This window comes from Novosphingobium sp. HII-3, from assembly GCF_002916655.1.
GTDB classification, from domain to species: Bacteria; Pseudomonadota; Alphaproteobacteria; order Sphingomonadales; family Sphingomonadaceae; genus Novosphingobium; species Novosphingobium panipatense.
In genome coordinates this window covers 1-115,343 of record NZ_PPSM01000025.1, presented here as the reverse complement: position 1 = coordinate 115,343, position 115,343 = coordinate 1, and the positions used below count along the sequence as shown (strand labels likewise).

The window sequence follows — 115,343 nt, the reverse complement described above, 5'->3', positions numbered from 1 at the left end:
GTCGAAGTCAGCGGCTGAAGCGGTCTGAAGTTCGTTGATTGATGCCGTGGCGCCGGCGCCGAGAGCGGGCGGTGTTGGCGTCAGACCGGCCTTCTGCGCGGCCTTCATGGTCGCGGCCGTGGTCTTCTGGTGATGGTCGATCATCATCTGTGCGAACCTGCGGACGGCCGGGTCACGCGATTTCTCCAGCGCGATCTGGCTGGAATTGATCTCGTAAAGGTCGCTCATCCCTGCAGCCATCACGTACGGCATGGCTGAGACCTTCGCCTCGGAAGGGGGCGGGGGCGGCGGCGTCTGCGCGACCGCCGACGTCGTACCCAGCGCGAGGGCGAGAGCGATACCGGTATATCTGATCATGACATTCTCCCAAAGGATCCTGCACGCGACAACCGGAGAGCATGAGGCAGGTTTCTGAAGATGTATGGAAACTGATACATATCAACGCAGAAGCCGCGCTTCGATGATGAGAAGAGGTGCAGCAGGCCCATAAACAGAAGAAGCCCGGCGTTTGCGGCCGGGCTCTTCCGATGTTTCCGGGCGTTTGCGGATCCGATCAGTGCTTCCGCTCGCGGGTGCTTTCCACCATGCCGGGCGCGATGAAGCCGATGGGGGAAATGTCCATCGCGCGCTTCTTCAGCTCGCCCTTCATGCGCTCGTACTCCTCTTCCATCTCCTGAGTCACGGTTGCGCGGCTGTCTTCGAGAGCCTCCTCGAAGTCCTCGCGGGTGACGGCGTCGACGCTGGCTCCGCGCTTGCGAATGGCGATAAGGCCGGCGCGGCGAACGACGTCCTCCAGGTCGGCGCCCGTGAAGCGCTCCGTCCGGTCGGCTATGCTGGACAGCGACACATCGGGCGCCAGCGGCATCTTGCCGGTGTGAATGCCCAGGATGTGTTCGCGCCCGGCGGTGTTCGGTGTGCCGACGTAGACGAGCTCGTCGAAACGGCCCGGGCGCAGCAGCGCGGGGTCTACCAGCGCCGGGCGGTTGGTTGCGCCGACGAGAACGACCGACTGCAGTTCCTCCATCCCGTCCATCTCGGCAAGGATGGTGTTCACCACGCGGGCGGTCACCTGCGGCTCGCCCATGCCGCCACCCATGCCGCGGGCTGGAACGAGGCTGTCGATCTCGTCGATGAAGACGACGCAGGGCGCGACCTGGCGGGCGCGGGCGAACAGGCGGGCAATCTGCTGCTCGCTTTCGCCGTACCATTTGCTCAGGAGATCGGACGACTTGATCGAGATGAAGTTCGCCTCCGCCTCTTTGGCGACGGCCTTCGCCAGCAGGGTCTTGCCGGTTCCGGGCGGGCCGTAAAGCAGGAATCCCTTCGCAGCCCGGATGCCCAGCTTGTGGAAGGCTTCAGGGTTCTTCAGCGGCAGTTCGATGCCTTCGCGCAGCTTGAGCTGTGCATCGTCCAGGCCGCCGATGTCGGCCCAGCCGATGTTCGGCACCTGCACCATGACTTCGCGCATTGCGGAAGGCTGCACGCGCTTGAGTGCAGCGACGAAGTCCTCGCGGATGACCTGCAGGTTGTCCAGCACTGCGGACGGGATGGTCCGCGCTTCGAGGTCGAGCTGAGGCATGATGCGACGCACCGCTTCGATGGCCGCTTCCCGTGCGAGCGCGGCAAGGTCAGCGCCGACAAAGCCATGGGTTGTGCGCACCAGTTCGTTCAGGTCGACGCGTTCGCCGAGCGGCATGCCGCGGGTGTGAATGCCCAGGATCTCCCGGCGACCGCTTTCGTCCGGGACGCCTATGACGATCTCACGGTCGAACCGACCCGGACGGCGCAGCGCCTCGTCGATGGCGTCGGGGCGGTTGGTGGCGGCGATCACGACCACGTGAGCGCGGCTGTTCAACCCGTCCATGAGCGTGAGGAGCTGGGCTACAAGGCGCTTTTCGGCCTCCCCGTGGACCTGGCTGCGCTTGGGTGCGATGGAGTCGATCTCATCGATGAAGACGATGGCCGGCGCGGACTTGGTCGCTTCCTCGAAGACTTCGCGCAGGTGCTTCTCGCTCTCGCCATAGCCCGATCCCATGATCTCGGGACCGTTGATCGAGAAGAAGTTGGCTTCGCTCTCGTTGGCCACGGCCTGGGCGAGGCGGGTCTTGCCGGTTCCCGGCGGGCCGTGAAGCAGAACGCCCTTTGGCGGCGCGACACCCAGGCGGGTGAAGAGTTCGGGATAGCGAAGCGGCAGTTCGACCATCTCGCGCAGCTGGCGGATGGTGTCGCTCATGCCCCCGACGTCGTCGTAGTTCACATCGCCCCGGGCGTCGTTCGCCTCCTCGAACACCTCGCGCAGTTCCACTTCGGTGTTCTCGTCGATATGGACGATGCCGCGGGGGGTGGTGGAGAGCACGTTGAGGCGGATCTGCGTCAGCGCATAAGCCGGGGCGTTGAACATGCGGCGCAGCTGGGGCGGGATATCGGCGACCTGCTGCTGGCCGGTCGTGGCGACGAGATCGCCCTGGACCATGGGGCGGCCGAAGAAATTGCGCTTGAGCGCCGCCGAGGGCCCCTGAAGGCGCATGTCCTTCTGAGCCGGGGCGAACACCACGCGCTGGGCCGGACGCGATTCCGCCTTACGTACGGTGACGTGATCGCCTGAACCGACTTCGGCGTTGCCGCGCTGCAGACCATCGAGCCGGATCACGCTGAGGCTTTCGTCCTCATCGTAGGCCAGCACGGCGCGCGCGACGGTGACCGCCTTGCCGGTAATCTCCAGCACGTCGCCCTCCATGGCGCCGATCTCGGACAGGGAGGCGCGGGAGAGACGGGCGATTCCCTGGCCACTCTCCTCCTGGCGCGCTGCAGCGACCTGCAGCCTGAGCGTGCGATCTTCGGTTTTGATGTCGGCGTCCGCCATCGGTGATTCCCTTCTTCTCGATCCCCGTCCCTTCGAGCCGTGATCCGGCCATCGTCCTTGCTGGATTAGGCACGGCGTTTCGGGCGGCGAGGTTCAGCTAGGTATCGCCGCTGGCGATTTCAAACCAACCGCTGGAAGAGGATGGGGTTCCCCTGTCGGCACGTGGATGATGCTTTGCCCGACGCGAGAGATTGCACCCGGCCGGCCAGGTTGGCGCGGCGCAAAAAAAAAGGCCCGATCGTTGCCGACCGGGCCGTAGAAGTTTTGGGAGAGGATGCCTGAAAGGCAGGTTCGTTATGACCAAAGCCGCGTGTTTGTGCAAGTGCGAAATGACTTTCGCCTGTTGCAAGTAACGCAATTGAGCTTGCGGATTGTTGCACAAAGGTATCCGCTAAATGTCAGAACGCCTGTTTTGCGCCGATTTCCGGCGGAAGGCAGCTTTCAATTCTTTGTTTCCGTATAGGGAAGATCGCAGCGGCGGCGTAAGTTCGTGGGAACCACGCCTGTTGCACTGCGCCATTTACTCACCCTGCTAAGTATCCTTTCGTGAAAGCACTCACTTGCTCCGAGTCGGCGCCCCCGTGAGTCGCCCGTCGTCCGCTTAGTGTGCGAGCAGAAGGGCTGGCGCCGCGTCCTCGTTCAGGAAAAATTCGGTCACTCCGCCAAACAGGAATTCGCGCACGCGGCTCTTGCCGTAGGCGCCCATCACCAGAAGGTCCGCCCCGCGGACCGCCTGGGCCAGCGTTTCCTGAGTCGACTGCTGGCGCTGGTGCTCCTCTAAGTCCGCGCCGATGCCGTGGCGCCTGAGATAGCGCAGCGCATCTGCGGCCGGGAAGGCACCTTCCTTGCCCACCACGCAGACAAGGCGCACCGAGGAGCAGCTGGCGAGGAGCGGTACGGCGGCACGAAGCGCAGCGGCAGCCTGCTCTCCTCCGTCCCACCCGATACAGGCGCTGCCGACCGGGAGCCTGAGCGGGCTGTCCGAGACCGCCAGCACCGGGGCGCGGGCGCGCAGTGCAAGGTCGCCGGCCAGCCCTCCGGAACGAGAGACGACGATCAGATCGGACAGGCGTGCGGCATAGGCAAACGCTGTGACGGGATCGTCTTCGCAGCGCACGACCTCGAACGGGACGCCAGCGTCCGCCAGATGAGCTTCGGCTGCATCGGCCACGGCGTCGTCATCGGCACGGGCCTTGTCGAGGGCGTCCGAAATAACGTAGCTGCCCCCCATCGGATCCATGGCGATGTAGCGTGAGACCGGCGTGTCGACGAGCACCGTGATATGGCCACCGTGCCGCCGTGCGATCTCCAGGGCGGTTTCGATCCGAGCGTTGCTTCCAGGGGTACGATCGGCGTTGACGAGTATCGAGCGCATGGTCTTTTCTCCCTCTGATCGAGACGCAGCTTAATCCGGATCGCGGATATCGCCATGATCGGGATCAAGACCGCCTGTGATCGCAACGAGCGGTCCGGCGTGGAAGTTGCCGCAACCGGCCTCTCGGACATGCTTCGATAGAATCAGGCCGCCGGGTCGATGGCGAGTTGCCCGGCCCGGGCGAACAGGTCGAGGATCACCGGGTCTTTTTCCCGGGTGCGAATGGCCGCCTCGAAATGCACGCGCTGGAGGGGGCGCGGCAGGACTTCGCGAAGGGTTCCTGCGGCAAGCCGGTCACGGATCATGGTCTCCGGAAGAAGGGCCGCGCCTTGCCCATTCACCACGATCTCTATCATCGCGCGCACGTTGTTGCAGGTGTGAAGCGCCGGGGGGACGATGCCGTGCGTCTCCAATGTTTCATGTGAAACGGCGTGAAGCGGCGAGTGATCCGGCAGCGACCAGACAGGGAGGGGCTGGTCGAAGCCCCCGGCGGCGGCCACTTGTGCCCCTGCGGCCCAGACCAGTTCGACTGACCCGATTGGCGCGGTCTTCATGCCCGGGCTGGCCACCGGTCCGGCAAGGAACACGATATCGCGTGTTCCCGCCAGCAACTGCTGGAGCAGGCGGGCCGTCAGATCCAGATCGATTTCCATGGCGATACCCGGCCGGTCCCGCTCGACCGCCTGTATGAAGGCGGGCAGGCAGCTCGCGGCGGCGATCTCCCCGGAGCCGATGCGCACCGATGCCGTGGCACCCGCGAAGTCGCTTGCCTCGAGGAGCACGTGCTCCAACCCGCGGTAGAGCGGCTCGCTTGCCTGCACGAGCCGACGGCCGCGGGCGGACAGCACCATGCGGCGCCCCTCCCGCTGAAAGAGCGAGACGCCGAGCTGCTCCTCGATTTCCCGGACGCGCGCGGAGATCGCCGGCTGAGTTGTGTTCAGGCGATGCGCTGCCGCCGCGAAGGTGCCGAGCCGGTGAATCCACATCAGGGTTTCGAGGTGGAAGAGGGCAATGCGCTTCATCGTATAAGCAAAGCCTATGGGAACCGATAAAAAACAATCGCTATTCGTGATGAGAGACTCTGTCTAGCGTGCTGCCGAACAATGGAAGAGGATCTGTCTCGATGAACAAGATCTACGCCAGTGCCGAGGCAGCGCTGGAAGGCGTGCTCAAGGATGGGCTTCTCATCGCCAGTGGCGGCTTCGGCCTTTGCGGCATCCCGGAACGCCTGCTCGACGCCATTCGCGCTTCCGGTGTAACGGGCCTGACCTTCGCATCGAACAACGCCGGGATCGACAACGAGGGCATCGGCAAGCTGCTGCGCACGCGGCAGGTGAAAAAGATGATCTCCTCCTACGTCGGCGAGAACAAGGAGTTCGAGCGCCAGTTCCTCGCAGGCGAGCTGGAGGTCGAGTTCTGCCCCCAAGGCACGCTGGCCGAGCGCATGCGCGCGGGCGGCGCAGGCATCCCGGGCTTCTACACCAGGACGGGCGTCGGCACCCAGGTCGCCGAGGGGAAGGACGTCAAGGTGTTTCACGGAGAGGAATACATCCTTGAGGAAGGCATCTTCGCGGACCTCGCCATTGTGAAGGCCTGGAAAGCGGATGAGACCGGCAACGTCGTCTTCCGCAAGACCGCTCGCAACTTCAACGTGCCGGCGGCCACCTGCGGAAAGGTCTGCATCGTCGAGGTCGAAGAGATCGTGCCTACGGGCAGCCTTGATCCCGACTGCATCCACCTGCCGGGTGTCTTCGTCCAGCGCATCGTGCCCGGCGCGCCGTACGACAAGAAGATCGAATTCACGACCACCCGCGAGAGGGAGAGCGCCTGATGCCCTGGAACCGCAATGAGATGGCCGCGCGCGCCGCGCAGGAGCTTCAGGACGGCTTCTACGTGAACCTTGGCATCGGCATCCCCACCCTCGTGGCGAACTACGTGCCGCAGGGCATTACCGTTACCCTCCAGAGCGAGAACGGAATGCTCGGCATCGGTCCGTTCCCCTATCCGGACGAGGTGGACCCGGACCTCATCAACGCGGGCAAGCAGACGATCAGCGAGCTCCCGCACTCGGCCTACTTCGACAGCGCTACCAGCTTCGGCATGATCCGGGGCGGCCACATCGACCTCACCGTGCTGGGCGCCATGGAAGTCGCCGAGAACGGAGACATCGCCAACTGGATGATCCCGGGCAAGATGATCAAGGGAATGGGCGGCGCGATGGACCTCGTGGCCGGGGTCAAGAAGATCATCGTCGTCATGGAGCATACCTCCAAGAACGGCGATCCCAAATTCATTCCGGCCTGCACGCTGCCGCTGACGGGCAAGAACGTGGTCGACATGATCGTCACCGATCTTGCGGTGTTCCAGCGCCCGGACCACGCAAGCCCGTTCCGGCTTGTCGAACTGGCGCCCGGAGTGACTGCCGAGGAAGTCGCCGCGAAGACCACGGCACACTACGTAAGCTGAGGCCACGCTTCCCTCCCCGTGACCCGGCGGGAAGCGAGCCGCCGAAGTGAAGGGCAAGCGGGCACTCGCCAGCACCACCGCTTGCCGCTATCCCGCTTCGCATTTGCATGCAGGGACAAGAGTGCTCCATGACTTACACCCTCATCACCGCGAATCGGAACTACTCCAGCTGGTCGCTGCGTCCCTGGGTGCTGATGAAGGCCCTGGGTATTGCGTTCGAGGATGAGCTCGAACCCTTCACCATGCCGGTGAACTACGAGGCGTTCCGCAGCTTCTCGCCGACCGGGCAGGTGCCGGCCCTTATCGATGCGGAGCGGACCGTCTGGGATTCGCTGGGCATCGTCCTCTACCTGGCGGATCGGCACGAAGGTGTCTGGCCGCAGGACGAGGACGCGCGCGCCTTTGCGCAGAGCGCGGTCTGTGAGATGCATGCAGGCTTCCCGAGGCTGCGCGCGACCTGCACGATGAACGTGGGCGTGCGGGTCAGGACCCGCCCCTTGGACGGTGAATTGGTCCGGGAAGTCTACCGCCTGCGGGAGCTTTTCGAGGAGGGGCTAGACCGCTTTGGAGGGCCGTGGCTTGCGGGCCAGGCGTTCAGCGCGGTTGACGCCTTCTACGCTCCCGTCGCGTTCCGCATCCGCACCTATGGCCTCGATGTTGGCGGCGGGCAGGCCTGGGTGGAGGCGATGCTGGCCCATCCCGCCATGCGGCAGTGGGAGGAGGAAGCCCTCGCCGAGACATGGCGCGAGGAGAGTCATGAAGCGGGACTGTCCGAGGCGGGTGAGGTCATCGCCGACTACCGCGCCGGGGCATGAACCCTCGCCGGGGCGGGGTGTCCTTCCGGCGCCTTGCGTGCTCCTTGCCCGCGCCTCATAACCGCCTGCACTCACTTGGGAGAAACTTGAATGGCCGACCTCGCATCCATCCCGCTGACCCGCATCGACGGAACGCCCGACAGCCTTGGCGAACATGCCGGCAAGGTGCTGCTGGTGGTGAACGTCGCCTCCAAGTGCGGCCTGACTCCGCAGTACGAAGGGCTTGAGGCGCTTTACGGCGAGTACAGGGACAAGGGGCTGGAGATCCTCGGCTTCCCCGCCAACGATTTCGGCGCGCAGGAGCCCGGTACGCATGAGGAAATCGCGCAGTTCTGCTCTGCCAACTACGGTGTCTCGTTCCCGCTTTTCGCCAAGGCCGACGTGACCGGCGCGGGCAAGCAGCCCCTCTACGCGGCCCTCACGGAGGCGCAGCCCACCAAGCAGGGTCCGGCCGAAGAGTTCCGCGAACGGCTGAAGGGCTATGGCATGACGCCCACGCAGGACCCTGAAGTTCTGTGGAACTTCGAGAAGTTCCTCGTCGGTCGTGACGGCAAAGTTGCGGGCCGCTTTGCGCCCGGCGTGGAGCCGAAGGATCCGGCGCTCGTTTCGGCCATAGAGGCCGAACTGGCGAAGTAACCGAAAAAACCAGACCGGCGGCCGGCGAACTTTCGTCGGCCGCTGATACCGCTCAGTCGATGCCTGTTGCGACCGGCCGGGAAGGATCGGCAATCCATTCGCTCCAGGAGCCGGGATAGAGCCGGCCGGCGGGAAGTCCAGCCACGGCCATGGCCAGTGCGTTGTGGCAGGCGGTGACGCCCGATCCGCACTGCAGAATGGCGGGCTGGTCGTCCAGCAGGGCAGCAAACTCTGCCGCAAGTTCTCCACCCGGGCGGAAGTGGCCACTCGCATCCAGATTGTCGCGGAAGAAGCGGTTGCGCGCGCCCGGGATGTGCCCCGGCACCGGGTCGATCGGGTTCGGCTTGCCTGCAAAGCGTCCCGGATCGCGTGCATCGAGTACCCGGGCCTCGCCGGTTTCGATGTTGGCAAGGACCTCGCTCGCCTTCGCGGGGGAGGGGACGAGCGACCGGCCCGGCTGGAAATCGCCCGCAGCGGTGGCGGGCGCAACGCCCGTGTCCAGCGGCAGACCTGCGGCGATCCATGCAGGCTTTCCTCCATCCAGCACGGCGACCGGGGCATGGCCGAGCCAGCGCAGAAGCCACCAGAGCCGTGCGGCCCACGCCCCGCCGTGGCTGTCGTATGCGACGACCTGCTGCCTGTTGTGCAGCCCCTGCGCCCGCAGCCAGGCGCTCAACGCGACAGGTGCCGGCAAGGGGTGGCGGCCATTGCTGCCGTCTGGCGGCGCCGCCAGGTCGTCATCGAGATGCGCATAGCGAGCCGTCGGGATGTGCCACTGCCGGTAGAGTGCCGGCCCAACATCGGGAGCGCCCAGTTCGAACTCGCAATCGAACACCAGAACATCGGCGCCCTGCGCCAGCATGTCCTTGAGATCTTCAACTGAAATCAGCGTTTCGTGGCTCATCGCTTCCCTGTCCGTGGAGAAATTGATGGTCGGGCGCCCCGCACGATAAGCGGCTTGGAGCGGGGCTGTCGATCATGAAGCGTGCGAAGCTGGGGAAGCAACCATCCGGCGGCGCGTCGCCGGGGCGGATTCTGCAGGAACGAAGGCGCAGGCGGCTTCTGTGAAGCGGATTTGTCGGTAAGCCTCGCGCAAACCTTCAGGAGAGATTGCCATGACTTACCGTGTTGCCATCGTCACCGGCGCTGCCGCAGGTATCGGCGCGGCCTGTTCGAAGCGACTGGCGCAGGATGGGATCGCCGTCGGCGTGCTCGACCTCGATGCGGCGCGGTGCGCCGACACGGTGCAGGCGATCAAGGATGCGGGCGGCACCGCCATTGCGCTTGGTGCCGATGTGTCCAACCGTGAACAGGCGGCCGCCGCCGTGGCGAAGTGCCGGGATGCGCTGGGGCCGATCTCGATCCTCGTCAACAACGCCGGCGTCACTGACTTCACGCCGTTCGAGGATCTCACGGACGAGCGGTGGGACATGGTCTATGCCGTCAACGTGCGTGGGCCGATGATCATGAGCCAGCTTGTGCTCAAGGACATGAAGGAAGCGGCTTGGGGCCGTATCGTCAATATTTCCTCGTCCTCGGCGCAGACGGGAGCGATCAACATGATCTGCTACTCGTCCTCCAAGGGTGCCATCGTCACGATGACGCGTTCCATGGCGCAGGAATTCGGACCTTACGGCATCACCGTCAACAACATCCCGCCAGGTTCGGTGATGGGAACGATCATGTCGGAAGCCAACCGGGAACGCTTCCAGATACCGACCGAAGTCCTGCTGCAGACCATCCCGGTGCGCCGCATGGGCGAACCGGGCGATATCGCCAACGCCTGCGCATGGCTGTGCCACGAAGCGTCCGGCTATGTGACGGGGCAGACCATCGGCGTCAACGGCGGCCGCGTGGTCACCTGAGGCAACAGGGCAGCGCCTCAAAAAAGCAAGGGGCCAGCAGCGTCGGCTGCCGGCCCCTGTCCACATGGGGTGGACTAACCCGTGGTTCAGGCTTTCGAAGCCTGGTAGCGCTCGATCGCTTCGAGCACAATCTGCCGTGCATCGGCCGCGCCGCCCCAGGTGCCCACGCGCACCCACTTTTCCTTCTCCAGGTCCTTGTAGTGGGTGAAGAAGTGTTCGATCTGAAGCGCGACGATTTCGGGAAGATCGTCTTTTTCCGCGACGTTGGAATAGTACGGGAAGGTTGAATCGATCGGCACGCAGACGAGCTTTTCGTCGCCGCCGTGCTCGTCTTCCAGGTTCAGGACCGCGATCGGGCGAACGCGCACGACGCTGCCCGGGATGAACGGGGAACGGGCGACGACGAGAGCGTCGAGCGGGTCACCGTCCGGAGAAAGCGTATGCGGCACGAAGCCGTAGTTCGCCGGGTAGCGCATCGGCGTGTGAAGGATACGGTCCACGAAGAGGGCACCGGAATCCTTGTCGAACTCGTACTTGACCGGCTCGCCGCCGACCGGGACCTCGATGATGACATTGAGGTTCTCGGGCGGATTATCGCCAACGGGGATCATGTCGATGCGCATAGGGGTCCTTCTTTTCTGGCGCTGTTCAGGCTCGTGCCAGGATCACGATGGCGCGGCTTAGCGTCGGGCTTATTGCGTCGCAACAGCCATTTCGGTGATCTACGGCTGGATAGCCCGATTACGGATGAAATCGTCCCGGCAGAACCGGGACGATCGCTCCTCGAGCCGCTTACCGCGTGCGGGACGCCAGCAGCTTGTCGAAGCCGTTGGACTTGCCGGCGGTCGTGCTTTCCAACCAGGGATACCGCAGGCCGCCATGATAATCGATCTCGACGGTCTGGAAGCGCTCACCGCGCTGTACCAGAAGGCTGATCGGCGCCTTGGACGTCTTGGCAGCGGTAATTGCCGAGCGCATGACATCCTTGGAATAGGCGCGGCCGCCCACCGCCACGATCTTCACCTTGTTGACGACACCGGCGTTGTACGCCGGGCCATCCCACAAGGTCGACGTCACCTCGCCATCGTTGTTGAGCGTCATCCCGAGCGAGTAGGTGAGGTCCAGCGTCTTGCGGTCATCGGAAATGCCCTTGTCATAGACGTTGGGCTTGTCCTTCCAGACCAGCTTGTACCCGCCCATCTCCAGACCCTTGAGCGGCGCGGGCTGGTTCACGCCATAGAGGCGCGTGCGCAGGAACGTGGCCCAGTCATAGGCATAGACGCCGTCAAGCGTCTTCACGACCTCGTCGAAGTCGTAGGTCAGCTGGCTCCAGTCGCCCGGATAGACCCCGAAGAAGGCCTTGGCGAAATCGTCCAGGCCCTTCGCGCCGCGCGTGCCCTGGCGGATGATCTGGTCTGCCTCAAGCCAAACCAGCGCGCCTTCGACGTAGTAGTCCTCGCTGCGGGTGAGCGAGGTGTACGGCAGGGGGCGGCGACGGTTGAGCTGCGGCGCGTTGACCGTGTCCTCGACGGAGCGCCAGGCGCGGCCCGGCGTGCCTTCGGCGTACTTGCCCGCAGCCGTCGCGAACATGGCGGTCACCATCTCGCGCGATTGCACGCCCGAGCGGGCCGCCAGCACGTAACCCCAGAACTGCGTCTGGCCTTCGTAGACCCACAGCAGGGTATTCTGCATCGGCTGCTGGTAATCGGGCGTCCATGCATCGATGCCGCGACGGAACTTGCCGTTCCAGCTGTGCACGAATTCGTGGGAGATCACATTGCGATCCCAGTCCATCTCGGCCCAGTTGATCCAGGACTTGGGCTCCTGCTGGTTTTCGCTCGAGCGGTGATGCTCAAGCCCGATGCCGCCCATACGGTCTGTGAGGGCCAGCAGGAAGTCGTAGTGATCGAAATGCTTGGCGCCAAAGGTGGCGAGCGCTTCCTTCACCAGATTGCGGTAGGTTTCCAGGTTCTCCGGCTTGATCGCCAGGAACTCGGGCTCGTCGGCGACGACATCCATGTAGACGTTCTGGCCCAGATCCCAGCGCTGTGCGTGCACGCCTGCGAAGATCGGCGAATCGACCAGGTTCTCGTAGTCGATCGTGTTCCAGGTCACGGTGTCGCCGGTCCGGCTGAAGCCGTCGAGTGCGGTGTACACGGTCCAACCCTTGGGGAAGGTGACGGTCGGCTTCACCGGAATGCGACGGGTGTAGTATCCGGCGGGGTAGAGGCTCATCTTTTCCCACTGGAGGTTGAGCATCTCCTGCGTCATCGTGATGCGGCCCTCGCCCGACTGCAGCGGCGAGGTGTGGACGAAGCGCGCGGTGACCTGCGTGGTCCCTTCCGGCAGCACGAGGCGGAAAGCGTTGACCGCGACGGTGTCGCGCACCCAGGGGACTTCCTTGCCGTTGGCGTAGAAGCGGATGTCGGCGAGAAGCGCGTAAGGTCCGGTCTCGGAGTGGTTGCCAGGCAGCCAGCCCGGCTGGAGAAGGACGAGATCGCGCGTGCCCGCGGCGACCGGGATGGTCTGCGTGACGCGGTAAACCCCGCGCGTGATGTCACTGGCGTCGATCGCCAGATCGATCGTGCCGGCATAGGCTTCATCGCGCGCAGCCGGGATCTCCGTCGGCAGCGGCGGCGCCATCGGCAAGGGTCGCGTGGAAGCCTGCGCCTGGACAGAGGTCGACAGGAGCAGGGAGGTGAGGAGGGTCACGCCCGCAAACAAGCTTTTCATTTCGTGGTTCTTTGCGCTTGTTGCCTCCTTTGGCAACCATCGATTCCCGTTGAGGTGCCTTTCCCGGGCGCCTTTCTGCATCCTGAAGGGCAGCCGAACTCTTCCCCAACGCCACCAATCGGGCTAAGCGCGCGCGAATGAGCACTGCACTTTCCACGCCTCAGGCGATCCGCGGCACCCAGGACATCTTCGGCGCCGAGGCCGAGGCTTTCGCCCACGTCGTCGATACCTTTGAGCGGGTGCGCAAGCTCTACCGCTTCCGCCGCGTGGAAATGCCGGTGTTTGAAAAGACCGCCGTGTTCTCCCGCTCGCTGGGCGAGACGACGGATGTGGTGTCGAAGGAGATGTACTCCTTCGAGGATCGCGGGGGCGAGTCTCTGACCCTGCGTCCGGAATTCACCGCCGGCATCGCCCGCGCTTACCTGACGGATGGCTGGAAGCAGTATGCCCCCCTCAAGGTGGCGACGCACGGGCCGCTGTTCCGGTACGAGCGCCCCCAGAAGGGCCGGTACCGCCAGTTCCACCAGATCGACGCCGAAGTGATCGGCGCGGCCGAGCCGCTGGCTGACGTGGAACTGCTGGTCATGGCGGACCATCTGCTCAAGGAGCTCGGAATTTCCGAAGGTGTGACGCTGCAGCTGAACACGCTGGGTGACGGTGCGAGCCGCGAAGCCTGGCGCACTGCTCTCATCGACTACTTCCGCGACCACAAGGCTTCGCTTTCGGAAGATTCGCAGGACCGGCTGGAGCGTAACCCGCTGCGCATACTCGACTCCAAGGATCCCCGGGACAAGCCGTTCACGGCGGACGCCCCGAAGATCGATGATTTTCTAAGCGCCGAGGCACAGGATTTCTTCGGCGCGGTGACACAAGGGCTCGAAGCGGCCTCGGTGGACTTCGTCCGCGCCCCGGCCCTTGTGCGTGGCCTGGACTACTACAGGCATACCGCTTTCGAATTTGTGACAGATCGGCTGGGGGCGCAGGGCACTGTCCTGGGCGGCGGCCGGTATGACGGCCTCATGGTGGCCCTCGGCGGGCCGGAGACGCCTGCGGTCGGCTGGGCGGCCGGGATCGAGCGCCTGGCGATGCTGGTCGCCGATGGGGGCCGGATTGCCGAAACGCCGCTCACCGCCATGCTGGCGGTGGAGGATGACGCCGCGCTGCCGCTTGCGCTGAAGACTTTGGCAGCGCTGCGCCACAAGGGCATCGACGCGGAAATTCTGGCGACCGGCAGCCCGCGCAAGCGCTTCGACAAAGCCGTCAAGTCGGGCGCCCGAGCGATCGTGTCCTTCGTGGTCCGCGATGGCGCGCCCACTGCGAACCTGCGTGCGGGCGAGGCGACCGCCGAGCGTCAGGCGGTGGAGCAGGTGCTGGCGTCGATCCGGCCGTGAGCGTATCCGACGCCCGCCTGGCGCAGATCGCGGCGCGGTTCGCGGAACTGGAAGCGCGACTGGCGTCGGGAACGCTGGAGGGCGACGCCTTCGTCGCGGCCAGCCGGGACTACGCGGAACTGGAGCCCGTCGCGAAGGTGGCCGCCGATGTCACGGCCATGCGGGGGGAACTGGAATCGCTTCAAGCGCTGGAAGATCCCGATCCGGAGATGCGGGCCCTGGCGGCGGAAGAGGCCGCGCGGCTGAAGGCCGAACTGCCCGAGGCCGAACGGCGGCTTGCCATCGCCATGCTGCCCCGGGACACGGCCGACGTCCGTCCGGCGATGCTGGAGATCCGCGCCGGGACCGGCGGTGACGAGGCAGCCCTGTTCGCCGCCGACCTTTACCGCATGTACGAACGCTACGCGGCCGAGCAGGGCTGGCGCGTCGAGATGGTCAGTGCGAACGCCAGCGATGTCGGCGGGTTCAAGGAGGTCGTGGCCAATGTCACGGGTTCGGGCGTGTTCGCCAAGCTGAAGTTCGAAAGCGGCGTCCACCGCGTGCAGCGTGTGCCTGTGACAGAGAGCGGCGGCCGCATCCATACGTCCGCGGCGACGGTGGCTGTCCTTCCCGAGCCCAGCGAGGTCGATGTGCAGATCGAGGACAAGGACCTCAAGATCGACATCTACCGGGCATCGGGCGCGGGCGGGCAGCACGTCAACACCACCGATTCCGCCGTACGTATCACGCACCTGCCAAGCGGCCTCGTCGTCACCTGCCAGGACGAGCGCAGCCAGCACAAGAACAAGGCCAAGGCGATGCAGGTCCTGCGCGCCCGGCTGTACGAGAAGATGCGCGATGAGGCGCAAGGCGCCGAGGCCGAAGCCCGAAAGGCGATGGTCGGCTCTGGCGACCGTTCGGAACGGATTCGAACGTACAACTTCCCGCAAGGCCGGGTGACCGATCACCGCATCAATCTGACGCTGCATCGGCTGCCGGAAATCCTTGAGGGTCCCGGGCTTGCCGAATTGGTGGATGCGCTGATCGCCGAGGACGAGGCGAAGCGGCTCGCGGCGATGGACGCCTGAGGGTGGCGGCGGCATCACGGCATCTCCGCTTCGCATGACGATGGCGGCTGCAACGGTCGCGGAAGCGATCCGGGGCGCGGCGCTGCGGCTGTCGGCGACCAGCGACACGGCAAGGCTCGATGCAGAAGTGCTTATGGCGCATGCGCTTGGGGTGACACGATCGCAGATGCTCCTTGGCCGCATGCGCGATCCCGAGCCGCAAGGCTTTGCGGTGCTTGTGGATCGGCGCGCCCTTCATGAACCCGTCGCCTACATCACGGGTGTTCAGGAGTTCTTCGGCTTGCCGTTTCGCGTCGGCCCGGAAGTCCTGATCCCGCGTGGCGACTCCGAAGTGCTGGTGGAAACGGCGCTGGCCGAGCGCCCCGACGCTCGGCGTGTGCTCGATTGTGGCGTGGGTTCCGGGGCGCTGCTTCTCGCCGTCCTCGCCAACCTCGCGCAGGCGGAAGGGATCGGCATCGATCGCTCCGCGGCGGCGCTGGCGACAGCCCGCGCGAACGCCGCTGCGCTTGCTGTGGGGGGGCGTGCGCGGCTGCTCGCGGCGGATTGGCACCAGCCGGACTGGTCTGCGGCGCTCGGTCGCTTCGACCTGGTGCTGGCCAACCCGCCCTATGTCGAGGACGACGCGGCGCTCGACGCTTCGGTGCGCAGTTACGAGCCCCACGGTGCGCTGTTTTCCGGCGCAGACGGGCTGGACGATTACAGGGTGCTAGTCCCGCAGCTGCCGGGGCTGCTGGCCCCCGGCGGCATCGCTCTCGTGGAGATCGGCCACCGGCAGGCTCAGGCCGTCATCGCCATCGGAGGCGCGCACGGTTTGCAGGCGCACGTCAGGCGAGATCTGGGCGGAAGGGATCGGGTCGTCGTATTTTCGATGACAAACGTGCAACCGGCGTAAGTTTCCTCTTGGAATTCGATGCCGCAACCCCTAATGATTAGGGCGAACCGGCCGAATGGACGATTATTTCCCATACCCGGTTCGCCTCCATCATTTGCAAGCGGTCGTGGCGTGAAAGTCCCGACAGGGCAGATGTGGAAAATCGCGGCGACCGGGGGGTCGGCCGGGATCTTACGACGTGCGGCAGCCCGGCCTCATGGGGATCGGCGTGTGTCAGGGCTTTCGAGCCCGGGGTTTTGAGGAAAGTCATCCCTTGAATAACAACAATCGTGGTAACAACCGCCGGCGCGGCCGCGGCAACAACCGCCAGCAGGGCGGGCAGCAGACCAACCGGATCGACAGCAGGGCACGGGGCAACGCACCGCAGCTTCTCGAGAAATACCGGAAGCTGGCGCATGACGCCCATCTGAACGGCGACCGCGTGACGGAGGAGTATTACCTCCAGTTCGCGGATCACTACTTCCGCGTCATCGCCGACCAGCGGCAGCGCCAGGAAGAGGCGCGCCAGCCGAACGCACCGCGCCGGGACGACCATCGCCAGGCCGACTACGGCGAGGAATATGGCTCCTATGACGATCCCTATGGCGAAGGGCAGGCCGCTCAGAACGAGCAGCGCGCCCCCCGTCAGGACCGCGAACAGCGCGGTCACGATCAGCGAAGCCATGATCAGCGAACCCACGATCAGCGCGGTGCCGAAACCGCTGCCGAGCCCTCGGCACCTGCCGGCAATGGCGAGGAGGCTGCGGCCGGTTCGTCTGCTGAAGCGGAGCGCAACCCCTACGAGCCGGCTGAAAACCCCTTCGTCCGTGACAACCGTGCTTCGCGTGGCCTGAAGCAGCGCAAGCCGCGCGGCCCCCGCCATGAGGCGGCAGAGGACGAGGCGCCGGGACACGACGCGCCTGCTCCCGCGGAGCAGGGCGAACTTTCCGGCTTCGATGCGGATACCTTGCCCCCCGCCATCGCGGCGAAGCCCGCTCGCAAGCGCGCCGAGAAGCCTGCGCCCGCTGCGGATGGCGAAGGCGAAGCCGTGGCCGAAGAGAAGCCCCGTCGTCGGCGCACCCGCAAGAGCGCCGCTGAAGGCGATGCCGCAGCGCCGGAAGCCGTCAACGGCTGACCATCTTTGCCCGGCGCGGCATGAGGGATCTGTACAGTTCCCTTGCGTCGCGCCGGAGCAGGCTTAAAAGCCAATCGCGATGCAGTCCGACCGGTACGCTTCGCCCTTTCTTCAAACCCTATCCCTGGCCGTGCCCCCGCGGCCCGTGCCCCGTGCGCTTGCGGCAGTAGCGGCAGGCGCAATGGCGGCCTGTGGCTTCCAGCCCCTCGCCCTGTGGCCGCTTACCCTAATCGCCTTGGCCTGGCTGCTCGAACTTCTGGTTCGCGCAAGTACAGGCCGGCAGGTCTTTGCCCTCGGCTGGTGCTTCGGGCTTGGGTATTTCACGCTCGGCAACAACTGGATCGCCACGGCCTTCACCTATCAGGCGCAGATGCCTCATTGGCTGGGCATGATAGCGGTGGTGCTGCTCGCGCTCTATCTCGCGGTGTTCCCGGGCTTCGCGGCCCTCGCGGCGCGCCTCCTCGCCCGGCCTGGTGCCGCGCCGGGAGCGTCGGCGATGACGCGCACGGTGCTGGCCCTCGGAGCGGCGTGGATCGTGACGGAATGGACGCGCGGGTGGCTGTTCACCGGTTTCGCCTGGAATCCGCTGGGCGTGGCCCTGCTGGGCGGGTACGAGAGCCAGGGGCTTGCATGGCTTACCCCCTGGATTGGCACATACGGACTGTCCGGCGTGTTGGTGCTCCTCGCCGGACTGCCCGGCGTGATCGCCCGGGCGGTGGCGGGCCGGGGAATGGCCGTCCGGATCGCCGGTGTCCTCGGCGTGGCCGCCCTCGCCGCAGGCCTTTCCCTCGCCATGCAGGCCGCTGCCCCTGGCGAACGTATGGGCGCCATCCGCTATACGCTGGTGCAGCCCGATATCCGGCAGGAGTTCATCGACGATCCGCGCAGCTTCGAAAGCAATTTCCGGCGCCTTGCCGCGCAGTCGCTACCTCGCTCGCCCGGAGACCGACGCGTGGTCCTGTGGCCGGAATCAGGATTGGGCGACTTCTTGCGTGACGGCTATCCGGAGTACCTCTATCGAATTTATACTTATGCGGGTGATCCCGTAATCGCGCGTCGACGTCTTGGACAGGTGGTTGGCCCTTACGGCCTGCTGCTGACGGGCGCTGTGGATCTGGTCATCAAGGACGGCGGCGAACAGGCTGCCCGCAATTCGGTGACGGCGATCGATGGCAGCGGCGCGATCGTGGCAGGGTATTCCAAGGCGCACCTGGTTCCCTACGGCGAATATCTGCCGATGCGCTCGCTTCTGGAGCCGCTCGGTCTCAGTCGGCTGGTGGCCGGGCAACTCGACTTCGAGCCCGGGCCTGGCCCGCGAACGATCGACTTCGGCGCCTATGGTAAGGTGGGCGTGCAGATCTGCTACGAGATCATCTTCAGTGGTGGCGTGATCGATCCGGCGAACCGGCCCGATTACCTGTTCAACCCGTCCAACGATGGCTGGTTCGGTGCCTGGGGACCTCCGCAGCATCTCGCACAGGCCCGACTTCGCGCGGTGGAGGAGGGAATCCCTGTCCTGCGATCCACGACTACCGGTATCAGCGCCGTCATCGACGCGGACGGGATCGTGCGCGCGTTCGTTCCGCGCCATCAGGTGGGGCGCCTCGACGGACTCATACCGCAGGCGCATCGACCCACCCTTTTTGCCCGTTACGGCAACGCCTTGCCGCTTCTGCTGGCCACAGTGCTCGCGGCACTAGCCGTTTGCATGGTTGCACTCGACCGCCGTCAGCGGTAGACCGGGCCCACATAAAGATTTCTTTATATCCCAAGGACCGACATGCGCAGCAACTACGTCTTCACGTCCGAGAGCGTTTCCGAAGGCCACCCCGACAAGGTTTCCGATCAGATTTCGGACGCGATCGTGGACCTGTTCCTGTCCAAGGATCCCGAAGCGCGCGTGGCCTGTGAAACGCTGACGACCACTCAACTGGTGGTTCTCGCCGGTGAGATTCGCTGCAAAGGCGTGTACGAGAACGAGCAGTGGGCGCCCGGCGCGCTCAAGGAGATCGAGGACACCGTTCGCAAGGTCGTGAAGGACATCGGCTACGCGCAGGACGGCTTCCACCACGACAAGCTCGAGTTCATCAACCGCCTGCACGGCCAGTCCGCGCACATCGCGCAGGGCGTGGACAGCGCCGGCAACAAGGACGAGGGTGCGGGCGACCAGGGCATCATGTTCGGCTTCGCCTGCGATGAAACGCCGGATTTGATGCCTGCGACGCTCGATTACAGCCACAAGATCCTGCATCGCCTTGCGCAGGACCGTCACTCGGGCGTGGCACCATTCCTTGAACCGGATGCCAAGAGCCAGGTCACGCTGCGCTTCGAGAACGGCGTGCCGGTTGCCGCGACGGCGGTGGTCGTCTCCACGCAGCACGCGCCCGGCTATGACAAGGGCGAGAAGGAAGCCGAACTCAAGGCTTACGTAAAGAAGGTCGTAGGCGAAGTGCTGCCGGAAGGCTTCATCACCGCCGACACGGTGTTTCACATCAACCCGACCGGCTCGTTCGAGATCGGCGGCCCCGACGGCGACGCCGGCCTGACAGGCCGCAAGATCATCGTCGACACGTACGGCGGTGCTTCCCCGCACGGCGGCGGCGCGTTCTCTGGCAAGGACCCGACGAAGGTGGACCGTTCGGCCGCTTACGTGACGCGCTATCTGGCCAAGAACGTCGTCGCGGCCGGTCTGGCGAAGCGCTGCACGATCCAGGTTTCCTACGCCATCGGCGTCTCGGAGCCGCTGTCGCTCTATGTCGACACGCATGGCACTGGCACCGCCGATGACGCCGCGCTGGAGCATGCGATCGCCAAGGTTGCCGACGAGAAGCTGGGCGGCCTCACCCCCCGCGGCATCCGCGTCGGCCTTGGCCTCAACAAACCGATCTATGGTCCGACCGCTGCGTACGGGCACTTCGGCCGCAAGCCGGAAGGCGATCTCTTCCCCTGGGAACGCACCGATCTGGTGGACGCGCTAAAGGCGGCACTGTCCTGAGCCGACGCTGATCGAATAGCCGGGCGGCCCGCCTCCCGGCTCGACGAAGTGCCGACGCCGCTCGATCGGCGTCGGCGTTCCTTGCGCCCGACTCTTGCAACCCCGTGCTCACCGGGTAGCTATCGGGCATCACCTGCGTGATGTCGTACGCGCGGGGAGCAAGGGACACATTGATGATTGAAACCGACCGTCGGGGCGCCATCGCCCTCGCCGCAGCCCTCCCTCTCGCCTCGGGGCTGCCGTCTCTGCTGTCGGGAAGTGCCCATGCCGCGCCGTCAGGCTCGGCGCAGTGGGATCTGACCGACCTCTATCCGAATCCCGAAGCGTGGGAGGCCGCGCGCAAGGCCACCGTGGCCGCACTGCCCCGTCTGGCGGCCTACAGGGACAGCTTCGGAAGCAGCGCCGCGAGCATGGCGAAAGCGCTGTCCGACATCTCCGATGTCTCCCGCAACTTCGCGCGCGTGGCGGTCTACGCGTCGCTCCGCGCGGACGAGGACGTGCGGATCTCCGCCAACCAGGAGCGGACGGCGCAAGTCCGCGATCTCTACGCCGCGTTCGGGCAGGCCACCGCGTGGATCGCGCCGGAAACGCTGAAGCTCGGCCGGGAAACGGTGGAGAGCTACATCGCCGCCGATCAGACACTCGCGACTCGCTTCGCCTACTCGCTGCGCCAGACGCTGCGCGAGGCCGAGCATACGCTGGATGCCAAGGGCGAGGCGCTGCTTGCCGCCGCATCCTCGCCGCTCTCCGGCCCCGAGACGATCCGCGAGCAGCTTTTTGCCTCCGACATTCCCTGGCCGGAGGTGACACTGTCCGACGGGCGCAAGCAGGTCCTGAACGCGCAGGGTTACACGCTGACGCGCGATGCGCCCAACCGGGAGGACCGCAAGAAGGTGTTCGATGCCTTCTACGGCCAGATGGGCAAGTTCGAAAACTCTTTGGGCGCGGCCATGGCGGCAAAGCTGAAAGGCGACGTGTTCGAGGCGCGAGCGCGCAATTACAAGAGCAGCCTCGACATGGCGCTGTCCCCGCGCGCGGTGCCGGAAAGCGTGTATCGTACGCTGGTGGCGGAAACGAACGCGGGCCTGCCGCAGCTTCACCGCTCGTTCCAGCTTCGCCGCCGGATGCTGAACCTGCCGGACATCCACTACTACGACATTTACCCGCCGCTGGTCAGCCTGGATCGCAAGTTCACCCTGCAGGACATGCGCAACATCACCCTGAAGGCCGTCGAGCCGCTCGGCCCGGACTACGTCAAGCGCCTCAGCACGGCCACGGCGGGCCGGTGGATGGATCCGTTCCCGCGCCCCGGGAAACGGCCCGGCGCTTACATGAGCGGCTCGGCCTACGATGTGCACCCCTACCTTCTGCTGAACCTTGGCGAGAACTACGAGGGTCTTTCGACTTACGCGCACGAATGGGGCCACGCCATGCATTCCCTGCTGGCCTCGTCGTCGCAGCCTTACGACCTCGCCGGCTACCCGATCTTCACCGCCGAAGTCGCTTCGACCTGCAACGAGGTGCTCCTCACCGAGTACATGCTCAAGCAGGCCAGAACGAAGGAAGAGAAGATCTATTACCTCGGCATGCGTCTGGAAAACATGCGCGGCACGTTCTTCCGGCAGGCCATGTTCGCCGAGTTCGAGCTGAAGATGCACGAGATGGCGGAAGCGGGCGAGGGGCTTTCCGGAGAGAGCCTGACGCGCGTCTACCTGGACCTGCTGAAGCGCTATCACGGTCCGGACTTCGTGATCGATGAGCCTTATGCGATCGAGTGGGCTTACATTCCGCACTTCTACAGCACGTTCTACGTCTACCAGTACGCCACGTCGATCTCGGCGGGCACCTGGTTCGGGCACTCCATCCTCAACGGCGGGAAGGCCCAGCGGGAGCGCTATCTCGATGTGCTGCGCGCAGGGGGATCGGCAGACCCGGTGGACATCCTCAGGAAGTCGGGGCTCGATATGACCTCGCCCGATCCCTATCGTCAGCTGGTGGCCGACTTCAAGAAGACCATCGACGAGATCGAGGGCCTGCTGGCCTGATCGGCAGCCTCCCCGGCCGCGTAGGGGGCCGGGGAGGAGCTGCAAGCGCCAGTCGTGGCGTCAGGCGGGCGTGATGCCCATGCAGAGGTACTTCACTTCCATGTAGTCATCGAGGCCGTAATGCGAGCCTTCGCGGCCAAGGCCCGACTGCTTCACGCCGCCGAAGGGCGCCACCTCGGTCGAGATGAGGCCGGTGTTGATGCCGACCATACCCGCCTCCAGCGCCTCTGCGACACGCCACACGCGCGAGAGATCGCGGGCGTAGAAATAGCTGGCGAGGCCGAACTCCGTGTCGTTGGCCATGCGGATGGCATCGGCCTCGTCGGTGAAGCGGATGACGCCGGCCAGCGGCCCGAAGGTCTCCTCGCGCGCGAGCTTCATGTCGGGCTTTACGCCGGCGACGACGGTCGGGTTGAAGAAGCTGCCGCCGCGCTCGTTGCGCTGGCCGCCGGCAAGCACCCTTGCGCCGCCGTCGACCGCGTCCTTCAGGTGCTCCTCCACCTTCTCCACCGCCTTCACATCGATCAGCGGGCCGACTTCGGTGCCGTCATCGAGGCCATAGCCGACCTTCATCGTGTTCACGCGCGCGGCCAGCTTCTCCACGAACTCGTCGTAGACGCCGTCCTGCACGTAGAAGCGGTTAGTGCACACGCAGGTCTGGCCGCCGTTGCGGAACTTCGAGATCATCGCGCCTTCGATCGCCGCGTCCACGTCTGCATCGTCAAAGACGAGGAACGGCGCGTTGCCGCCCAGCTCCATGGAGCACTTCTTGATCGTCTCGGCGCATTCGCGCAGCAGGTCGCGGCCGATCTCGGTGGAGCCGGTGAAGGTGAGCTTGGCCACCTTGGGGCTGGCGGTGAGAGTCGAGCCGATCTGCCCCGCGCTGCCGGTGACGACGTTGACCACGCCCTTGGGGATGCCGGCCATCTCGCACAGCCGGGCGATGGCGAGCGCCGAATAGGGCGTGGCCGAAGCCGGCTTGATGACGATGGTGCAGCCCGCCGCCAACGCCGGACCGAGCTTGCGGGTGATCATCGCATTGGGGAAGTTCCAGGGCGTGATCGCGGCAACCACGCCGACGCCCTGCTTGATGACGACGATGCGGCGGTCGGCGGCGTGGCCCGGGATCACGTCTCCGTAAGCGCGCTTTCCTTCTTCGGCGAACCACTCGATGAAGCTTGCGCCATAGGCGATCTCGCCGCGCCCTTCGGCAAGGGGCTTGCCCTGCTCCCGGCTGAGGAGTTCGCCCAGATCGTCCTGATGCGCCATCATAAGTTCGTAAAGCTTGCGCATCAGTTTCGAGCGCTCACCCGCCGTCTTCGCGCGCCATCCCGGGAGAGCAGCCTCGGCAGCGTCTATCGCCCGAGCGGTTTCGTCAGCGCCCATCTTCGGAACGGTGCCCAGCACCACGCCCGTTCCCGGATCGGTCACTTCGATGGTCGCGCCGGCGTCCGCATCGACCCACTCGCCGTTGATGTAGCACTGCTGCTTCAGGAAGTCGGTGTAGGCCATTTCGTGCAGGTCCTCGTGGTTTGCCGGTAACGACGCCTGTGAATGGGCGGCGAAAGGTTCGGCATGGTCTAGGGACGCTGCCGGGGCGTGACAAGGCACCCGGCAGCGCCCCCACGAAGGGAGAGGGCGGAGTTTCGCGCCTCTCCGCATGTCGGTCACGCTTCAGCGACGGGGCATGCCGGGAGCAGCGATCCTCGCTTTTGGGGGACTTGTGTGTCCCACGAAGGACTTGATCCGGTGCGTCGCCGGGTGCAGCGTTGTCGCTGATGACTATGACGACAACGCGTTCTCCCCTGGCCCCGCCGCCCCGCAGCACGGCCAATCCCGCCCCTATACGCCAGGCAGGTTCCGTGCGCCGCACGAGCAGCATCGACGTGTCCTGGCCCGACGGGGTCGAGGGGCAGCGCCGCTTCATCGGCGCCGCGCGCGACCTGTGGACGCCACTCGCCCGCCTCAGCGAGGAAGCGGGCGCGCTCACGTTGGCGGAAGGGCGGTACGAAGCCCGCCTCACCGAGGACAAGACGATCACCGCCATCGCGGCGAACCCCTTTCACGCGAACCTCGATCAGCTTGTGGGGGCCCGTGCCGGTGGCCACCTTCGCGGCCTGTTGCGCGATGCCATGCCCGACCTCGTGGCGGCGGCGCATCCGCTGTACCTCGTTCTCGATGACCTGTCGGGCACGGCGCTCGTCAGCGCCTTCGCCTGGGTGCAGTGGTACCCGGACTGGGGGACGAAATGGCGCGAACGGCTGGGAGAGGACCAGCACGCACAACTGATGGCGCAGCGGGTCAATGTCTGCTGGGGCCTGCAGGAAGGCAACAGCGGCGTCTCCGGTGACGCAAGCCCTGACGATGTCGCCACAGCCGACGCCGGCGACTTGCGCAACCCGGCCGACCCTCTCGGCTGGCACGCCCTTTCCGACCATGAGGGCCCCGGCTTCCGCCGCGCGCGCCGCATCGATGTCGTTCGGGACGAGGCGGCGGGCGTATTGCGCATCGACTCCGCCTTCCAGGACAGCTCCTCCCTGCCGGGTGGAGGGCGCGTCGCCATACACGAGTACCTGCTGCGCGCCGTTGCCGACATCGAGACGCTGGAACTGCTCTCACTGGAGCCGGAGGCGCGCATCCTGCCCTTTTCGGAGTGCCCCGGCGCGATCGCCAACACCCAGCGCCTCGTCGGCCGCAACCTCGCGGATGTGCGGGAGGAGGTGCTGGCTCAGCTGCGGGGTCCGGATGGCTGCACTCACCTCAACGACGCCCTGCGCGCCTTGGCCGATGTTCCGTCGCTCGCCCGCCAGATCGGCGGTTAGGCATACGCGGCACGGCTCATCCCGCAACGCGGCTTGACCCGCAGGGCAAGGCCGCGGTTCGAGTTGCGCGAGCAGAGCTCATCTGAAAAGCCCGGTCGGCAAGGCAGCAACCGGGAGCCGCTGTGACCAGAACGGTCGTCACGCTGGAAGACAAGTACACGCAAGCCGAAGGGCAGGTCCTGCTCTCGGCGCTGCAGGGCGTCGTGCGGCTACTGCTGGATCAGGCGCGGCAGGACCGTGCGGCGGGGAGGGCACGCACGGCATCGCCCGGGCGAAGGTGCGCGCCATCGCGGAGGGGGAGCTTGATGTTCGGCATGCGGGACTTACGAAAACGCCGCGCGGGCAATGCGCGATCGGGGTGAGGCCTTGGCCGAAGCCGCAGCGACGCAGGGAGATGCGGCATGGACGATCGACAGTACCTGGAAAGATACGGTCCCTGGGCTCTCATCGCGGGGGCTTCGGAAGGAACCGGGGCGTCGTTTGCGCGGGCACTTGCGGAAAAGGGCTTCAAGCTGGTTCTCGTATCACGCCGTGAAGCGCCACTGGACGCACTCGCCGCCGAGTTGAAGGCCGCCTACGGCACGGAATGCGTGACAGCCTCCATCGACCTTTCGCGGGACGATGCGACGGAGCGCATGCTGGGGATCGCACATGGCCGCGAGATCGGGCTGCTGATCCTCAACGCCGGCGCGGACCCGAACGGTGCGATGTTCCTCGATGGTGTGATCGGCAGCTGGAACGCCTTGGCCATGCGCAACGTCATGACGACGATGCACGCCCTTCATGCCTTCGCCGCCCCGATGCAGGCGCGCGGCCGGGGCGGGCTGATCCTGGTCGGCTCGGGCGCCTGCTACGGCGGCTTGCCGGGCATCGGCGTCTATGCGGCCAGCAAGGCCTTTGGCCTCGTTCTGTGCGAATCGCTGTGGGCGGAACTGCAGCCTCACGGTGTCGATGTCCTCAGCTACGTGCTGGGCCGGACGGACACACCGGCGCATCGCGAATTGCTGAACGCGCGGGGCATGGCCATCCCGTCCGACCTTGCGAACGCGGATGCGGTCGCGCGGCTGGGGCTGGAGCGTCTTGCCCACGGCCCCGTCTGCAACTGGGGCGAGGCGGACGACGAGGCGAAAGTCTCCGCAACATCGGCGGCGCAACGGCGCGACCGCATCCGGCAGATCGCGGCGGCGGCTGCCGCTTACGCCAGGGGGTGAACTGATGAGTGCTGCCGTTCCAGCCGACCTGGCCGACAAGTTCGCCATCACCGAACAGCTCTACCGCTACTGCCGCAGCGTGGACCGGCTGGACGTGCCCTTGGGCAAGTCGATCTTCCATGACGATGCGACCGTCGATTATGGGCCAAGCGGCTTTCGCGGGCGTGGCCATGACGCGATCGAGTGGATCTGCGCCGCGCACCGCCAGCTTCAGTCCCACTCGCACCAGGTATCCAACGTCATCATCGCCGTCGATGGCATGGAGGCGGGCAGCGAAGCGTACGTGACCGCGACGCTGCGGGCGGTACGTGAGGGAGTGATCCGGCACATCGAGATCTGGGCGCGCTACTGCGATCGCTGGTCCTGCCGCCACGGCATCTGGCGCATCGATCATCGGGACGCGGTGATCGACCACGACTCCGTACGGGAGGTCACGCCGATGCACAGTCATGACTGGGCGCGGCGGGACGGGAACGATCCTTCCTATAGCGCCATGGGAGCAGGCCGATGAAGGACTTCACGATCACCGTCTCGTTCGACATGCGCTCGCCCGAGTGGGCGACACCGACAGCCGACCTTTACCGGGCGGCGATCGACATGGCCGCTTTCGCGGATGCGATCGGCGCCGATCAGATCGGGCTGATGCAGCACCATGGCTCGGACGACGGCTACCTGCCGCAGCCTTTCGTGCTCGCGGGAGGCATGGCTGCGGTCACGCGCCGCATCCGTTTCCTTCTCGGCGCCGTGATCCTGCCTCTGCACGATCCGGTGGAACTGGCCGAGCAGATGGCGGTGGTCGATAACCTGTCGAACGGCCGCCTCAAGGTCATCTTCGGTGCGGGTTACGTACCCCACGAATTCGCGATGTTCCGCAAATCGCTCAAGGATCGCGCAAAGCTGATGGACGAGGGGCTCGAGATCATTATCCGGGCTCTGAAGGGCGAGCGGTTCGAGCACGACGATGGTGCGGAAACCCGGCCGATCTTCGTTCGACCCCGCCCGGTGCAGGAGCCCGAAGACATCATCCTTGTCGGTGGCGGCGTTCCGGCGTCGGCGCGGCGCGCGGCGAGGTTCGGCGTTGGCTTCGGGCCCATGAAGGGCGATCTCGTCGACATCTACCTCGCCGAATGCCAGCGGCTGGGCAATCGGCCCCGCACATACTATCGTCCACGACCGGGCATGCCGCTGGCCGTGCACTTGTGCGAGGATCCTGATCAAGGCTGGGAGGCGATCGCGCCGCACGCGGTTCACGTCATCACCGAATACGCCAAGTGGGCAGAGGCGGAAGGCGATGCGTCCAGTTCGCCGTTCAAGGGCATGACTGATCCCGCCGTTCTGCGCCAGGCCGGCATGTTCGCCGCGTGGACGCCGCAGATGCTGGTCGAGAAGGTGCGGCAGGCTGAGGGCGGCAACATCGGCTTCCAGCCCCTGCTCGGCGGCCTTTCGCCGCAGGAAGGCTGGAAGAGCCTGAAGCTGTTGCAGAAGACAATGCCGGAGTTGCGGGAGGCCATAGGCGGCTGACGGGCAGCGGCGAGAGGGCTTATCCAGCCGCGATCGGAGGGCTTGGTGCGCTTTCGTAGTGGTGCCGGACCAAGGTGACGAAGGGGCTTGCCTGTCCCTGTCGCACCTGCGCATCGCCGGCGTGCAGCAGGCCCACCTCGCGGATGAGTTCGAAGTCGCGTACGGGGACGAAACGCTCCGGACCGGCCGCGAAGCTTTCCGGCATCATTCCTACGCCCCCTCCGCTGCGCACCACGGCAAGCACTCGTTCGTCGCTTGTGGTCTTGAGCACGAAGCGCGGTCGCACCCCGCGCTCGACGAAGAAACGGTTGATTTCGGGCAGGGCTTCGCAGTGTCGGCGAAGGGCCATGCGATCACGGGCCATCTGTTCGGCCTGCACCTCCGCTTCGCCCGCCAGGGGATGTCCGGGAGGAAGCACCATCATGTAGCGCTCACGGGCCAGGAGCTCGGGGGCGAAGCGGGCGTGGTGCGGGCGCACGACTGTCAGGGCAAGATCAATGCGGCCGCGTTCGAGGCGCTCGGCGATGTCGCGCTCCGAACCGTCGAGTATCTCCAGCGCCTCGCCGGAGCCGAGCGCGCGGTGCTGCGCCAGCCAGCCTTCGATCAGCCGCGTGGGAATCGTGTTCAGGACACCGATGCGCAGGAGTGTCGGGTCGGTCACTTCGCTCAGTTCGACAAGCGCGTGTTCGTACTCCGCCGCGATGCGCCGTGCGCGGACGAGGAACCGGCTGCCGGCGGGAGTGAGCGCCACGCGCTGGCGGTCCCGATCGAACAGGCGTGCGCCCAGTTCCCGCTCCAGCTTGGCAATCCCCGCCGAGAGCGTCGGCTGGGTCACGCTCACGCGGCGGGCGGCCCGGCTGAAGTTGCCGGTCTCGGCAACGGCTAGGAAGTAGCGCAGCAGGTACTGGTCTATCATAGGTGCGATCTATGACGAACTGCGGAAACTTTCAATTTCCGCATGGTCGGCGGCATGTCTAGATAGATGCTGTAAATCGAAACGGTCGGCGCCGCGATGCCGACTGCAAGGAAGGAAGAGGCATGAGCGCGCCGGTCCTGCAGACCAACGTGAATCTCGACAGTCCCGAGGCCAGGGCTCGCGACGGGCATAACCGCGCCCTTGTGGCCGAACTGCGCGAACGCGTGGCCAAGGCAGCGCTTGGCGGCGACGAGCGATCGCGCCAGCGGCACCTTTCGCGCGGCAAGCTGCTTCCGCGCGATCGTGTGGAACGGCTTCTCGATCCCGGTTCGCCGTTCCTCGAGATTGGACAACTGGCGGCCAACGGCATGTATGGCGACGAAGTACCGGGCGCAGGCATCATCGCGGGCATCGGCCGCGTATCCGATCGCCAGTGCATGATCTTCGCCAATGACGCGACAGTGAAGGGGGGAACCTACTTCCCGCTGACGGTCAAGAAGCACATCCGCGCGCAGGAGATCGCGCAGGCGAACCGGCTGCCGTGCATCTACCTCGTCGACAGCGGCGGCGCGAACCTGCCGAACCAGGCGGAAGTCTTTCCCGACCGCGATCACTTCGGGCGCTTCTTCTTCAATCAGGCGCAGATGAGCGCCAGGGGCATTCCCCAGATCGCCAGCGTCATGGGAAGCTGCACCGCCGGCGGCGCCTACGTTCCGGCGATGAGCGACGAAACCGTGATCGTGAAGGAGCAGGGGACGATCTTCCTTGCCGGGCCGCCGCTGGTGCAGGCGGCGACCGGCGAAGTCATCAGCGCCGAGGATCTGGGCGGTGGCGATCTCCATTCGCGCAAGTCCGGCGTGACCGATCACCTGGCGGAGGATGACGAACACGCGCTGACCATCGTGCGCGACATCGTCAGCCATCTCGGTCCGGCGCACCGGCACGATCTTGCCGTCCGGGAGCCAAGGCCACCGAAGTACAACCCGCAGGAACTCTATTCGGTCATCCCCGAGGACGTGCGCGCCCCTTACGACGTGCACGAGGTGATCGCCCGCATCGTCGACGGCAGCGAATTCCACGAGTTCAAGGCGCTCTACGGCACCACGCTCGTCTGCGGCTTTGCGCATATCCACGGGCTGCCGGTGGCCATCCTCGCCAACAACGGCGTGCTCTTTTCCGAAAGTGCCCAGAAGGGGGCGCACTTTATCGAACTGGCCTGCCAGCGCCGCATTCCCCTGCTGTTCCTCCAGAACATCTCCGGCTTCATGGTCGGCGGCAAGTACGAGGCCGAAGGCATCGCCAAGCACGGAGCGAAGCTGGTTACAGCCGTCGCGACCGCCCAGGTTCCCAAGCTGACCGTGTTGATCGGCGGCTCGTTCGGTGCCGGCAACTACGGCATGTGCGGCCGGGCCTACGATCCCCGCTTCCTGTTCACCTGGCCCAATGCCCGCATCTCCGTCATGGGCGGGGAGCAGGCGGCGAGCGTGCTGGCCACCGTTCACCGGGATGCGGCGAAGTGGACGCCGGACGACGCGGAAGCCTTCAAGGCCCCTATCCGCCAGAAGTACGAGGACGAGGGCAACCCGTACTACGCCACGGCTCGGCTCTGGGACGACGGCGTGATCGACCCGGCCCAGACGCGCGATGTGCTTGGGCTCGCTCTTTCCGCCTGCCTCGAAGCGCCCATCGAGGAGGCACCCCGCTTCGGGGTGTTCCGGATGTGACGGACGCCGCGAACATCACGAAGGACACGCTCTTCGTGCTCGACTGCGACTGGGCGGATCCGGACTACGAAGGTCGCCGCTTCTACTGCAAGGATTGCGTCACGGTGGAGGGGCTTCTTGCCCTTTTTCCGGAGCGTTCGACACGTATCGAGGTGGTGCGCGTCGGTTGGCCGCGCCCGCGCGAGGCGGTCGTCGCCGCTCTGGGTGAAGCGAACCAGAATCTTCCCGCGCTGGCGTTCGCCGAAGGCGGCTTCGTGAACGAGATCGAGCCGCTGCTTGCCGCGCTGCATACCCGCCACGGTTTCCCGGAGCGTCACCCATGATCCAGTCCCTGTTGATCGCCAATCGTGGCGAAATCGCCTGCCGCATCATCCGCACCGCTCGTGGCCTCGGTATCCGAACGATCGCCGTCTATTCCGATGCAGACGCGAACGCGCTCCATGTGCAGGAGGCGGACGACGCCGTGCATATCGGGGCTTCGCCCACGCGCGAAAGCTACCTCGTTGCCGAAAGGATCCTCGACGCTGCCCGGCAGACCAGGGCGGAGGCCATCCATCCCGGCTACGGCTTCCTGTCTGAAAACGCCGAGTTCGCGCAGGCGGTCAGCGATGCCGGGATCGTCTGGGTCGGACCGAACCCGTCCTCGATCACCGCGATGGGGCTCAAGGACGCAGCCAAGAAGCTCATGGCCGCAGCCGGCGTCCCGGTAACTCCGGGCTACATGGGTGAGGATCAGGATCCGGATCGTCTTGCGCAGGAGGCGGCGGCGATCGGCTACCCTGTGCTCATCAAGGCCGTGGCCGGCGGCGGCGGCAAGGGCATGCGTCTTGTGGAGAGCGCCGAAAGCTTCGCGGATGCCCTGACTTCGTGCAAGCGGGAGGCAGCGTCCTCGTTCGGCAACGATCACGTGCTGATTGAAAAGTACATCGCTTCGCCGCGCCATATCGAAGTGCAGGTCTTCGGGGACAGGCAGGGCAACGTCGTTCACCTGTTCGAGCGGGACTGCTCGTTGCAGCGGCGTCACCAGAAGGTGATCGAGGAAGCCCCGGCGCCCGGCATGGACGCCGCCACGCGCGAGGCCTTGTGCGCGGCCGCCGTGCGGGCGGCAAAGGCGGTCGATTATGTCGGTGCCGGAACAATCGAATTCATCGCCGACGGTTCGGGTGCGTTGAGCGCGGATCGGATCTGGTTCATGGAGATGAACACCCGGCTTCAGGTGGAACACCCGGTGACTGAGGCGATCACCGGCGTCGACCTTGTCGAATGGCAACTTCGTGTCGCCAGCGGCGAGCCGCTGCCGCTTTCGCAGGACGATCTCACGATAGACGGCTGGGCGATGGAAGCGCGCCTCTACGCCGAAGATCCGGCCAAGGGCTTCCTCCCGAGCATCGGACGGCTGGAGCTCCTGCAGTTCGGCGAAAGCGAAGGCGGACGCATCGACACAGGCGTTTATGAAGGGGCGGAAGTTTCGCCCTTCTACGACCCCATGATCGCCAAGGTCATCGCGTGGGGCGAGGATCGGGACGAAGCCCGCGAGCGGCTCGGGGAGATGCTGGAGGGCACCGCCGTCTGGCCGGTGCGGACCAACGCTTCCTTCCTCGTCAAAGCCCTGCAGCACGCGGACTTCGCGGGCGGCAAGGTGGATACCGGTCTGATCGGGCGCGATGGCGAGGTTCTGGCGGAGCCTCCGGCGCCGTCGGCTGAGGCGCTGCGAGCGGCGGCATCGGCGCTTGTTCCGACCACGATCGCGCCCGGTCTGCGCCTCAACGCCCCGCCGCGCCGCGCCGCCTGGTTCCTGCTCGATGGCGAGAAGATCGAGATCGAACTTGAGGGCGAAGGGAGCGAGGAGCCGTCAAGCGGCGTGCTCGTGACGGAACAGGGGCAGGCATGGCTGCTCACGCCCTGGCGCAGGGATGGTGCGCACGGAGCGGCGGATGGATCGGGCGCGATCCTGGCGCCGATGCCCGGCAAGGTGATCCACGTAGAGGTGTCGCAGGGGCAGTCCGTCACCAGGGGACAGAAGCTGCTGACACTGGAAGCGATGAAGATGGAACACACTCTGACGGCGCCGTTCGACGGTGTCGTCGCCAGACTTGAAGCGGTAGCCGGCCAGCAGGTGCAGGTCGATGTGCTGCTCGCCCAGATCGAGGAGACCGAATAGGATGCCCGGGCGCTTTTTCGACGAATGGCAGGTTGGTGATCGCATAACTCACCAGCCGAGCCGCACCGTGACCGAGACGGACAATCTCCTGTTTTCGGCGATGACGCACAACATGCAGCCGCTGCACCTCGACGCAGAGACGGCAAAGGCCAGCGAATTCGGGCAGATCCTGGTGAACTCCACCTTCACCTTCAGCCTGGCTGTCGGCCTCTCCATCGCGGACACCACGGTCGGTACGCTGGTCGCGAATCTTGGCTTCGACAAGGTAGTGACGCCCAAGCCGACGTTCATCGGCGATACTCTGACCTGCTCGACTGAAGTGGTGGAGACGCGTGAAAGCAAGTCCCGCCCGCAGCAAGGCATCGTGGTGTTCCGGCACGAGCTGACGAACCAGCGCGGCGAAGTCGCGCTGTCGATGCTACGAACCACTCTGTTGCGCAGGAAGCCTGCCTGAAGGAATGGCCGGAGGCGCCTCGCTCCGGCCGTTCACTCTTCCATTTGTTCGCTGAGAGACCGGGAGGCCCCCTTCAAGGCTTCCTTCAGGCGCGGCAGTTCGCAGCGCAGCGCCGCGCCGATGCCGATCATGACCAGCGCATGGCTGGGGCGACCGCCCTTCCATACAGGCGCCGCGATGACGGTGACGCCGGAAAGGTAGTTCCCGGCGTCAACCGCGACCCCACTTTGCCGCGCGTCCTCGATCTGCGCCAGCCAGTCCTCCCATGCAGGAGGCTCGTCCCACCTCAGCTGGTCGAAACGGGACTTCAGGTCGGCCGGCGCGTATCCACCGAAGGCGGCGATGCAGCGCCCGGTGGCCGATACGAGTGCGGGAAACCGGCTCCCCACCTGTGTGGAAAGCTGGAAGTTCTGCCCTGACTGCGACATCGCCGTCACGATGATGTGATCGAGCCCGAACACCTGCACCCCGAGGGTCGTTGTGCCGAATTCGCGGGCGAGACGATCGAGCGCGGGCTGCGCGAGGTCATTGAAGCGGTCTCGCCGCAGCCACGCCCGCGCCAGGGTAAGCACCCCGGCATCCAGCGCATACCGCTTCGTATCCGGGTCAAAAGCCACGAATTCCTCGGCCACGAGCGCGCGCAGCACATAGAGGCAGGTGCTGGGGACAAGCCCCAGTTCGCGCGCAATGGCCTGCACCCCCATGGGCGATCCCCGCTTTCCCAGAAGCCGGAGGATGGCCGCCGCCCGGGCGATGGCCGGGGCCTTACTCGCTGGGGGAAGAGTGTCTTTGTTCATCGTTCAATATATAGAACATCATTCAATATTTACAAGAAGGAGGGCGCCATGTCAGGAAGCGGCTGAACACAAGAACAGCCCCGCGTCTACGAATCGAGCGGGAGGGAACGGGACGGTTGATGGCCAAGGTGATTTCAGGGCTGACCGACTACACGCGTTATGCGGACGCACAGGCGCACGCCTCATCTGCAGCGCTGTGGCAACTCTTCGACGGCGACCGCGAGCACCTTAATATCGCTCACGAATGCGTCACCCGCCATGCCGATGGCAGAGGCCGCGCCGCCGTCCGGATCGCCCATGCCGATGGTGTGGACGAGGTGTTGAGCTTCGACACGATCTCCGCCGGTGCTGCGCAGTTCGCGCACTGGCTTGACCGCGAAGGCATCCAGCCCGGGGAGCGCATCGCCTTCATGCTGGAGCCCTCGCTGCCGTTCTATGTCTGCCTTTTCGGCGCGATGCAGACCGGCGCGATCTCCGTCCCGCTGTTCACGCTCTTCGGGCCCGATGCGCTGCGCCTTCGGGTGGGGGACTGCGAGCCTTCGATCCTGATCACCAATGCCGAAAAGGCCGAACTGGCGCGCTCCGTCGCGGTTGACGGCAAGCCCCGCGTGATCGTCGCCGACGATGCGTTCCTTGCGTCCATCGCCGAACTGCCGACCACGTACACGCCCAGAACCCGTGCCAACGACATGGCGGTGTTCCAGTACACCAGCGGCACCACGCGCGAGCTGCCCGAAGCGGTGAAGCACTCGCATCGCACGCTGGTGACGCTGATGTTCGCGGCACTCTACGGCACCGGCATCCGTCCCGGGGATGAGTTCTTCTGCCCGTCGAGCCCGGCCTGGGGGCATGGCCTCTGGCATGGCACGCTGGCGCCGTTGGCGATGGGCGTGACCACGGGCACCTTCGCGGGACGCTTCGATCCGGTGCGCCTGATGAAGGCGCTGGATGACTTCGGCATCACCAACATGTCGGCGGCTGCAACCCATTACCGCATGATGAAGAACAGCGGAAAGGCTGCGGATTTCACTTTCCGCTTCAACAAGCTGTCCTTCACCGGCGAACCTATCGACCCGGCCACGCTGGAGTGGATCGACCAGTGGTTCAAGGTTCCCGCCTGCTCCATGTACGGGACGACCGAGATCGGCGTGGTGCTGGTCAATTATCCCGGCGCGCAGGACTTTACCGTCAAGCCGGGATCACTCGGAAAGGCCGTTCCGGGGCAGAAGCTCGAAGTGCAGCGCCCTGACGGCTCGGTGTGCGATCCGGGCGAGATCGGCGAACTGATGCTGTGGCGCGGCGGCGGGTGGATGACCACCAAGGACCGCGCGAAGACGGACGAAGACGGGTATTTCTATCACTGCGGCCGTGCGGACGACGTCATCATCTCAGCGGGTTGGACGATGAGCGCCGTCGAGATCGAGAACACGATGCTCCGTCACGACAATGTGATGGAATGCGGAGTGATCGGCGTGCCGGACGAGAAGCGCGGGCAGGTGGTCAAGGCCTTCGTGGTCGCCAATCGCCCCGGCGACGACGCCTTCGTCCGTGAGCTTCAGGACTTCACCCGCGAGCGCCTGGCCCAGCACGAATTCCCGCGCCTCGTCGAATTCGTCGACGAACTCCCCAAGAACCCTGCCGGCAAGGTCCACCGCAAGATGCTGCGGGACCGCGAGGCCGCGAAAGCCGCCGAAGTCGTCAGCTGAACATAACTCGAGATCCAGGAGAGTACGAGAAAATGGCCACCACAGCTGAACCGAAGAACAAGTTCCCCAAGATCACGGAGGAAGGTCTCGACGATCTGCGCCAGCGCATCGGCGTCAAGATCGAGAACACCGTCGAGCCCTGGAACTACGAAGCCAGCCGCGACGCGATCCGCCATTACGCGCATGGCATCGGCGACGACAATCCGCTCTGGTGCGACCCTGAATACGCGGCCAAGACGAAGTACGGCTCGATTGTCGCGCTGCCTTCGTTCCTGTTCACCACGAGCCGCATCATCTCGGGCTACTGCGGCGGTCTTTCGGGCGTTCACGCCATGTGGGCAGGGGCCGACTGGACCTGGCACAAGCCGGTGCTGCGCAACGACACCATCAAGGCCGAGGCCTATCTGAAGGACTTGGTCGAGCACCAGACCAAGTTCGCCGGCCGCTCCTTCCAGCAGATCTATCACGTCGACTTCTACAATCAGCACGGCGACCACGTTGCCGGCGCCGACAGCTGGGTGTTCCGCACCGACCGCGACGAGGCGCGCGAGCGCGGCACCAAGTACACCGAAGCCCGCGGCCGTGTTGAGCCCTTCACGCAGGAGCAGCTCGACGAGTTCTACGACATCTATGACCGCGAAGAGATTCGGGGCGCCACTCCGCGCTACTTCGAGGACGTGAATGTCGGCGACAAGTTGCCGCCGATGATGAAGGGCCCGATGACCGTCACCGGCTTCATCTGCTATGCGCAAGGGTGGGGCGGTCTTTACATCCGCGCCAACAAGCTGGCCTACAAGATGCAGAAGGCGCACCCGGGCCTTGGCATCCGCAACCGCTTCAACGTGCCGGACTGTCCCGAGCGCGTGCACTGGGACGAGGCCTTCGCTCTCGAAGTCGGCGCTCCGGGCGCTTACGACTACGGCCCGGAGCGCTGCTCGTGGCTGACGCACCACATGACCAACTGGATCGGCGACGACGGCTTCCTGCACAAGTCGAATTGCCAGATCCGCCGCCACAACCCGGATGGTGACGCGATCATCATCACCGGTGAGGTGACCCGCAAGTTCGAAGAAAACGGCAAGAAGTACGTGGAAGTCGCGCAGAAGGCGACGACTCACCGCGGCGAACTCTCCGCCTTCGGCACCGCCGTGGCGGAATTGCCGAGCCGCGCGTAAGCGAAAGGGTGATCTCCACCGCCGCCGGGCATAAGCTTGGCGGCGGAAAGCCCGCGGGGCGAAAGGATGCGCCACCGGCAGGAGAGATCTTGGATATGATTACGGAAGGCAAGCCCGCCTTTCCAAGGGCCGCGATGCTACCGGCGCCGTGCTTCTCACGCGGAGGTCGCGCATGACGACGGGCGATGAAGCGCCCTGGAAGGGGCCCCTGTCCGGTGTGCGGGTCATCGACTTCACCCGCGTTCTTGCCGGTCCGGCGGCCAGTCTGGCGCTCGCCGATCTTGGCGCCGAGGTGTTCAAGATCGAGCCGCCCGGAACGGGCGATGAAACGCGCACCTTCCCGCCGATCCGGGACGGAGAAAGCCACTATTACCTGGCCGTGAATCGCGGCAAGAAGTCGATCGTCGTCGATCTGAAGAGCGAAGAAGGCCTGGGCCTCGTGCGCGACCTCGCCGCGCGCTGCGATGTGCTGGTGGAGAATTACAGGCCCGGCGTGATGGACCGGCTGGGGCTGGGCTGGGAGGAGATGCGCGCGATAAACCCGCGGCTGATCTACTGCTCGATCTCCGGCTACGGCCAGACCGGCCCGTTGCGGGATCGGCCGAGCTTCGACATCGTGCTCCAGGCGATGTCGGGGGCGCTGTCGATGAACGGGGAGCGCGACGGGCTGCCCACCAAGCTGGGTATACCGCTTGGCGATCTGGTGGGGGGGATCAATGGCCCGATCGGCATCCTCTCGGCGCTTTATGAGCGGGAGCGGACGGGGCGCGGTCGCCATATCGACATCAGCCTGCTTGACGGCCTTATGGGGATGCTCGGCTACATCGCGCAACTGGCCTTCTTCAACGGCACGGACCCGGAGCGGGTGGGCTCACAGCATCCCAACCTGGTGCCCTACGGCATCTTCCCGGCCCGCGACGGTTCCATCGTCGTCGCGTGCCTGACGCCGAGCTTCTGGGGCCGCGTCTGCCAGTCGATCGGCAGGGGCGAGTTGTGCGAGGACCCGCGGTACGATACGCTCGAGAAGCGGCGTGACGCGCGCGAAGAGGTCAACGCCCTCGTATCGGCGTTCACCTGCCGCCACAGCGTCGACGAGCTTGTCGCCATCTTCACCCGGCACGAAGTGCCGCATGCGCCGATCCTCGGCGTCACCGATGCGCTTTCGCACCCGCAGGCGAAGGCGCGCAACATGGTCGTCGAAGCCCAGCACGCGAGCCTTGGGACAATTCCCATCGTCAACCGATCGATCCGCTTCACGGACACCGAGCAACCCATTCCCGAAGCGCCGCCCGTGCTTGGCCAGCACACCGAAGCGATCCTTTCCGAGGTGCTCGATCTATCGCCCGAGCGGATCGCGTACCTGAAGGCTCAGGGGGTCGTTGCCTGAACAGGAGGGTGCGCTAACACGGGAACCCATGCCAGGCAGAGCTTGCTAGACGGGAAGAGAGAGCGCTATGAACGACCTGCGTTTCGACAACCGCGTTGCGGTGATCACCGGCGGCGGACGCGGGCTTGGACGGGCTCATGCCCTGCTGCTGGCGAGCCGCGGCTGCCGGATCGTCGTCAACGACCCCGGTCTGTCCATGGCGGGCGATGCGACCGGGGAAGGCCCAGCCGAGGTGCTGGCGGCCGAGATACGGGCTCTTGGCGGCGAGGCTGTCGCGAATGTCGACACGGTCGCAACGCAGGAGGGCGGCAAGGCCATCATCGATGCCGCGCTGGAGGCTTTCGGCCGCATCGACATCCTGATCCACTCGGCCGGGAACGTCCGGCGAGGCTCGCTTTCAAGCCTTCCCTACGACGACTTCACCGCCGTCCTCGATGTCCACCTGAAAGGCGCTTACCACGTCGTGCGGGAGGCGTTCCCGCACATGATGGCGCAACGCTATGGCCGCATCGTGCTGACCAGTTCGATCAACGGGCTCTACGGCAAGGCGGACAATGTCACGTATTCCATGTGCAAGGCGGGCTTCATGGGATTGTCGAACACAGCGGCCATCGAGGGGCAGCATGCCAACGTGCGCTCCAACCTCATCGTGCCGGCGGCGGTGACGCGGATGTCGGACGGCATCGACACCAGCAAGTTTCCCCCCATGGAGCCCGAGATGGTGGCTCCCATGGTGGGCTATCTGTGCCATGAGGATTGTGAAGTCACGGGCGAGATGTACATCGCCATGGGAGGGCGCCTCGCCCGCGCCTGGGTGGCCGAGAACAGCGGCGTCTACAGGACGGACTGGAGCCTCGAAGGCGTTGCGGAGCAGATTGGCGCGATTCGCGAGGCCGGGAAGCCGCTGGCCTTCCCGCCGGTGCCGGACGGGCAACTGGACCATCTCTTGCATGGCTTCGCGATGATCCGCGAAAACGCCTGAAGACGGGAGCCGGTCCGCCCGGCCTCCTTGCAGATGCTGGGGGTGCCACGGGTTACAGGCAACGCCGGCGACCCGTGGCAGAGGATCAGGGCCTGCCGACCGAAACGTAGTGGAACCCCGCCTCGCGCATCTCCTGCGGCTTGTAGATGTTCCTGAGGTCGACGAGGACGGGCACCTTGGCCAGCGTCTTCACCCGGTCCATGTCGAGGGCGCGGAAGGCGTCCCATTCGGTTACGATGACGACTGCATCCGCACCGTTGATGGCGGCGTAGGGATCGCCCGCCATTTCCACGTCCGGCATCAGCGGTCGGGCGCTCTCCATGCCCTCGGGATCGAAGGCGGCGACGCTGGCTCCAGCGTCGAGGAGGGTCTGCGCTATCGCGATTGCCGGTGAATCGCGCATGTCGTCGGTGTTCGGTTTGAAGGTCAGCCCGAGCATGGCCACCCGCTTGCCGCGTGCGGCTTCGGCCCCGCCCATGGCCTCCACCACCTTGCGGCCCATGGCGCGCTTGCGGCTTTCGTTGACCATCGAGACGGCTTCCACGATGCGCAGGGGGCTCTCGTAGTCTTCGGCCGTCTTGAGGAGCGCGAGCGTGTCCTTGGGGAAGCAGGAGCCGCCGTAGCCGGGACCGGCGTGCAGGAACTTCTTGCCGATGCGCCCGTCCAGCCCGATGCCGCGCGCCACATCCTGCACGTCGCCCCCGACCTTCTCGCAAAGATCGGAAATCTCGTTGATGAAGGTGATCTTGGTCGCGAGGAAGGCGTTGGCGGCGTACTTGATGATCTCGGCCGAACGGCGCGAGGTGAACAGGATTGGGGACTCGTTGAGGAACAGCGGTCGGTACACCTGGCGCATCACGTCACGACCGAAATCGTCCTCCGCGCCGATCACGATGCGGTCGGGCCGCTTGAAATCGCCGATGGCGGCGCCTTCGCGCAGGAATTCCGGGTTCGACACGACCGACACGCGGTGCGGAGTGCCGCTTTCCGCCAAGATCAGTTCGACCTTGTCGCCGGTGCCCACCGGAACGGTCGATTTCGTGACGACGACGGCGTCGTTCGCCAGGTTCTCGCCGATTTCACGGGCAACGGCATGGACGAACGACAGATCCGCATGACCATCCCCGCGCCGCGAGGGAGTGCCGACGGCGATGAAGATGGCGCTCGCATCGCGGATGCCCTCGGCCAGTTGGGTGGTGAACGACAGGCGACCGGCCTTCGCGTTGCGGTCGACAAGGGCGTCGAGCCCCGGCTCGTAGATTGGCATGATCCCGTCATGCAGGCGATCGATCTTGGACTGGTCCTTGTCGATGCAGACGACATCGTGGCCGAAATCGGCGAAGCAAGCCCCGGACACCAGACCGACGTAGCCGGAACCCACCATTGCAATCTTCATGTGAACCTCTTTGGAGGGAAATTAGGAGCGCCTTAGAGGCTGCGGGAAGGAAGGGAAAGGACGCCGCGAGGTTTCGTCAGGAGCATCTATGTTGGCGTGATGCGCGTCAGAGGCCCGTGTAACTGCGGAACCAGTCCACGAAACGCGGCACGCCTGTCTCGATGGGCGTGGAGGGAGCGTAGCCCGTATCTCGCGTCAGTGCCGCGATGTCCGCGTATGTGGCGTGCACGTCACCCGGCTGCATCGGCAGGAGATTGCGCTGGGCCTTGCGGCCGCAGGCGTCCTCCAGCACCTCGATCAGGCGCAGCAGGTGTTCGGAGCGGTGATTGCCGATGTTGTAGAGCGCGTGCGGCTTGACGCTGCCGCCTGCCTTTTCCTTGCCATCGTCAAGCGGCGGCCGGTCGAGGCAGGCGAGGACGCCGGCCACGATGTCGTCGATATAGGTGAAGTCGCGGCTCATCTCGCCGTGGTTGTACACGTCTATGGGACGATCGGTCAGGATCCGCTCGGCGAACTTCCACATGGCCATGTCCGGCCGGCCCCAGGGGCCGTAGACGGTGAAGAAGCGCAGGCCCGTGAGCGGCAGGCGGAACAGGTGAGCGTAAGTCTCGCTCATAAGTTCATCCGCCTTCTTGGTGGCGGCGTAAAGCGAGACAGGCGTGTCAGCGCGGTCTTCCACCGCGAAGGGCAGCTTCGCATTGCCGCCGTAGACCGAACTGGAACTTGCATAGACCATGTGCTCGACCCCGCGAGCGCGGGCCAACTCGAGCATGTTGACGTGGCCCGCCAGGTTGGAGGCTACGTAGGCGTGTGGGTTCTCAAGCGAATAGCGCACGCCCGCCTGAGCGCCGAGATGGACGATCGTGGGGAAGGAGAAGGGCGCCATGGCCCGGGTAAGCGCAGCCATGTCGGAGAAATCGAGCGGAAGAAAGTGGAAGAGGTCACCGTGCCGACGGGAGAGCTGCTCAAGCCGGGCCTGCTTCAGTGAAACGGGATAGTAATCGTTGAGATTGTCGATCCCGACCACGGGTTGACCGCGCGTCATCAGCGCCTCGGCGACGGCAGCTCCGATGAAGCCTGCCGCTCCCGTGACCAGAACGGTTGAACCCTCGCGCGTCATGCCTGCCTCCATCTGCTACCCCCGCCTCATGCCGGCTCGCAGGCAGGCGCTAGCCCAAAACGGTGGGGGAGGCGATAATCCTTCAGCGGTAAAGGGATGCGCATGCGAATGGGACGCGCAGGTGCGGGTTTCCTCCGGCGGCGGTTCTGCCAGGGACAGGCGGTCAGGCAGGGGCGTGACCGCGCACCTCGGCCAGCCTTCGCTCCCAGTTGAGAGCATGCTCCACAATAGTCGTCAGGTCATCGTACTTCGGCACCCAGGGCAGCGTATCCTTGATGCGGGCGTTATCGGAAATGAGCGAAGCGGGGTCGCCCGCGCGCCGTCCTTCAAGGCGGCGGTCGATCTTCCGGTTGGTCACGCGATCGACCGCATCGAGCACCTCCAGGACTGAGAAGCCACGTCCGTAGCCGCAGTTCATGGTCATGGACCGGCGGGGCTGTGCGATCAGGGCCTCCAGCGCAAGGACGTGTGCATCGGCCAGATCCGAGACGTGGATATAGTCGCGCACGCCCGTCCCGTCGGTGGTGTCGAAGTCGGTGCCAAAGACCTTGACGTGGCCGCGCTTGCCCAGTGCCGCTTCGACCGCAACCTTGATGAGGTGCGTGGCCCCCACGGTCGACTGCCCCGTCCGCCCGTACGGATCTGCACCCGCCACGTTGAAATAGCGCAGCGCGCAGTAGCTGAGGGGATGGGCAGTCGCCACGTCTGCCAGCATGAACTCCGTCATCAGCTTGGACATCCCGTAGGGATTGATCGGCGCACGCGGCGTGTCCTCCGTCACGGGTGACACTTCGGGGACGCCATAGGTCGCCGCCGTCGAGCTGAAGATGAAGTGCGGTACGCCGGCGGTCACGGCAGCTTCGATGAGGGTGCGGCTCTTGGCGGTGTTGTTGTGGTAGTACTTCAGCGGGTTCTCGACGGATTCCGGGACGACCACCGAGCCCGCGAAATGCATAATCGCGCCCTTGCCGTTGCCCATTCCCTGTTCGGCGAAGATGCGCGCCAGCAGCGGCGCGTCCTCGATGTCTCCTTCGTAGAACGGCACCCCTTCGGGCACCGCGAAGCGAAAGCCGGTTACCAGACTGTCGATGACGGCAACCCGCCACCCGGCGTCCTGAAGGGCAAGAACGGCATGGCTGCCGATATAGCCGGCACCGCCGGTGACAAGAACGGTATGGTCGCGTGTCATCGCATTGCCCGATCCGCAAAGAGGCGCGGCCAAGATCGCGCCGAAAGACTTGGACGCGCTGGCGATATGCAAAATACCGGCGCCGGTCAAACCGCTGACGGCGCGCCGTCCTGCATGTAATCCCTTTGCGCAGGCCGCGGCGCGATCAGGGGCTTGTCTTCGTTCGACTGCCCCTGTCCTGGCTGGCGCGACCGGCAATTCGGTGCATGCGATCGCTTCATCGGAGAATCGCGCTCAGGACCCCGTGCCTGCCTCCGGCGTCTTGGCGTTATTGGCGGGTGCGACGTCATGTCCGCGCTCGTCGTTTGCCAGCGCTCCGACGAACTGGTGAAGCCAGTGGAAGACGTCTTCGTCCCGCACCGATGCCAGCAGGCGCTGGTGGCGCCGCTTGCGCTCGTCCAGCGGCATGTCGAGCGCGCGCTTGATGGTCTCCGCGACGTGTTCTACCGAATGCGGATTAACCAGGAGGGCCTCCTTGAGCTGGATTGCCGCCCCGGCGAACTGCGAGAGGATGAGGACGCCCGGGTTCTCCGGATCCTGCGCCGCGATGTATTCCTTCGCGACCAGGTTCATGCCGTCGCGCAGCGGGGTAACGAGGCCGACCTCCGCCGCCCGGTAGAAGCCGGCAAGCTGGGAACGTGGATAGCCCCGGTTAACATAGCGGATGGGCACGAAGTCGAAGTCGGCGTGAGCACCGTTGATGTGCCCGGTCTTGCGCTCCAGATCCTCGCGGATCTGCTGGTAGCTGGCGACGTCCCCACGGCTGGGGGGCGCAATCTGGAGGAGCACGGCCCGACCGGCCATGTCCGGATGATCGGCCAGGAAGCGGCTGAAGCTTTCGAAGCGTTCGCCGAGCCCCTTCGAGTAGTCAAGGCGATCGACACCGATGAGGATCTTGCGGCCACGCACGCTGGCCTTGAGGCGCTGGCAGGCTTCCTGCGCTTCCTCACCGGCGGCGGCCTGCGTGAACTCGGCAAAATCGATGCCGATGGGAAAGGCGCGCGCGATCACCCGCCGGCCTTTGTAGTCGATCGAATTGTCGAGATTTACCGCAAGGCCCATCTCCTTCTGCACGTAATGCAGGAAGCTCTCCAGCCACTCCGTCGTCTGGAAGCCGATGACGTCGTATTCCAGCATGGAGGCGACCAGCCGCTCGTGGAACGGCAGGGACGCCAGCAGACGCGTGGGCGGCCAAGGCGTATGCAGGAACAGCCCGATGCGGTTTTTCACGCCTTTCCCGCGCAGGATCGATCCGAGCGGCAGCAGGTGATAGTCGTGGACCCATACAAGGTCGTCGGCTTCGATCAGCGGGAAGACGGAATGGGCGAAGCGCTCGTTGACCCGCTCGTAACCCTCGCTGAAGTTGCGGTCGTATTCGGTGAGATCGATGCGGTAGTGGAACAGCGGCCACAGCGTGCGGTTGGCGTAGCCGTTGTAGTATTCGTCGATGTCCTGAGGCTCGAGGTCGATCGTGGCGGTCGTTATGTCCTCGTTGCGCTGCATGTCGAGGTGGCCGGTAAATTCGGCCGTTTCCTGCCCCGACCAGCCGAACCAGATGCCGCCATGTTCGCGCAGCGCGGAATTGAGCGCTACGGCCAACCCGCCCTGTGCGCCCGCGGCGCCTGCGGCGCTGGGTACGCTGACCCGGTTGGAAATGACGATCAGGCGGCCCATGGCGTGTATTCCCCTCGCTCCCGAGAACGTTTGATGTGCGCGGCGGGCCCGGCAGGGCGACGCGCAAAAGGCGGAACGACCGCCGCTTTTTCAGCGCCAGTCCCGCCAGGACCGGGACAGCTGCCCGGCGCAGTTGATGATACCCACTAGCGAATAGGTCTGGGGAAAGTTCCCCCACAGTTCCCCAGTTTCGAAATCCATGTCCTCGGAGAGCAGGCCGGAGCGGGTGCGGTGGCCGAGCATGGCCTCGAAGATGCGACGCGCTTCCTCATCCTCCCCGCTGCGATGCAGGGCTTCGATCAGCCAGAAGGTGCAGATGTTGAAGGCGGTCTCGGGAAGCCCGAAATCATCCTCGCTGTCGTAGCGCAGCATGTGTTCGCCCCGGCGAAGAGCCTTCTGAACTGCCTTCAGGGTGGCCTTGAACTTCGGGTCCTCGGGCGCAAGGTAGCGCAGTTCGACCATCTGCAGGAGGCTTGCGTCGAGCTGGGAGCCGCCAAAGCTCGCAGCGTAATGACCGCCGGCCTCGTGCCCCTCGACCTCGTGCCAGGCACCCGCATCGATGTTGCGGCGCACCGCATCGGCTCGCTGGCGCCAGAACGTCGCGCGGTCGTCAAGGCCGAGGTAGTGGGCAGCGTTGGCCAGCCGGTCGCAGGCAGCCCAGCTCATGACGCTCGAATACGTGTGGACGGCCGTGCGCGTGCGCAGTTCCCACAGGCCGGCGTCGGGCATGTTGTGAGTCTTCCACGCCATCTCGCCGACCTGCTCGAGGCTGCGGAAATCGTCCTCGTTGGCGATGCGCAGCAGCCGCTGATCCACGAAGCCCTGGATGGAGGGCAGGACGATCTGGCCGTAGCAGTCGTTCTGTACCTGATAGTAGGCGGCGTTGCCGATGCGCACCGGACCGGTGTTGCGGTATCCCGGGAGGTCCGCAGCCTCCCACTCGATGATTTCCTTCGCCCCGCTGACGGCGTAGAGCGGCTGGATGACCCCGTCGGGCGCATCGGCGACGATGTTGCGCAGGTACCGGAGGTACTTCTCCAAAACGTCGAGAGCGCCGAGATGGTTCAGGGCCTGGACCGTGTAGTAGGCGTCCCGAATCCAGCAGTAGCGGTAATCCCAGTTCCGCTGGCTTCCGGGCGCTTCGGGAATGGACGTGGTGAGTGCCGCGACGATGGCGCCCGTCTCTTCGTGCTGGCACAGCTTGAGGGTGATGGCGGCGCGGATGACCGCGTCCTGCCAATCGAGCGGCGTGGCAAGCCCGCGGACCCACAGCCGCCAGTAGTTCGCTGTGCGCTGGAGCATCGTCTCCAGATCGTGCTCCACGTTGCCGGCGAACGGCTCGTCCGGGCCGAGGAAGAAGTGCAGGGCCTTCTCCAGTCGGAACCAGCGTTCGTCCAGGACGTACCCGACGGGGGCGTCGGTAGTCAGGCGCATGGCGTTGCGTTCGACCAGATAGCGGATGTGGTTCGATCCCTGCGTCATCGGCGCGAGGCGGGCGCCGTAGCCGCTCATCGGGGTAAGGATCGTGCGGATGCGCGGAGAGCCGGATACGGGGCGGACGATGCGGGCGAAGGCGACCGGGCGATACATGCGGCCCGAACGCTCGAACCGCGGCGCGAAGTCAAGGATCTCGACAGCCCCGCCGGTCGCATCTTCCAGGCGCGTCACGAGAATCGGCGTGTTGCGCAGGTAGTGCTGGTGCACCGACACCTGGTTTTCCAGCTCGAACCGCCAGGTGCCGGCATCCTTCCCATCATCCCCGCGCAAAAGCGCGCAGAAGGTGGGGTCGCCATCCACCCGGGGCACGCAGCCCCACACGAACGCTCCGGCCTCATCGATGAGGGCGCTGACCTGACAGTTGCCGATCGGCCAGAGTTCGAGGGATGTCGGTGAGAGCGGTGTCATCTGGGCGGTTCTCCCTTGAAAGCAGCAGCGTGAAGCCCCGTTTCGAGCCAGGCGTGAACGGCAGTCACGCTATCGAGACGAAAGCTGGCGGCGGTGGGGCGCGGCGCGCCCACGAGAATGCCGCGTCCCCCCAGATCGCGGGCGACGTGGAAAGCGTCCTCGTCTGTCACGTCGTCGCCGAGGAAGGTGGGACGCGCCTCGCGAAAATGGGGAAGCTGCATGAACCGGGCGACGGCACTGCCCTTGTCGGAACCTGGCATCGTCACTTCCACCACCTGCTTGCCGTGCTTGACCTCGAGGTCGAACGTGGCGGCAAGCTCCTGTGCGTGCAGCAGCAGCGCGTCCCTTGCCTCTGGATGGTGGCGATAATGCACGGCTGCGCTGAACGGCTTGGGCTCGACCAGCAAGCCGCCGTGCCTTTCGCTAAAAGCCTGAAGCGCCCCCACGACCGCGCCGGGCAGCGGTGAGGCGAGCGGCTCCGTCGGCTGCCCGCCGCCGGGCCGGAATTCACCGCCGTGCGATCCTGCAAGGGCCACCTCCACCGGGCCAAGGAGACTCTCCAGCGCGGCTATCGAGCGACCCGTCACGATCGCGAGCCGATTGTCGAGCGCCCGTGAAAGCTCTTCTACCAGCTCACGCAGGCGTGGGGAGACGCGCACATCGTCCGGGTGCTCGGCAATTTCCACGAGGGTGCCGTCGAAATCCAGGAAGAGCGCGGTCCCGGCAAGCGAAAGCGGCGAAGGCATCTCAAGTGCACGGCCTGCACTGTCACCGGACACTCGATGCGCCGCCGGTGACGGGCCGTCGCTCGAAGAGGTCATCTATATTCCGCCTTGCACCAGGTTTATGCCTCGGGAAAAGAGGCAGCCAAAAGGTCCGGACGCATGCTGCGCCGCGATTGCACCCTCGTCAACCGATAGGGCGGCGGAGTGTTCCACTATGGATTTCGCCTGTTTGAACCGCGGCTTTTCCTGCTGCATTGCAGCGGCTGACGCGAAAAGCCATTTTCCACCTTGCGACGTTCTGAGACGTTGGTGCATCCGTTTCCCGCTCTCGAAGACGGTGACAATTTGGCGTTTTCGGATATCAGACCGGCAAGAACGCTGTTGAAGGATCTGGAATGAAGAAGATTGTAGCATTCGACCTTGATGGCACCCTGGCACTGAGCAAGCAGCCGCTGACCGACGAGATGGCGGAACTGCTGGCGCAACTTCTCACCGTCGCGCAGGTGGCCGTCATTTCCGGCGGCGACTGGCCGCAGTTCGACAAGCAGGTGGCGAGCCGTCTCCCCGCCCATGCCGACCTCTCCCGCCTTTGGATGCTGCCCACCAGCGGCGCGAAGCTCTACCGCCATCAGGATGGCACGTGGAACGCCATCTACGCCGAGCTTTTCACTGACGAACAGAAGAAGGAGATCTTCGATGCGTTCGACGCCTCGCTGACGGCAACCGGCTTCACGCCGGAGGAAACCTGGGGAGAGCGGATCGAGGATCGCGGCAGCCAGATCACCTTCTCCGCTCTGGGGCAGCAGGCGCCGCTGCACGCCAAGGAAGCCTGGGACCCGGATTTTGCGAAGCGCAAGGTGATACAGGCCGATCTGGTGAAGCGCCTGCCGGGCGTCTCCATCAATCTGGGTGGGGCCACATCGGTGGACGTGACCCAGCCGGGCGTCGACAAGGCCTGGGGGCTCAAACGTCTCGCCGAGCACAGCGGTGTAGCCGAAGCCGACATGCTCTTCATCGGCGACGCCATCTTCCCGGGCGGCAACGACTATCCGGCCAAGGCGATGGGGCTCGACACCGTCTGTGTCCGCGATCCCGAGGATACGACTAACGTCATCACGGCGATCATCGCCTGCCAGAAGGGCGGCTGAGGGGCCGGCGGTCCTTTGTGAGGCGGGCATGACGGGGATCTGATGTCCGCTTTCTATCTGACCTTCGTGGCGACCCTGCTTGCGGGCTTCGGTGCACGGGACCAGCTCACGGTCGCCGGGCTATCTCTGCGGCAGGGCCGAAGGCCCGCCGTGCTGGTTGTGGCGATGGTCATCACCGTCGTCACTGCCGCCGCCGCCGCCTACCTTGCCACGATCATGCTGGCGCAGCTTCCGCCGCCCGCGCGGACTCTCTTCGCCGCGCTGGCGTTGGGGATAGCGGGCTTGGAATCGCTGGTGCTCGCGCCGCGGAACAGTCCGCGCGAACCCACCAATTCGCTCGGCGCGCTGATGCTGGTGCTGCTTGCCCGGCAGGCAATGGACGCAGCGCGCTTCCTCGTCTTCGGCATGGGCGTGGGAATGGCCGGACCCTGGGCGGCTGGGGCGGCCGGTGCTCTTGCGGGCTTCGTCCTGATGCTCTTCGCGTGGCGCCGCCCGGAATTGTTGAGTTCGCCCGTCGTGCCGCAGGTCCGGCGATTGGCCGGTGCCCTGCTGCTCGTTGCGACGGTGGCCCTGTTCCTGCAGGAATTTGCGCTCGTCTGATCGCTTTTTGCAATCAAACTCAGCCTTTCCATGTGCGTTGTCAGCGCATACTTCTGTTCACAACGCATCAAATCGCCGTAGCGAGAGGAGCAAACATGACTTCCAAGGACAACTCGAAGGCCGCCCTGATCGACAGCCTGAACGGGCTGCTGGCGGATACCTTTGCGCTCTACGTGAAGACCAAGAACTACCACTGGCACGTTAAGGGGCCGCAGTTCCATGACCTGCATCTCCTGTTCGACGCACAGGCGACTGAAATCTTTGGCCTCACCGACCTTATCGCGGAACGCGTGCGAAAGCTTGGCGGAAGGACGCTGACATCGATCGGTTCGATCGCGGCGAAGACCTCCATCGACGATAGCGACGACACCAACCTCGACGCGAAGGGTATGGTGAAGCAGCTGTTCGATGACAACACCGCCTACGTCGCAACGCTCAAGGCAACGAAGGAACTGGCGGGTGAAGCCGGCGATAACGCAACGGACGGCATCATCGACGACTGGACCGACCAGGCCGAGCAGCGCGCGTGGTTCCTGCGCGAGATCATCGCCTGACAACTTCCGATGGAAGATGGGGGATGCTAGATGTCCCCCATGTCCACCATCAAGATCATCGAAGGCGCTGACGACAGCGCCATTGCCGCATGGCTGACGGAACGCCTTGAACGGGCGCTGTCGCATGCGTCGACCATTGCCGTGACGGTCCCGGGCGGCAGTACGCCTTTTCCCATCTTCGACATCCTGGCTGGCAGCGCTCTTCCCTGGGGGCGCATCGCGGTCTGGCCCGGCGACGACCGCATCGTCGCGGAAGACCATCCCGCCAGCAACGTCGGCAAGATCCGGGCGCGGTTGGAACCCGCGGGGGCGACGGTGGTGCCGCTGGAAGAGGGGGCCCGGCCTCCGCATTTCGCGCTGGCCTGGCTCGGCATGGGTGCCGACGGGCACATTGCATCGCTCTTCCCGAATACGGATCCGCAGCCCGATGATGCCCAGCCCGTTCGCCGGTTGAGGCCCGATCCGCTGCCGCCGGAAGCGCCTTTCGACCGTCTGAGCCTGACGATGCCGGCGCTTCTCGACAGCGACGAAATTGTCTTTGTCATCCGCGGGGCCGACAAGCGGGCCGTGTTGGACGGCGCCATCGCCGGCGCGCATGACCTGCCGATCGCCCGGTTCCTTGCCGCATCGCGCGCGCCCGTGACCTGCTTTTGCTGACATTCCTGCCCGCGCCACTGCACCGGGCGCTCTATCGCATAGCGCACCGGGTGCGCGTCCCGATCTGGCGCCTGTTCAGGATTCAGGTCCACGGGGTGCGAGTGATCGCCCTGGACGAAAAGGACCGGCTCCTGCTGGTTCGCCATTCCTACCGGGCTTCCGGATGGATGCCTCCGGGTGGCGGGATCGAGCCGGACGAGGATCCGGTTGAAGCCGCAGCGCGCGAACTGCGTGAGGAAACCGGCTGCCTCCTTTCGCAGGCCCGGCTCCTTGCGGTGCGGGCAGAGGACTTCCACGGAAGCCGAAACATGGTCCGGGTCGTCTTGGGTCGTGCCGCCGGAGCGCCGCAGGCGGACGGGCGGGAGATCGTTCAGGCCCGGTTCTTCGCGCTGGAGGATCTACCAGAAGCGATGCCGGCCGGTTTGAAGGAGCGCCTGCGCGCCTGGGTCTTGACCGAGGGGCGGACGCAGGACGGCACCGCGTGAAGCACAGCGGCGACTAACGAAAAACCCCGCCCGGTTCGCACCGGACGGGGTTTTTTCTGCTTTTCAGCCAGATGGACCTATCAGGCCGCCAGCTTGCGCAGCACGTATTGCAGGATGCCGCCGTTGTTGAAGTATTCCACTTCGTTGGCGGTATCGATGCGGCACAGTGCGGTGAAGGTGAACGTCGTGCCATCCGGACGGGTCACTTCCACCTCTACGTCCTGACGCGGCTTGAGATCGGCTACACCCTTGATCGTGAAGCTGCAGTCGCCGTTCAGGGCCAGGGTGTGGCGGGTCTCGCCGTCCTTGAACTGAAGCGGCAGCACGCCCATGCCGACCAGGTTCGAGCGGTGAATACGCTCGAAGCTCTCGACGATCACGGCGCGTACGCCGAGCAGGTTGGTGCCCTTGGCAGCCCAGTCACGCGAAGAGCCGGTGCCGTATTCCTTGCCCGCCACGACGACCATCGGCGTGCCGTCGGCCTTGTGCTTCTGGGCAACGTCGTAGACCGCGCCGACTTCCTCACCATAGCGGCTCATGCCGCCCTCGATGCCCGGAACCATCTCGTTGCGGATGCGGATGTTGGCGAAGGTGCCGCGCATCATGACTTCGTGGTGACCACGGCGCGAACCGTAGGAGTTGAAGTCCTGCTTGGCGACCTGATGTTCCATCAGCCACTGGCCTGCCGGGCTGTCCGCCTTGATCGAGCCAGCCGGCGAGATGTGGTCGGTGGTGATCGAGTCGCCCAGGATCAGGAGCGGCTTGGCTTCGATGATGTCGGTCACCGGAGCCGGGGTCATCTCCATGCCTTCGAAGTAGGGCGGGTTTGCAACGTAGGTCGAACCGGCGCGCCACGAGTAGGTTTCCGAACCCACGACGTTGATCGCCTGCCAGTGCTTGTCGCCCTTGTAGACGTCGGCATAGCGGGCCTGGAACATCTGGCGGTCGACCGCGGCGGTCATGGTGTCGGCGACTTCGAGGTTGGTGGGCCAGATGTCCTTCAGGAACACCGGCTGTCCTTCCTTGTCACCCTTGGTGGCGGTGCCGATCGGGGTGTTGATGAAGTCCTCCACCACGGTGCCCTTGAGGGCGTAGGCAACGACCAGCGGCGGCGAGGCCAGGAAGTTCGCGCGCACGTCCGGGGACACGCGGCCTTCGAAGTTGCGGTTGCCCGAGATCACCGCACTGGCGACGATGCCGTTCTCGTTGATCGCCTTGCTGATCGGCTCGGCCAGCGGGCCGGAGTTGCCGATGCAGGTGGTGCAGCCATAGCCGACCAGGTTGAAGCCGATGTTGTCGAGGTGCGACTGGAGGCCAGCCTTCTCGAGGTAATCGGTGACGACCTGCGAACCGGGGGCGAGCGAGGTCTTGACCCAGGGCTTGGGCTTGAGGCCGAGTTCGTCGGCCTTCTTGGCGACGAGGCCGGCGGCGACCAGCACGCTCGGGTTGGAGGTGTTGGTGCAGCTGGTGATGGCCGCGATCATGACGTCGCCGTCACCGATGTCGAAGTCCTTGCCTTCGACCGGCACGCGGGCCGGGGTCTTCTTGTAGGTCGCGGCCATGTCGGCGTTGAACACATCATCGACTTCCGGCAGCGAAACCCAGTCCTGCGGGCGCTTCGGACCGGCAAGCGAGGGCACCACGGTGGAGAGGTCGAGTTCGAGGGTCGAGGAGAAGATCGGGTCGGCAGCGCCCGGCTCCATCCAGAAGCCCTGCTCCTTGGCATAGGCTTCGACGAGGGCGATCTGCTCTTCCTCGCGGCCGGTGAGGCGCAGATAATCGATGGTCTTGTCGTCGATGCCGAAGAAGCCGCAGGTCGCGCCATATTCGGGCGCCATGTTGGCCAGCGTCGCGCGGTCCGCCAGCGAGAGCGAGGCGAGGCCGGGGCCGAAGTATTCGACGAAACGGCCGACAACGCCATGCTTGCGCAGCATCGCGGTGCAGGTGAGCACGAGGTCGGTGGCGGTGACGCCTTCCTTCAGCTCGCCGGTGAACTTGAAACCGACGACTTCGGGGATGAGCATGGAGACCGGCTGACCGAGCATCGCGGCTTCAGCTTCGATGCCGCCCACGCCCCAGCCCAGTACGCCCAGACCGTTGACCATGGTGGTGTGGCTGTCGGTGCCGACGCAGGTGTCGGGGTAGGCAACGAGCTGGCCGTTCTGGTCCTCGCTCGACCACACGGCCTTGGCGATGTTCTCGAGGTTGACCTGGTGACAGATGCCGGTGCCCGGGGGAACGGCGTAGAAGTTGTCGAGCGACTTGGAACCCCACTTGAGGAAGTCGTAGCGCTCCATGTTGCGCTGGTACTCGATCTCGACGTTCTCTTCGAAGGCCTTGGGGTGGCCGAACTCGTCAACCATGACCGAGTGGTCGATGACGAGGTTCACGGGAACCAGCGGATTGATCTTGCTGGTATCGCCACCCAGCTTTGCGATCGCATCGCGCATCGCGGCAAGATCGACCACGCAGGGCACGCCCGTGAAGTCCTGCAGGAGAACGCGCGCCGGGCGGTACTGGATTTCAGCGCCGGTAGCGGGGTTCTTCTGCCAGTCGACGATCGCGCGGATGTGATCGGTCGATACCGTGAAGCCGCCGTCCTCGAAGCGCAGCAGGTTCTCCAGCAGGACCTTCATCGAGAACGGCAGGCGGGAAATGTCGCCCAGCTTCTCGGAAGCCTTCTTGAGGGAGTAGTAGGCGACGTCCTTGCCGCCGACGGTCATGGTGCTGCGGGTGCCGAGCGAGTCCTGTCCGACCTGAGTCATAGTGGGCTTTATCCCCTTGTGTGATGCCTCTCGCGGGCTGCCTCGCGGCGCTCCTTTACCGTGTTGCAGTGCGACAGGCGGATTCGTCACGCCGCCGATGCGCGCTTGGGGGACCAACGTCAAGGGGTAGAGCGGTTACCCCAAGGTGTCCTTTTGTGTCCCGCGCGTGCCGATCAGGCAACCGAGGACGATAAGGCCCGCTCCGGCCAGCACGCCCATCCCGAGCTGTTCGCCGAAGATAAGCCAGCCCATCAGCGCAGCCCACAGAAAGCCTGTATATTCCACAGGGACCAGAACCTGCGCTTCGGCCCGAGCATAGCCCCATGAAAGGAAAAGAAGAGCCGTCGTCGCGAGCACCGCGCCCAGCCCCGCCCAGGCAAGGCTCGTGGCATCGGGCATGGTCCAGTAGAAGGGGGAGAAGGCCAGCAGCAGCAGCGCCACGTTCATGTTCTGGAACAGGGCAATCTCCACCGGCCCCGCCAGCATGGCCTGCTTGCGCTGCATGACAAGGTTGAGCGCGTAGAGCACGGCCGACAGCACGATGGCGATCGTGCCCTCCACCGCATCGGGGCCATATTCGCCTGCTCCGAGTCGATCCGCAGCGATGACGATCATTCCGGCAAGTCCCAGCAGGGCGGCAAGGACGGCGTTGGGCCGGATGGTCTCGCCGAGCAGAAGCGCGGCGAACCAGAGCGCGATGATCGGGGCGAAGAAGGAAATAGCCATGCCTTCCGCCATCGGAATGCGAACGAGGCCGTGGAAGAAGAGAGCCGCCATCGCAGCGGTCACGCAGGAGCGCTGGACGTGCAGCAGCGCGACCTTGCGGGTGGGCACCGGACGCCCCTTCGCCAGCCAGAGCGGCAGGGTCAGCAAGGTGGCCATGACGTTGCGCACGAGCAGTGCCGTTCCCACGCCGACCATCAGGGACGCGGCCTTCATCGCCGCGTCCATGACGCTGAACGCGGCAATCCCCGCCACGACGGCCAGCACGGGCGCAAGCGGCGCAGCGGGGCGGGGCTGGAAAGCGACCATGCCTCGCCTGTCGCCCGACGCAAGGTTGTGCGCAAGCAATTCATCGCAGCGACAGGTCGCATGGTTGAAGAAAGAGGCGTATAGGGGCACATCGGGAACGGCCCGCATGGCAACTTTCGTTGCAGGCGCGCTTTCTTCTTCCATCAGGCTCCCAGGGTCTCCAGTCGGGCAGGTTTCAAGGCAATATGGTGAGTTTCAAGCGGTTTGGTTCCGGCGTCGCATCGACGTTGGCGTTGCTCGCATTGAGTGCGCAGGCCGCACAGGCGCAGAAGGGCAGGAACCAGTTGCCCGAGGATCTGCTTCCGGCCGCCGCCGCGACCCCGCAGCCTGCCGCGACAGCGGCGCCCAAGTCCGTGCCGACGGCTCCGGCGACCGCTCCGGCGCAGGGCACCGGGCGTACCGGAACGGGCGGTACCGTCAACGCGCCCGCTCCCGGCCTGCCGGCCCCAGCCGGCTCTGGACCTGTCGTCCAGGAGGTCACGCTGGCAGAGCCGGTGATGCCCTGGACCCTTTCGGATGCGCAGGCCCTGCTCAAGACGATCGAGTACATCGGCAAGGAAGGCCTTGTTCCGGCGGACTACCAGCCCGCCGCTCTCAAGGCCGCGATCGCACGCGGTGAAAGCGATGAACTGGACGCCCTGGCGAGCCGCGTCTTCGGTTGGCTGATCGAGGATCTGCGCGACGGGCGCACCCCCATGACCGCGCGCGTCCAGTGGTTTGCCGTCGATCCGGACCAGGACACCATGCCTACCCAGCAGGTGATGGCACAGGCCCTGTCGGAGCATGACGTCTCTGGTGTCGTCGCCCGGCTCGCGCCGACAAACCCGGACTACGCCGCTCTCAAGGACGCGCTGAACGCGACACCCGCCGCTCAGAAGGAGCGCCGTGCGCTGATCCAGGCGAACATGGATCGCTGGCGGTGGCTCGCTCGTGACCTGGGTACCGTCTACCTCATGACCAACGTGCCGGAATTCCAGCTGCGTCTGGTGGTGAAGGACAAGATCCTGCGCACCTACAAGACGGTGGTGGGCAAGCCTGGCCGCACCGCAACGCCCCAGCTGGCGGAAACCGTCAGCGCAGTGGTCTTCAATCCCACCTGGACGGTCCCGCAGTCCATCGTGAAGGGCGAAGGGCTGGGGGCCAAGGTTCTCAACAATCCCCGCTGGGCCGCGAACAACGGCTACAAGGGCTACAAGAACGCCGACGGCGTGATTACGGTGGTGCAACAGCCGGGGCCGAACAACGCGCTGGGGCTGATGAAGATCGACATGCCCAATCCGCATGCGATCTACCTGCATGACACGCCAGCCAAGTCGTACTTCGACGCGGAAGTTCGTGCGTTCAGTCACGGCTGCATTCGCACCGAGCGTGCGGTGGAGCTGGGCATGACCATGGCGATTCTCGGCGCCCAGATGCCGGCCGCCGAAGCGGCGGAGCTTTCGCGCGCCGGCAAGTACAAGAAGGTTGAGATGACGCGGACGTTCCCGGTCTATCTCACGTACTTCACCTTCGCCCGTTCGATCGACGGCACGCTCAAGGCTTTCAACGACATCTACGAGCGCGATGCCCCGGTGCTCGCCAGCTTCAAGGCCGCCCGCCAGCTGAAGACGACGCAACGCACCAGCGACGAGGCGATTATCGAGCTGGACAACCCACTCTGATCCGGCTGACGGCCTCGATGTAACCGCGCGGGCGATCTAGGCGGGATCGCTCTTGCGGGGCAGGCTCCGGGTCTCCAAGTGCCCAAAGGCAAGGAGACCCGCGATGACCGAAAAGAGCGCTGACCGCATCGACGAAGCGACGACGCGCATCCTCGACCTTGAGGCCGAACTGGAAGCCTCAGGCACGATGACGCGGGAAGCTGCGGCCTTGGCCCGGGCACGGACGCTTCTGCATGAATGGGTCGATAGCGTCACCGCTGTGGTGGCGACACCCGGCGTGGGGCGCGTCGTGCTGATCCATGAGAACGGAGCGGAATCGCGCATCGCTTCGCCCGAACTGCCATTCCGGCTCGCCATTCCGGTCACGTTCGGCGGCGGAAACGAAACGGCGGACTGACCCTGCCAGTCAGTGCCGGCGGATGACCTCGAGAAAGGCGTCGCCATAAGCCTCGAACTTGCGGGCGCCGATCCCGCCGATGCTGCCCAGTTCGGCCAGCGAGCCGGGGCGTGCGGCGGCCATTTCGCGGAGGGTGGAATCGTGGAACACCACGTAAGGTGGGACACCCGCTTCCTGCGCCAGTTCACGGCGCAGATCGCGTAGAGCCTCGAACAGCGGATCGCCGACTGGATTGGCCGTATCGCCGCGTGAACGCCGTTTGCGCTCGGGCTTGGGCGGAACGACGATCGCCACGGCCGCATCGCCCTTGAGGATCGCCCGCGCATCGCCGCCGAGAGCCAGCCCGCCGTGTTCCGTAGCGGTCAGGCTGCCCCGCGCCTGAAGCGCCCGGGCGAGCGGCTTGAGCAGCGGCTTCTCGTCGTCCGCGAGTATGCCGAACACGGACAGCTGATCATGCCCCCGCTGCAGCACCCGGTCGTCCGCCACGCCGGCCAGGACCTTCTCCAGATGCCCAAGGCCGTAGGACTGTCCGGTCCGGTAGACGGCGGACAGCAGCTTGCGCGCCAGATCCGTGACATCGACGACGCCCACGGGTTCAAGGCAGTTGTCGCAGTTGCCGCAATTGTGCGGCGGGTCCTCTCCGAAATGCCGGAGCAGGACGGCGCGGCGGCAATCCGCCGTTTCGACAAGCCCCGCAAGGGCATCCAGCCGCTGTCGCTCGCTCTGCTGCCGGTGAGGCTCGATCTCCGAAAGGCGCTGGCGGGCGCGGGCAAAGTCCTCTGCGCCCCAGAGCATGACGGCGACCGACGGATCGCCATCGCGACCCGCACGTCCGGTTTCCTGGTAATAGGCCTCGATGGACTTGGGGATGCCGGCATGAGCCACGAAGCGGACGTCGGGCTTGTCGATGCCCATGCCGAACGCGACGGTTGCCACCATCACCATGTCCTCGCTAGCCACGAATGCGGCCTGGTTGCGGGCACGAACATCGGGATCCAGCCCGGCGTGATAAGGCAGCACCCGGCGACCGGTGGCCGAGGCGAGGCTTTCCGCCAGCTGCTCCACGCGTGCGCGCGTCGGCGCGTAGACAATGCCGGGACCGGGGTTCTCCTCGACGATGGCTTTCAGCTGCCGCATCGCGTTTTCACGCGGACGAATGGCGTAGCGGATGTTCGGCCGGTCGAAGCCGGCGACGATCAGGCCTTCTTCCGGTATGCCGAGCTGGGCAAGGATGTCGCTGCGGGTATGATGGTCCGCCGTCGCCGTCAGCGCCAGGCGCGGGACGTTGGGAAAGGCGTCCAGCAGGGGGCGAAGCAGCCGGTAATCGGGGCGGAAGTCGTGGCCCCATTCCGAAACGCAGTGCGCCTCATCGATGGCGAAAAGGCCGACCCGGGCGGACGACAGCAGCTCGCAGAAGTGCGGCTGGCTGGCCCGTTCCGGCGCGATGTACAGCAGGTCCAGCTCCCCCGCGCGGAAGGCGTCCATCGTCTGCCCGCGATCGGTGTCGGCGCTGGTGAGGGTGGCGGCGCGGATGCCGTTCGCCCGGGCCGAGCGCAACTGGTCGTGCATCAGTGCGATGAGGGGCGAGACGACCACGCATGTGCCCTGAAGAAGCACCGCCGGAAGCTGGTACGTCAACGATTTGCCCGCGCCCGTAGGCATGATCGCCAGGGTGGAACGCCCGTGAAGGACGCGGTCCACCACCTGCTGCTGCACCCCCCGGAAGCCTGAGAAGCCGAAGACGTCGTGGAGGGCTTTGGCTACCGCATCCGGCGCGGGCGGGGGCGATGGGCTCCAGTCGACATCAGGACTGTGGATGTCCAGCATGTCGGCATCGGGTTCACCATAGAAGGTCGTCTCGAAAGGCCAGTCGTCTTCGTTCACGGCTGCGTTATGGCAGACCTGCGCCCGAGGTGGAAACCGTGGAAGCGCGATTTCCGCCATTTTGATGCCGTCGCGGGCCGCGCTTTCGATCAAAAACGGCCACGCGCCGCCTTTCGGCGGCAGATGGCCGGGGCTCAGTCGAGGTTGGGGCGCAGCCAGCGTTCGGCGGTTTGCAGGTCCACGTCCCGGCGGGCTGCGTAGTCCTCCAGCTGATCGCGGCCGATGCGGGCCACACCGAAGTACTGGCTTTCGGGGTGCGCGAAGTAGAAGCCCGAAACGGCCGCTGTGGGCAGCATGGCCTGGCTTTCGGTCAGAACGATGCCCGCATTGTCCTGGGCCTTGAGCAGATCGAACAGGATCGGCTTCAGCGAGTGGTCCGGGCAGGCCGGGTAGCCGGGCGCCGGACGAATGCCCCTGTACTCCTCGCGGATGAGCGCCTCGTTGGTGAACTGTTCGTCCGGTGCGTAGCCCCACAGGGTCGTGCGAACATGGCTGTGCAGGCGCTCGGCGAAGGCTTCGGCGAAGCGGTCCGCGAGGGCCTTGAGGAGGATGTCCGAATAATCGTCATGCGCGGCCTTGAAACGCTCCAGATGCGGCTCGATGCCGTGAATGGCGACGGCGAAGCCGCCCAGCCAGTCGCCCTTGGCGTCAATGAAGTCCGACAGGCAGAAGTTTGCCCGTCCGCGCGACTTCTTGAACTGCTGGCGAAGGAACGGAAGGCGGATGAAGTCCGGCCCTTCGGCAATCCCGAGCTCGACCGCGTCGTAGATCACCTGCGGATCAAGCGAGCCGGTGCTGACCACGACATCGTCGCCGTGGCGTGCCGCCGGCCAGAAGGCGCAGACGCCCCTCGCGGTCAGCCACTTCTCGTCGATAATGCGGGCAAGCATGGCCTGCGCATCGGCGAAGAGACTGCTGGCGCTTTCGCCGACCACGTCGTCTGTAAGGATCGCCGGGTAGTTGCCCGCCAGTTCCCACGCGCGGAAGAACGGCGTCCAGTCGAACGTTTCCACCAGCTCGCGCAGGTCCCAATCGTCGAAGACGTGCAGCCCCGGTTCGACCGGTGCGGGCGGCTTCTGCGAGAAGTCCGTCGGGAACGCGTTGGCGCGCGCTTCCGCGAGCGGCAGCAGGTCGCTCTGGCCCTTGCCTTCGCGCGCTTCACGGACCTTGGCGTACTCCAGCGCGACTGAGGACTTGAAGCCTTCCGCCTGCGTGTCCGACAGAAGCTGTGAGGCGACGCCGACCGCGCGGCTGGCGTCGAGCACGTGAATCACAGGGCCTTCGTAAGCGGGATCGATGCGCAGCGCGGTGTGTACCTTCGACGTGGTCGCGCCGCCAATCATCAGCGGGATGGTCATCCCGGCGCGCTGCATCTCCTCGGCCACGGTCACCATCTCGTCGAGCGAGGGCGTGATCAGACCGGAAAGCCCGATGATATCCGCCTCATGCTCCTGCGCGGCTTCGAGGATCTTGGTCCAGGGCACCATGACGCCCAGATCGATCACTTCGTAGCCGTTGCACTGCAGCACCACGCCGACGATGTTCTTGCCGATATCGTGGACGTCGCCCTTCACGGTGGCCATGATGATCCGGCCCTTGGCTTTGGTGCCGGCGTCCTTCTCCGCCTCGATAAAGGGGATCAGGTGCGCGACCGCCTTCTTCATGACGCGAGCCGACTTCACGACCTGCGGCAGGAACATCTTGCCGCTGCCGAAGAGATCGCCGACGACATTCATGCCGCCCATCAACGGCCCTTCGATCACTTCGATCGGGCGCCCGCCACGCGCCGCGACCGCAGCACGCGCTTCCTCCGTGTCCTCGACGACGTAGGCGTCGATGCCTTTGACGAGGGCGTGCTCCAGCCGTTTGGTGACATCCCAGCCGCGCCATTCCTCGGCGGCCTTTTCTTCCGCCTTGTCCTTCCCCTTATAGCTTTCCGCCAGTTCGATGAGGCGCTCTGTCGAGGTCTTGCCGTCTTCACCCACGCCCGGGCGCCGCATCATGATGACGTCTTCGCAGGCCTCGCGCAGGGCCGGGTCGATCTGGTCGTAGACATCGAGCTGGCCCGCGTTCACGATGGCCATATCGAGGCCGGCCGGGATCGCGTGGTAGAGGAAGACGGAGTGCATCGCGCGGCGCACCGTCTCGTTGCCGCGGAAACTGAACGAGAGGTTGGACAGGCCGCCCGAGAAATGGACGTGCGGGCACGCCTTGCGGATTTCCACTACGGCCTCGATGAAGTCGAGGCCATAGCGGTCGTGCTCCTCGATGCCGGTGGCGACCGCGAAGACGTTGGGGTCGAAGATGATGTCCTCGGGCGGGAAGCCGATCCCGGTCAGCAGCTTGTAGGCGCGGGTGCAGATCTCGATCTTGCGTTCACGGGTGTCCGCCTGGCCGGTCTCGTCGAAGGCCATGACGACGACGGCGGCGCCGTAATCCATGCAGAGGCGGGCCTGTTGAAGGAACTGCGCCTCGCCTTCCTTCATGGAGATCGAGTTGACGATCGGCTTGCCCGACACGCACTTGAGGCCCGCCTCGATCACCTCCCACTTGGAGCTGTCGACCATCACCGGCACGCGGGCGATGTCCGGTTCGGCCGCGAGCAGCTTCAGGTACGTGGTCATGGCCTCGACCGCGTCGAGCAGGCCTTCGTCCATGTTGACGTCGATGACCTGCGCACCGTTCTCGACCTGCTGGCGCGCCACTTCGACGGCGGCAGGGTAGTCGCCCGCCATGATCAGCTTCTTGAACCTGGCGGAGCCGGTGACGTTGGTGCGCTCGCCGATGTTGACGAAGCGGGAGCCGGAATGGGAGACGGTCATCTGTTTTGTATTCTCTTCGGATCAGAGAGTGCGGGCGAGCACGAAGTCGTCATAGGTCTTGCCGCCCACGTCGAACCGGCGGGTGCCGACGGTCTCGAACCTGTGCTTGGCATAGAAGGAGATGGCGCGGTGATTGTCGTCCTTGACGCCGAGCAGCAGCCGGGCGTGCCCCTTCGCCTCGGTCACGACAGCCTGCATGAGAGCGCTGGCGATCATCGAACCCTGGAAGCGGGACAGCAGATAGATGCGCTTAAGCTCGACGTCGCCTTCGGTGGCGTGGTCGATCTCAGGTTCGCACATGAGGGCGTAGCCGACCGGCGCGCCGCCGGGTTCGATCTCGGCAAGCCAGGCTTTCGCGCCTTTTGAAAAGTAGTCGAGATAGGCCTTGGCGCAGTGCTGCTTCAGGCAATGCGCGATGAGGGCCGCGCCGTCGATCATCCCCGCGAAACTTTCGAGGAAGGTCGCCGCGCCGACAAGCGCAAGCGCATCGGCATCGGCCGGCCCGGCAGGGCGGATGCGCCAGATGGGTATCTCGTTCACGAGAACCTCAGGCCGCCATCGTGAAGGGTTCAAGCCCGGCAAGTCGCGTCACCGGACTGAGGTTGGGGATCGGGCGGGGCGCCATGCCCGCCACTTTCCGCGCAATGGCCGCGATGTGCGCCGGGGTTGAGCCGCAGCAACCGCCCAGCACATTGACCTGCCCCGCGACCGCCCACTCGCCGACGAAACCAGCCGTCGTATCCGGCATCTCGTCGTAGGCGCCAAGCTCGTTCGGAAGCCCTGCGTTCGGATAGATCATGATCAGCGTGTCGGCGATCTCCGACAGCGTCTTCACGTGAGGACGAAGCTGCGTGGCGCCGAAAGAACAGTTCAGCCCGATCGTGATCGGACGCGCATGGCGGACGGCATGCCAGAACGCCTCGACTGTGTGGCCGGAGAGATTGCGCCCGGACAGATCGGTCAGCGTCATCGAGAGCATGATCGGCACTTCGCGGCCGAGGTCCTTTTCCAGATGGCGCACGGCCATGATCCCGGCCTTGGCGTTGAGCGTGTCGAACACGGTCTCGATCAGGATGAAGTCCGCCCCGCCCTCGACGAGCGCGGCGGCCTGTTCCTTGTAGACGTCGACCAGCGTGTCCCAGTCTATCTCGCGATAGCCCGGATCGTTCACGTCGGGGCTGAGGGAGAGCGTCTTGTTGGTGGGGCCGATCGCGCCGGCCACAAAGCGCGGGCGGCCGTCCTTCGCCTGAAATTCGTCAGCAAGGCGGCGGGCCAGCCGGGCGGATTCCATGTTGATCTCGCGGACGAGATGCTCGGCTCCGTAATCGGCCTGGCTGATGCGGTTCGCGGAGAAAGTGTTGGTCTCCGCGATGTCGGCGCCCGCCTCGAAGTAGGCGCGGTGAATGGCTTCCGGCACTTCGGGCTTGGTCAGCGCGAGGATGTCGTTGTTGCCCTTCTGCTCGTGAGTGAGGCCGAGATCACCGGCGTAGTCGGCTTCCGAAAGCTTCCAGTTCTGGATTTCGGTGCCGAACGCGCCATCGGTGATGAGGATTCGCTTGGCCGCTTCGGCGAGAAAGGTTTCACGCGCGCTCATGCGCAAGGCTCCTTGGGACGCAGGCCGAGAAGCTGGCAGATCGCGTAGGCCTGCTCGGCGCGGTTGAGGGTGTAGAAATGGAAGTCGCGTACGCCGCCCTCGTAGAGGCGCTTGCACAGGTCCGCGGCGGCGACCGCCGCGACGAGTGCGCGAGGGCCGGGGCGCTCGTCCAGTCCGTCGAACATCGTTTCCAGCCAGCCGGGAATCTCGGTGTTGCCGCTCATCCGTCGGATGGCCGAGAAGCTGGTGACCGGCATGATTCCCGGCAGAACCGGCGCGGTGATTCCTGCGGCGAGCGCTTTGTCGAGGAACCGGAAGTACGCATCGGTGGAGAAGAAGAACTGTGTGATCGCGCGGTTGGCGCCCGCGTCGAGCTTGCGCTTCAGATTGTCCAGATCAAGCTGCGCGCTCACCGCCTCGGGGTGCGTCTCGGGGTAAGCGGCGACGGATATGTCGAAGTCATGCCGGGCCTTGATGCCCGCCACCAGTTCGGCGGCGCTGGCGTAGCCTTGCGGATGCGGTACGAAGCGGCCGCCATCGGTCGGCGGCGGATCGCCGCGCAGGGCAACGATGTGCCGCACCCCTGCGTCCCAGTACTGGTCCACGACTTCCGCGATCTCGTCCTTGCTCGCCGCGACGCAGGTGAGGTGGGCGGCGGGGACGAGCGCGGTGTCCTTTACGATCCGCGCCACCGTCGCGTGAGTCCGTTCACGCGTGGAACCACCGGCGCCGTACGTCACCGAAACGAAGCTGGGCTGAAGCGGCGCAAGCTGGGTGATGGCCTGCCAGAGCTGCTCCTCCATCTTCTCCGACTTGGGCGGAAAGAACTCGAAGGAGACGGAAATGTCTCCCGGTAGGCCTGCAAAAAGGGGCGCCTCGGCCGGTCGTTGAGCAGCAGTCATCAGAGTGTCTTTCGGTTCTCGTCGGCGGTCGCGACGGGGCGGGCGGTTACACCATCGCGCCGGGCAGTCCAGATCTTAACGGTCAGGGGGCTGCCGGGCAGGGCGACGGGTGAGGTGGGGGTGAGGCCGGCGGCAACAAGGTGAGCCAGCATCTGCTCGTCCGAGAAACCAAGGCGCGCATGAGCGTGCCGTTCGCGTAACTCCTCCCGGTCATGCGCGGCAAGGTCGACGATGGCGATCCGGCCGCCGGGGCGCAGCACGCGCGCGGCCTCGCCAAGCACGATGCCGGGATCCTGGGCGTAGTGCAGCACCTGATGGAACAGCACCGTGTCGAACGCATCCTCCGAAAAGGGAAGGGCGGTGAAGTCCCCCTGCACCAGGTCCACCTTCTCTGCCGGAAGGTCCTGGAGCCGTGCCCGGGCGATGCGCAGCATCTCGGGGCTCTTGTCGAGCGCGGTAACGCGACCTGCGCGCGCGGACAAAAGCTGCGCCATGCGACCGGTGCCGGTGCCGACATCCAGAAGTCCGCCGAGGGATTCGCCCTCGAGAGCCGAAAGGAGGGCGTCCTCGACCGGCTCGTCCGCGCCGTGGAGCCGCCGCAGGGTGTCCCATTCCGCCGCATGACGTGCAAAATAGGCCTGCGCGCTTGCCTCCCGGCCGGCGCGGATCGCCGCCAGATGGCGGCGGTCCTCTGTGCATCGTGCGGCAAACTGCGTGTCATCCCGCTCGGCGAGCGCGAGCAGCTGGGCTGCCGCGCTGCCCATCGAGGGAACGTCGCTTTCGCTCACGGCGCTGCGAAGGAAGACCCAGCTCCCTTCCTTGCGTCTCTCCGCCAGCCCTGCATCGCACAGGATCCGGATGTGCCGCGAGACACGCGGCTGGCTCTGTCCGAGTACCTGCGCAAGCTCTCCGACCGCGAGTTCCATGTGCGCCAGCAGACGCATGATGCGCAGGCGCGTCGGCTCAGAAAGAGCTCTCAGGAGGGGGTCGATCCGCATCGGCAATCATATAAAGATATCTTTATATGTGCGCAACCCTTAGGAAATCCGCGGATTCGCGTGTGTTTTATTCCTATTTGCGTTGCACCATTGTCTCGTCTAAAGAATGGCGCAGCAGGCTTGCCTGCAAGCGTTGGCCTGTGCGCCAAACAATGCAAGGGGATTCGCATGAAGAAGATTGCTTTCGCCGCGTTCGCGTCGGTTGCCGCTCTGTCGCTCGCTGCTTGCGGCGGTGAGCCCACCACCGAAGCAACCACCGATTCGGTTGAGACCGCTCCCGAGGAGCTGATGACCGGTGACGCCACCGACGTGCCGACCGAGGCTGCGACCGAGGCGATGTAATCGGCGTGGGGACTCGGCACTTGCTTCGGCGTGCCGGTCCCCGCCGCTTTCCGGTCCGGGTCCACACCGGAATGATGGAAAGACCGTTTGACGACGGACAGAAAACCCTCCCGACCGGGAGGGTTTTTTGTATCTGCAGGGCACGGTGATCGGCCCGGTAGCGTGGCGAAATTGACCTGCCGCGCAGGGGCTCCTAATCGCACCGGCATGACCGTAACGCGCTTCGCTCCTTCGCCCACCGGCCACCTGCACGTGGGCAATATCCGCACCGCTTTGCACAACTACCTGCTGGCAAAGCAGGCGGGCGGGCGCTTTCTCCTGCGCATCGACGACACAGATGCCGCACGTTCCCGCGAACACTATGTGGACGCGATCCGCGCCGATCTGGCCTGGCTGGGCCTCGAACCGGAAGGCGAGGAGCGGCAGTCGCAGCGTTTCGCCATCTACGAGGAAGCCTTTGCCCGGCTGGAGGCCGCAGGACGGGTCTATCCGTGCTGGGAAACGCCGCATGAGCTGGAACTGCGTCGTAAGGTCCTGCTGGGGCGCGGTCTGCCGCCGATCTACGATCGCGCCGCGCTCAAGCTGACATCGGAAGAAAAGGCCGCGAAGATGGCGGCGGGGGAGTTGCCCCACTGGCGCTTCCTGCTCGACCATGACGAAGTCATCGAGTGGAACGATGGCATTCGCGGTGTGCAGAAGTTCGATGCCGCACAAATGAGCGACCCTGTCGTGCGACGCGCCGACGGTTCGTGGCTCTACATGCTGCCTTCCGTGATCGATGACGTGGCAATGGGCGTGACGCACATTCTTCGCGGCGAGGATCACGTCTCCAACACCGCGGCACAGGTCCAGATGTTTACCGCCCTTGACGCCAAGGTGCCGGACTTCGCACACGAAGCGCTTCTGGTTGGAACCGAGGGCAAGCTTTCCAAGCGGCTGGGATCGCTGGGCGCGGCGCATTTCCGCGACGCGGGGATCGAGCCTGCTGCCCTGGTGGCGCTCCTGGGGCGGCTTGGCACAAGCGATCCGGTCGATCCGGCGCTGGGCCTGAACGAGTTGGCCGCCGCTTTCGACCTCTCGCGCTTCGGCCGGGCTCCCGCCCGCTTCGACGAAGCCGAACTGGAGCGTGTGAACGCTGCGGTCGTGCATGGCCTTCCGTTCAGCGCCGTTGCGAACCGCCTGCCCGAGGGAATGGATGCGGCTGCATGGGATGCCATTCGCCCTAACCTCGGCCGTGTGGCTGATGCCGGTGACTGGTGGGCCGTGGTAACCGGGCCCGTGGCCGCTCCCCCCTTCGGGGACGAGGATCGTGCGTTCTGCGCGCAGGCAGCCGAGGCACTGGCCGGTCTAGGCTGGGACGATGGCGTCTGGAAGGCACTGACCGGCACCCTCAAGGACCGGACCGGGCGCAAGGGCAAGTCGCTGTTCCTGCCGCTGCGTCAGGCGCTTACGGGCATGGACCACGGGCCTGACATGAGCGCAATGCTGATCCTGATCGGTCGCGAAGAGGCGCTCCGGCGCCTGTGCGCTGCGGCGTGAGATTCGACGGCGCAATTTAATGGCGGTTTACAGCGCGGGTACTTGCCGCTAATGGCGCCGACATGTTCGCAACGCCGATCATTATTACCACCTCGAAACCCGCCGCATCAGCGCGGTGGGTGTCGACGGTGTGCATGATCTGAACGCACACACGGACACTCACCCCGCACCGGCAGGCGGGGTTCTCTTCAGGATCGAGAAAAAGACCTCGCGCTGCTCCCCGAAGTAGGAGACGCATAGGTCATGGTTCATAAGTTCGCTCCCGGTCAGAAGCTCAACGTCGGCGTCGTCGGCGCGACCGGCCTCGTCGGCACGATGATTCGCGAAATTCTTGCCGAGCGGAACTTCCCGATCGGCCAGCTTCGTCTTTTCGCCTCCGCCCGCTCCGCCGGCAAGGAGATCGACGGCGTCGTCGTCGAGGACGCCGCGACAGCCGACTACGCCGGTCTCGACGTGGTGCTGTTCTCCGCTGGCGGTTCGACTGCAAAGGCGATCGCGCCCAAGGCGGCAGCCGCCGGTGCCATCGTGATCGACAATTCCTCCGCCTTCCGCTCCGACCCGGACGTGCCGCTCGTCGTGGCCGAAGTGAACCCGCACGCGCTGGCCGACCTGCCCAGGCGCATCATCGCCAACCCGAACTGCACGACCATGGCCGCCATGCCGGTGCTGCGTCCGCTGCATGACGAGGCGGGGCTGAAGCGCCTCATCGTTTCCACCTACCAGGCGGTGTCGGGCGGCGGGCTTGAGGGTATCGACGTGCTGGCCCGACAGATCGAACACGTGGGTGACCGCACGCGTGATCTGGCCGCCGGTGATGCGGCGGCGCTGCTTCCGGAAGCGGAAAAGTGGGCGGTGCCGATGGCGCACAACGTGGTGCCGCTGAACTACGTCTACGCCGAGGATGGATATACCGAGGAAGAGATCAAGCTGCGCGACGAAAGCCGCAAGATCCTGGAGATCCCGGAACTTCCGGTGTCCGGTACTTGCGTGCGCGTGCCGGTCTTCACCGGGCACTCGCTCTCGATCAATGCTGAGTTCGAGCGACCGATCAGCGTCGAGCGAGCACTTGAACTGCTGGCCGCGGCGCCGGGCGTCGTGGTGACGGAAGTTCCCAACCCGCTGGACGCAACGGGCAAGGACCCGGTCTTCGTCGGCCGCGTGCGTCGCGATCCGGGCGTGGAGAACGGCCTGGCGCTGTTCCTGTCGAACGACAACCTGCGCAAGGGCGCCGCGCTGAACGCGGTTCAGATCGCCGAAGCGCTGATCGGCTGACGGCTTGAAGGCGCGCGTCCGGTGGGCGCGCGCCGTTCTTTCATGAGCCCGGCTTACTCCATGAACCAGCCATGGCTCGCCACCAGGGACTGGCCGGTGAGGGCGTTTGTCGGGAAGCTGGCGAAGAACAGGGCCACCTCGGCGATGTCGTCGACCGTGGTGAACTCGCCATCGACGGTCTGGCCGAGCATGACGCGCTTTACGACGTCTTCCTCGGTGATGTTCAGTTCCTTCGCCTGCTCCGGTATCTGCTTGTCGACCAGCGGCGTGCGCACGAAGCCGGGGCAGATCACGTTTGTGCGAACACCTTTCTTGCCGCCTTCCTTGGCGATCACGCGCGACAAACCGAGCAACCCGTGCTTGGCCGTCACGTAAGCGCTTTTGAGGGGGCTCGCCTCCTTGGAGTGGACCGAACCCATCAGGATGATCGAGCCGGATCCTTGCGCGTACATGTGCGGGAGGACGGCCCGGGACGTGAGAAAGGCGCCGTCGAGGTGGATCGCCAGCATCTTCTTCCAGTCGGCGTAGGAGAAGCTTTCGACCGGATTGACGATCTGGATGCCGGCATTCGAGACGAGGACGTCCACCGTGTTCCAGGCCTCCACCACCCGGGCGACGCCTTCGTTGACCTGGTCCTCGCTGGTGACATCCATCGCGACGGCCATGGCCTTCCCGCCCGCAGCCCGGATCGCGTCGGCCGCGCGTTGCGCTGAGTCTCCGTGGAGATCGGCAATCGCCACTCGCGCGCCTTCGGCGGCGTACCTCTCAGCGATGGCCTTGCCGATGCCGCTTGCCGCGCCGGTAACGAGGCAGACCTTGTCTTCAAGCTTCATGCTTCTTCTCCGTTGGAGGAACTGGGGCTCGGGCTGTTCGCCGGAACGTATTCAGGCCGCCGCCCCTTCAAGCGACGGTTCGCTGGCCGCTTCAAGCAGGCGACGCTCGATCATGCGTATGCGAGTGGGGGCGGTGACCTTCTCTCCCAGCAGATCCGTCACGTAGAAGGTGTCTGCGGCCCGCTCGCCGTAGGTGGCGATGTGAGCGGAGTGAACCATCAGCTTGGATTCGAACAGGGCATGAGCGAGGCGGTTGAGCAGGGCCGGACGGTCGCGGGCATTGACTTCGATGACGGTGAAGCGGTTCGAGGCCTTGTTGTCGAACAGGACCCGCGGGCGCACGTCGAAGGCGTCGGCGCGGGGGCGCGCATCGGGCTTGGCGACCAGTTGCGGCAGGATCTTGATGCGGTTCGCCAGCGCGTTTTCGATCGTCAGTTCCAGCCGTCGCAGCTGGGCATATTCCATGAACGGGCGGCCGAGCGGATCCTGGACAAGGAAGTTGTCGACGGCGCGGCCGGACTTGGTCGTGTGAATGCGCGCATCGATGATGTTGCCGCCGGCCAGATGGATGCCACCGGCAATACGGTAGAACAGCCCCGGATGGTCGGAGGCGATCACGGTCACCAGCGTCGCACCGCGCGCGGGGTAGTATTCGGTTGCGATCGAGAGCGGCTGGTCGTCCAGCGCCGCGAGCTGCACGAGGTTGCGTGCGATGACATCCTCGGGCTCCGCGATCCAGTAGGCGTCGTTGAACGTGCCGCCCACCTGTTCAATCAGCGCGGCGTATTCCGTGCCCAGCGCCTGCACCGTCATCTTCTTCGCCTCGACCCGCCTCGGGCGCCCGAATTCCGCGTGGCCGAGGCGCAGGCGCTCCTCCGCCGCGCCATACAGCGACGCGATCAGCTGTCGCTTCCAGGAGTTCCAGGTGCCGGGGCCGACCGCGCGAATATCGACGATGGTCAGCACAGTGAGCTGGCGCAGCCGGTCCACTGACTGCACCACTTCCACGAAGTCCGTGATCGTCTTGGCGTCCGACAGGTCGCGCTTGAAGGCGGTGGCCGAGAGCAGCAGGTGCTGGCGTACAAGCCAGGAGACAAGCTCCGTCTCTTCCTCGTTGAGACCGAAGCGGGGGCACAGCTTCCGGGCGATCTCCGCGCCGAGGATCGAGTGGTCGCCGCGACGCCCCTTCGCAATGTCGTGAAGCAGGACGGCCACGTAAAGCGCGCGCCGTGAGCGGATCTTGTGGATGATCTCGTGGCTGAGCGGATGATCGCCGATCAACTCGCCTTTCTCGATGCGGGACAGGAGGCCGATCGCCCGAATGGTGTGCTCGTCCACCGTGTAGTGGTGGTACATGTCGAATTGCATCTGCGCGTTGACGCGGCCGAATTCGGTGACGAAGCGCCCGAAGACGCCGGCTTCGTTGAAGCTGCGCAATGCCGCTTCCGGGTTCCGGCGGCTGGTCAGCAGCTCCATGAACAGGTCGTTGGCGCGCCGGTCGTTGCGCACCTCGTCACGGATCAGGGCGGCGTCCCTGGAAATCAGGCGCAGCGTCTCGGGATGGATCTCCAGCCCCTCCCGCTCGGCGAGGACGAAGATCTCGATCATTCGCACCGGATCCGTCGCGAACCAGTCGTCCGAAGGAGCCCGCAGCCGCCCGCCGAAGACCTTGTAGCCGCGCAGCAGGCGTTCGCGCGCGCGGAACCCGGCAAGCAGGCCGCGAGGCTGGCGCTTGGCGAACTGCTCGTCGAGCTGGGCGAGGAACACTCCTGTCAGGTTGCCCACAACTTTCGCCTGAAGGAAGAACATCTGCATGAAGCGTTCGACCGCGCTTTTGCCGGGCCGGTCCGAGAAGTTCATCCGGGCCGCGACTTCGCGCTGCATGTCGAAGGTCAGGCGATCCTCGGCCCGTCGGGTGATGGTGTGCAGATGGCAGCGCACGGCCCAGAAGAAGTTCTCCGCCCGACGGAAGGCGCGATACTCCCGCTGGGTCAGCAGGCCCACGTCCACCAGCTCGGCGGGCGAGCGGACCTTGTGGATGTACTTGCCGATCCAGTAGAGCGTGTGGAGGTCGCGCAGCCCGCCCTTACCTTCCTTGATATTGGGCTCGACCACGTAGCGGCTGTCGCCCATGCGCTTGTGCCGCTCCTCGCGCTCGGCCAGTTTCTCAACCACGAACTGGCGCTCCGTGCCTGACACGACGTCGCGCCAGAAGCGCTGGCGCACCTCTTCGTAGAGCTCCTGATCGCCCCAGACGTAGCGCCCTTCCAGCATCGCCGTCCGTATCGTCAGATCCGCTTTCGACATGCGAACCATATCGTCGATCGAGCGGCTGGAATGGCCGACCTTCAGCGACAGGTCCCACATGAAGTACAGCATCGCCTCGATGACCTGCTCACACCACGGGGTCTGCTTGATCGGGGTGAGAAAGGCGATGTCCACGTCCGAGTGCGGCGCCATTTCGCCCCGGCCATACCCGCCGACTGCCATGATCGTCAGGCGCTCGCCCTTCGACCTATTGCTGGCGGGATAGACGTTTGCGACGACGTGGTCATGAACGACACGGATCAGCTGGTCGGTGAGGAACGCCTGCGCCTCGGCGACCTCGTGTCCGGCAGAGGGCTTTTCCACCAGGCGGCGAGCGATTTCCTCGCGGCCGTCTTCCAATGCACCGCGCAGCAGTTCCACAATGGCCCTGCGGCCCTTCACCGCGCCTTGCGCGGCCACAACCGCGTCAATCCGGGAAACGAGGTCCCGTCTGTCGATGACGGATCGGGGGGAGGGGATTCGAATGACGCTGCGCATAGAGCCTTGATCTAGTGACTGGCGCTGCCCAGGGGAAGCGGGGGCAAGTGTACGCAGTAGCGCACGAAAATGAATTGGCGGCTACCATCGCGTGACAGGCTATGCCAGAAGCCGCAGACAGAAGGCCGTCCGGCCTGCCAGGACATGAACCACGCGAGGTCCATCACTTGTCTCTGACAATGCTTGCCGCTGCCGCCAGCGAAGCCGCCGAACCGATTTACTGGGTCAATCTCGGTCTCAAGAATTACCTGTTCCGCATCGGCAGTTTCGAACTTCGCTGGTACTCGCTGGCTTATCTCGCCGGCATCGTGCTGGGGTACTGGCACCTCAGCCGCATGATCAAGGCTCCCGGCGCACCGCTTGCCCAGCGGCACGCGGATGACCTCTTCTTCTACTGCACGATCGGCATCATTCTCGGTGGCCGGCTCGGCTACGCCACCTTCTACACTGGCGGCAGCTCCGAAATACCAAGCCTGTGGGCTCATCCCGCCGAACTTCTGAAGCTGTGGCACGGCGGCATGAGCTTCCACGGCGGCTTGATCGGCGTCATCCTCGCAATGGCCTGGGTCGCGTGGCGCAACCAGCTGAACTTCGTGCGCGTCGCGGACTACATCGCCGTCTGTGTGCCGTTCGGGATGCTGTTCGGCCGCCTTGCCAACTTCGTGAACGGCGAGTTGTGGGGCCGCGTCGCTCCCAACTCCGTGCCTTGGGCCATGGTGTTCCCGGATGCCGGGCCGCTTCCACGCCATCCCAGCCAGCTCTACGAGGCGGCCCTGGAAGGCGCGCTGATGATCGTGGTCATGCTCGCGCTGTTCTGGAAGAGCCGTGCCCGCTATCGTCCCGGCCTGCTCGTCGGCGTATTCACGGTGGGCATCGCATCCGCCCGCTTCCTGGTCGAATTCTTCCGCGAACCGGATGCGCAGCTCCAGCGCTTCGCGCAGGCGACCGGCCTCTCGATGGGACAGTGGCTCACGGTTCCGTTGATCCTGCTCGGCCTGTTCCTGGTCGCGCGGGCGCTCGGCCGTCCGGAGCTGTCCATGCGGCGCCCCATCGAGATCACCTGATGACGCAGTCACCGCTGGCGGCGGTGTTTCGCCGGCTGATCGCCATTGGCGGGCCCATTTCCCTGCAGCAGTACATGGGCGAATCGAACGCCCGCTACTACGCCGGGAAGGATCCGCTTGGCGGCGCGGGTGACTTCATCACTGCCCCCGAGATCAGCCAGATGTTCGGCGAACTCATCGGGTTGTGGCTGGTCGACATCTGGTCGCGTGCCGGAGCACCGGCGGAGGTACACTACGTCGAGCTGGGCCCCGGCCGGGGCACGCTGGCCCGCGACGCGCTGCGGGTCATGCGAAGGCAGGGGCTGAATCCGACGGTTCATCTGGTCGAAGGGTCCGCGGCCCTGCGCCAGGTGCAGGCGGGGATCGTGCCTGATGCACGCTGGCACGACGATCTCGACACTCTTCCCGACGATGCGCCGCTGCTGCTGGTTGCCAATGAATTCCTGGACGCGCTGCCGGTGCGTCAGATGGTCAGGACGGCCGAAGGATGGCGTGAACGCATGGTGGGCCTTCGGGACGACCGGTTCGTGCCGGTCGCCGGCGACCGGCCGATGGACGCCGCCGTTCCCGAGCGCTGGCGCGATGAGCCCGAGCAGACGCTCATCGAAACCTGTCCCGGTGCGGCTGCGGTGGTCGACGAAGTCGCGCGGCGCCTGCAGGCGCAGGGCGGCACGGCCCTGCTGATCGACTACGGCTATGCCGAACCCCGAACCGGATCCACGCTGCAGGCAATTCGCGCGCACCGGAAGGTCGATCCCTTTAAAATGCCGGGTGAGGCGGACCTTACCTGTCTGGTCGACTTCGCCGCGATGAAGGATGTGGCGCTGGCGAACGGGGCGCGTCATCTCGGTACGGCCACGCAGGGGGATTTCCTGCGCGCGCTCGGCATCGAAATGCGTGCGGCCCAGCTCAGCGCTGCCGCTCCCGATCATGCCGAGGCGATCGCGACGGCTCGGGATCGCCTGATCCAGCCCGAGCAGATGGGCGAGCTGTTCAAGGTCATGGGGCTTGCGGGGCGAAACTGGCCAGCCGGCGCAGGGTTCTGATCGCGTCCGGCGCTCGGGTCCGGTAGCGGCGCGGATCGCCTGCAGATCGATGATTGTAATCCGTTGAGCGCTGGCTAGTCTGGTTTCGTCGCAAGGCTGCGGACCGGGCCGAGGACGTCCGGACGGGGCCGGGCGCCGTTCGATCAACAGGGACTTTCGGGGAGAACACATCGCCATGAAACTCGGCATCTACCGAGCCGCCTTCCTTGCGGCCGCATCACTGGCGGCGGTGATCGCCCCCGCAGCGTCGGCGGCGCCCGGGGCCGTTGCAGCCATGTCTCCCGCAAAGGCTGAGGTGCCGGTCGAGTATCACAAGCTCGCCAATGGCCTGAAGGTCGTCATTTCACCGGACCGCTCCGTGCCTACCGCAACCATCGGGGTCTACTACGGCATCGGCTTCCGCCTTGAACCGCGCAATCGCACCGGATTTGCGCACCTGTTTGAACACATGATGTTCCAGGGCTCAAAGAACCTCGGTAAGGCGGAGTTCATCGGGCTGGTGAACGCCAACGGCGGTGTGCTGAACGGATCCACCCGGTTCGACTTCACCAACTACTATCAGGCGATCCCCAGCAACACGACCGAGACGTTCCTGTGGGCCGAGGCGGACCGAATGAAGGGCCTCGCCATCACGCAGGAGAACCTCACCAATCAGCAGGGTGTGGTGAAGAACGAGGTCAAGGTGAATGTCCTCAACCAGCCCTACGGCGGCTTCCCCTGGCTGGACCTGCCCCAGCTGGCCAACACCAACTGGTACAACGCCCATAACTTCTACGGTGACCTGAAGGAGATCGACGCGGCCACCCTGGGCGACGTACAGCAGTTCTTCAACGAGTACTACGCGCCGAACAATGCCGTGCTGGTGGTCGCTGGGGACGTCAACCCGGCGCAGGTGATGGGCTGGGTGGAGAGGTACTTCGGCCCGATACCGGCTTCCAGGAATCTCCAGTTCCCCGACATCTCCGAGCCTCGCCAGACGCAGGAGAAGCGCGCGGTCAAGACCGATGCGCTCGCTCCGCAGCCGGCGCTGGCCTGGGCCTATCACGTCCCGCCCAAGAACACACCCGAATGGGCGGCGATGCGGCTGATCGACCTGATGCTGATCCAGGGCGCCGACAGCCGTCTCACCAAGGTGCTGGTCAACGAGAAGGGCTACACCGGCAACGTCTCGGGCGGGATCAACTGGCCGCTGGGCAGCCCCTACGACTACAACGGCCCGATGCTCTGGTCCGGAACGTTGATCCATGGCGCCGACGTGACGGACGACGCTATCCTCGCGGATGTGGATGCCGTGGTGAAGGATCTGCAGGATAACCTCGTCAGCGCCACGGAACTGAACCGTGCCAAGACCAAGGCCCGCTCCGAGCTCTACGATACCTTGGGAGACGGTTACCGCTTCGGCCTCGTCAACCTGCTCGCCAGCTTCGCATTGTTCGATGACGATCCGGGACGCATCAACCGGCTGGAGGCGGAGATCGGTCAGGTCACGCCCGAACTGATCCGCAAGACGGCGCGGGAATACCTGCGGCCCACCAACCGCACGATCATCAGCCTGAAGCCGGGCGCGGTCGCACCGAGCGGCGAGGCCACTGCGGTCCCCACCGCCACCACCACCGCCACGAAGTGAAGGAGCGAACGATGAAGAAGATCCGCAATCTCGTCCTTCCGCTGGCGGCGCTGGCGATCGTCGCCACGCCTGCCTTGGCGCGGGAGACGCCGCCCGCCGCCGCCCCTGCCAAGCCCTTTGCGCTCCCGCCCCTCACCGAACTGACGCTTCCCAACGGCATGAAGGTGACGATGGCGCAGCACGGCAACGTGCCGAAGGTGACGATCCTCGCCACCGTGCGGACCGGGAACATCGATGACGGACAGAATGTATGGCTCGCCGATCTGACCGGCACCCTCATGCAGAAGGGTGCGGGGGGACGCGATGCCAACCAGCTGGCCGAGGTCGCAGCCGGCATGGGCGGCAATCTCTCCCTGACGACGGGGCCGGATTCGACCTCCGCGATGATCGACGTCCTCAGCGACTCGGCACCGGCCGCCATCGGTCTGGTGGCGGACGTTCTGCAGCGGCCGGATTTCCCGGCCTCGGAACTGGAAAAGGTCAAGGCGGATCTGGGCCGTACGCTGACCGTGGCGAAATCCACCCCCGGCTCGATCGCGTCCGAAGCGTTCGCGGCGGCGCTTTACCCGAACCACCCGTACGGGCGCACTTTCCCTACCGCGCAGCAGCTTTCGGGCTACACGCTGGATCAGGTGAAGGCGTTCCACAAGGCAAACTTCGGTGCGACCCGCACGCACCTCTACGTGGTCGGGCGGTTCGATCCGGCAACTGTTCGCGCGGCCGTGGAGAAGGCGTTCCAGGGCTGGATGCCCGGCGCCCCACCGACGCAGGTGGCGGCTCCCCCTGCACCGCCCGCCAAGGTCGTCCTCATCGACCGGCCCGGAGCGCCGCAGTCGACCGTCTGGATCGGCAAGCGCGTGGACCAGCAGGGCTACGATGTCGATTTCCGGGCAGCCAGCACGCTTCTGGGGGGCTACTTTTCCTCACGCATCACGCGCAACATCCGTGAGGACAAGGGGTACACCTATTCGCCCGGAGCGGCGCTGGTGCAGCGTGTGCAGGGCACCAGCTGGGTGGAGGATGCGGACATCACCGCCGAATCGACCGGACCAGCCATATCGGAGATCTACAAGGAGATCCGGGTGATGCAGGACACGCTGCCCACGGATGCCGAAGTGCAGGGGATCCGCAACTACATGAACGGCACCTTCGTGCTCGGCCTGTCTTCGCGCGATGGACTGGCGATGCGGCTCTCCACCCTCGACGTACTGGGTCTTGGCGCCGACTACCTTGACGGCTTCGTCGGCCGTACCAATGCCCTGACGGCGAGCGACTTCCAGACGGCGGCCAAGCGGGAGCTTGCCGTAGACGGCCTCAGCGTGGTTGTGGTCGGCCCCATGCAGAGCGTGCGGCCCCAGCTTGAAAAGGTTGCGCAGATCGCTCCGGAGCTGCCGAAGAAGTAGCCCGCTCAAACCCCGGCCTTCTGCTCCAGCACGGCCGGGGTGAGCACCTGCGGGAGGGTTTCTGCCCTGCCTTCCTTGTCGTACCACACGTACAGCGGCACGCCCGCTGCGCCCCGCTCGGTCAGGTAGCGGGTGATCGCCGGATCCCGGCGGGTCCAGTCGCCGCGCAGGACGATGACGCCCGCCTTCTGGAACGCGGCCCGCGTCTCCTCCCGCTCGATGGCCGCCGCTTCGTTGACCTTGCAGGTAAGGCACCAGTCAGCGGTCATGTACACGAAGATCGGTTTGCCGCTGCGCCTAGCCTGATCGAGCGCCTCGGGCGAGAACACTTGGGCTTTGAGGATGGAAGCCTCCGGCCGGGACTGCGGCGCCGGGTCGGGCATCGTCAGAACGCCCACCGCCAGCACAGCAAGCGTGGCGAAGGCCGGGAGAAGCGCGCGCCTGCCGCTGCGCTGCGCCCTGCCGACGAGGCCGAGAAGAGCTAGCACCAGCACCGCCAGCACCGTCACATAAGCAAGCGATGTGGGCCCTCCGAGACGCCAGATCAGCCATGCGAGGGCGAGTGCGGTCAGCCCCATCGGCACGGCCATGACGCGGCGGAAGGTGACCATCCACTTGCCGGGGCGCGGGAGACGGGCGCGCAGGGCGGGCACGAAGGAGACGGCAAGAAAGGGCAGCGCGATTCCCAGCCCCAGCGTGGCGAAGAGCAGCAGGGCAGGGCCGACGGGGAGCAGGAGCGCGGCGCCCATGGCACTTGCCATGAATGGGCCGGTGCAGGGCGTCGCGACGAAAGCGGCAAGCAGGCCGGTGGCGAAGGCACCCTGCGGCGAGCCCACCTTGGCAAAACCCGGCACGCTGAACTCGAACACGCCCAGAAGATTGGCAGTGATGGCGACGGCAAGCGCGAACAGGGCGATGACGACACCCGGTTCCTGCAGCTGGAACGCCCAGCCGACCTGCTCACCGCCCGCTCGGAGCATCAGGAGCACCCCGCCCAGTCCCATGCACGCGGCGACGACGCCTGCGGCATAGGCGGCACCTTCGACCCGTGCATGGGCCTCGCTCTCCCCCGCCCGGGCCAGACTCAGGGCCTTGAGCGAAAGGATCGGGAAGACGCAGGGCATCACGTTGAGCAGCAGCCCGCCCGCAAGAGCCGCGAGCAGCAGCCATGGCAAGGGCGGCAGGGCCGGAGCATTGCTGCCGGCAACAGCGGTTCCGCCGTCCGGCACCTGCCCGACGCTCGCCCTCAGAGCGATGCCGTTGCCGGCGGCATCGAGCCTGAGGACAGCGTCCACAGCGCTCGTCTCCCGCGGATCGAACCGGGCCCGCGGGATCGTCACCAGCAGCAAGTCGCCTTTCCGACTGAAGGCCTGCGGCGCCGCATAGTCGACCAGCTTGTCCTGCTGAATGAAGAGGTGAGGGCTCTGCAGTGGGACCGAGGCGGGCAGGGGTACCGCCAGCCGCAGTTCCCGGTCGTCCAGCTCGAAGGTCGCCGTCGTATCGAGCGGTGCGGGCAGATGCTGGGTCCACGCGTCCATGCGTGGATCATGAGCCGCGCCGGGCCTGATCTCAGTGGCAAGTTCCGCGCGTTCGGGAACGCAGATCTGGTCAGTGCAGGCCAGCCACTGCGCCTTCACCCTGACCGGCAGCGAGCGCGAAGCGCCGGCCACGGTGAGGGGCACGAGCACGGCATACTCGCGTTCATAGACATGGTTCATCAGGCCCTGCACCAGCAGCGTCGCCGGCACGGGGTAGCGTGGCTCCCCGACCGTCACGCCTTGGGGAAGATCCCACTCCAGCTGCATGCCGAGCCCGGCGTCACCGGGATTGCGCCAGTAGCCGTGCCAACCGCTATCCGGTGTCATCCGGATCGCCAAGGTCGCCCGCCCGTCCATCACGGGCCCGGCAATCAGCTCCGCCGCAATGTGGTTCGCCCTCGTTTGCGCCTGCGCGGCCAGAGGTGCGGAAAGGCAGAGAAAAGCCAGAAGATGACACAGCAGCGTCATAACGTGGCGATAGCGGCGCGCTTGCATGATGCTCCGTGGGGTTGAGGGCCTTGCACTCAGGCCGCGATCCGGTCATCCAGCATCTGCCCCTAACGCGCAGACTTTTCAAGGAACCTCGCTTCGATGCGCCTCCCGTTACTTCCGCTTGCCGCTGCGCTCGCGATTGGCTCGGCCGTTCCCGCCGCTGCTCAGCAGGCCGCGCCGGCCGAGCAGCCGACAGCTCCGCCTGCCCCGAAAGCGCCGCCCCGGCTGCTCGTTGCGATCTCGGTGGATCAGTTCTCCGCGGACCTGTTCCAGCAATACCGCGAGCGCTACTCGAAGGGCTTGAAGCGGCTTCTGCAGGGGGCGGTGTTTCCATCCGGTTTCCAGTCGCACGCTGCGACCGAAACATGCCCCGGACATTCCACCCTGCTGACCGGCGTGCATCCCAACCGCACCGGCATCATCGCGAACGACTGGTTCGTCCCGGGCATCGGCCGCGCTGACAAGAAGGTCTACTGCTCCGAAGACGAGACGAACCCGAAGAGCGATTCGGACAATCCGGTCGTCAGCCCGATGCATCTCAAGGCGCCGACGCTGGGTGATCTTTTGAAGAAGAAGGATCCGGCGACCATCAACGCCGCCGTCTCGTTCAAGGATCGCGCGGTGGTGATGATGGGTGGTCACACCACGGACGCGGCGTACTGGATACGCGGCAACCGCTTCGTCACGTACGACGGCAGGCGGGTATCGCCTGCCGCCGTCGCGCAGAACACCGCCCTTGCGACCGCCATCAATGCCGGCGCCGCGGAACTTCCCGCGCCTGACTGGTGCCGCGGCGTCGACCGCGCCATCGACATGGGCGGCTTCACCATCGGCACGTACCGGTTTCCGGTGACGGCCGGGGACGCCAAGGGCTTCTTCAATAGCCCTCGCACCGATGAAGTCACCACGGACATGGCTATTCGCCTGCTGGACGAGATACCGCTAGGCAAGGATGCCGTGCCGGATGTGCTTTCCGTCAGCTATTCGGCGACGGACAAGGTCGGCCATGCCTACGGCAACGAGGGCGTGGAGATGTGCATTCAGATGGCGGTGCTGGACCAGACCATCGGCAGACTGCTCGACGCACTCGACCAGCGCGGCCTCGACTATGCCGTCGTTCTCAGCGCCGATCACGGCGGGGCGGACGCACCCGAGAGGATGAAGCTGCAGGGCGTGCCGGAAGCCAGCCGACTTGACCCGGCGCTTACCGCTTCGGCTCTGTCGGCCTCGGTGTCACAGGCGACCGGGATCGTGCCGCGGAAAGGGCCGCTGTTCTACGGCGCAGGCGGTTCGGGTGACATCTGGGTCAACGCGACCCTGACCGTCGAGCAGCATCGCGAGGCGGTCGCCACCCTGATTGCCCAGCTCAAGGCCAATCCGCAGATCTCCGGCGTTTACACCGCCGAAGAGCTGAAGGCGGTCGAGGTGCCGAGCGGCCACCCGCAGGACTGGACCGAGATCCAGCGGGTTGCCGGGTCGTTCGACCCGGAGCGCTCGGGCGAGGTGTTGATGATGACCCGGCGCGCCGTCGTGCCCGGCACGAAGCCCCAGCCCGGCTACACCGCCACGCACGGTAGCCCATGGGATTATGACCGCCGGGTGCCGATGCTCTTCTGGCGCAGCGGCCTGTCGCCCATGGAACAGGCGCAGCCGGTGGAGACGGTGGACATCGCACCCACCCTGGCCGCTCTCGTCGGCCTGAAGGCGCCGGCCGGCACGTGGGACGGCAGGTGTCTCGACATCTACGCCGGGGAGGCCGATAGCTGCGGGTAATGAACGACTCGAATATCTCTGCCGCGGCTGAGCGCCGCGACCTGATCATCCTGGGTGGCGGGCTTGTCGGCATGACGCTGGCACTCGCCGCCGCGCGCGTAGGCATCACCAGCCATGTCATCGACCGCGCGGATCCCGCCGATCTGGTCGCAGAGGGTGCCGACGGACGCGCGTCCGCCATATCCACGGCGAGCTGGAACCTGTTCACCAACATCGGCCTTGCCGACCGGCTGGACGGCTTGGGCTGTCCGATCGATTCCATCGCGGTGACGGACGGCATGAAGCCCGGCCGCATCGACTTCACGCCCAAGGCGGAGGAAGGCAGCCTCGGGCGCATGTTCGCCAACCGTGACTTGCGGATCGCCCTTTTCGATGCGGCAAGGGATGAGCCGAACATCGCCTGGCATGTCCGCACGGAAGCGGTCCGCCGCGACCGCGACGGGCACGGCGTGGAGGTGGAGCTTGCCGACGGGCGCATTCTGCGCGCTTCGCTTCTTGTAGCTGCCGAAGGGCGCCAGTCTCCGACGCGCGATGAGGCGGGTTTCGCCCTCGCGAAGTGGGAGTACGATCACCGCGCGATGGTGACCGGTCTGTTCCACGAAAAGCCGCACGGCAACACCGCCTGGGAAATCTTCTATCCCGAAGGTCCGTTCGCCCTGCTGCCGCTGCTGGACGACGCACAGGGGCGTCATCGCAGCGCCCTCGTCTGGACGGTCGGCGAGAAGGACGCCGGCGGCGTCATCGCCATGCCGGACGCGATGTTCGTGAACGAGGTGGCTGAACGGATGCACGGCGTTCTTGGCACCATTTCGTTGTCAGCGCCTCGCATGAGCTATCCGCTGCGTTTCCACCATGCCGGCAAGGTGACCGGGGAGCGGCTTGCCGTGATCGGCGATGCCGCGCATGGAATGCACCCCATCGCCGGGCAGGGCCTGAACCTCGGCCTGCGCGATGTCGGTACTCTTGTCGAAGTGCTGAGCGAAGGCATGCGCCTCGGGCTCGATCCGGGCGATGCGCAGTTGCTGGCGCGCTATGAGAAGTGGCGCAGCCTGGATACCTTCATGGTCATGTCGGTGACCGATGGGCTCACGCGCCTGTTCGGTGTGCCGGGGCGCACGGCAAGTGCGGTGCGCCGCCTCGGCATGGGAGCGGTGCAGCGGATCCCCACGCTCAAGCGCTTCTTCATGGACGAGGCGCGGGGAATGTCCGGCAAACTTCCCGAGCTGCTGCAGGCGTAAGCACGACGCTTTCTGCCGGGACCGAGCCCTCCGGCCCGATCATACGGCTCAGGGCTGCCGCATACCCTTGCAACCTGTGCGATCGATGAGCCAACCCGTTCCTCTGGAGGAACGGGCTGGCCGGCATCGCATATCAGACGTCGAGGTTTGCCACGTTGAGGGCGTTTTCCTGGATGAAGTCCCGGCGCGGCTCGACGATATCGCCCATGAGCCGGGTGAAGATCTCGTCCGTGACATCGGCGTCTTCGACCTTGACCTGCAGAAGCGCGCGGTTGTCCGGGTCCAGCGTGGTCTCCCACAGCTGATCGGCGTTCATCTCACCCAGCCCCTTGTAGCGCTGTATCGACAAACCCTTGCGCCCTGCGGCCAGCACCAGTTCGAGAAGCTGGCTTGGCCGGGTGATCACGTCGGCCCCTGCCGCCGGACGCGCGGCGACCGGCTCATCTTCGCCTTCGACCTCGATCGTGTTCAGCGTTTCGGGCTGAGGCTCGGCCGATCCGGCGGTAGCGCGCACGAGGCGGGCGGTGCCTTCGTAGACATCGGCGCTCTCGGCCATGAGACGGGCGAGCTTGCGCGCCTCGGCGCTGACGAGGAACGAGGCTTCGATCTTGTGGTGATCGGTGACACCGCGCCAAAGGCGCTCGACTTCGACGTTGCCGTCCTCCGTCAATCGCGCGGACCACCGGGCTTCGGTGTCGCCGCGATCCAGCCATTTCGCCGTTTTCGCCAGTGCCGCACCGCGGGCGTCGGCGGAAAGGTCGGGCTCGAGGGCACCGGAAAGCGCCAGCGCTTCGATGATCGTGGGATCGTAGCGGCGCGGCACGAAGGCCATGAGGTTGCGCAACCGGATGGCGTGTTCGACCAGCGCTTCGAGATCGGGGCCGGAGCGGGCGCCCTTGTCCGATTCGAGCAGGCGCCCGTTCAGGCCGGCTTCCACCAGATAGCGGTCCAACGCGGCGTTGTCCTTGAGATAGACTTCGCTGCGGCCCTTCGCGACCTTGTAGAGCGGCGGCTGGGCAATGAAGAGGTGCCCGGCGCGGATGATGTCCGGCATCTGCCGGTGGAAGAACGTCAGCAGCAGGGTACGGATGTGCGCGCCGTCGACGTCAGCGTCCGTCATGATGACGATCTTGTGGTAGCGCAGCTTCTCGAGGTTGAAATCGTCCCGGATGCCGGTGCCCATCGCCTGGATCAGCGTGCCGACTTCCTTGGACGAGATGATGCGATCGAACCGTGCGCGCTCCACGTTGAGGATCTTGCCCTTCAGGGGCAGGATTGCCTGCGTCTTGCGGTCGCGGCCCTGCTTGGCCGAACCGCCTGCCGAGTCACCCTCGACCAGGAAGAGTTCGCACAGGGAAGGATCACGCTCCTGGCAGTCGGCCAGCTTGCCGGGCAGGGAGGCGATGTCCATCGCGCCCTTGCGGCGGGTGAGTTCGCGGGCGCGCTTCGCGGCTTCGCGAGCGGCGGCTGCGTCGATGATCTTCTGGACGATCGCCTTGGCGTGAGCGGGGTTCTCCTCCAGCCATTCGTTCATGCGATCGGCCATCAGGCTTTCGAGTGGCTGGCGAACTTCGGAGGAGACCAGCTTGTCCTTGGTCTGCGACGAGAACTTGGGATCGGGCAGCTTGACGGAGACGATCGCGGTCAACCCCTCGCGCATGTCGTCGCCGGTGAGCGAAACCTTTTCCTTCTTCAGCAGCCCGGACTTTTCCGAATAGCTGTTGAGGGTGCGGGTCAGCGCCGCACGGAAGGCGGCGAGGTGCGTGCCGCCGTCCCGCTGCGGAATGTTGTTAGTGAAGCACAGGACGTTTTCGTAGTACGAATCGTTCCATTCCAGCGCCACGTCGATGCCGATCCCGTCCCGCTCGGACGAGATCGCGATCGGCTCTGCCAGCAGCGCGGTCTTGTTGCGGTCGAGATACTTCACGAAGGCCGCGATCCCGCCCTCGTAGAACAGGTCGTGTTCCTTGATCTCTTCATGGCGCTTGTCGCGCAGCAGGATGCGCACGCCGGAGTTCAGGAAGGCGAGTTCGCGGTAGCGGTGCTCCAGCTTGTCGAAATCGAACTCGGTCACGTTCTTGAACGTGTCGGTCGACGCGAGGAAGGTGACGCGGGTGCCCTTCTTGAAGCCGTTCTCGTCCGGGTTGCGATCCACCTTGGGAGCAGGCCCCTTGACGACGAGCGGGGCTACCGCATCGCCGTTGGCGAACTTCATCCAGTGTTCCTCGCCATCGCGCCAGATGGTGAGTTCGAGCCATTCCGAAAGGGCGTTGACCACCGAAACGCCGACGCCGTGAAGGCCGCCTGAAACCTTGTAGGCGTTGTCGTCGCTGGTGTTTTCGAACTTACCGCCGGCATGAAGCTGGGTCATGATGACTTCGGCTGCGGACACGCCTTCTTCGGCGTGAATGCCGGTCGGAATGCCGCGTCCGTTGTCTTCCACGGACACCGAGCCATCAGGGTTGAGTTCGATCAGCACCAGATCGCAATGACCCGCCAGCGCCTCGTCGATGGCGTTGTCGGAAACCTCGAACACCATGTGGTGCAGACCCGAGCCATCGTCGGTATCGCCGATGTACATGCCGGGGCGCTTGCGGACCGCGTCGAGGCCCTTGAGGACCTTGATGGAATCGGCGCCGTAGGAGTTCTGGTTCTTGCCGTTTTCGGCAGGGGTCTCGTCACTGCTAGCCATGGCGAGCATATAGGGATTGAGGGGGGTAAACCCAAGCAAAACCGGCACCGCCCCGGGGTTTATCCACAAGGTCGCGGCGAGGAGCGGGAGCCGGTCGACCGCCGCTCGGCGACAGGAAGGCAGCTCGATGCGATAGGAAGCCGAAAGGGTGCGCAGATCAGGGCTTGGTCCGCCGTGGGCGGGACCATACATGGGCGTGACCACATCTGCACACGAACCTCTCCCTCAATACCCATCAAAAAGGTCTGCAGCCATGAAGCTCTTGCACATCGACTCCAGCATCACGGGTGAAAATTCCGCCAGCCGCGCCGTTTCGGGCGCCATCGTCGCCGCCCTGCGCGCCGCCGATCCCTCGCTCGAGGTGGTACACCGTGACCTTGTCGCAGAGCCGCTGCCTCACCTCACCCTCGACGTCCTCGGAAATCCCGAAGGTACGCCGGAACTTGCCGAGTTCCTTGCCGCCGATGTCCTCGTCATCGGTGCGGCGATGTACAACTTCACGATCCCGAGCCAGCTCAAGGCCTGGTTCGACCGCGTGCTGATCGCGGGGAAGACCTTCCGCTACACGGCGGAAGGTCCGGTCGGTCTTGCGGGCGGCAAGAAGGTTTTCATCGCCCTGGCGCGCGGGGGATACTACGGAGACGGCCAACCGGCAGCGGCAGTCGAGCACGCCGAGACGTACCTGCGTGCCGTTCTCGGCTTCGTCGGCATCCAGGATCCCGTCTTCGTCGTGGCGGAGGGGCTTGCGATCGACGCCGATACGCGGACAAAGGCCGTGGCGGCAGCCGTGGAGCAGGCGGGCGCGCTCGCCATCCCCGCCTGAGCCGGGGAAAACGTCGTGACCGCCCCGGAGAGGTTCGGGGCGGCGATGACATTCCCATCTGGAAATCCCCTGCCACCCTTGGTAATCCGTGGTGATTATGAACAACCCGCCCGAAACCGTCCTCACCGAATCCCACCGCGTCTTCTGCGACGGGGCCACTGACATTCGCGCCGGGGCCGCTCTCGGCCATCCACGCGTCTGGCTTGAGATCGACGAGAAGGGCTTTGCCGAGTGCGGGTACTGTGACCGGCGCTTCGTCCTGAAGGGCGGGCCGGCCGACCAGCAGGCAGCCTGATCCAGTCTTTGCGGCGCGGCTCATGCCTCCTATATCGAGGGCATGACCATCACCGACCCGCGCTCGCTCCTTTACACCCAACTTTCGCCTGAAGACGCGCAGGCGCTGGCGGCGGAGACACTCACGTCCTGCGAAGACGGCGAACTGTTCATGCAGTTCGTCGCCAGTGAGGCTTTCGGGTTCGACGATGGTCGCCTGAAGACGGCCGACTATTCGCGCGATGCGGGCTTCGGCCTTCGTGGTGTTTCCGGCGAGATGACCGGCTTTGCGCACGCCAATGAAATTTCGACAGCCGCGATACGCCGTGCCGGAGAGACGCTGCGCCTGCTGGACCGGGCAACGGGCCTGCGTCCCCCGCCGCCTCAGCGCACCAATGCGAAGCTCTATACCGAGGCATCGCCTCTCGATCTCATCCCCTTCGCCGAAAAGGTGCGTCTGCTGGAGACGATCGATGCGGCGGCGCGGTCCCGTGATCCTCGCGTCGCGCAGGTCAGCGCCAGCCTCGCCGGTTCATGGTCGGTTGTCGAGATCGTCCGCCCCGATGGCTACATCGCCACCGATGTGCGTCCGCTCGTCCGGCTGAACGTGTCTATCGTGGCGGAAAGCAACGGCCGGCGCGAAACCGGATCGTTCGGAATGGGCGGCCGGTATCTCTACGACGACCTGTTCAAGCCGGAAAACTGGAACGAGGGCATCGACGCAGCGCTCGCGACTGCTCTGGTGAACCTTGAAAGCATCGATGCCCCCGCAGGCGAGTTTCCCGTGCTGCTGGCACCAGGCTGGCCGGGCGTGATCCTGCACGAGGCGATCGGCCACGGCCTGGAGGGCGATTTCAACCGGAAGGGCACCTCCGCTTTCTCCGGCCGCATCGGAGAACGCGTGGCTGCTCCGGGCGTCACCATCGTCGACGACGGCTCCATTCCCGGTCGGCGCGGATCCCTCACCATCGATGACGAGGGGACGCCGACGCGCGAAACGGTCCTGATCGAGGATGGCATCCTCAAGGGCTACATGCAGGATCGGCTGAACGCCCGGCTCATGGGCGCAGAGCCGACCGGCAACGGCCGCCGTGAAAACTACGCACACGCGCCGCAGGTGCGCATGACCAACACCTTCATGAAAGGGGGCAAGGCCGATCCTGCCGAGCTGCTCGCAGGCATGAAGAAAGGCATCTTTGCCAGGAACTTCGGCGGCGGGCAGGTCGACATCGTCTCTGGCAAGTTCGTGTTTTCCTGCACTGAAGCCTATCTGGTGGAGGATGGAAAGATCGGCGCGCCGATCAAGGGCGCCACGCTGATCGGCGACGGGCCTTCGGTGCTGACCAGGGTCAAGGGCATCGGCAACGATCTGGAACTCGACCGCGGCGTCGGCGTTTGCGGGAAAGGCGGCCAGAGCGTTCCTGCAGGCGTGGGCCAGCCTACCCTCCTGATCGACGGGCTTACCGTGGGCGGAACCGCCTGACACGGTCAGGCCCGGTTCAGTCGAAGCGTGCTACACGCAGGATCAACGCGGGGCGCGTCAACAAGGAAAAGACCATGAACAAGCTCGCACTCGCCGGGGCGCTTGCTATCGCTTCGGTGCTCGCCATGCCAGCCGCCAACGCCCGGACGGAGCAGACTGGAGAGGAGAAGCTCGCCAAACTGCTCAAGGGGCGCGAAGCCGGCGAACCGGTGAACTGCATCTCCCTCTCCCAGTCGCGCAATTCCACCGTCATCGACAAGACAGCGATCGTGTATCGGGTCGGCGGCACGCTTTACGTGAACCGCCCGAAGAACGCGGAGCAACTCGACGACGATGACATTCTGGTGACGCGCACAAGTGGGTCGCAGCTGTGCCGGCTCGACGCTGTGCAGTTGCATGATCGCTATGCCGGGAACATGTGGAACGGCTTCGTGGGGCTTGAAGAATTCGTCCCCTACAGGAAGGTCGCCAAGGCGAACTGAATCCGGGAAATTCCTGTGCACAGTCGGGCGGTCGGTTCATTCCGGCCGCCTTTTGCTTGAAGATGCGTGTTTGCATTCTGCCTTGCCTCCCATAGATTGCCGGAATGGTTGCTAACCGCGGATATGCATCGACCAGCGCGGCCACGCGCCTCAAGCTGATCGAGGCCGCATCCGACATGCTGGACGAGGAGGGGCATCCAGCCTTCACCGTCCGCCGCATCGCAGCCCGGGCCGGCGTGAAGCCGCAGCTAGTCCACTATTACTTCCGCTCTATGGAAGATCTGGTGGTGACGGTTTTCCAACGCTCGTCCGCCACCTATTTTCGCCTTCACGACGAGGCGCTCTCAGGGCCCCGGCCCCTTCATGCACTCTGGCACCTGAACTGCAACCTGCCGGAGGCCCGACGGGTGATGGAATACGTGGCGCTCGCGAAGATCTACCCCCGCCTGCGCGAGGCCATGCGCGAAACAGGTGAGAACTTCCGGGCCATCCAGGTGGACCTGATCGAGCGCATCAGCGCCGAACGCGGGCTCGTGGATGCTCCGATGACGGCGCCGGCGCTTTCCGCTCTGCTTTCCGCCCTCGCGCGGGCCATGCTGATCGAGGGCAACGTCGGGATGGAGGAGGGGCATGAAGGCCTGCGCGCCTTCGTCGAGGCGACCCTCAAGATATACGAACCTGACTGATCGCATCGGCGATGGAGCCGCGCGGCGGCTCTTTTCACGGACGGCGGAGCGCTGGTGCGCCTCCAGGCAAATGCAAGCGCCGTCCAGGCGAACGCGCCATACTTGACAGGTGTACAGTCGTCATGATGTGTACAATCCAGGCGAGGGCAGGCGGATGTACGGCACGGGTCCGACATCACCGCTTCGTTGCCCCCGCATACGGCGACCGCAGAGATTGCAGATACTGCGGCGTCATGGAGGAGAGAACATCATGGCTTTTCGTGACAAGCGCCTTCGCGTCCGCCTTACGGCTGTATCCACCAGTGCTCTCGCTCTCCTCGGGGCTCCCGCCCTTGCCCAGTCGACGCCACCGTCCGGAGCGGCCACGCCTGAACCGGCACAGGGCGGCCTCAACGAAATCATCGTGACGGCCCAGCGCCGTGCTGAAAACTTGCAGGAAGTGCCCATCGCCATCGCGGCCGTTACCGCCGACACGCTGAGCGAGGCGGGCGTCAACGACACCAACAGCCTCAGTCAGGTTGTGCCTTCTGTGAACTTCCAGCGGTCGGGCGCGAGCGGCCTCTTCTTCGTGCGCGGCGTGGGCACGACGAACGCCTCCGTCGGTGATGAGGGGTCGAATGCCTTCTACGTCGACGGCGTCTACATTCCTGATCTTTCCGGGACCGTCACTCAGTTCAACAACATCGAGCGTATCGAGGTTCTGAAGGGACCACAGGGCACGCTGTTCGGGCGCAACGCCTTCGGTGGCCTTATCCACATCATCACCAAGGAGCCGGGCGAGGTTTTCGAGGCGGAGGGAGAGGGCGGCTACGGCAACTACGAAACCGCGCAGGGCAAGCTCTACGTCGGTGGTCCGATTGCCGTGAACCTGAGCATGGACCTTGCCCTTACCGGATACAACCAGGCCAAGGGCTGGGGCCGCAACGTCACTCTCGATCGCGAGATCAAGAAGATGCAGTACTGGGGCGCACGCTCCAAGCTCGTCTGGAACGCGAGCGACGCAGTCAAGGTCACGCTTTCTGGCGACTACTACGACATGGACGACAACACCTCGATCGGCTGGTCGGTGGATGAAGACTTCCCGGTGCGTGGCCTGACGGGGCCGATCTATTCGATCGGCAGCATGGATACCGCCTCGGACACTTACTCGCTGACGAAGCTGACAACCTGGGGCGTCAGCGGCACGATTGAGGCGGACCTCGGGTTCGCGGATCTCACCAGCATCAGTTCGCTGCGTGACAGCGAGAACGACTCCGACTTCGATGTCGACGCCACTCAGGTGCCCTGGCTGCGCATCTCGTTCGTTTCGGGGTCACGGGCGTACCAGCAGGAACTGCGTCTCGCCTCGGCGGCCACGGATCCGCTGAGCTGGCAGGTCGGCGGTTTCTACCTCCGCTCGGAAGTCGACAACGCGTCGCGTTTTCGGGGGCTGGGCGCGGGGGGCGTGAACGGCGGCACGTTCATCGACGCAACGCTGGATACCGATTCCTACGCCCTGTTCGGCGAATTGAGCTACAAGATCACCCCCACCACGCAGGTCATCGGCGGTGTCCGCTACACCAAGGACACCCGCAACCTCGGTGGCGGCCAGTACGTGGTGGTGAACAATGCCCTCGGCCCGTTCACACCCACCGAAGATCGCATCAGCTACGGCAAATTCACCTGGCGCGCCGCCATTCGCCAGGAACTGACGGATGATGTCAGCCTCTATGCATCGTACAACCGCGGCTTCAAGGCGGGAACGTACTCGCTGCAGAGCCCTACCAATCCCGCTGTGCAACCGCAGTTCATCAACGCGTTCGAGGCGGGCGTGAAGTCGGAGCTGTTCGGCCGCCGGCTCCGCCTGAACGCGTCAGTCTTCCATTACGACATCTCAAATTACCAGATCCGCTCCGCCGCTGCGGGAGCGCTGGGGGCGGCGGTCCTGCTGAACGCCGCATCGGTCAAGGTGGATGGCCTCGACGTCGAGTTCGATGCGGCGCCGGTCGACAATCTGCGGATCTTCGGCGGCTTCACGTGGCTGGACTCGCGCTTCAGCAACTTCGGCAAGCCCGGGTCGGAATACCTGGCACCTGTCATCTATCCCAACCCCGCCGTCTGCGACGCACCGGGCACCGCCGATCCCGGAACCGTGACGGGGCCTTACACCGGCGGCTTCACGACCTGCTTCGGCAACGTGTCGGGTTTCCAGACCCCTGGTGCTCCGGACTTCACCGCCAGCCTGGGAGCGAGCTACAGCATCCCGGTCAATGAAACGGGATCGCTGCGGTTCAACCTCCTGGGCAACTACAACAGCGGCTTCCCGTTTGAGGCCGACGGCGTCCTTCGCCAGAAGAAGTACGGTCTGCTGAACGGTTCCGTGGCCTACTGGCTGAACGAGCGCTGGGGCGTGGAGATCTGGGGCAAGAACATCACCGGAACCAAGTACTTCCAGCAGAAGATCTCGACCGGGCTCGGCGCGACGACGAACCGCGCCGCTCCGGCGACCTATGGCGTCACGGTGAAGTTTGACTACTGAAGGCGACGTCCGCTCAACGAAGAAGGCCGCGAACCTTGCAGGTCGCGGCCTTCTTGGTGTGCTGGGAGCGCTTCAGAGCGCTGCCCGGATCATTCCCACTCCATTGTTTCCTGGCATCATAACACACTGATTTTACTGAGAAAAATATTTCTCTCGGGACGCTATACCGTCAGCCAAACCGTCAGAAAATGGCGCTGCTGAAAACATTGGTTTTTTCGGCTCGAGATCGGAAAATGACCTTCCGCCATCTATCGCCAACGACGGCCGAAACAGTCACTCGAAGGGCATTCATACCGACATCGCCGTTTCCACGCTACGCTACGACCGGTGTGAATTCTCCTTCCCCTATCTATACCGTCGTCGGCGAGCTGCCGCCGCATCAATCAAGCGCCATACCCCCATCTGGCGACCAGACAACCACATCGCGCGGCCGCCCTCGGAAAGGTTCCCCTACGAGGGCCAAACCGTCGCGGAAAAGCGCATACTGGTAAGGCTCATCTGCCTCGGCTCTGGCAGCGCGATCTCCCGCTGAAAGCGCAAAGCCTGCAGGTTCAAAGGTTGGAAGCCTCATCGTCGCCGGCAGCCCCACCCCTAGATCGCGGATCGCATTGCTCAGCGCGTTCAAAAATTCGGCTCCCGCCTTCTCTTCAATCACGAACCAGCCAAAGTCAGAACCGGGGTGACGTGACGGCGATAGTCGCGCGCGCCGAGCAATTCGCCACCACTCAGGATGATCGAAGAAATCATCGATCCACCACGGATGGCCGCTGGATCGCGAATGCCACGGCGTCGCTGCCAAATAGGTCCGGCCAGCATAGTCAAATCGAAGAAGCGGAACGTTGTATCGCTCGGGAGCGGGGGAGTCCGGCGAGCGTATCCAGTCGATCCAATTCGTTACCTCCGGTGCGCCTATCAGGAGAAAGTTCGAGCGATGGGTCGCCAGAGCCATCGGGGCAGGCGTACCCTCAAATGTCTCGCCCCGCTGCGGGACGCCCGTTGGCGTAGTTCTCTTTCGCGGCTTTGAGATCCGCGTCTCCGATACGGCCAAGAAGCTCCCGCCTGTCGTCGGCTTCGACCCGAATGCAATCGAATAGCCGTGGATTATCTCTCCGAACGGCGACGGCTTCGCAATAAAGGGCTTTACCTGCTTGCTGTATTTTCTCTTCGCCGCATTCGCTATCTTGGCCGCGCTCGCATCTTTGGCGAACGAGCCGTGGGCCTCGGCGAGCACAACACCATGGCCGGACGCGTTGCCACCATCGTAGATAAAATCTGCATGGGGATCGAGCGAAGACGAGAGGCACGCTGCGTTTGCTCGCCATGCGTAGCCGAGAGCGTCCATATAGAGGTGGGCAATGCCTGCACCGACCTTGGCCGCAAACTGCGATCCGGCAGTATCCGCAAGAAATTTGAAATGAGATTCGAGCGCAAATGCCGATCCATCCTGAAGCAAAGTCTCCAGTTCGATCAGAGCACTCTGTTGCAATCCGTCGAGTAAGACGACAGGTGCATCATCCCAAGTCGTCGCCGTTCTCGCGATCGCGGCCGCCAAGGCAATCGGGTAAAAGGACAGACTCGACTGAGCCGGTGGCGCCACGAAGTACGGAGAGACCGGACTTGGTACATGGCGGTGCTTCGTATGCTTGGTCAAACCAATCAGCTTGACCGACGTCCCTAGCCCGACTGTCGACACAGGCCCGCTCATCCCTTCAGCTCCGCGGCCTGCGCGACCAGGTCCACAAGTTTCCACCCTTGGTCCGTTGCGGGCCCTAGCAGGATCATTGCTTCGGATTTACGCAGCGCGAGCCCAAGCAATTCCCGCGGCCTGGTCACCCCTACGAAGACATTTGTCGCGGCGGTGAGTCCCACCCCTGTAAATGGCTGATCGGTGACGCCGAACGCACGGGGCAGCACCGTGCTTAGGTCGATGCATTGTTCGTCTGCACCACTGCCTTTCCATACCTCACTCTCGACGACGAGAATTCCGTCTACGCTCTTGCCCTTGACCGAGTGGATCGATCCCAGCCGCAAGGTGAGATCGTCGAATTGCATCTGCTTAGTGGCGCGGCGCTCGGGGTCGGCGAGATCGGCCTTTTGATCCGCGACGAAGCTGCAGAAATCCGTGATTTCGGCCTCAGCGCCCTGAGGATGCGGACTGAAAAGTGGCAGCAGCTGTGCCATGAACGCCAGCCATGCCGCCTGCGCCCATACCGCATCACCGGTAAGCACATGGTCCCGGAGCAGTCGACGTACAGCGCGCGGCAACGCAAGGTCGCGATGCGACAGAGCCGCCCAGACATTATGCGCAGTAATCGGACGATCATTCGCCGCTTTCCAGCCATGCGCGCGCGCCAGCCCGGAAACACCGACGGCGAGCATCTCGCTGACCTCTGCGGGAGGACGCGCCGCGGCGTGGTGTACCGCAGCCTTCTGAAGCTGCCGGCAAAGGAAGTTGGCCTTCGATCGAGACCCGCCCTCGCTGCAATATGCGGGATGATAGTCGACAAGGCTCTTCGGCTGCCACACACCTTTCTTACCGGGCAGATTGTGACGCGATGCGACCGCCCAGACGTCGCGGCTGCTGCAATCGCCGGCCCACAGCGTGCGTGCCTCTTCAGCGAAGGCTCCGAGAACGCCACCGATCGTGGCTTCATCGAACAAGAAAATCACCCGCGACGCGGGCCGTGCGCCCAGGCCCACAATGGTCTGAGCCTGGCGCGCGGTCAGCCGGCTTGCAAAACCGGCGATCTCCCCGCCGAACCTGCGGCTCGTATCGAGAGGGATGCAACCGGGACCCGGCGTCCAATAGGCCGGTGCCGCTCCATCGTCCTCATAGAGCGTTTGATTGCTGTCCCCGAGACGCTGGAACGCCGCCCCATCTTGCTTGAACACGTGCTCCAGCAACCGGAGCTGGTCGCCATGCGTGTCCTGCGCCTCATCAAGAATGACGAGTGGAAAGCGGTCGCGAAGCCGCTCGGCGAGGCTCGGGTTATCGCGGAGCGCGCGCCACGCGAGCGCGGTCATGTCGGCGTAGCGATATAGCCCGCTCTTGACCATCGAGGCCTTGAGGGATTCGAGCGCCTTCCCACAATCGGTGTGGGCGCCCCATTGCCCTTTACGGCAGCGGACGGCCAGCGCGCTTGGCTCCGCGACTGTGTCGGTGAAGGCGGGGTCCAGATCGAGAAGGGCAATCCACTCCTCGAGCCTGCGCTTGAGCTTGAGTTTCTTGTTCTTGGCGAGGTTGTCGAGGACACGCCAACCCGGATAACGCCGCAACGCCTCAGCCGCGAAAGCATCGTCGTCAATCTGACGCACGCTCCAGCCCAGTCCCCGAAGATAGGGCAAGGCGAGGTATTGGTTGATGAACGCTGTGACCGTACCGGTGAAATGGGGATAGGCCATCAACCGCCCTGCGGTCGGGTGACGGGCGATCAAGTCTTCGACCTCCGTCCGCGCGGCATTGGTGTGCGAGATCACGCAGACGCCCTGCCTGCGGGTCAACCAGTTACGCGAAAGCAGCGCGAGCTTTGCCGCCAGCAGCGTCGTCTTGCCATTACCGGGCGCCGCCTGAACGTCACATGGGGTAACCTTCGCCAGGAAGTCGGTTTGGCTCGGATCGGTGAAATCGCAACCGCCCAGTTCGTCGCCAAGTTCGGCGAGCAGTTCGGGCGTGAGCGGTAGGATCTCGAACATGGTGCTACACCTCCGCCTCCGCTGCCGCCGCCGCACCTTCCATTCCGGCAACTCCGATCTCTTCGTCTTCGGCTTCCGGCTCGAGGGCGATCGCCGGCGCCCCGGGGACATAGCCACCCGTCACGTAGTCGATCGCGTGCACCAGGTAGGGCGGGAGCCGATCGCGCATCTGCTCCGGCGTATCGGGGCGTTTGCGCAGTATGGCGGCAAGTTGCTCGGCAACCTCGGCCTTGGAGGCCTCCTTGTCATGGACGGGCTGGTAGATCTTGACGGCGATCTCCGTCGTGGAGAGCCCAGCCGCCTTCCAGCCTGCGTAGGTTTCGCTGGCCTTCTTCACGATCTTCGCAAGCCACTCGGGCTTGCGACTGCTGGTCTTGGCGAGCTGAACCGCCTGATGAACGCTCTCGGCGAGCTCGGACTGAAGGGCAAGATCGAACTCAAGTGTCCAGCTATCGGCGATGAACGCGTCGACGGGATCCCCGACGTCGCGCCGGAGCGTCTTCAGCCGCGCGGCGATTTCGTCCCCGGTCAACTGGTTCTCTGTCTTGCGGTCGCCGACGAGGTCTTTCGCCTCCGAGGGCGGAATGTCCCTGTCAGGGATCAGCGCCACGGGCACCGCGATCGCGTTCCCAGCTTTACGCTGCAGAATCCGGCTGTAGCGGAACAGGCCGCGGTGGCCAACATTGACGATCGATACACCATGGCGGCTAAGCGGACGACCGAGCTTCTCGGCGATCGCGGGCAGCAACAGGTGCTCGCCGTCGCCTTCGACGACAATGAGCGCGCGGGCGAAGAACAGGTTGGCCTTGGTCGCGTCGAGGAAGCGACGAAGGAACTCATAGTCGTCGGCTGCGAGCCGGGTATGGGCCGCGCCCAGCGGAAAGGCGCGGTGACCGACGATCATCGTCATGGTCTCAAGCTCGGCACCGGCCGCGAGTTGCGGGCTATGGGTAGTGAGGAGGACCTGGACCTGCTGATGGGTCTCGCCCTTGTCGGGGTCCGGCTTGGCGGCGCGGGCCGCAAGCACTTCCATGAAGAGCGTCTGGTGCTGGGGATGCAGATGCGCTTCCGGCTCCTCGATCAGCAGAAACGGCACCTGATCGGGATGCGACTGGAGCAACAACAGCTCGGCCGCCATAAACAGCAGGTTGTTATAGCCCAGCCCGCGCTGGACGCGCTCAGTGCCCGCTTTGGCATTCAGATAGAGTTCGAACCGCTCGAGAATCTGATCAAACGAGCCGCCAGCGCCGAGGTCCAGCGTGGCGACAAGGCGGTCGTCTACGAATGACAGCTTGTCGAGGAAATCCGTGTTGACGCTGCCGGCGACACCGCCAACCGCCGCGTTGTTTCGGACGGCCGCGTCAGCCGCCGTGAGCGTGTCATGGAGTGTCGCATTGGCACCCAGCGCGGCGGGTTTGCTTTGAGGGCCCATGGTGGGCATCGCGCCAAGGATGCGCGAAAGGCGTGACCGGCGGCCCGCTCGCATCTCGCGCTCCGCGTCACGGAGCGGTTTAAGGTAGGTGGCTTTTAGATATTCCCGCAGTTCTCCATCGAGCGGCAGACCTTCGCCCTCGGCGCCGGCGCGGTGCTGACTAGCGATGATGTTGCCGCCCCCTGGCGAAAGCCGCCGAGTACCACGCATGCACACATGCAGCCGCAACTTACCCTTTTCGTTATTGCACCATTCGAGAAACCGAGCCTCTTCATCAGCACTAAGATCGTCGAAGGTGCAGCGAACGATGAAATCGCATCCGCGGATGCCCTCCCCGTCGACATGGAAGTCGTGTTCGTCCGGACGGATATAGTCGTCGCCGCGTGTCCAAAGAACGTAGCGGGCGGCGTCGATGATAGCGCTCTTACCAGCGTCGTTCGGCCCCACGAGAATATTGAGACCGGACGAGAGCTTCAGTTGCAACGGGGTAGCCGGATCAAAGCACCGGAAGCCGCTCGCGTAGATTTCGGAAATGTACACCGTCGCCTCCCAGCCTGTTTTTCTTATCCTGCCGCGCTATTGGCTCGTGCGGCGATCTCTGCGCAGCGCTCCATGAGCGTCTCGAAAGGCTCGGCGTCCTCCAGAAGGAGGCCGTCCTCAACCATGCGGGCGTAATCTTCTTCCAAGGCCTTCGCCCCATCGCCGGCCGGAACGAGCTGCAGACCTCCGTTGACAGCGGCCGCGTAGTCGATCGGCGATCGGTCCGCTGCCTTTTCCGCGAAGAACATTGCCTTGTGACGGGCGACGGCGTTCGCCAGCCCGCGATCCGCGAAAGCAGCCGCCGCGAAGCCCGCTTCGTCCAATCGAGCGACATCATGCCAGTGCCGGGCGAACCGGTCGCCGCGCAGACGCTCCTGCAGGCAGAAGACGTGGATGGCCGTCGCCTTCTCCCAGAAGGTCCGCTCCGCATGCATCACGCGCGGCCGGGCCATCGGGAAGACGACGCCTTCCACCAAACCGGCAGCATCGCAAATCACGTCGCGCACGCTCGCCGGCTCGCCCGTTGATCGCGCCCCAAATTCGAGCATCACGCTCGGGGCGACATAGCCGGAGCCAGCCGTCGCGGCCTCGTAATCGATGAACAGCTTCTCGCCTTCGACGCGGATGGTGGCTGCCAAAGCTTCAGCCGCGAGCGCCTCTGTGATGATCGGCTGAACGGTGTCAACTACCCAGTCTGGCAGGCGCTTGCGTACCTCACTCGACCAGCGCTTCTCCTCGCTGCGAGTCTTCGGCAGGGCCTCACCATCGTCGCCCACCAGATCGGGTGCGATCGTCCGGATGTCATAGGTCAGGTCGACATCCTCGGAAAACCGCCGGATGACCTGATAGGCTTTGGATAGCGACGTCCCGCCTTTGAACACCAGATGTTCGCCGAGCGCCGAGCCGTAAAGGGTCCCGAGCGCCCAGACCACCCAGACGTCCTTCTCGAGAAGGTGCGCGGGTCGTCCCGACTGATCGGCCGCGACGCTCAACGCCTCGCGGCGGTCGGCGACCGGAAGGTGGAGAAAGGCGTCAGCCATGGGCCACCTTTCCCACGCTGCGCGCCAACCAGGTCGGAAGCTGCGGCGCTGCCGCGACCAGTTCGCTGAAAGTGGATGGCGGGAGCTTCCGCTTCAATGTTTTCAGGGCGGCTTCCGCCTTCTCCGGTCCAAGCCAGGCCAGCGCGCGCACTGCCTCGCCAGCCGGCTTGTGAGCCAGGGCGAGTTGCCAGCGTGGAGCGTGGCGAAGTTCGACGACCTGCTTGCCGAGGTTCATCGTCCGGCTGCGGCCGGAGGTTAGATAGACCGATCGGACCGGCACCTGTGTCGTGAGGCCAAGCGTGTTGGCCGCCGCCGCCCCGCTCGGGACGATGACCTCGCCGCGTTGGTTGGCGAGCGCCTCGACTGCCTGTTGGACGGAGGGAGCCCTCGTACCGAACCGGCTCGTGATGGGACGCAGATAAACACCGCGACCGGCCCGAATGAGTTGGCCCCGCTCGGTCAGACGCGACAAGGCCTGATCCACCGCGGCGCGATTACCGAGATGGAGCAAGCTCTTAGCCGCCACGGGCGTGCCTTCCGGCAACCCTCCGGCATGCACAAGAATCTGTTCGGTTAACCGTTGCATGGCCATTCTCCTGTCAGAAATATACGCAGTTTTCTGACAGTTTGCAACCGACGGCTCGGCGGGTCAGCGCCGTTAGATCAGCGGCGCGCCCTTATCGAGCAGGCTGTCCAGAAAATCCTCGCGCGACGAGATCTGTCCCGATTGCGTCGCCAAGATCAGCGCCTCGACGACCTGACGAGCCAGCGAACGGGCCATCACCTGCTCTTGGGTCGAGATGTCCGTCATGGCGCGACCGTGCAGGAAGGCGCTTCTTATGTCGAAAAGCTGCTCATACTGGTCAGCATGGCTACGGTCACCGAGCAGGCCGGCGACACGCCCTCGCATCCGGTTCGTCGCGCGCATTCCCTTATGGCGATCAGGCGCAACACGGAAACTCTTCTGATAGTCGGCGCGCAGCCCCAGCGCCGCCTCGATCGTTGTGATGTGGGCGAGAAATTCATCCACGCCTTCGGCAAGGAAGGCGCGGATCACGAAATGGGCGACCGGCGTCTCAAACAGAACCGATTGCTTCGCCTGCTCAACGATCACCCACCGGCTCTGGTCCCAAACAGTCAGCTCGGTCGCGGCGTTGTCATCAAGGCGCAGCTCGACCGGCCGCTCTTCTTCGTAGGTTCCGCCATAGCCGTCATCATAGATGCGATCTTCCCAGCTCAGCGTGTCGGGTGATGGCGGCGAGCCTGGACGCACGAAGATGTCGCTGTCGACGGTGTAAACCCACGGCACGCGGAATGCTCGCCAATCCACTTCCGGCATCGTCGACCAGCTCTCCCAGGGCGCCAGCAGGAGGAAGAACAGCGCTTCCTCGAAGGCGAATGGAAACCGTCCCTTGTGTGGCTCGATCCGCCCCAGATCCTGGCTGAGATCCATCGAGAAAAACGGGACCGCCCGCGCTTCCGGCCCGTGCTTGAACGCCACCGTCTCCTCGACGACCAGCCAGTGAAACTCCGACAGCCGATCGGCGTCCAGCTCCTGCCGCGGATAGACCCGCTTTAGGCGGCGCTCATCGAAGACCACCCGCAACTCGTCCGGCGTCAGCCGGCATAGCTTCGCCGGGCCGAATGCAAGCGGCGACAGATCATCCGCTAGATCGAGCGGCGCGAGATGCACCCGCGTGGAACGTGTGGAACGCAGCGCCGCGTCGAGACCCGCCGCCGCCTCTTCCACTGAAAGCGCCAAATCGGCGGCGTCCTTTTGCAGGTGGCACGGCAGCCCCAACGCCCTCAACGCCGTCGAGAGAGCGAATGCGGGGCCTGTCTTCCCCGTGCCGGAGTAGTTGTCACGGCAGGCCTCGCGCAGACGCACGAATGCCGGATGCGCGAGGATATTGTCAGGACCAGGCGGGCTGAGCCGCCAAAGCTCGGCCATCGCGCCAAGCATCGCTGAACTGGGGCCGTCCGCTACAACGCTCATCAGGCGATCCGAAGCCGTCGCAGGAGCTTGCCCAGAACGGCTTCATATTCTTCAGGTTTGGAGAAGTCGGCGTAGAGCTTGCCTTTCAGGAACCCAGGCAGCTCGCACTCTTCATAGAGCAATGGCAGCACGACCACTTCGCCGGTGGAAATCTCCCGGTTCATCGCCAGGTCGAGCTCCTTCTTCACCCAAGGGGCGTCGATCGACTTCTTTGACAGGACGACGGCGATGTATCGGCTGAGCTTCATACCCTCATCGATCTTGGCGATCAGCGAGTCGCCGATTTCGATCTCCGCTTCGTCCAGCCAGACGCGCGGCACGCCATGGGCGAGGAGATCCTTGCGCAGCTGGCGCACGAACGGTTTGTCGACACCGGTGTGGCTCAAGAAGATGCCGTGGTACTTTTCGTGCGCAGGGTCCGCCTTCTCCAGCGCCAAGCTGTCGCGGACGAGCTGGTTTTGCGCTTCGTGCGATGTCGGCGGCGTCAGCAGCCACCCTGTCGTGGCCCCGATCGTCACCTGGCCGCCCAGGCTATAGCCCTCCGGCGTCGCGGCGATCGAAGCGAAGCCTTCACCGGGATCCGACAGGCAGAGCGTCCAGCCACCGGTCTGTGACAGCACGTCAAAATAGCGTGCGAACGGACTATCCGGGTCAACGTGACCCATCCTGCGCCCCTTCTTCACGAGGAGTTCCGAGCGCTTTACGAAACTCGCCACCTTCGGCGCCGCGTAGCCCAGATGCGTCTCGCGATAGCCGAAAAAGTTCACCCGCTTCGGCTCGGACAGACACCAGACGACCGTGGCGCCATCAGCGATCGCTGCCTCCATCTCCCTTCGCCGATCTTCCGAATCGAAAGCGGAATCGAGATCATAGCGGTCGTTCTGTCCTTTCAGCTTGCCCAGCTCATAGAGCTCGTTCGAGAACTCGCCGGCCGAGCCGAACAGGAAATGCGAATAGCTCTCGGGATTGATGATGATCGTGTCGTATTCGTAGAGTGGATATGCCGCCCGCGTGCGATCCACTTCCGGCCGGCAAAGGCCTAGATTGTCGATCTCCACCCCTTCGATCGCATCGCCGGTGTAGGTCAGCCCGACCGTCAGCACCCTTCTCATTCGTCTCTCCTTCCCGTGACGTCACCGGCAGGCTTGACATCCATGACCTCGCCACGGGCGCCGACAAGCGCGATCTCAATGCCCGCCAGCGCGCAACGCGGCGCGAGGCGCTCGGCCAAGCGCCGAGTACCCTCCGTCAGGGGCACGACCGCAACCTGTCGGCCCGGCGACGGCGTCGCCATCAGCATTCCCACTGTCTCGCACAGTCCTTTGTAGAGGCAGGACACCTGGCCCGAGTGCCGCGTGTTGATGATGCCGCCCTTGCACTCGGCCGAGATGATGTGGTCGCCGGCCTCCGCCACGACATCGCCCAGGCCCGACTTCGGATGGACGGTGATCGTCTGGCCCGCGGCGTTCCGATAGACACCGCCGTATGTCGTAGTGCCGAGGCTGGAAACCTTGGTAAATTCCCGGCGCAGCAGCCAGCCCGCGAAATCGAATTGCTTGCCATGCTCGCCGTCCGGATGGATGCGCACATGCGGCGCATTCGCCGTGCGCAGAAGATGCATGGCGTAAGCGACCATCACAGCGCCTTCGTACAGGTGGTGCTCATGGCCGCCATCGGACTTGCCGACGCGGTTCGGCGGCGGCTCCAGCGCCGTCACGAGATCCTCGAAGTCCAACCCAGCCTCCCCCGTTCCGGCATCGGAGCGCTTGTCGCGCACCGGCATTGACAGGCACTTATAACCGGCCATATTTGCCCGGTAAAGGAGTTCCGGTCATGCTCGCCTACAGTCCCGAAAAATTCGCATCGCTCTACGCGTCCGAACTCGGTCAACGCATCTGGGCGTTCCTCACGACGTCCGAAAACGTAGCGCGCCTCGAGACCGCCTCGGAGCTCAGCAAACCGGCGGTCGAGGGCATCGAGGAGCAGCTCCTCGCCGAATTTCGCGAGGAGGTGCTGGCCGACCGCGTGAAGCAAATGGTCGGTCACATGGTGCGCCAGATCCTCGAACAGCGCGATTGGGTCCTCGACCAGAGCGACGTGAAAGTGCAGTCGGTGCCCTTCAGCAAGGCGGCGCGGTATCGCCGGCCCGATTGGATCACCTTCCATGCGTTCCGCAACACCAGTGATCCGCGCGATGTCGTTATCACCGACCGCCGCCAGAACGCGCCGTTACCGACCGACGTGCGCTGGACCTACTACGCGACCTTTGCCAGCCCGTTGAAGGCGGCGGTGGCGTTCGGGGTGCGCGACATTCGCCAACTTCGCCAGCATGTGCTTTCGCACGGCTATCAGCGCCTGCGTATCGAGCGAATGCTCCGCCGCGCCTAACGGGACCTGACGATGACCAAACTTTTCGATGTCGACGGCGCCAATCTCGATCGCGGCTTCATGAACCTGAGGGCCGCGGAATCGCGGACCGAGCAACAGCTTCACGACCAGATCGAAGTCATGTGGGCGACCTACGAGCCCTATGCCGACCCTGATTTTCCGCAGGGCTTTGCCCGCGACGTCGATGGCCGCTTCTGGGAAATGTATCTCGGCTGCACTCTGATCGAGGCGGGCCGGACGTTGTTGCCCGTCGCGGACCGTCAGCGCCAAGGCGGCCAGCCTGACCTCTGCGTCCTCGGCGAGGGCCGCCGCATCTGGATCGAAGCCATCGCCCCCGACGAAGGCGGGCCTGGTCCCGACCAGATCGTGCAACCCATTCCCATGAACCAGGGTGGTGGCCTAGTCGCCGCGCCCATCCGCCAAGCCCAGTTGCGGACGTCCGGCGCCTTCTGGACCAAGGCGCAGAAGATCGCGCGCTACATCGAACAGGGCGTGATCGCCCCGGAAGACTCGCGGATCGTCGCCATCAGCGCGAGCCGCTTTGGCGTCTATGTCGCCGAGCAGCCGTTGCCGCTGATCATGACGACGCTCTTCCCGATCGGCGATGCGTACATCACCATCGATCGCGCGACTGGAGATGTCGTCGAGGAAGGATTTCACGCAGCGCCCCTGATCGCCCGCGAACGCAATCCGATCCCGCGCACAGCGTTTCTCGACGAGCGCTTCGCCGACGTGTCCGGCGTAATCTGGTCACGCGTTGGCCTCGGCAACCTGTCGCGCCAGGCCCGGCCTATCACCTACGTCCACAATCCGCTCGCCCAGGTTCCGCTGCCGACCAACTGGGGCGTTTGGGATCGCGAGTTCGTCACCACGCCGCAGGGCGACGGATGGGAGGCCAACGACATCCTGGCTTCGGTGGCGGTGGCAGAGGCGCAATGAAGACACCATCACACACATGGTCTCGGTCGCACTCGACGGTCTGTCGCTCTTATCGCCGCGAGGGTGACGATGGCCGCCGACGTTAAACAGCAACTGATCAAACCCTTAAACCAGCGGCAGTTCGAACTCTACGCGCTGTCGCTTGAGCGTGGACCGAACTTCGAGGCGTCCCACATCTTCAGCGCCTATCAGGTTGGTGGCAGCGCCTGCGGCTGCATCCTTCGCGATCCAGAGCACGGGGCGTTCACCACCTTGGCCATGCGTCGACGCGTCGACCATCTTTGGGTGCGCGTCGACGAAGGGGGGCCATTCTCTACCCCTGAAGCAGCACTCGACCATCTCAGCATCAGCATGCGCGGCGGCGAGCCGCCCGAACCGCTTCCACCGGGCGCGCGGCGCCGTCCACCCCTGATGCAGGCAGGCGCGCGCGGCGTCTCGCCCGAGTTTGAGCTTCTTGCCGGGACGGTGAGCCATGTACCCGCCCTCATGGCAGTCGGTGAATGCTATCTCGCGCTTCCCAAGCCTGACGCCAATTTCGTCACCGATCTGCAGACCAACAACTTCGCCTCGCGGCTTTTCGAGCTCTATCTGCTCGCCTGCTTCCGCGAGCAGGGGCTAATCGTCCAGCAGGATCATGTCTCTCCAGACTTCTGGATCGAAAAGGATGGCGCCGAGTGCTGGATCGAGGCGGTCACCGCCAACTCTGAAACCCCGCGCGCGGGCGGGATCGGCGACTGGGTACATGCGCCAGAGGACCGTCGCGAGCGGCTTACTGGCGCGCCCGCCGAACGTTTCGCCAAGACGCTGCGGGGCAAGCTCCAGCGCAACTATCATGAGCTGGAGCACGTAGCGGGCCGCTCCTTCGCCATCGCCATCGCGGACTTCCATGAATCCGGTTCGATGGTGTGGAGCCGCGAGGCGCTTCCCACCTATCTCTATGGCCTACGCGCCGACGTTGAAGGCGAAGGCGCGCATCGCCGCGCGATCGGCACCTCAATCGCCAACCTCACCGGCAAACATGGCATTCCGGCCGGCCTGTTCCGCGACCCGGACTTCGCGCATCTGTCCGCAGTCATCTTCAGCAATGCCGGCACGCTGGCCAAGTTCAACCGCATGGGCTTCCTCGCCGGCTGGCGACCGCCCGGTCTGGAGATGATCCGGCGCGGCATCCTGTTTGATCGGACACCTGGCGCGCTCGAGCCAATCGATTTTGAGCTGACGGTCGGCAGCGACGAATATCAATCGCTCTGGCCTTGGGGGGAAGCCTGGTGCCAGGAGCTGGAGGTCTTCCACAATCCGCGGGCGGCCCACCCTATTCCCTTCGATCTCATTCCCGGCGCCACCCACTGGTTTGAACGCGACGGCGATGTCGAGTGCAGCACCATCTGGGCGAACTCGGTTCTGTCGTCGATCACCCATCTACGTATGTCCGGCGAAGCCGCGACGTCGTCCCCTGATCCGGAGGAGACCAAACACGCATGACGACCGAGCCATCCGACCGGACAATCATCCTCCATCTGCTGCGCGGCGCAGTCCCCGAGCGCGCCGACGAGATCAGCGGTCTGTGGAGCCGTTACGGCCACGCCGTCGAAGTCGCTCCCAGCGGCAAAGGCGTCACAATGAATGCAGACGCCAGCCGCATCAGGTTCGACACCAAGACGATCGATTTCTTCTGGTTGCTCGGCTTTAGCGCCTGGCGCGCGATCGAGGTCTATTCGCCCGCCTTGGTACTCGCGACCGTAACCGGGATGCCGCTCGACCAAGCGCTGAATGTCGACACCGAACGGGGGCAATACGAATTCGACTACAGACAACGCGTCGCCAACGCTCAATCGCTCATTGCAGTCGAACAGACCGCCGACATTTCCTGGCCGGCGGACATCCCAGAGCCGACCCCCGATCGCGACGGCCTCGCGGACAATCAGCACAAGGCCGCCTTCGACCTGGTCGCGCTCGCCCTTGCCTTCGCGCTCCTGCATGAATTCCGACACGTCATGTACTGCGCCGACAACGACGCGCCTTCGACACTGCCCGAAGAGGAAATCGCCTGCGACACCTGGGCGCGCGAGTACATGACGAGCGGCCTCGCCGCTTACGCTAGGGAGCATGGGCACCATTATGCCCAAGTCCACCAAAAGCGTGCGATGGGAATGGCGCTCGCCGCCGTGATCATCCATGCGATGACGCCGACCCACGCGCATTGGGGCAACCGGCAATATCCGCCGATCGCCGAGCGGCTTACGGCGATGATCAGCGGTTACAGCCTGCCGGCCGGTTCGTCCTTCTGGCCGCTGACGGCCTGCCTGCTGATCGCACTCATGAGGCAGGAGAACCGGCCGCTCGACATCGTCGCGAACTCAAATCAGGAGATGGTCGAGATTCTGCTCGACCGGCTCCGGTAACGCCGCGAGGAGCGCGACGTGCCGGTCTATTTCATTGGTGAAGACGAAAATGGATGCACCCCGATCAAGATCGGGGTGGCGAAGAACATAGAAGCGCGCAAACGCAGCCTCCAGACTGGCAACCCCCTGGACTTGCGGCTGCTTGGGTGGATCGACACGGCCGACGCCTTCCAGCTTGAGCGACACCTGCATCACCATTTTGCAGCGACTCATGTGCGCGGAGAGTGGTTTTCCATCGAGCCGGCTGACATTCTGCCCATTCTCATGCGCGCAGGCCACGATGGATTTGTCGCCAAGAACGCCGACGCCTTCCAGATCGTCGGATATGATCGCGACGCCATTCCCGAATATCTGGGCGTGTGGGAATGGGCCGAACTGGAAATGGATGAGTGCTGCCCGTTCTGCGGATGCCTGTGCGGCATGCATTTCCAGGAAGCCTCGCAGATGTACTATTGCATCCGATGCGACACGCTGACCGACTTTTCTGAGCTCGATCCCCATGACGAGCCCCCGGAAGACTGAGCCTTTGAGCTGACGCGCGATAGACTGGCCTAGCGGACCTGAGCGGACCGAAAGGTGGGAACACGCCGATCCTGGTAAACGTAATTCCGGCCTTACGATTCTGAGGGGAAAGCCTTCCCCTGCGCCCGAGCCTTGCGTCTCGGCCGACCCCTTCTGCGGGGAGACCCCCAGGCTGTGCAGAAACTCTCCCTGATGTCGCTGGGCTTGGATCTCGCCGGCTAGCGTTGGCGTGGCGCGACACAATTCAGCATCGTGCTACCTCGGGTTTGACAGAGTGAGCCCGATAGCTTTCGAAACCGCCTTACATCAACAGGCTAAGCGCAGCTCCACCCACGGCCGCCAGCAACACGACGACCCATGGCGGAGCTTTCCAGGCCATCAGCGCCACGAAACAAATCAAGGCCAGTGCGAAATCCGGCATGCCTCCGATCGCGCTGGTGAAGACAGGCGAATAAAGCGCAGCGCCGAGGATTCCGACGACTGCGGCATTGGCGCCCTGCATGGCCGACTGCGCCCACGTCTTACGGCGCAGTTGATCCCAGAAGGGCAACGCCCCGATCAGGATCAGGAAGCCCGGCAGGAAAAGTGCGACAAGAGCGATCGTCGCGCCGGCCACGCCGTTCGGCGCCGGTCCCATGACCGCTCCGAGCCAGGCGGCAAAGGTAAAGAGCGGTCCGGGGACCGCCTGCGCTGCGCCATAACCCGCAAGGAAGGCATCATCGGACACCCATCCTGGCGTGACAGTTTCAGCCTGTAACAGCGGCAACACGACATGTCCGCCACCAAAGACAAGCGAGCCGGCACGAAAGAAGCTGTCCGCCAGCGCCCATCCTTGCGCTTGCCCCGCTAGGACCGGCAGGCCAATCAGTAGGGCGACGAACAGCGCGAAGGCCATCAGTCCGGCTTTGCGTGAAACCGGCACAGGCAGATGCTCGCCAATCGTGACCTGTCCTTTGCCAAGAGCCAGCCCGGCAAGTGCGCCCAGCAGTATGGCCGCCATCATCCCGATCGCTCCCGGCGCCCAGGCAAGCAGAAGCACGGCCACGACCGCGATCGTGGCGCGCTCCTTATCGGGGCACAGGTTTTTTGCCATGCCCCACACGGCTTGCGCCACGATGGCGACGGCGACGATCTTGAGACCATGTAGGACGCCAAGCGCTAACGGGCTTTCCAGCCGCGTAGCCGTCATGGCAAGCGCAAGAAGGATCATGGCCGATGGCAGGGTGAAGGCGAGGAAAGCTGCGAACGCGCCGAGCCATCCCGCCCGCGTCAGACCAAGAGCAAAGCCGACCTGGCTGGAAGCCGGACCGGGCAGGAACTGGCACAGTGCCACCAAATCGGCATATGCGCTTTCGCTCATCCATTTTCGCCGCGTCACCAGCTCGTCCCGGAAATAGCCCAGATGTGCGATCGGTCCACCGAAGGAGGTGAGCCCTAGCTTCAGGAATGCGCGGAATACCTCGGAGACGCTTCCTTGCGACTGTTGCGGGCTATGATCCATTCAAGGGACCTCGTTGGTTGGGGCATTCTTGCGAGCGATGACGTGCGATCGGCGCGGAATAGATTCTCAGGTTGCAGCCGTCAGATTGACCCGCTGCATCAGGGCCTCGCCGCTCTCCTTGCGCTCGGAATAGCGGTCGGTCAGGTAGGGTGAGACGTCGCGCGTCAGAAGCGTAAACTTCATCAGTTCCTCCATTACGTCGACCACTCGATCATAATAAGAGGACGGTTTCATCCGGCCCGCATCGTCGAACTCCTGAAAGGCCTTGGCGACGGAGGACTGGTTGGGGATCGTCACCATGCGCATCCAGCGGCCGAGCACACGCATCTGGTTGACGGCGTTGAAGCTCTGCGAGCCGCCGGAGACCTGCATCACCGCGAGTGTCCGGCCCTGCGTTGGCCTTACCGCGCCGACCGAAAGGGGAATCCAGTCGATCTGCGCCTTCATCACCGCGCTCATTGCGCCGTGCCGCTCCGGGCTGGTCCAGACCTGGCCTTCCGACCAGAGCGAGAGCTCTCGCAGTTCCTGCACTTTCGGATGCCTGACCTCGGCGCCGTCCGGCAATGGCAGGCCATGCGGATCGAAGATGCGTGTTTCCGCGCCAAAGTGTTTCAGCAGACGCTCGGCCTCGAATGTCAGGAAACGGCTGTAGGATCGCTCGCGGAGCGAGCCATAAAGCAGCAGGATACGCGGCGGATGGGTAGAAGGGTCGGTTACGCGCAGCCGACCAAGGCTGGGAGTATCAACGCAGCCGGCATCAAGATTGGGAAGATCGTCCGGCATCAACGCTGCTCTTTCGCGAGTTCGGACACCTTGCCGCCACGCTCATACCAGCCTTTGGAGCGGTTCACGATCCAGACGACCGAGAGCATCACCGGCACTTCGATCAGCACCCCGACAACGGTGGCGAGCGCCGCACCCGAGTGAAAACCGAACAGGCTGATGGCGGCGGCAACCGCCAGTTCGAAGAAATTTGACGCGCCGATCAGCGCCGAGGGACCGGCAACGCAATGTTGTTCGCCGGCAAGCCGGTTGAGCAGATAGGCAAGGCCGGAGTTGAAATAGACCTGAATCAGGATCGGCACTGCCAGCAGGCCGATGATGGCCGGCTGCGCGATGATCTGCTCGCCCTGAAATCCGAACAGCAAAACAAGCGTCGCCAGCAAAGCGACGAGAGAAGCCGGGCCGAGCTTTGAAAGCAGCCGGTCAAGCGCTGCCTGCCCGCCACTTGTCAGCATCCGGCGACGGATGATCTGCGCGATGATGACGGGAATGACGATATAAAGGATGACCGACAGGACCAGCGTGCCCCACGGCACGGTGATGGCTGACAGGCCCAGCAGCAGGCCGACAATCGGCGCAAAGGCGACGACCATGATCGCGTCGTTGAGGGCGACCTGGCTCAATGTGAAATGCGGTTCACCCTTGGTCAGGTTCGACCAGACAAACACCATGGCCGTGCATGGCGCGGCTGCAAGGATGATGAGGCCGGCAATGTAACTGTCGATCTGGTCGGCAGGTAGATAGGGCCGGAACAGCCAGCCGATGAACAACCAGCCCAGTAGCGCCATCGAGAACGGTTTTACCGCCCAGTTGATGAACAGCGTTACGCCGATGCCGCGCCAGTGGCGGCCGACCTCACCAAGCGCAGCGAAGTCGATCTTGAGCAGCATAGGGATGACCATCAGCCAGATCAGTACCGCCACCGGCAGGTTGACCTTGGCAATTTCCATCGTGCCGATGGCATGAAATGCGCCCGGCAGAAAATGGCCGAGCGCGATGCCGACGACAATGCACAGCGCGACCCAGAGGGTCAGGTAGCGTTCAAAGGTGGACATGCAATTCTCTCACGCCCTTGCGACGCGACGGCCGTGTTCGTCCACCACGCGCTCGCCGTCTTCCTTGACGAACGCGCCGCGTTGCGGCGGCAGCAGGTCGAGCACGTCCTCGGACGGTCGGCAGAGCCGGACGCCCTTAGGGCTGACGACGATGGGTCGGTTGATCAGGATAGGATGCGCCATCATGGCATCGAGCAATTGCGCCTCGCTCAGAGCCGGGTCGCCAAGGCCACGTTCGGCATAAGGCGTGCCTTTCTCACGGAGCAGCTCTCGCGCAGATATACCCATGCGCGCGATAAGCCGAGTCAGCATGTCCCGAGATGGCGGCGTCTTCAGATATTCGATGACATGCGGCTCGACGCCCGCATTGCGGATCATCGCCAAGGTATTGCGCGAAGTCCCGCAATCCGGGTTGTGATAGATGATGACATCCATGGCTTGCCTCACGCCGCGCTGTTTCTGGGAGACGACGCGCCATCTGATTGGCCGATCTCGGTCAGCTTCGTGCGCAGCGACGCCTTGTCGAGACTAGCAACCGGCAGGGACGTGAACGCCGAGATGCGGTTCTTCATGTAGCGGAAGGCCGCAGCGAAGGAGACTTCCTTCTGGATATCCGGCCCATCGACGGCGGCAGGGTCTTCGATGCCCCAATGAGCTGTCATCGGCTGGCCAGGCCAGACAGGGCAGGTTTCGCCGGCGGCGTTGTCGCAGACGGTGAACACGAAATCCATAACAGGCGCATCAGGCCCAGCAAACTCTTCCCAACCCTTCGAGCGGAAGCCTTCAGAGGGGTAGTCGAAGCTCTTCAGCACCTTCAGCGCGAAGGGATTGACCGCCCCCTTGGGTTGCGACCCGGCAGAGAAGGCACGAAATCGGCCTTCGCCATCCTTGTCCAGGATGCTTTCCGCGAGGATTGAGCGCGCCGAATTGCCGGTGCAGAGGAACAGGACGTTGAAGATGCGGTCAGTCATGAGTGGCCTCCTTTGCGGTGAGGGTTTGCGGTGAGCAGCAAGGGGAAAAATCGGCGATCAGCGGCGCGCAGATCTCGGGTCGGCCGCCGCAGCAATCCTTGACGAGAAAGCTGGCAAGCGCGCGAACGGCGTCGAGCCTTGCCCGATAAATGATCGACCGGCTATGCCGCTCCGCCTCTATCAGGCTGGCGCGCGTCAGCGTCGCCAGATGTGTGGACATCGTATTGTGGGGGACATCTAACCTGCGGGCGATCTCGCCTGCGGGCAACCCGTCCGGCTCATGCTCCATCAGTAGACGGAACACGTCGAGTCGGGTCGGTTGCGCGAGCGCGGCGAAAGCGAGGATGGCATTATCTGATTCCATATGTCGAGAATAATCGACATATTGGCGAGAGTCTAGGCAGGGACGATCCGAAGTTTCCACCTGGTCGGGTAGCTGGACAGCGCCGCCGAACAGTGAGGACGGGAAGCCCAAGCGCGCTCAGTAGATATTGCTCGTATTGCCAAGCATTTACTGGGGTTATTCACCTGCGGATGGTACACTTAATTATTTGCGGGACGGGGGCACGATGGGACGCTTTATTGAGGGATATGACCGGAGCCAGCCGTTACTGCTGCCCGCCTGTGTTGAAGATTACGTGTCGCAGGACTCTCTCGTCCGCGTCATTGATGCCTTCGTCGAAACCCTCGATCTCACGGCGCTCGGCTTCGAGCGCACCGTCTCTGCCCCGACAGGACGACCTGGCTATCACCCCGGCGACATGCTGCGGCTCTACATCTGGGGCTACCTGAACCAGTTGCGTTCATCGCGACAATTGGAGCGCGCCTGCCAGCGCGATCTGGAGGCCATCTGGCTGATGCGGCGCATGACCCCGGACTATCGGACCATTGCGGCGTTCCGGCACGACAACCCCGAAGCGATCATCCGCACGGGGGCCGCATTCATCAGCTTCTGTCGCGAGAACGGCTTGGTCACTCCTGGCAAGGTGGCGCTGGACGGAACAAAGATGCGGGCGGTTGCCAGCGCGAAGAATATTGCAGGAGCGGATCGTCTGGCACGCGACATCGCTCATACCGAAACAGAAATCGCCTACTATCTCGACCGCCTCAACATAGCAGATCAACACTCGGAGCGCGCGCGCGATCAGACGGTCAATCGCGCGGCGTTTGCCAGCGCGATCGCGTCACTCGAACGCCGTAAGCAGCGCTTGGAAAAGCGGCAGGCCGAACTTGCTGAGCATGATACCAACGTCGTGGTCTTCGGAGAGCCGGATGCACGACCAATGGGATATGGCCGGGCGCCGAAGTTCCCGGCCTATAATCTCCAGAGTGTCGTCGATATCGAAAGCGGGCTGATCATTCACAACGATGTCGCCAACGAAGCCAACGACAGCCAGTTGCTGCATCCAATGGCGATAGCGGCAAAAGAAGTGCTCGACGTCGACCAGCTCGAAGTGCTGGCGGACGGAGGCTACTCGAACGCGCAGGAAGTCGCGCGTTGCGAACAGGACGGCGTCCGCGTGGCAGCGCCGATCAAGCGCGGGGCCATGAGCGCGCAATACTTCCGCCCCGTGCAATTCGTCCATGACGAGCAGACCGACACGATCCGCTGCCCTGCTGGTGAAACCATGTATCCCAAGGGCAAGCATACCCGAAATCGGGCGATCCGTTACAGAACGCCCGCCTGCCAGACTTGCCAGATCAAACAGCAGTGTACGCCGGGATATCAGCGCACCATTCACAGGCTCGTGGATCAGGGCGCGCTCGATCGGATGGAACGTCGGGTTCAGGAGAAACCTGATCTTATGACGATCCGGCGCTGCACGGTCGAGCATCCCTTCGGCACCATCAAGCGAATGTCTGGCGGAGGTCGCTTCCTGACCCGCGGTTTGCGGCGGGTGAAAGCCGAAGCTGCCCTCTCGGTCCTGGCATTCAACATTATCCGCGCTTCGAACGCCTTCGGAACCGGAGCGCTGATGTCGCGGGGCTGAGAACCCCGCTCTATTCGGTTTGCGTCATCGCGGCCGCATCGAGTCCTCGCTGAGTTTCTGCACAGCCTGCCCCGCAACGCCCCCTGAGAGTGAGAGTGCGGACCGGTTTCCGTGACGGGTGAATAGCTGGGAGAGAGGCTCCCGCGCCCGTCGTGGAGATTGGTCCCATGAACATGCAAGTTCTCGATGCGCGCCGTGACACGACCGGCGGTTACAAGGTGGATGTCAGCCGCGGCGAGCGGGTCGGCCGCGTCTCGTCTGAGTGGTTCTCGCGCCCGGCCGACGAACGCTACCTCTCGCTCTCCGAACTGGCGCGATCGGTGCGCGACCGCGCCGACCGCAGCCGGGCCCGCGTGGTGGAAAGCGCCCTGATCCATGTGGAGGCGAACCGCAACAACCCGGAGCGGTTGGCCCTGATCCTGCCCGGCACCGATACGGCCATTGCGCCGACACACTGGTCCTTCGGCCAGCTCGCCAGCCTGGTCGGCGCACCCGCCGCCTATCTACGGCAGCTCCCGGCCGCGCTCGCCGGGATCAACCTGCAATATGGCCTGACTTCCAATCGCGCCGAGCAGATCAAGACGCTGGAAACCGATGACGGCCGCACGGAACTGCGCGCCGTCACCGGCCCAGATTATGGGAGGATATTCGACGCAGAACTGGTGGAAGCCGTGCAGCGCATAGCCGGCAACGGCACGGGCGACACCCGCTGGAAGGTGCCGGGCGTACTCGACTGGTCGACCGGCGTCTACAATCCGCGCGTCGACATCACCAAGGACACGACGACGCTCTATGCCTCCGATCGCGACGTCTTCCTGTTCCTGGTCGACGACCTGAATCCGATCGAGGCCGGCCGACTGCCGGACGGATCGCCCGACCTCTATTTCCGGGGCTTCTATTGCTGGAATTCCGAGGTCGGCGCCAAGACGCTTGGCATGGCGAGCTTCTATCTCCGCGCGGTCTGCCAAAATCGCAATTTGTGGGGCGTGGAAGATTTCGAGGAAATCACCATCCGCCACAGCAAATACGCCGCCAATCGCTTCGCGCACGAGGCGGCCCCGGCGCTGCTGAACTTCGCGAACTCCTCGCCCATGCCATTCGTCAACGGCATCAAGGCGGCCCGCGAGCGGATCGTCGCCAGAACTGACGAAGACCGCAACGACTTCCTGCGTCGGCGCGGCTTCTCCAAGGCCGAAACCGGCAAGATCATCGACAGGGTGCTGGCGGAGGAAGGCCGCGCGCCGGAGTCCATCTTCGATTTCGTGCAGGGCATCACTGCCGTCGCGCGCGACAAGCCGCATCAGGACGCCCGCCTCGACATGGAGGCCAAGGCCAAAAAGCTGCTCGATCGAGCCGCCTGATTTCCGCAAAGCCGGGGATGCGGTTTTCCGTGTCTCCGGCTTTGCGCTTCCGTGTCTCTCCGGTTCACCGGTCCGTGGCGCTGCCCCCCTTCAGAGGAAGAGGGCGGCGCTTCGCTCCGTGACGGGTTGGAGGTCGAGAGAGAGTCTTTCGGCCGCCCGTCGCGGAGTAAATCCCGATGGCTACTGCTGTTCAGAAGATTGTCCTGTCGTGCTCGCGCGACATCCCCTTCAACAAGCTGGTGCTCAGCCAGTCCAACGTCCGACGCGTGAAGGCCGGCGTCTCGATCGATGACCTTGCGGCCTCGATCGCGCGTCGCGGCCTGATCCAGAGCCTCAGCGTCTTCCCGGTGGTCGACGCCGAGGGCGTCGAGACCGGCATGTACGAGGTGCCGGCCGGCGGCCGCCGCTTCCGCGCGCTGGAGATGCTGGTGAAGCAAAAGCGCCTCGCCAAGGTCGCACCCGTGCCCTGTGTTGTGCGCGAACGTGACGGCGCGATCCTCCCCGAAGAGGTGTCGCTCGCCGAGAATATCGAGCGCGCACCGCTGCATCCGCTCGACCAGTTTCGCGCCTTCCACGACATGCGGGGCAAGGGCATGTCCGAGGAGGAGATCGCGGCCGCCTTCTTCGTGCCGGTCCAAGTTGTGAAGCAACGGCTTCGCCTGGCTTCCGCATCGCCGGTACTGCTCGAGATCTATGCCGAGGACGGCATGACGCTGGAGCAGCTGATGGCCTTCACGGTGTCGCCCGACCACGCCCGCCAGGAACAGGTCTGGGATGCGATCAAGGACGCCTGGTCGAAGGAGCCCTATCAGATCCGGCGCATGCTCACCGAGACCACGGTGCGCGCCTCGGACAAGCGCGCCGTCTTCGTCGGCCTCGACGCCTATGAGGCTGCAGGCGGCATCGTCATGCGCGATCTCTTCCAGTCCGACGATGGCGGCTGGCTGCAGGACCCGGCGCTGCTCGACCGCCTGGTCGCCGAGAAGCTGAAGATCGCGGCCGAGGAAGTCGCCGCCGAAGGCTGGAAGTGGATCGAGGTCGCGGTCAGCTTCCCCTATGACGCGACCCGCGGCCTGCGCGAGCTGCACGGCGAGGCCCTCGACCTTACGACCGAGGAACAGGCGACGATCGACGCCCTGATCGGCGAGCAGCAGAAGCTCGAGGCCGAATATCAAGACGCCGACGAGCTGCCGGACGAGGTCGACCAGCGGCTCGGCGAGATCGAGACGGCGCTCGCCGCCCTCGAGGCGCGACCGGTCCGCTACGAGACCGATGATATCGCCCGCGCGGGCGTCTTCATCAGCATCGCCCATGACGGCAGCTTCGACATCGATCGCGGCTATGTCCGGGCCGACGACGAAGCGCCGATCGCCCCCGAGGGCGAGACCGGCGTGGAAGCCGGCGGCGATCCGGCGGAACCGATCGTGCAGCGGGCCGTCATCACGATCGGCGGCCAGCCGACCGAGCCGGAAGACGACGAGGACGACGCGATCAAGCCGCTTCCCGATCGCCTCGTCACCGAGCTGACGGCCCATCGCACCCTGGCGCTTCGTAATGCGCTGGCCGACAACCCGCATGTCGCGATGACCGCGCTCCTCCACAAGCTGGTCTCCGACACCTTCCAGCATCGCATGTACAAGGGCGCGATGGAGGCCTCCGTCAGCCACGTCTTCTTCCCGGTGCAGGACGATGCGTTGAAGGACAGTCCGTCGGCCCGCGCGGTGCATGAACGCCACGAGGGCTGGACGGGCGACATTCCCGCCGAGGACGACGCGCTGTGGGACTGGCTGGCGGCGCTCGACGATACGAGCCGGATGGCGCTCCTGGCGCATTGCGTGAGCTACGGCGTCAACGCGCTCTACGAGAAGCCGAACCCCTATGGCGGCAACGGCGTCTCACAGTGTGATTAGGCATGGAATAAGGACCCCGCATTTGGGGTGATCGGCATCCAAACGGGACCCCCATCTGCGATGGGGTTACGACAGCCTCCGGTTTCATCGGAGGCTTTTTGTTTGGATGCTCATTGTGGAAACGATTTTGAAGATACGCCGGTGTCAACGCCGGGATAAAATTGGGCCAGGCACCGGTTTAAAAAGGGGCCAGTTGGTTTGAATAAAAAGCCTCATGGTTGAGGCTGGACGCTCTCGGCAGCGGGGAAGCGGCTGTAGCGGAGCGGAAG

General features: G+C 64.8%; 96 protein-coding genes and 1 pseudogene (1 of these 97 running past the window's edge). 55 read left to right on the top strand and 42 right to left on the bottom strand.

Annotation, left to right across the window (positions count from 1 at the left end; all coding sequences use genetic code 11):
- The 4 genes from C2R25_RS10295 to C2R25_RS10280 all read right to left on the bottom strand — a co-directional run.
- On the bottom strand, positions 1 to 357 hold the 5' portion of the coding sequence (locus C2R25_RS10295; protein ID WP_103729093.1) for a DUF4142 domain-containing protein. Its footprint begins 186 nt before the window's first position; 357 of the gene's 543 nt are visible here — the first part of the coding sequence; the start codon lies at positions 355 to 357; its stop codon lies off the left edge, out of view.
- 196 nt (positions 358 to 553) lie between these two features.
- Positions 554 to 2,863, bottom strand: coding sequence for a CDC48 family AAA ATPase (locus C2R25_RS10290; protein ID WP_103729092.1), 2,310 nt, complete (start codon positions 2,861 to 2,863; stop codon positions 554 to 556).
- Between the two features lie 601 nt (positions 2,864 to 3,464).
- Entirely contained in the window at positions 3,465 to 4,238 is a 774-nt protein-coding gene (locus tag C2R25_RS10285) for a universal stress protein (RefSeq protein WP_103729091.1), read from the bottom strand.
- Between the two features lie 143 nt (positions 4,239 to 4,381).
- The gene (locus C2R25_RS10280; protein WP_103729090.1) at positions 4,382 to 5,260 is read right to left on the bottom strand and encodes a LysR family transcriptional regulator; all 879 of its coding nucleotides are present in this window, start codon (positions 5,258 to 5,260) and stop codon (positions 4,382 to 4,384) included.
- Between the two features lie 101 nt (positions 5,261 to 5,361).
- On the opposite strand from C2R25_RS10280, the gene C2R25_RS10275 reads away from it, so the two are divergent.
- The 4 genes from C2R25_RS10275 to C2R25_RS10260 all read left to right on the top strand — a co-directional run bounded on the left by C2R25_RS10275 (position 5,362) and on the right by C2R25_RS10260 (position 8,155).
- Positions 5,362 to 6,069, top strand: coding sequence for a CoA transferase subunit A (locus tag C2R25_RS10275; RefSeq protein ID WP_103729089.1), 708 nt, complete (start codon positions 5,362 to 5,364; stop codon positions 6,067 to 6,069).
- Entirely contained in the window at positions 6,069 to 6,704 is a 636-nt protein-coding gene (locus C2R25_RS10270) for a CoA transferase subunit B (RefSeq protein ID WP_103729088.1), read from the top strand. The genes C2R25_RS10275 and C2R25_RS10270 overlap by 1 nt, the downstream gene beginning before the upstream one ends.
- A gap of 128 nt (positions 6,705 to 6,832) precedes the next feature.
- Positions 6,833 to 7,519, top strand: a complete 687-nt coding sequence (locus C2R25_RS10265; RefSeq protein ID WP_103729087.1) for a glutathione S-transferase family protein — start codon at positions 6,833 to 6,835, stop codon at positions 7,517 to 7,519.
- 90 nt (positions 7,520 to 7,609) lie between these two features.
- Complete coding sequence (locus C2R25_RS10260) at positions 7,610 to 8,155, top strand: glutathione peroxidase (RefSeq protein WP_103729086.1); 546 nt, start codon at positions 7,610 to 7,612, stop codon at positions 8,153 to 8,155.
- A 52-nt stretch (positions 8,156 to 8,207) separates the two neighbouring features.
- On the opposite strand, the gene C2R25_RS10255 is transcribed toward C2R25_RS10260, so the two are convergent.
- Positions 8,208 to 9,059 (bottom strand): sulfurtransferase, encoded by an 852-nt coding sequence (locus C2R25_RS10255; RefSeq protein WP_103729085.1) that lies wholly within the window; start codon positions 9,057 to 9,059, stop codon positions 8,208 to 8,210.
- A 211-nt stretch (positions 9,060 to 9,270) separates the two neighbouring features.
- Between C2R25_RS10255 and C2R25_RS10250 the strand changes: the two genes are divergently transcribed.
- Entirely contained in the window at positions 9,271 to 10,020 is a 750-nt protein-coding gene (locus C2R25_RS10250; RefSeq protein WP_103729084.1) for an SDR family NAD(P)-dependent oxidoreductase, read from the top strand.
- A gap of 86 nt (positions 10,021 to 10,106) precedes the next feature.
- Here the strand turns inward: C2R25_RS10250 and ppa are convergent, their stop codons facing one another.
- Together ppa and C2R25_RS10240 are read right to left on the bottom strand one after the other, a co-directional pair.
- Positions 10,107 to 10,643, bottom strand: coding sequence for an inorganic diphosphatase (gene ppa, locus C2R25_RS10245; RefSeq protein ID WP_103729083.1), 537 nt, complete (start codon positions 10,641 to 10,643; stop codon positions 10,107 to 10,109).
- A gap of 169 nt (positions 10,644 to 10,812) precedes the next feature.
- A complete protein-coding gene (locus C2R25_RS10240) occupies positions 10,813 to 12,753 on the bottom strand; it encodes a M61 family metallopeptidase (RefSeq protein WP_103729082.1) in 1,941 nt (646 codons plus the stop codon).
- A gap of 137 nt (positions 12,754 to 12,890) precedes the next feature.
- Here C2R25_RS10240 and hisS point away from each other — a divergent pair, with 137 nt between their 5' ends.
- The 7 genes from hisS to pepF all read left to right on the top strand — a co-directional run bounded on the left by hisS (position 12,891) and on the right by pepF (position 22,257).
- Positions 12,891 to 14,144 carry a histidine--tRNA ligase gene (gene hisS / locus C2R25_RS10235; RefSeq protein WP_103729081.1) on the top strand — a complete coding sequence of 418 codons (1,254 nt, stop codon included), beginning with the start codon at positions 12,891 to 12,893 and terminating at the stop codon, positions 14,142 to 14,144.
- Positions 14,141 to 15,211 (top strand): peptide chain release factor 1, encoded by a 1,071-nt coding sequence (gene prfA, locus C2R25_RS10230; protein ID WP_103729080.1) that lies wholly within the window; start codon positions 14,141 to 14,143, stop codon positions 15,209 to 15,211. The genes hisS and prfA overlap by 4 nt, the downstream gene beginning before the upstream one ends.
- A gap of 40 nt (positions 15,212 to 15,251) precedes the next feature.
- The gene (gene prmC, locus C2R25_RS10225) at positions 15,252 to 16,103 is read left to right on the top strand and encodes a peptide chain release factor N(5)-glutamine methyltransferase (RefSeq protein WP_103729313.1); all 852 of its coding nucleotides are present in this window, start codon (positions 15,252 to 15,254) and stop codon (positions 16,101 to 16,103) included.
- Between the two features lie 253 nt (positions 16,104 to 16,356).
- Positions 16,357 to 17,217 (top strand): DUF4167 domain-containing protein, encoded by an 861-nt coding sequence (locus tag C2R25_RS10220; RefSeq protein WP_233203910.1) that lies wholly within the window; start codon positions 16,357 to 16,359, stop codon positions 17,215 to 17,217.
- Between the two features lie 79 nt (positions 17,218 to 17,296).
- Complete coding sequence (gene lnt, locus C2R25_RS10215; RefSeq protein ID WP_103729078.1) at positions 17,297 to 18,955, top strand: apolipoprotein N-acyltransferase; 1,659 nt, start codon at positions 17,297 to 17,299, stop codon at positions 18,953 to 18,955.
- Positions 18,956 to 18,997: 42 nt separating this feature from the next.
- Entirely contained in the window at positions 18,998 to 20,212 is a 1,215-nt protein-coding gene (gene metK, locus C2R25_RS10210; RefSeq protein WP_103729077.1) for a methionine adenosyltransferase, read from the top strand.
- Between the two features lie 173 nt (positions 20,213 to 20,385).
- Complete coding sequence (gene pepF / locus C2R25_RS10205; protein ID WP_103729076.1) at positions 20,386 to 22,257, top strand: oligoendopeptidase F; 1,872 nt, start codon at positions 20,386 to 20,388, stop codon at positions 22,255 to 22,257.
- Between the two features lie 60 nt (positions 22,258 to 22,317).
- Here the strand turns inward: pepF and C2R25_RS10200 are convergent, their stop codons facing one another.
- Entirely contained in the window at positions 22,318 to 23,769 is a 1,452-nt protein-coding gene (locus C2R25_RS10200; RefSeq protein ID WP_103729075.1) for an NAD-dependent succinate-semialdehyde dehydrogenase, read from the bottom strand.
- A gap of 350 nt (positions 23,770 to 24,119) precedes the next feature.
- Here C2R25_RS10200 and C2R25_RS10195 point away from each other — a divergent pair, with 350 nt between their 5' ends.
- The 5 genes from C2R25_RS10195 to C2R25_RS10175 all read left to right on the top strand — a co-directional run bounded on the left by C2R25_RS10195 (position 24,120) and on the right by C2R25_RS10175 (position 27,811).
- Positions 24,120 to 25,079 (top strand): DUF2889 domain-containing protein, encoded by a 960-nt coding sequence (locus tag C2R25_RS10195; RefSeq protein WP_233203908.1) that lies wholly within the window; start codon positions 24,120 to 24,122, stop codon positions 25,077 to 25,079.
- Positions 25,080 to 25,201: 122 nt separating this feature from the next.
- Entirely contained in the window at positions 25,202 to 25,441 is a 240-nt protein-coding gene (locus C2R25_RS10190) for a hypothetical protein (RefSeq protein ID WP_103729073.1), read from the top strand.
- Positions 25,442 to 25,480: 39 nt separating this feature from the next.
- Positions 25,481 to 26,290: an SDR family oxidoreductase gene (locus C2R25_RS10185; RefSeq protein WP_103729072.1), complete on the top strand. Its 810-nt coding sequence runs from the start codon at positions 25,481 to 25,483 to the stop codon at positions 26,288 to 26,290.
- Positions 26,291 to 26,294: 4 nt separating this feature from the next.
- Positions 26,295 to 26,801 carry a nuclear transport factor 2 family protein gene (locus C2R25_RS10180; protein WP_103729071.1) on the top strand — a complete coding sequence of 169 codons (507 nt, stop codon included), beginning with the start codon at positions 26,295 to 26,297 and terminating at the stop codon, positions 26,799 to 26,801.
- Positions 26,798 to 27,811, top strand: coding sequence for an LLM class flavin-dependent oxidoreductase (locus C2R25_RS10175; protein WP_103729070.1), 1,014 nt, complete (start codon positions 26,798 to 26,800; stop codon positions 27,809 to 27,811). The genes C2R25_RS10180 and C2R25_RS10175 overlap by 4 nt, the downstream gene beginning before the upstream one ends.
- 19 nt (positions 27,812 to 27,830) lie before the next feature.
- On the opposite strand, the gene C2R25_RS10170 is transcribed toward C2R25_RS10175, so the two are convergent.
- Positions 27,831 to 28,727, bottom strand: coding sequence for a LysR family transcriptional regulator (locus C2R25_RS10170; RefSeq protein ID WP_103729069.1), 897 nt, complete (start codon positions 28,725 to 28,727; stop codon positions 27,831 to 27,833).
- A 122-nt stretch (positions 28,728 to 28,849) separates the two neighbouring features.
- Between C2R25_RS10170 and C2R25_RS10165 the strand changes: the two genes are divergently transcribed.
- From C2R25_RS10165 to C2R25_RS10150, 4 genes are read left to right on the top strand one after another with little or no spacing between them, the layout of a single operon-like run.
- Positions 28,850 to 30,451 carry a carboxyl transferase domain-containing protein gene (locus C2R25_RS10165; RefSeq protein ID WP_103729068.1) on the top strand — a complete coding sequence of 534 codons (1,602 nt, stop codon included), beginning with the start codon at positions 28,850 to 28,852 and terminating at the stop codon, positions 30,449 to 30,451.
- Positions 30,448 to 30,774 carry a DUF3088 family protein gene (locus C2R25_RS10160; RefSeq protein ID WP_233203907.1) on the top strand — a complete coding sequence of 109 codons (327 nt, stop codon included), beginning with the start codon at positions 30,448 to 30,450 and terminating at the stop codon, positions 30,772 to 30,774. Before C2R25_RS10165 ends, C2R25_RS10160 begins: the two co-directional genes overlap by 4 nt.
- Entirely contained in the window at positions 30,771 to 32,612 is a 1,842-nt protein-coding gene (locus tag C2R25_RS10155; protein ID WP_103729067.1) for an acetyl/propionyl/methylcrotonyl-CoA carboxylase subunit alpha, read from the top strand. The genes C2R25_RS10160 and C2R25_RS10155 overlap by 4 nt, the downstream gene beginning before the upstream one ends.
- Position 32,613: 1 nt before the next feature.
- The gene (locus tag C2R25_RS10150; RefSeq protein WP_103729066.1) at positions 32,614 to 33,066 is read left to right on the top strand and encodes a MaoC family dehydratase; all 453 of its coding nucleotides are present in this window, start codon (positions 32,614 to 32,616) and stop codon (positions 33,064 to 33,066) included.
- A 32-nt stretch (positions 33,067 to 33,098) separates the two neighbouring features.
- On the opposite strand, the gene C2R25_RS10145 is transcribed toward C2R25_RS10150, so the two are convergent.
- Complete coding sequence (locus C2R25_RS10145) at positions 33,099 to 33,863, bottom strand: IclR family transcriptional regulator (protein WP_103729065.1); 765 nt, start codon at positions 33,861 to 33,863, stop codon at positions 33,099 to 33,101.
- A gap of 119 nt (positions 33,864 to 33,982) precedes the next feature.
- Here C2R25_RS10145 and C2R25_RS10140 point away from each other — a divergent pair, with 119 nt between their 5' ends.
- The 4 genes from C2R25_RS10140 to C2R25_RS10125 all read left to right on the top strand — a co-directional run bounded on the left by C2R25_RS10140 (position 33,983) and on the right by C2R25_RS10125 (position 39,113).
- Positions 33,983 to 35,569 carry an acyl-CoA synthetase gene (locus C2R25_RS10140; protein ID WP_199183807.1) on the top strand — a complete coding sequence of 529 codons (1,587 nt, stop codon included), beginning with the start codon at positions 33,983 to 33,985 and terminating at the stop codon, positions 35,567 to 35,569.
- A gap of 32 nt (positions 35,570 to 35,601) precedes the next feature.
- Complete coding sequence (locus C2R25_RS10135) at positions 35,602 to 36,744, top strand: MaoC family dehydratase N-terminal domain-containing protein (protein ID WP_103729064.1); 1,143 nt, start codon at positions 35,602 to 35,604, stop codon at positions 36,742 to 36,744.
- Between the two features lie 172 nt (positions 36,745 to 36,916).
- Positions 36,917 to 38,131 (top strand): CaiB/BaiF CoA-transferase family protein, encoded by a 1,215-nt coding sequence (locus C2R25_RS10130; protein ID WP_103729063.1) that lies wholly within the window; start codon positions 36,917 to 36,919, stop codon positions 38,129 to 38,131.
- A gap of 67 nt (positions 38,132 to 38,198) precedes the next feature.
- Complete coding sequence (locus C2R25_RS10125; RefSeq protein ID WP_103729062.1) at positions 38,199 to 39,113, top strand: SDR family NAD(P)-dependent oxidoreductase; 915 nt, start codon at positions 38,199 to 38,201, stop codon at positions 39,111 to 39,113.
- An 85-nt stretch (positions 39,114 to 39,198) separates the two neighbouring features.
- Here C2R25_RS10125 and C2R25_RS10120 read toward each other — a convergent pair whose 3' ends face one another.
- From C2R25_RS10120 to otsB, 6 genes are all read right to left on the bottom strand, one after another.
- Positions 39,199 to 40,509 (bottom strand): UDP-glucose/GDP-mannose dehydrogenase family protein, encoded by a 1,311-nt coding sequence (locus tag C2R25_RS10120; RefSeq protein WP_103729061.1) that lies wholly within the window; start codon positions 40,507 to 40,509, stop codon positions 39,199 to 39,201.
- Between the two features lie 106 nt (positions 40,510 to 40,615).
- On the bottom strand, positions 40,616 to 41,629 hold the full coding sequence (locus C2R25_RS10115; protein WP_103729310.1) for an NAD-dependent epimerase/dehydratase family protein: 1,014 nt from the start codon (positions 41,627 to 41,629) through the stop codon (positions 40,616 to 40,618).
- 163 nt (positions 41,630 to 41,792) lie between these two features.
- Positions 41,793 to 42,818 carry a UDP-glucose 4-epimerase GalE gene (galE, locus tag C2R25_RS10110; protein WP_103729309.1) on the bottom strand — a complete coding sequence of 342 codons (1,026 nt, stop codon included), beginning with the start codon at positions 42,816 to 42,818 and terminating at the stop codon, positions 41,793 to 41,795.
- A 234-nt stretch (positions 42,819 to 43,052) separates the two neighbouring features.
- Positions 43,053 to 44,492 (bottom strand): alpha,alpha-trehalose-phosphate synthase (UDP-forming), encoded by a 1,440-nt coding sequence (gene otsA, locus C2R25_RS10105; RefSeq protein ID WP_103729060.1) that lies wholly within the window; start codon positions 44,490 to 44,492, stop codon positions 43,053 to 43,055.
- Positions 44,493 to 44,582: 90 nt separating this feature from the next.
- Positions 44,583 to 46,397, bottom strand: a complete 1,815-nt coding sequence (locus C2R25_RS10100; RefSeq protein WP_103729059.1) for a glycoside hydrolase family 15 protein — start codon at positions 46,395 to 46,397, stop codon at positions 44,583 to 44,585.
- Positions 46,394 to 47,218: a trehalose-phosphatase gene (gene otsB, locus C2R25_RS10095; protein ID WP_103729058.1), complete on the bottom strand. Its 825-nt coding sequence runs from the start codon at positions 47,216 to 47,218 to the stop codon at positions 46,394 to 46,396. The genes C2R25_RS10100 and otsB overlap by 4 nt, the downstream gene beginning before the upstream one ends.
- Positions 47,219 to 47,517: 299 nt before the next feature.
- Between otsB and C2R25_RS10090 the strand changes: the two genes are divergently transcribed.
- The 5 genes from C2R25_RS10090 to C2R25_RS10070 all read left to right on the top strand — a co-directional run bounded on the left by C2R25_RS10090 (position 47,518) and on the right by C2R25_RS10070 (position 50,566).
- Complete coding sequence (locus tag C2R25_RS10090; protein ID WP_103729057.1) at positions 47,518 to 48,270, top strand: HAD-IIB family hydrolase; 753 nt, start codon at positions 47,518 to 47,520, stop codon at positions 48,268 to 48,270.
- 42 nt (positions 48,271 to 48,312) lie between these two features.
- Positions 48,313 to 48,870 carry a hypothetical protein gene (locus C2R25_RS10085; protein ID WP_103729056.1) on the top strand — a complete coding sequence of 186 codons (558 nt, stop codon included), beginning with the start codon at positions 48,313 to 48,315 and terminating at the stop codon, positions 48,868 to 48,870.
- 95 nt (positions 48,871 to 48,965) lie between these two features.
- A complete protein-coding gene (locus C2R25_RS10080; protein ID WP_103729055.1) occupies positions 48,966 to 49,424 on the top strand; it encodes a Dps family protein in 459 nt (152 codons plus the stop codon).
- Positions 49,425 to 49,463: 39 nt separating this feature from the next.
- The gene (locus tag C2R25_RS10075; protein WP_103729054.1) at positions 49,464 to 50,081 is read left to right on the top strand and encodes a 6-phosphogluconolactonase; all 618 of its coding nucleotides are present in this window, start codon (positions 49,464 to 49,466) and stop codon (positions 50,079 to 50,081) included.
- The gene (locus C2R25_RS10070; protein WP_233203903.1) at positions 50,075 to 50,566 is read left to right on the top strand and encodes an NUDIX domain-containing protein; all 492 of its coding nucleotides are present in this window, start codon (positions 50,075 to 50,077) and stop codon (positions 50,564 to 50,566) included. The genes C2R25_RS10075 and C2R25_RS10070 overlap by 7 nt, the downstream gene beginning before the upstream one ends.
- An 80-nt stretch (positions 50,567 to 50,646) precedes the next feature.
- Here the strand turns inward: C2R25_RS10070 and acnA are convergent, their stop codons facing one another.
- A complete protein-coding gene (gene acnA, locus C2R25_RS10065) occupies positions 50,647 to 53,331 on the bottom strand; it encodes an aconitate hydratase AcnA (protein ID WP_103729052.1) in 2,685 nt (894 codons plus the stop codon).
- 135 nt (positions 53,332 to 53,466) lie between these two features.
- Positions 53,467 to 54,507 carry a DMT family transporter gene (locus C2R25_RS10060; RefSeq protein WP_369825704.1) on the bottom strand — a complete coding sequence of 347 codons (1,041 nt, stop codon included), beginning with the start codon at positions 54,505 to 54,507 and terminating at the stop codon, positions 53,467 to 53,469.
- Between the two features lie 41 nt (positions 54,508 to 54,548).
- Here C2R25_RS10060 and C2R25_RS10055 point away from each other — a divergent pair, with 41 nt between their 5' ends.
- The gene (locus tag C2R25_RS10055; RefSeq protein WP_103729051.1) at positions 54,549 to 56,024 is read left to right on the top strand and encodes a L,D-transpeptidase family protein; all 1,476 of its coding nucleotides are present in this window, start codon (positions 54,549 to 54,551) and stop codon (positions 56,022 to 56,024) included.
- Between the two features lie 103 nt (positions 56,025 to 56,127).
- A complete protein-coding gene (locus C2R25_RS10050; protein WP_103729050.1) occupies positions 56,128 to 56,421 on the top strand; it encodes a hypothetical protein in 294 nt (97 codons plus the stop codon).
- A 9-nt stretch (positions 56,422 to 56,430) separates the two neighbouring features.
- On the opposite strand, the gene recQ is transcribed toward C2R25_RS10050, so the two are convergent.
- From recQ to C2R25_RS10020, 6 genes are all read right to left on the bottom strand, one after another.
- On the bottom strand, positions 56,431 to 58,305 hold the full coding sequence (gene recQ, locus C2R25_RS10045; protein ID WP_233203901.1) for a DNA helicase RecQ: 1,875 nt from the start codon (positions 58,303 to 58,305) through the stop codon (positions 56,431 to 56,433).
- 134 nt (positions 58,306 to 58,439) lie between these two features.
- On the bottom strand, positions 58,440 to 61,127 hold the full coding sequence (metH, locus tag C2R25_RS10040; RefSeq protein WP_103729049.1) for a methionine synthase: 2,688 nt from the start codon (positions 61,125 to 61,127) through the stop codon (positions 58,440 to 58,442).
- A 21-nt stretch (positions 61,128 to 61,148) separates the two neighbouring features.
- Positions 61,149 to 61,667, bottom strand: coding sequence for a GNAT family N-acetyltransferase (locus tag C2R25_RS10035; RefSeq protein WP_103729048.1), 519 nt, complete (start codon positions 61,665 to 61,667; stop codon positions 61,149 to 61,151).
- A 7-nt stretch (positions 61,668 to 61,674) separates the two neighbouring features.
- Positions 61,675 to 62,721 carry a homocysteine S-methyltransferase family protein gene (locus tag C2R25_RS10030; RefSeq protein WP_103729047.1) on the bottom strand — a complete coding sequence of 349 codons (1,047 nt, stop codon included), beginning with the start codon at positions 62,719 to 62,721 and terminating at the stop codon, positions 61,675 to 61,677.
- Positions 62,718 to 63,623, bottom strand: a complete 906-nt coding sequence (metF, locus tag C2R25_RS10025) for a methylenetetrahydrofolate reductase [NAD(P)H] (protein WP_103729046.1) — start codon at positions 63,621 to 63,623, stop codon at positions 62,718 to 62,720. Before metF ends, C2R25_RS10030 begins: the two co-directional genes overlap by 4 nt.
- Positions 63,623 to 64,621 carry a metalloregulator ArsR/SmtB family transcription factor gene (locus C2R25_RS10020; protein ID WP_103729045.1) on the bottom strand — a complete coding sequence of 333 codons (999 nt, stop codon included), beginning with the start codon at positions 64,619 to 64,621 and terminating at the stop codon, positions 63,623 to 63,625. Before C2R25_RS10020 ends, metF begins: the two co-directional genes overlap by 1 nt.
- 168 nt (positions 64,622 to 64,789) lie before the next feature.
- Here C2R25_RS10020 and C2R25_RS20710 point away from each other — a divergent pair, with 168 nt between their 5' ends.
- The 3 genes from C2R25_RS20710 to C2R25_RS10010 all read left to right on the top strand — a co-directional run bounded on the left by C2R25_RS20710 (position 64,790) and on the right by C2R25_RS10010 (position 67,774).
- A complete protein-coding gene (locus tag C2R25_RS20710; RefSeq protein WP_199183806.1) occupies positions 64,790 to 64,963 on the top strand; it encodes a hypothetical protein in 174 nt (57 codons plus the stop codon).
- A gap of 207 nt (positions 64,964 to 65,170) precedes the next feature.
- On the top strand, positions 65,171 to 66,502 hold the full coding sequence (gene gltX, locus C2R25_RS10015; protein WP_103729044.1) for a glutamate--tRNA ligase: 1,332 nt from the start codon (positions 65,171 to 65,173) through the stop codon (positions 66,500 to 66,502).
- Between the two features lie 243 nt (positions 66,503 to 66,745).
- Entirely contained in the window at positions 66,746 to 67,774 is a 1,029-nt protein-coding gene (locus C2R25_RS10010) for an aspartate-semialdehyde dehydrogenase (protein WP_103729043.1), read from the top strand.
- A 53-nt stretch (positions 67,775 to 67,827) separates the two neighbouring features.
- On the opposite strand, the gene C2R25_RS10005 is transcribed toward C2R25_RS10010, so the two are convergent.
- Together C2R25_RS10005 and C2R25_RS10000 are read right to left on the bottom strand one after the other, a co-directional pair.
- Complete coding sequence (locus C2R25_RS10005; RefSeq protein WP_103729042.1) at positions 67,828 to 68,607, bottom strand: 3-hydroxybutyrate dehydrogenase; 780 nt, start codon at positions 68,605 to 68,607, stop codon at positions 67,828 to 67,830.
- Positions 68,608 to 68,658: 51 nt separating this feature from the next.
- On the bottom strand, positions 68,659 to 71,412 hold the full coding sequence (locus tag C2R25_RS10000) for a [protein-PII] uridylyltransferase (RefSeq protein ID WP_103729041.1): 2,754 nt from the start codon (positions 71,410 to 71,412) through the stop codon (positions 68,659 to 68,661).
- Positions 71,413 to 71,579: 167 nt separating this feature from the next.
- On the opposite strand from C2R25_RS10000, the gene lgt reads away from it, so the two are divergent.
- The 4 genes from lgt (at position 71,580) to C2R25_RS09980 (ending at position 76,552) form a co-directional block, all read left to right on the top strand.
- Complete coding sequence (lgt, locus tag C2R25_RS09995; protein WP_103729040.1) at positions 71,580 to 72,476, top strand: prolipoprotein diacylglyceryl transferase; 897 nt, start codon at positions 71,580 to 71,582, stop codon at positions 72,474 to 72,476.
- Entirely contained in the window at positions 72,476 to 73,522 is a 1,047-nt protein-coding gene (locus C2R25_RS09990) for a class I SAM-dependent methyltransferase (RefSeq protein ID WP_103729039.1), read from the top strand. Before lgt ends, C2R25_RS09990 begins: the two co-directional genes overlap by 1 nt.
- A gap of 175 nt (positions 73,523 to 73,697) precedes the next feature.
- Positions 73,698 to 75,149, top strand: a complete 1,452-nt coding sequence (locus C2R25_RS09985; RefSeq protein WP_103729038.1) for a pitrilysin family protein — start codon at positions 73,698 to 73,700, stop codon at positions 75,147 to 75,149.
- 11 nt (positions 75,150 to 75,160) lie between these two features.
- Entirely contained in the window at positions 75,161 to 76,552 is a 1,392-nt protein-coding gene (locus tag C2R25_RS09980) for a pitrilysin family protein (protein WP_103729037.1), read from the top strand.
- Positions 76,553 to 76,557: 5 nt separating this feature from the next.
- Here C2R25_RS09980 and C2R25_RS09975 read toward each other — a convergent pair whose 3' ends face one another.
- A complete protein-coding gene (locus tag C2R25_RS09975; RefSeq protein WP_103729036.1) occupies positions 76,558 to 78,585 on the bottom strand; it encodes a protein-disulfide reductase DsbD in 2,028 nt (675 codons plus the stop codon).
- A gap of 96 nt (positions 78,586 to 78,681) precedes the next feature.
- Here C2R25_RS09975 and C2R25_RS09970 point away from each other — a divergent pair, with 96 nt between their 5' ends.
- Positions 78,682 to 80,355 (top strand): alkaline phosphatase family protein, encoded by a 1,674-nt coding sequence (locus tag C2R25_RS09970; RefSeq protein WP_103729035.1) that lies wholly within the window; start codon positions 78,682 to 78,684, stop codon positions 80,353 to 80,355.
- A complete protein-coding gene (locus C2R25_RS09965; protein ID WP_103729034.1) occupies positions 80,355 to 81,593 on the top strand; it encodes a UbiH/UbiF/VisC/COQ6 family ubiquinone biosynthesis hydroxylase in 1,239 nt (412 codons plus the stop codon). The genes C2R25_RS09970 and C2R25_RS09965 overlap by 1 nt, the downstream gene beginning before the upstream one ends.
- Before the next feature lie 133 nt (positions 81,594 to 81,726).
- On the opposite strand, the gene gyrB is transcribed toward C2R25_RS09965, so the two are convergent.
- On the bottom strand, positions 81,727 to 84,285 hold the full coding sequence (gene gyrB, locus C2R25_RS09960) for a DNA topoisomerase (ATP-hydrolyzing) subunit B (protein WP_103729306.1): 2,559 nt from the start codon (positions 84,283 to 84,285) through the stop codon (positions 81,727 to 81,729).
- A gap of 253 nt (positions 84,286 to 84,538) precedes the next feature.
- Here gyrB and C2R25_RS09955 point away from each other — a divergent pair, with 253 nt between their 5' ends.
- From C2R25_RS09955 to C2R25_RS09930, 6 genes are all read left to right on the top strand, one after another.
- Positions 84,539 to 85,108 carry an FMN-dependent NADH-azoreductase gene (locus C2R25_RS09955; RefSeq protein ID WP_103729033.1) on the top strand — a complete coding sequence of 190 codons (570 nt, stop codon included), beginning with the start codon at positions 84,539 to 84,541 and terminating at the stop codon, positions 85,106 to 85,108.
- A gap of 97 nt (positions 85,109 to 85,205) precedes the next feature.
- A complete protein-coding gene (locus tag C2R25_RS09950; RefSeq protein WP_103729032.1) occupies positions 85,206 to 85,403 on the top strand; it encodes a zinc-finger domain-containing protein in 198 nt (65 codons plus the stop codon).
- Positions 85,404 to 85,445: 42 nt separating this feature from the next.
- Positions 85,446 to 86,864, top strand: coding sequence for a metalloprotease TldD (gene tldD, locus C2R25_RS09945; protein WP_103729031.1), 1,419 nt, complete (start codon positions 85,446 to 85,448; stop codon positions 86,862 to 86,864).
- Positions 86,865 to 86,938: 74 nt separating this feature from the next.
- A complete protein-coding gene (locus tag C2R25_RS09940; protein WP_103729030.1) occupies positions 86,939 to 87,346 on the top strand; it encodes a hypothetical protein in 408 nt (135 codons plus the stop codon).
- A 104-nt stretch (positions 87,347 to 87,450) separates the two neighbouring features.
- Positions 87,451 to 88,032, top strand: coding sequence for a TetR/AcrR family transcriptional regulator (locus tag C2R25_RS09935; protein WP_103729029.1), 582 nt, complete (start codon positions 87,451 to 87,453; stop codon positions 88,030 to 88,032).
- Between the two features lie 250 nt (positions 88,033 to 88,282).
- Entirely contained in the window at positions 88,283 to 90,550 is a 2,268-nt protein-coding gene (locus C2R25_RS09930) for a TonB-dependent receptor (protein ID WP_158250647.1), read from the top strand.
- Between the two features lie 379 nt (positions 90,551 to 90,929).
- Here the strand turns inward: C2R25_RS09930 and C2R25_RS09925 are convergent, their stop codons facing one another.
- From C2R25_RS09925 to C2R25_RS09890, 8 genes are all read right to left on the bottom strand, one after another.
- A complete protein-coding gene (locus C2R25_RS09925; protein ID WP_126279792.1) occupies positions 90,930 to 92,255 on the bottom strand; it encodes a hypothetical protein in 1,326 nt (441 codons plus the stop codon).
- On the bottom strand, positions 92,252 to 94,243 hold the full coding sequence (locus C2R25_RS09920) for a UvrD-helicase domain-containing protein (RefSeq protein ID WP_158250646.1): 1,992 nt from the start codon (positions 94,241 to 94,243) through the stop codon (positions 92,252 to 92,254). Before C2R25_RS09920 ends, C2R25_RS09925 begins: the two co-directional genes overlap by 4 nt.
- A gap of 4 nt (positions 94,244 to 94,247) precedes the next feature.
- Positions 94,248 to 96,215, bottom strand: coding sequence for an ATP-dependent endonuclease (locus tag C2R25_RS09915; RefSeq protein ID WP_103729025.1), 1,968 nt, complete (start codon positions 96,213 to 96,215; stop codon positions 94,248 to 94,250).
- 23 nt (positions 96,216 to 96,238) lie between these two features.
- Positions 96,239 to 97,255, bottom strand: coding sequence for a nucleotidyl transferase AbiEii/AbiGii toxin family protein (locus C2R25_RS09910; RefSeq protein WP_103729024.1), 1,017 nt, complete (start codon positions 97,253 to 97,255; stop codon positions 96,239 to 96,241).
- Positions 97,248 to 97,841, bottom strand: a complete 594-nt coding sequence (locus tag C2R25_RS09905; protein WP_103729023.1) for an AbiEi antitoxin N-terminal domain-containing protein — start codon at positions 97,839 to 97,841, stop codon at positions 97,248 to 97,250. Before C2R25_RS09905 ends, C2R25_RS09910 begins: the two co-directional genes overlap by 8 nt.
- A 72-nt stretch (positions 97,842 to 97,913) precedes the next feature.
- Positions 97,914 to 99,251, bottom strand: a complete 1,338-nt coding sequence (locus tag C2R25_RS09900; protein WP_205665897.1) for a hypothetical protein — start codon at positions 99,249 to 99,251, stop codon at positions 97,914 to 97,916.
- Entirely contained in the window at positions 99,251 to 99,916 is a 666-nt protein-coding gene (locus C2R25_RS21315) for a toll/interleukin-1 receptor domain-containing protein (protein WP_369825703.1), read from the bottom strand. The genes C2R25_RS09900 and C2R25_RS21315 overlap by 1 nt, the downstream gene beginning before the upstream one ends.
- Before the next feature lie 443 nt (positions 99,917 to 100,359).
- Positions 100,360 to 101,058 (bottom strand): hypothetical protein, encoded by a 699-nt coding sequence (locus C2R25_RS09890; RefSeq protein WP_233203899.1) that lies wholly within the window; start codon positions 101,056 to 101,058, stop codon positions 100,360 to 100,362.
- A gap of 26 nt (positions 101,059 to 101,084) precedes the next feature.
- On the opposite strand from C2R25_RS09890, the gene C2R25_RS09885 reads away from it, so the two are divergent.
- The 5 genes from C2R25_RS09885 (at position 101,085) to C2R25_RS09865 (ending at position 105,502) form a co-directional block, all read left to right on the top strand.
- On the top strand, positions 101,085 to 101,639 hold the full coding sequence (locus C2R25_RS09885; RefSeq protein ID WP_103729021.1) for a hypothetical protein: 555 nt from the start codon (positions 101,085 to 101,087) through the stop codon (positions 101,637 to 101,639).
- A gap of 12 nt (positions 101,640 to 101,651) precedes the next feature.
- Positions 101,652 to 102,578 (top strand): hypothetical protein, encoded by a 927-nt coding sequence (locus C2R25_RS09880; RefSeq protein WP_103729020.1) that lies wholly within the window; start codon positions 101,652 to 101,654, stop codon positions 102,576 to 102,578.
- A 69-nt stretch (positions 102,579 to 102,647) separates the two neighbouring features.
- Positions 102,648 to 104,060 carry a hypothetical protein gene (locus C2R25_RS09875; protein ID WP_103729019.1) on the top strand — a complete coding sequence of 471 codons (1,413 nt, stop codon included), beginning with the start codon at positions 102,648 to 102,650 and terminating at the stop codon, positions 104,058 to 104,060.
- On the top strand, positions 104,057 to 104,980 hold the full coding sequence (locus C2R25_RS09870; protein WP_103729018.1) for a phage exclusion protein Lit family protein: 924 nt from the start codon (positions 104,057 to 104,059) through the stop codon (positions 104,978 to 104,980). Before C2R25_RS09875 ends, C2R25_RS09870 begins: the two co-directional genes overlap by 4 nt.
- Positions 104,981 to 104,998: 18 nt before the next feature.
- Positions 104,999 to 105,502 (top strand): GIY-YIG nuclease family protein, encoded by a 504-nt coding sequence (locus C2R25_RS09865; protein ID WP_103729017.1) that lies wholly within the window; start codon positions 104,999 to 105,001, stop codon positions 105,500 to 105,502.
- 301 nt (positions 105,503 to 105,803) lie between these two features.
- On the opposite strand, the gene chrA is transcribed toward C2R25_RS09865, so the two are convergent.
- From chrA to C2R25_RS09835, 6 genes are all read right to left on the bottom strand, one after another.
- Positions 105,804 to 107,003: a chromate efflux transporter gene (gene chrA, locus C2R25_RS09860; protein ID WP_103729016.1), complete on the bottom strand. Its 1,200-nt coding sequence runs from the start codon at positions 107,001 to 107,003 to the stop codon at positions 105,804 to 105,806.
- Positions 107,004 to 107,069: 66 nt separating this feature from the next.
- Positions 107,070 to 107,786: an arsenical resistance protein ArsH gene (gene arsH / locus C2R25_RS09855; protein WP_098107553.1), complete on the bottom strand. Its 717-nt coding sequence runs from the start codon at positions 107,784 to 107,786 to the stop codon at positions 107,070 to 107,072.
- Positions 107,786 to 108,841: an ACR3 family arsenite efflux transporter gene (gene arsB / locus C2R25_RS09850; protein WP_046845539.1), complete on the bottom strand. Its 1,056-nt coding sequence runs from the start codon at positions 108,839 to 108,841 to the stop codon at positions 107,786 to 107,788. The genes arsH and arsB overlap by 1 nt, the downstream gene beginning before the upstream one ends.
- A 9-nt stretch (positions 108,842 to 108,850) precedes the next feature.
- A complete protein-coding gene (arsC, locus tag C2R25_RS09845) occupies positions 108,851 to 109,276 on the bottom strand; it encodes an arsenate reductase (glutaredoxin) (protein WP_046845538.1) in 426 nt (141 codons plus the stop codon).
- Positions 109,277 to 109,284: 8 nt separating this feature from the next.
- Positions 109,285 to 109,812 (bottom strand): arsenate reductase ArsC, encoded by a 528-nt coding sequence (locus tag C2R25_RS09840; protein WP_046845537.1) that lies wholly within the window; start codon positions 109,810 to 109,812, stop codon positions 109,285 to 109,287.
- Positions 109,805 to 110,176: a helix-turn-helix transcriptional regulator gene (locus C2R25_RS09835; protein WP_046845536.1), complete on the bottom strand. Its 372-nt coding sequence runs from the start codon at positions 110,174 to 110,176 to the stop codon at positions 109,805 to 109,807. Before C2R25_RS09835 ends, C2R25_RS09840 begins: the two co-directional genes overlap by 8 nt.
- A gap of 136 nt (positions 110,177 to 110,312) precedes the next feature.
- On the opposite strand from C2R25_RS09835, the gene C2R25_RS09830 reads away from it, so the two are divergent.
- The 3 genes and pseudogenes from C2R25_RS09830 to C2R25_RS09820 all read left to right on the top strand — a co-directional run.
- Complete coding sequence (locus C2R25_RS09830) at positions 110,313 to 111,803, top strand: IS1182 family transposase (RefSeq protein ID WP_233203893.1); 1,491 nt, start codon at positions 110,313 to 110,315, stop codon at positions 111,801 to 111,803.
- Between the two features lie 167 nt (positions 111,804 to 111,970).
- Positions 111,971 to 113,164: a DUF932 domain-containing protein gene (locus C2R25_RS09825; protein ID WP_103729015.1), complete on the top strand. Its 1,194-nt coding sequence runs from the start codon at positions 111,971 to 111,973 to the stop codon at positions 113,162 to 113,164.
- Between the two features lie 176 nt (positions 113,165 to 113,340).
- Positions 113,341 to 115,065, top strand: a pseudogene (locus C2R25_RS09820) (ParB/RepB/Spo0J family partition protein); the annotation flags it as partial.
- Positions 115,066 to 115,343: the final 278 nt, after the last annotated feature.

Bases quoted from the DNA above. Each gene is read 5' to 3' on its own strand.
- C2R25_RS10290 (WP_103729092.1), bottom strand. From the start codon at position 2,863: ATGGCGGACGCCGACATCAAAACCGAAGATCGCACGCTCAGGCTGCAG.
- C2R25_RS10285 (WP_103729091.1), bottom strand. From the start codon at position 4,238: ATGCGCTCGATACTCGTCAACGCCGATCGTACCCCTGGAAGCAACGCT.
- C2R25_RS10280 (WP_103729090.1), bottom strand. From the start codon at position 5,260: ATGAAGCGCATTGCCCTCTTCCACCTCGAAACCCTGATGTGGATTCAC.
- C2R25_RS10275 (WP_103729089.1), top strand. From the start codon at position 5,362: ATGAACAAGATCTACGCCAGTGCCGAGGCAGCGCTGGAAGGCGTGCTC.
- C2R25_RS10270 (WP_103729088.1), top strand. From the start codon at position 6,069: ATGCCCTGGAACCGCAATGAGATGGCCGCGCGCGCCGCGCAGGAGCTT.
- C2R25_RS10265 (WP_103729087.1), top strand. From the start codon at position 6,833: ATGACTTACACCCTCATCACCGCGAATCGGAACTACTCCAGCTGGTCG.
- C2R25_RS10260 (WP_103729086.1), top strand. From the start codon at position 7,610: ATGGCCGACCTCGCATCCATCCCGCTGACCCGCATCGACGGAACGCCC.
- C2R25_RS10255 (WP_103729085.1), bottom strand. From the start codon at position 9,059: ATGAGCCACGAAACGCTGATTTCAGTTGAAGATCTCAAGGACATGCTG.
- C2R25_RS10250 (WP_103729084.1), top strand. From the start codon at position 9,271: ATGACTTACCGTGTTGCCATCGTCACCGGCGCTGCCGCAGGTATCGGC.
- ppa (WP_103729083.1), bottom strand. From the start codon at position 10,643: ATGCGCATCGACATGATCCCCGTTGGCGATAATCCGCCCGAGAACCTC.
- C2R25_RS10240 (WP_103729082.1), bottom strand. From the start codon at position 12,753: ATGAAAAGCTTGTTTGCGGGCGTGACCCTCCTCACCTCCCTGCTCCTG.
- hisS (WP_103729081.1), top strand. From the start codon at position 12,891: ATGAGCACTGCACTTTCCACGCCTCAGGCGATCCGCGGCACCCAGGAC.
- prmC (WP_103729313.1), top strand. From the start codon at position 15,252: ATGGCGGCTGCAACGGTCGCGGAAGCGATCCGGGGCGCGGCGCTGCGG.
- lnt (WP_103729078.1), top strand. From the start codon at position 17,297: ATGCAGTCCGACCGGTACGCTTCGCCCTTTCTTCAAACCCTATCCCTG.
- metK (WP_103729077.1), top strand. From the start codon at position 18,998: ATGCGCAGCAACTACGTCTTCACGTCCGAGAGCGTTTCCGAAGGCCAC.
- pepF (WP_103729076.1), top strand. From the start codon at position 20,386: ATGATTGAAACCGACCGTCGGGGCGCCATCGCCCTCGCCGCAGCCCTC.
- C2R25_RS10200 (WP_103729075.1), bottom strand. From the start codon at position 23,769: ATGGCCTACACCGACTTCCTGAAGCAGCAGTGCTACATCAACGGCGAG.
- C2R25_RS10185 (WP_103729072.1), top strand. From the start codon at position 25,481: ATGGACGATCGACAGTACCTGGAAAGATACGGTCCCTGGGCTCTCATC.
- C2R25_RS10180 (WP_103729071.1), top strand. From the start codon at position 26,295: ATGAGTGCTGCCGTTCCAGCCGACCTGGCCGACAAGTTCGCCATCACC.
- C2R25_RS10175 (WP_103729070.1), top strand. From the start codon at position 26,798: ATGAAGGACTTCACGATCACCGTCTCGTTCGACATGCGCTCGCCCGAG.
- C2R25_RS10170 (WP_103729069.1), bottom strand. From the start codon at position 28,727: ATGATAGACCAGTACCTGCTGCGCTACTTCCTAGCCGTTGCCGAGACC.
- C2R25_RS10165 (WP_103729068.1), top strand. From the start codon at position 28,850: ATGAGCGCGCCGGTCCTGCAGACCAACGTGAATCTCGACAGTCCCGAG.
- C2R25_RS10155 (WP_103729067.1), top strand. From the start codon at position 30,771: ATGATCCAGTCCCTGTTGATCGCCAATCGTGGCGAAATCGCCTGCCGC.
- C2R25_RS10150 (WP_103729066.1), top strand. From the start codon at position 32,614: ATGCCCGGGCGCTTTTTCGACGAATGGCAGGTTGGTGATCGCATAACT.
- C2R25_RS10145 (WP_103729065.1), bottom strand. From the start codon at position 33,863: ATGAACAAAGACACTCTTCCCCCAGCGAGTAAGGCCCCGGCCATCGCC.
- C2R25_RS10140 (WP_199183807.1), top strand. From the start codon at position 33,983: ATGGCCAAGGTGATTTCAGGGCTGACCGACTACACGCGTTATGCGGAC.
- C2R25_RS10135 (WP_103729064.1), top strand. From the start codon at position 35,602: ATGGCCACCACAGCTGAACCGAAGAACAAGTTCCCCAAGATCACGGAG.
- C2R25_RS10130 (WP_103729063.1), top strand. From the start codon at position 36,917: ATGACGACGGGCGATGAAGCGCCCTGGAAGGGGCCCCTGTCCGGTGTG.
- C2R25_RS10125 (WP_103729062.1), top strand. From the start codon at position 38,199: ATGAACGACCTGCGTTTCGACAACCGCGTTGCGGTGATCACCGGCGGC.
- C2R25_RS10120 (WP_103729061.1), bottom strand. From the start codon at position 40,509: ATGAAGATTGCAATGGTGGGTTCCGGCTACGTCGGTCTGGTGTCCGGG.
- C2R25_RS10115 (WP_103729310.1), bottom strand. From the start codon at position 41,629: ATGACGCGCGAGGGTTCAACCGTTCTGGTCACGGGAGCGGCAGGCTTC.
- galE (WP_103729309.1), bottom strand. From the start codon at position 42,818: ATGACACGCGACCATACCGTTCTTGTCACCGGCGGTGCCGGCTATATC.
- otsA (WP_103729060.1), bottom strand. From the start codon at position 44,492: ATGGGCCGCCTGATCGTCATTTCCAACCGGGTCAGCGTACCCAGCGCC.
- C2R25_RS10100 (WP_103729059.1), bottom strand. From the start codon at position 46,397: ATGACACCGCTCTCACCGACATCCCTCGAACTCTGGCCGATCGGCAAC.
- otsB (WP_103729058.1), bottom strand. From the start codon at position 47,218: ATGACCTCTTCGAGCGACGGCCCGTCACCGGCGGCGCATCGAGTGTCC.
- C2R25_RS10090 (WP_103729057.1), top strand. From the start codon at position 47,518: ATGAAGAAGATTGTAGCATTCGACCTTGATGGCACCCTGGCACTGAGC.
- C2R25_RS10085 (WP_103729056.1), top strand. From the start codon at position 48,313: ATGTCCGCTTTCTATCTGACCTTCGTGGCGACCCTGCTTGCGGGCTTC.
- C2R25_RS10080 (WP_103729055.1), top strand. From the start codon at position 48,966: ATGACTTCCAAGGACAACTCGAAGGCCGCCCTGATCGACAGCCTGAAC.
- C2R25_RS10075 (WP_103729054.1), top strand. From the start codon at position 49,464: ATGTCCACCATCAAGATCATCGAAGGCGCTGACGACAGCGCCATTGCC.
- acnA (WP_103729052.1), bottom strand. From the start codon at position 53,331: ATGACTCAGGTCGGACAGGACTCGCTCGGCACCCGCAGCACCATGACC.
- C2R25_RS10060 (WP_369825704.1), bottom strand. From the start codon at position 54,507: ATGGAAGAAGAAAGCGCGCCTGCAACGAAAGTTGCCATGCGGGCCGTT.
- C2R25_RS10055 (WP_103729051.1), top strand. From the start codon at position 54,549: ATGGTGAGTTTCAAGCGGTTTGGTTCCGGCGTCGCATCGACGTTGGCG.
- C2R25_RS10050 (WP_103729050.1), top strand. From the start codon at position 56,128: ATGACCGAAAAGAGCGCTGACCGCATCGACGAAGCGACGACGCGCATC.
- metH (WP_103729049.1), bottom strand. From the start codon at position 61,127: ATGACCGTCTCCCATTCCGGCTCCCGCTTCGTCAACATCGGCGAGCGC.
- C2R25_RS10030 (WP_103729047.1), bottom strand. From the start codon at position 62,721: ATGAGCGCGCGTGAAACCTTTCTCGCCGAAGCGGCCAAGCGAATCCTC.
- metF (WP_103729046.1), bottom strand. From the start codon at position 63,623: ATGACTGCTGCTCAACGACCGGCCGAGGCGCCCCTTTTTGCAGGCCTA.
- C2R25_RS10020 (WP_103729045.1), bottom strand. From the start codon at position 64,621: ATGCGGATCGACCCCCTCCTGAGAGCTCTTTCTGAGCCGACGCGCCTG.
- C2R25_RS20710 (WP_199183806.1), top strand. From the start codon at position 64,790: ATGAAGAAGATTGCTTTCGCCGCGTTCGCGTCGGTTGCCGCTCTGTCG.
- gltX (WP_103729044.1), top strand. From the start codon at position 65,171: ATGACCGTAACGCGCTTCGCTCCTTCGCCCACCGGCCACCTGCACGTG.
- C2R25_RS10010 (WP_103729043.1), top strand. From the start codon at position 66,746: ATGGTTCATAAGTTCGCTCCCGGTCAGAAGCTCAACGTCGGCGTCGTC.
- C2R25_RS10005 (WP_103729042.1), bottom strand. From the start codon at position 68,607: ATGAAGCTTGAAGACAAGGTCTGCCTCGTTACCGGCGCGGCAAGCGGC.
- C2R25_RS10000 (WP_103729041.1), bottom strand. From the start codon at position 71,412: ATGCGCAGCGTCATTCGAATCCCCTCCCCCCGATCCGTCATCGACAGA.
- C2R25_RS09990 (WP_103729039.1), top strand. From the start codon at position 72,476: ATGACGCAGTCACCGCTGGCGGCGGTGTTTCGCCGGCTGATCGCCATT.
- C2R25_RS09985 (WP_103729038.1), top strand. From the start codon at position 73,698: ATGAAACTCGGCATCTACCGAGCCGCCTTCCTTGCGGCCGCATCACTG.
- C2R25_RS09980 (WP_103729037.1), top strand. From the start codon at position 75,161: ATGAAGAAGATCCGCAATCTCGTCCTTCCGCTGGCGGCGCTGGCGATC.
- C2R25_RS09975 (WP_103729036.1), bottom strand. From the start codon at position 78,585: ATGCAAGCGCGCCGCTATCGCCACGTTATGACGCTGCTGTGTCATCTT.
- C2R25_RS09970 (WP_103729035.1), top strand. From the start codon at position 78,682: ATGCGCCTCCCGTTACTTCCGCTTGCCGCTGCGCTCGCGATTGGCTCG.
- C2R25_RS09965 (WP_103729034.1), top strand. From the start codon at position 80,355: ATGAACGACTCGAATATCTCTGCCGCGGCTGAGCGCCGCGACCTGATC.
- gyrB (WP_103729306.1), bottom strand. From the start codon at position 84,285: ATGGCTAGCAGTGACGAGACCCCTGCCGAAAACGGCAAGAACCAGAAC.
- C2R25_RS09955 (WP_103729033.1), top strand. From the start codon at position 84,539: ATGAAGCTCTTGCACATCGACTCCAGCATCACGGGTGAAAATTCCGCC.
- C2R25_RS09950 (WP_103729032.1), top strand. From the start codon at position 85,206: ATGAACAACCCGCCCGAAACCGTCCTCACCGAATCCCACCGCGTCTTC.
- tldD (WP_103729031.1), top strand. From the start codon at position 85,446: ATGACCATCACCGACCCGCGCTCGCTCCTTTACACCCAACTTTCGCCT.
- C2R25_RS09940 (WP_103729030.1), top strand. From the start codon at position 86,939: ATGAACAAGCTCGCACTCGCCGGGGCGCTTGCTATCGCTTCGGTGCTC.
- C2R25_RS09935 (WP_103729029.1), top strand. From the start codon at position 87,451: ATGGTTGCTAACCGCGGATATGCATCGACCAGCGCGGCCACGCGCCTC.
- C2R25_RS09930 (WP_158250647.1), top strand. From the start codon at position 88,283: ATGGCTTTTCGTGACAAGCGCCTTCGCGTCCGCCTTACGGCTGTATCC.
- C2R25_RS09925 (WP_126279792.1), bottom strand. From the start codon at position 92,255: ATGAGCGGGCCTGTGTCGACAGTCGGGCTAGGGACGTCGGTCAAGCTG.
- C2R25_RS09920 (WP_158250646.1), bottom strand. From the start codon at position 94,243: ATGTTCGAGATCCTACCGCTCACGCCCGAACTGCTCGCCGAACTTGGC.
- C2R25_RS09910 (WP_103729024.1), bottom strand. From the start codon at position 97,255: ATGGCTGACGCCTTTCTCCACCTTCCGGTCGCCGACCGCCGCGAGGCG.
- C2R25_RS09905 (WP_103729023.1), bottom strand. From the start codon at position 97,841: ATGCAACGGTTAACCGAACAGATTCTTGTGCATGCCGGAGGGTTGCCG.
- C2R25_RS09900 (WP_205665897.1), bottom strand. From the start codon at position 99,251: ATGAGCGTTGTAGCGGACGGCCCCAGTTCAGCGATGCTTGGCGCGATG.
- C2R25_RS21315 (WP_369825703.1), bottom strand. From the start codon at position 99,916: ATGGGTCACGTTGACCCGGATAGTCCGTTCGCACGCTATTTTGACGTG.
- C2R25_RS09890 (WP_233203899.1), bottom strand. From the start codon at position 101,058: ATGGCCGGTTATAAGTGCCTGTCAATGCCGGTGCGCGACAAGCGCTCC.
- C2R25_RS09885 (WP_103729021.1), top strand. From the start codon at position 101,085: ATGCTCGCCTACAGTCCCGAAAAATTCGCATCGCTCTACGCGTCCGAA.
- C2R25_RS09880 (WP_103729020.1), top strand. From the start codon at position 101,652: ATGACCAAACTTTTCGATGTCGACGGCGCCAATCTCGATCGCGGCTTC.
- C2R25_RS09875 (WP_103729019.1), top strand. From the start codon at position 102,648: ATGGCCGCCGACGTTAAACAGCAACTGATCAAACCCTTAAACCAGCGG.
- C2R25_RS09870 (WP_103729018.1), top strand. From the start codon at position 104,057: ATGACGACCGAGCCATCCGACCGGACAATCATCCTCCATCTGCTGCGC.
- chrA (WP_103729016.1), bottom strand. From the start codon at position 107,003: ATGGATCATAGCCCGCAACAGTCGCAAGGAAGCGTCTCCGAGGTATTC.
- arsH (WP_098107553.1), bottom strand. From the start codon at position 107,786: ATGCCGGACGATCTTCCCAATCTTGATGCCGGCTGCGTTGATACTCCC.
- arsB (WP_046845539.1), bottom strand. From the start codon at position 108,841: ATGTCCACCTTTGAACGCTACCTGACCCTCTGGGTCGCGCTGTGCATT.
- arsC (WP_046845538.1), bottom strand. From the start codon at position 109,276: ATGGATGTCATCATCTATCACAACCCGGATTGCGGGACTTCGCGCAAT.
- C2R25_RS09840 (WP_046845537.1), bottom strand. From the start codon at position 109,812: ATGACTGACCGCATCTTCAACGTCCTGTTCCTCTGCACCGGCAATTCG.
- C2R25_RS09835 (WP_046845536.1), bottom strand. From the start codon at position 110,176: ATGGAATCAGATAATGCCATCCTCGCTTTCGCCGCGCTCGCGCAACCG.
- C2R25_RS09825 (WP_103729015.1), top strand. From the start codon at position 111,971: ATGAACATGCAAGTTCTCGATGCGCGCCGTGACACGACCGGCGGTTAC.